General features: G+C 49.0%; 102 protein-coding genes, 1 other RNA gene and 1 pseudogene (1 of these 104 cut by a window edge). 31 read left to right on the top strand and 73 right to left on the bottom strand.

The genetic code is table 11. The annotated features are described in order from the left end of the window. Positions 1-249 precede the first annotated feature (249 nt). From ACJJIM_RS16890 to ACJJIM_RS16845, 10 genes are all read right to left on the bottom strand, one after another. On the bottom strand, positions 250-2,598 hold the full coding sequence (locus tag ACJJIM_RS16890) for a DNRLRE domain-containing protein (protein ID WP_444911529.1): 2,349 nt from the start codon (positions 2,596-2,598) through the stop codon (positions 250-252). 88 nt (positions 2,599-2,686) lie between these two features. Continuing rightward, complete coding sequence (locus ACJJIM_RS16885) at positions 2,687-3,328, bottom strand: Lcl C-terminal domain-containing protein (RefSeq protein ID WP_444911528.1); 642 nt, start codon at positions 3,326-3,328, stop codon at positions 2,687-2,689. Continuing rightward, positions 3,328-4,911: an ethylbenzene dehydrogenase-related protein gene (locus ACJJIM_RS16880; protein ID WP_444911527.1), complete on the bottom strand. Its 1,584-nt coding sequence runs from the start codon at positions 4,909-4,911 to the stop codon at positions 3,328-3,330. The genes ACJJIM_RS16885 and ACJJIM_RS16880 overlap by 1 nt, the downstream gene beginning before the upstream one ends. A gap of 292 nt (positions 4,912-5,203) precedes the next feature. After that, positions 5,204-5,806, bottom strand: a complete 603-nt coding sequence (locus tag ACJJIM_RS16875) for a glutathione S-transferase N-terminal domain-containing protein (protein WP_444911526.1) — start codon at positions 5,804-5,806, stop codon at positions 5,204-5,206. Between the two features lie 83 nt (positions 5,807-5,889). Then, positions 5,890-6,141 carry a YdcH family protein gene (locus tag ACJJIM_RS16870; RefSeq protein WP_282931240.1) on the bottom strand — a complete coding sequence of 84 codons (252 nt, stop codon included), beginning with the start codon at positions 6,139-6,141 and terminating at the stop codon, positions 5,890-5,892. A gap of 315 nt (positions 6,142-6,456) precedes the next feature. Next, positions 6,457-7,209: a TetR/AcrR family transcriptional regulator gene (locus ACJJIM_RS16865; RefSeq protein WP_444896086.1), complete on the bottom strand. Its 753-nt coding sequence runs from the start codon at positions 7,207-7,209 to the stop codon at positions 6,457-6,459. 145 nt (positions 7,210-7,354) lie between these two features. Next, complete coding sequence (gene cydB / locus ACJJIM_RS16860; RefSeq protein ID WP_413663332.1) at positions 7,355-8,374, bottom strand: cytochrome d ubiquinol oxidase subunit II; 1,020 nt, start codon at positions 8,372-8,374, stop codon at positions 7,355-7,357. Further along, entirely contained in the window at positions 8,371-9,759 is a 1,389-nt protein-coding gene (locus tag ACJJIM_RS16855; RefSeq protein WP_444911525.1) for a cytochrome ubiquinol oxidase subunit I, read from the bottom strand. Before ACJJIM_RS16855 ends, cydB begins: the two co-directional genes overlap by 4 nt. 317 nt (positions 9,760-10,076) lie before the next feature. Next, positions 10,077-10,634: a GbsR/MarR family transcriptional regulator gene (locus ACJJIM_RS16850; RefSeq protein WP_282931244.1), complete on the bottom strand. Its 558-nt coding sequence runs from the start codon at positions 10,632-10,634 to the stop codon at positions 10,077-10,079. Positions 10,635-10,770: 136 nt separating this feature from the next. Beyond that, entirely contained in the window at positions 10,771-11,724 is a 954-nt protein-coding gene (locus ACJJIM_RS16845; protein WP_444911524.1) for a DUF1853 family protein, read from the bottom strand. A 263-nt stretch (positions 11,725-11,987) separates the two neighbouring features. Between ACJJIM_RS16845 and ACJJIM_RS16840 the strand changes: the two genes are divergently transcribed. Next, positions 11,988-12,890 (top strand): bile acid:sodium symporter family protein, encoded by a 903-nt coding sequence (locus tag ACJJIM_RS16840; protein WP_444892036.1) that lies wholly within the window; start codon positions 11,988-11,990, stop codon positions 12,888-12,890. Between the two features lie 211 nt (positions 12,891-13,101). Further along, positions 13,102-14,019: a glycosyltransferase family A protein gene (locus ACJJIM_RS16835; RefSeq protein WP_444911523.1), complete on the top strand. Its 918-nt coding sequence runs from the start codon at positions 13,102-13,104 to the stop codon at positions 14,017-14,019. 80 nt (positions 14,020-14,099) lie between these two features. Here the strand turns inward: ACJJIM_RS16835 and ACJJIM_RS16830 are convergent, their stop codons facing one another. The 3 genes from ACJJIM_RS16830 to ACJJIM_RS16820 form a co-directional block, all read right to left on the bottom strand. After that, positions 14,100-16,460 carry an autotransporter family protein gene (locus ACJJIM_RS16830; protein ID WP_444911522.1) on the bottom strand — a complete coding sequence of 787 codons (2,361 nt, stop codon included), beginning with the start codon at positions 16,458-16,460 and terminating at the stop codon, positions 14,100-14,102. Positions 16,461-16,612: 152 nt separating this feature from the next. Further along, positions 16,613-17,407, bottom strand: coding sequence for an OmpW/AlkL family protein (locus tag ACJJIM_RS16825; RefSeq protein WP_444896092.1), 795 nt, complete (start codon positions 17,405-17,407; stop codon positions 16,613-16,615). A gap of 293 nt (positions 17,408-17,700) precedes the next feature. Then, positions 17,701-18,630, bottom strand: a complete 930-nt coding sequence (locus ACJJIM_RS16820; protein WP_413663323.1) for a LysR family transcriptional regulator — start codon at positions 18,628-18,630, stop codon at positions 17,701-17,703. Positions 18,631-18,743: 113 nt separating this feature from the next. Between ACJJIM_RS16820 and ACJJIM_RS16815 the strand changes: the two genes are divergently transcribed. Genes ACJJIM_RS16815 through ACJJIM_RS16800 form a run of 4 tightly spaced genes read left to right on the top strand, consistent with a single transcriptional unit; the run spans position 18,744 to position 21,505 of the window. After that, positions 18,744-18,959, top strand: a complete 216-nt coding sequence (locus ACJJIM_RS16815) for a hypothetical protein (protein WP_444911521.1) — start codon at positions 18,744-18,746, stop codon at positions 18,957-18,959. Positions 18,960-18,964: 5 nt separating this feature from the next. Then, positions 18,965-19,894, top strand: coding sequence for a sodium-dependent bicarbonate transport family permease (locus tag ACJJIM_RS16810; protein WP_282931252.1), 930 nt, complete (start codon positions 18,965-18,967; stop codon positions 19,892-19,894). Between the two features lie 6 nt (positions 19,895-19,900). Then, entirely contained in the window at positions 19,901-20,392 is a 492-nt protein-coding gene (gene purE / locus ACJJIM_RS16805; RefSeq protein WP_282931253.1) for a 5-(carboxyamino)imidazole ribonucleotide mutase, read from the top strand. Between the two features lie 12 nt (positions 20,393-20,404). Beyond that, positions 20,405-21,505, top strand: coding sequence for a 5-(carboxyamino)imidazole ribonucleotide synthase (locus tag ACJJIM_RS16800; protein WP_444911520.1), 1,101 nt, complete (start codon positions 20,405-20,407; stop codon positions 21,503-21,505). Positions 21,506-21,508: 3 nt separating this feature from the next. On the opposite strand, the gene mnhG is transcribed toward ACJJIM_RS16800, so the two are convergent. From mnhG to ACJJIM_RS16740, 12 genes are all read right to left on the bottom strand, one after another. Then, a complete protein-coding gene (gene mnhG, locus ACJJIM_RS16795) occupies positions 21,509-21,853 on the bottom strand; it encodes a monovalent cation/H(+) antiporter subunit G (protein ID WP_413663319.1) in 345 nt (114 codons plus the stop codon). Continuing rightward, positions 21,843-22,178: a cation:proton antiporter gene (locus tag ACJJIM_RS16790; protein WP_444911519.1), complete on the bottom strand. Its 336-nt coding sequence runs from the start codon at positions 22,176-22,178 to the stop codon at positions 21,843-21,845. The genes mnhG and ACJJIM_RS16790 overlap by 11 nt, the downstream gene beginning before the upstream one ends. Continuing rightward, entirely contained in the window at positions 22,178-22,651 is a 474-nt protein-coding gene (locus ACJJIM_RS16785; protein ID WP_413663317.1) for a Na+/H+ antiporter subunit E, read from the bottom strand. Before ACJJIM_RS16785 ends, ACJJIM_RS16790 begins: the two co-directional genes overlap by 1 nt. A 21-nt stretch (positions 22,652-22,672) precedes the next feature. Then, the gene (locus ACJJIM_RS16780) at positions 22,673-24,178 is read right to left on the bottom strand and encodes a Na+/H+ antiporter subunit D (protein WP_444896097.1); all 1,506 of its coding nucleotides are present in this window, start codon (positions 24,176-24,178) and stop codon (positions 22,673-22,675) included. After that, a complete protein-coding gene (locus tag ACJJIM_RS16775) occupies positions 24,175-24,549 on the bottom strand; it encodes a Na+/H+ antiporter subunit C (protein WP_444907269.1) in 375 nt (124 codons plus the stop codon). Before ACJJIM_RS16775 ends, ACJJIM_RS16780 begins: the two co-directional genes overlap by 4 nt. A gap of 1 nt (position 24,550) precedes the next feature. Further along, positions 24,551-24,970 carry a Na+/H+ antiporter subunit B gene (locus tag ACJJIM_RS16770; RefSeq protein WP_444911518.1) on the bottom strand — a complete coding sequence of 140 codons (420 nt, stop codon included), beginning with the start codon at positions 24,968-24,970 and terminating at the stop codon, positions 24,551-24,553. Continuing rightward, entirely contained in the window at positions 24,967-27,252 is a 2,286-nt protein-coding gene (mbhE, locus tag ACJJIM_RS16765; RefSeq protein WP_444911517.1) for a hydrogen gas-evolving membrane-bound hydrogenase subunit E, read from the bottom strand. The genes ACJJIM_RS16770 and mbhE overlap by 4 nt, the downstream gene beginning before the upstream one ends. 219 nt (positions 27,253-27,471) lie before the next feature. Then, complete coding sequence (locus tag ACJJIM_RS16760) at positions 27,472-28,164, bottom strand: pirin family protein (RefSeq protein ID WP_413663312.1); 693 nt, start codon at positions 28,162-28,164, stop codon at positions 27,472-27,474. A gap of 102 nt (positions 28,165-28,266) precedes the next feature. After that, positions 28,267-29,169: a LysR family transcriptional regulator gene (locus ACJJIM_RS16755; protein ID WP_413663311.1), complete on the bottom strand. Its 903-nt coding sequence runs from the start codon at positions 29,167-29,169 to the stop codon at positions 28,267-28,269. 105 nt (positions 29,170-29,274) lie between these two features. Continuing rightward, entirely contained in the window at positions 29,275-30,246 is a 972-nt protein-coding gene (locus tag ACJJIM_RS16750; protein ID WP_413663310.1) for a glutathione S-transferase family protein, read from the bottom strand. A gap of 47 nt (positions 30,247-30,293) precedes the next feature. Further along, complete coding sequence (locus tag ACJJIM_RS16745) at positions 30,294-30,725, bottom strand: DoxX family protein (RefSeq protein ID WP_413663309.1); 432 nt, start codon at positions 30,723-30,725, stop codon at positions 30,294-30,296. Between the two features lie 170 nt (positions 30,726-30,895). Further along, positions 30,896-31,633 (bottom strand): OmpW/AlkL family protein, encoded by a 738-nt coding sequence (locus ACJJIM_RS16740; protein ID WP_413663308.1) that lies wholly within the window; start codon positions 31,631-31,633, stop codon positions 30,896-30,898. 396 nt (positions 31,634-32,029) lie between these two features. On the opposite strand from ACJJIM_RS16740, the gene ACJJIM_RS16735 reads away from it, so the two are divergent. After that, positions 32,030-32,896, top strand: a complete 867-nt coding sequence (locus tag ACJJIM_RS16735; protein WP_413663307.1) for an alpha/beta hydrolase — start codon at positions 32,030-32,032, stop codon at positions 32,894-32,896. 390 nt (positions 32,897-33,286) lie between these two features. On the opposite strand, the gene ACJJIM_RS16730 is transcribed toward ACJJIM_RS16735, so the two are convergent. From ACJJIM_RS16730 to ACJJIM_RS16705, 6 genes are all read right to left on the bottom strand, one after another. Beyond that, a complete protein-coding gene (locus tag ACJJIM_RS16730; protein WP_413663306.1) occupies positions 33,287-34,549 on the bottom strand; it encodes a hypothetical protein in 1,263 nt (420 codons plus the stop codon). A gap of 36 nt (positions 34,550-34,585) precedes the next feature. Continuing rightward, positions 34,586-35,470: a hypothetical protein gene (locus ACJJIM_RS16725; RefSeq protein WP_413663305.1), complete on the bottom strand. Its 885-nt coding sequence runs from the start codon at positions 35,468-35,470 to the stop codon at positions 34,586-34,588. Between the two features lie 887 nt (positions 35,471-36,357). Then, on the bottom strand, positions 36,358-39,375 hold the full coding sequence (locus tag ACJJIM_RS16720) for a DUF2339 domain-containing protein (protein ID WP_444911516.1): 3,018 nt from the start codon (positions 39,373-39,375) through the stop codon (positions 36,358-36,360). A gap of 107 nt (positions 39,376-39,482) precedes the next feature. Further along, complete coding sequence (locus ACJJIM_RS16715) at positions 39,483-40,043, bottom strand: DUF4166 domain-containing protein (protein WP_444911515.1); 561 nt, start codon at positions 40,041-40,043, stop codon at positions 39,483-39,485. 26 nt (positions 40,044-40,069) lie between these two features. Beyond that, the gene (locus tag ACJJIM_RS16710) at positions 40,070-40,450 is read right to left on the bottom strand and encodes a DUF5329 family protein (protein ID WP_444911514.1); all 381 of its coding nucleotides are present in this window, start codon (positions 40,448-40,450) and stop codon (positions 40,070-40,072) included. Between the two features lie 107 nt (positions 40,451-40,557). Next, complete coding sequence (locus ACJJIM_RS16705; RefSeq protein ID WP_444911513.1) at positions 40,558-40,917, bottom strand: hypothetical protein; 360 nt, start codon at positions 40,915-40,917, stop codon at positions 40,558-40,560. A gap of 639 nt (positions 40,918-41,556) precedes the next feature. On the opposite strand from ACJJIM_RS16705, the gene ACJJIM_RS16700 reads away from it, so the two are divergent. Next, complete coding sequence (locus ACJJIM_RS16700) at positions 41,557-44,355, top strand: Ig-like domain-containing protein (RefSeq protein WP_444911512.1); 2,799 nt, start codon at positions 41,557-41,559, stop codon at positions 44,353-44,355. Between the two features lie 323 nt (positions 44,356-44,678). Here ACJJIM_RS16700 and ACJJIM_RS16695 read toward each other — a convergent pair whose 3' ends face one another. Beyond that, complete coding sequence (locus ACJJIM_RS16695) at positions 44,679-45,803, bottom strand: alkene reductase (protein ID WP_413663299.1); 1,125 nt, start codon at positions 45,801-45,803, stop codon at positions 44,679-44,681. 146 nt (positions 45,804-45,949) lie between these two features. Here ACJJIM_RS16695 and ACJJIM_RS16690 point away from each other — a divergent pair, with 146 nt between their 5' ends. After that, positions 45,950-46,873 carry a LysR family transcriptional regulator gene (locus ACJJIM_RS16690; protein ID WP_413663298.1) on the top strand — a complete coding sequence of 308 codons (924 nt, stop codon included), beginning with the start codon at positions 45,950-45,952 and terminating at the stop codon, positions 46,871-46,873. Positions 46,874-47,013: 140 nt separating this feature from the next. On the opposite strand, the gene ACJJIM_RS16685 is transcribed toward ACJJIM_RS16690, so the two are convergent. Further along, positions 47,014-49,179, bottom strand: a complete 2,166-nt coding sequence (locus ACJJIM_RS16685) for a winged helix-turn-helix domain-containing protein (RefSeq protein WP_413663297.1) — start codon at positions 49,177-49,179, stop codon at positions 47,014-47,016. A gap of 220 nt (positions 49,180-49,399) precedes the next feature. Between ACJJIM_RS16685 and ACJJIM_RS16680 the strand changes: the two genes are divergently transcribed. Continuing rightward, the gene (locus ACJJIM_RS16680; protein ID WP_413663296.1) at positions 49,400-50,245 is read left to right on the top strand and encodes an alpha/beta hydrolase; all 846 of its coding nucleotides are present in this window, start codon (positions 49,400-49,402) and stop codon (positions 50,243-50,245) included. A 49-nt stretch (positions 50,246-50,294) separates the two neighbouring features. Continuing rightward, positions 50,295-51,497, top strand: a complete 1,203-nt coding sequence (locus ACJJIM_RS16675; RefSeq protein WP_413663295.1) for a serine hydrolase domain-containing protein — start codon at positions 50,295-50,297, stop codon at positions 51,495-51,497. 167 nt (positions 51,498-51,664) lie between these two features. Here ACJJIM_RS16675 and csrA read toward each other — a convergent pair whose 3' ends face one another. Then, entirely contained in the window at positions 51,665-51,874 is a 210-nt protein-coding gene (gene csrA, locus ACJJIM_RS16670; protein WP_413663294.1) for a carbon storage regulator CsrA, read from the bottom strand. Between the two features lie 653 nt (positions 51,875-52,527). Here csrA and ACJJIM_RS16665 point away from each other — a divergent pair. Continuing rightward, a complete protein-coding gene (locus ACJJIM_RS16665; protein WP_413663293.1) occupies positions 52,528-52,992 on the top strand; it encodes a hypothetical protein in 465 nt (154 codons plus the stop codon). A 69-nt stretch (positions 52,993-53,061) separates the two neighbouring features. Here the strand turns inward: ACJJIM_RS16665 and ACJJIM_RS16660 are convergent, their stop codons facing one another. The 10 genes from ACJJIM_RS16660 to ACJJIM_RS16615 form a co-directional block, all read right to left on the bottom strand. Continuing rightward, a complete protein-coding gene (locus ACJJIM_RS16660; protein WP_413663292.1) occupies positions 53,062-53,382 on the bottom strand; it encodes a hypothetical protein in 321 nt (106 codons plus the stop codon). A gap of 181 nt (positions 53,383-53,563) precedes the next feature. Beyond that, positions 53,564-53,857 carry a hypothetical protein gene (locus ACJJIM_RS16655; protein WP_413663291.1) on the bottom strand — a complete coding sequence of 98 codons (294 nt, stop codon included), beginning with the start codon at positions 53,855-53,857 and terminating at the stop codon, positions 53,564-53,566. Positions 53,858-53,875: 18 nt separating this feature from the next. Further along, on the bottom strand, positions 53,876-54,865 hold the full coding sequence (locus ACJJIM_RS16650; protein WP_413663290.1) for a restriction endonuclease: 990 nt from the start codon (positions 54,863-54,865) through the stop codon (positions 53,876-53,878). Between the two features lie 1,117 nt (positions 54,866-55,982). Beyond that, on the bottom strand, positions 55,983-58,544 hold the full coding sequence (locus ACJJIM_RS16645; RefSeq protein WP_444911511.1) for a hypothetical protein: 2,562 nt from the start codon (positions 58,542-58,544) through the stop codon (positions 55,983-55,985). 749 nt (positions 58,545-59,293) lie between these two features. After that, a complete protein-coding gene (locus ACJJIM_RS16640; protein ID WP_444911510.1) occupies positions 59,294-59,746 on the bottom strand; it encodes a nucleoside deaminase in 453 nt (150 codons plus the stop codon). A 459-nt stretch (positions 59,747-60,205) separates the two neighbouring features. Further along, the gene (locus ACJJIM_RS16635; protein WP_444911509.1) at positions 60,206-60,799 is read right to left on the bottom strand and encodes a hypothetical protein; all 594 of its coding nucleotides are present in this window, start codon (positions 60,797-60,799) and stop codon (positions 60,206-60,208) included. Between the two features lie 518 nt (positions 60,800-61,317). Beyond that, positions 61,318-61,707: a transfer-messenger RNA gene (ssrA, locus tag ACJJIM_RS16630) on the bottom strand. Positions 61,708-61,879: 172 nt separating this feature from the next. After that, entirely contained in the window at positions 61,880-63,226 is a 1,347-nt protein-coding gene (locus ACJJIM_RS16625) for a sodium-dependent transporter (protein ID WP_413663282.1), read from the bottom strand. A gap of 40 nt (positions 63,227-63,266) precedes the next feature. Continuing rightward, positions 63,267-63,746 (bottom strand): SsrA-binding protein SmpB, encoded by a 480-nt coding sequence (gene smpB / locus ACJJIM_RS16620; protein WP_282931304.1) that lies wholly within the window; start codon positions 63,744-63,746, stop codon positions 63,267-63,269. 30 nt (positions 63,747-63,776) lie between these two features. Next, positions 63,777-65,195, bottom strand: a complete 1,419-nt coding sequence (locus ACJJIM_RS16615; protein WP_413663281.1) for a sodium-dependent transporter — start codon at positions 65,193-65,195, stop codon at positions 63,777-63,779. A gap of 190 nt (positions 65,196-65,385) precedes the next feature. Between ACJJIM_RS16615 and ACJJIM_RS16610 the strand changes: the two genes are divergently transcribed. Both ACJJIM_RS16610 and ACJJIM_RS16605 read left to right on the top strand, forming a co-directional pair. Continuing rightward, positions 65,386-65,826, top strand: a complete 441-nt coding sequence (locus ACJJIM_RS16610) for a type II toxin-antitoxin system RatA family toxin (RefSeq protein ID WP_413663280.1) — start codon at positions 65,386-65,388, stop codon at positions 65,824-65,826. After that, positions 65,823-66,176 (top strand): RnfH family protein, encoded by a 354-nt coding sequence (locus ACJJIM_RS16605; protein WP_444911508.1) that lies wholly within the window; start codon positions 65,823-65,825, stop codon positions 66,174-66,176. Before ACJJIM_RS16610 ends, ACJJIM_RS16605 begins: the two co-directional genes overlap by 4 nt. On the opposite strand, the gene ACJJIM_RS16600 is transcribed toward ACJJIM_RS16605, so the two are convergent. Then, positions 66,173-66,517, bottom strand: a complete 345-nt coding sequence (locus ACJJIM_RS16600; protein ID WP_413663278.1) for an outer membrane protein assembly factor BamE — start codon at positions 66,515-66,517, stop codon at positions 66,173-66,175. The two genes, ACJJIM_RS16605 and ACJJIM_RS16600, sit on opposite strands and share 4 nt — an antisense overlap. A gap of 278 nt (positions 66,518-66,795) precedes the next feature. Here ACJJIM_RS16600 and fur point away from each other — a divergent pair, with 278 nt between their 5' ends. Further along, the gene (gene fur / locus ACJJIM_RS16595; RefSeq protein ID WP_282931309.1) at positions 66,796-67,206 is read left to right on the top strand and encodes a ferric iron uptake transcriptional regulator; all 411 of its coding nucleotides are present in this window, start codon (positions 66,796-66,798) and stop codon (positions 67,204-67,206) included. Between the two features lie 50 nt (positions 67,207-67,256). On the opposite strand, the gene ACJJIM_RS16590 is transcribed toward fur, so the two are convergent. Together ACJJIM_RS16590 and recN are read right to left on the bottom strand one after the other, a co-directional pair. Then, positions 67,257-67,856: a 1-acyl-sn-glycerol-3-phosphate acyltransferase gene (locus ACJJIM_RS16590; protein WP_413663277.1), complete on the bottom strand. Its 600-nt coding sequence runs from the start codon at positions 67,854-67,856 to the stop codon at positions 67,257-67,259. Positions 67,857-68,137: 281 nt separating this feature from the next. Continuing rightward, positions 68,138-69,805 (bottom strand): DNA repair protein RecN, encoded by a 1,668-nt coding sequence (gene recN, locus ACJJIM_RS16585; protein ID WP_413663276.1) that lies wholly within the window; start codon positions 69,803-69,805, stop codon positions 68,138-68,140. Between the two features lie 228 nt (positions 69,806-70,033). On the opposite strand from recN, the gene grpE reads away from it, so the two are divergent. The 3 genes from grpE (at position 70,034) to dnaJ (ending at position 74,077) form a co-directional block, all read left to right on the top strand. Continuing rightward, entirely contained in the window at positions 70,034-70,654 is a 621-nt protein-coding gene (gene grpE, locus ACJJIM_RS16580) for a nucleotide exchange factor GrpE (RefSeq protein WP_413663275.1), read from the top strand. A 123-nt stretch (positions 70,655-70,777) separates the two neighbouring features. Then, positions 70,778-72,724, top strand: coding sequence for a molecular chaperone DnaK (gene dnaK, locus ACJJIM_RS16575; protein ID WP_282931313.1), 1,947 nt, complete (start codon positions 70,778-70,780; stop codon positions 72,722-72,724). 228 nt (positions 72,725-72,952) lie between these two features. Continuing rightward, positions 72,953-74,077, top strand: coding sequence for a molecular chaperone DnaJ (dnaJ, locus tag ACJJIM_RS16570; protein WP_282931314.1), 1,125 nt, complete (start codon positions 72,953-72,955; stop codon positions 74,075-74,077). Between the two features lie 125 nt (positions 74,078-74,202). On the opposite strand, the gene ACJJIM_RS16565 is transcribed toward dnaJ, so the two are convergent. Next, entirely contained in the window at positions 74,203-74,652 is a 450-nt protein-coding gene (locus tag ACJJIM_RS16565; RefSeq protein WP_444911507.1) for a hypothetical protein, read from the bottom strand. A 232-nt stretch (positions 74,653-74,884) separates the two neighbouring features. Here ACJJIM_RS16565 and dapB point away from each other — a divergent pair, with 232 nt between their 5' ends. The 7 genes and pseudogenes from dapB to greA all read left to right on the top strand — a co-directional run bounded on the left by dapB (position 74,885) and on the right by greA (position 83,374). After that, the gene (gene dapB / locus ACJJIM_RS16560; protein ID WP_444891981.1) at positions 74,885-75,700 is read left to right on the top strand and encodes a 4-hydroxy-tetrahydrodipicolinate reductase; all 816 of its coding nucleotides are present in this window, start codon (positions 74,885-74,887) and stop codon (positions 75,698-75,700) included. A gap of 224 nt (positions 75,701-75,924) precedes the next feature. Beyond that, positions 75,925-76,209, top strand: a pseudogene (locus ACJJIM_RS16555) (ATP-dependent zinc protease family protein); the annotation flags it as partial. A 129-nt stretch (positions 76,210-76,338) separates the two neighbouring features. Further along, entirely contained in the window at positions 76,339-77,247 is a 909-nt protein-coding gene (gene rimK / locus ACJJIM_RS16550) for a 30S ribosomal protein S6--L-glutamate ligase (RefSeq protein WP_413665891.1), read from the top strand. Positions 77,248-77,415: 168 nt separating this feature from the next. Continuing rightward, on the top strand, positions 77,416-77,991 hold the full coding sequence (locus tag ACJJIM_RS16545) for a YfiR family protein (protein ID WP_413663272.1): 576 nt from the start codon (positions 77,416-77,418) through the stop codon (positions 77,989-77,991). A 330-nt stretch (positions 77,992-78,321) separates the two neighbouring features. After that, positions 78,322-79,470 (top strand): glutamine-hydrolyzing carbamoyl-phosphate synthase small subunit, encoded by a 1,149-nt coding sequence (gene carA / locus ACJJIM_RS16540; RefSeq protein ID WP_282931318.1) that lies wholly within the window; start codon positions 78,322-78,324, stop codon positions 79,468-79,470. 112 nt (positions 79,471-79,582) lie between these two features. Then, positions 79,583-82,810, top strand: a complete 3,228-nt coding sequence (carB, locus tag ACJJIM_RS16535) for a carbamoyl-phosphate synthase large subunit (RefSeq protein ID WP_444891977.1) — start codon at positions 79,583-79,585, stop codon at positions 82,808-82,810. Positions 82,811-82,897: 87 nt separating this feature from the next. Beyond that, on the top strand, positions 82,898-83,374 hold the full coding sequence (greA, locus tag ACJJIM_RS16530; protein WP_413663270.1) for a transcription elongation factor GreA: 477 nt from the start codon (positions 82,898-82,900) through the stop codon (positions 83,372-83,374). Positions 83,375-83,431: 57 nt separating this feature from the next. Here the strand turns inward: greA and ACJJIM_RS16525 are convergent, their stop codons facing one another. From ACJJIM_RS16525 to ACJJIM_RS16465, 13 genes are all read right to left on the bottom strand, one after another. Further along, on the bottom strand, positions 83,432-84,307 hold the full coding sequence (locus tag ACJJIM_RS16525; RefSeq protein ID WP_444911506.1) for a hypothetical protein: 876 nt from the start codon (positions 84,305-84,307) through the stop codon (positions 83,432-83,434). 540 nt (positions 84,308-84,847) lie between these two features. Next, positions 84,848-85,723: a hypothetical protein gene (locus tag ACJJIM_RS16520; RefSeq protein ID WP_444911505.1), complete on the bottom strand. Its 876-nt coding sequence runs from the start codon at positions 85,721-85,723 to the stop codon at positions 84,848-84,850. A 447-nt stretch (positions 85,724-86,170) separates the two neighbouring features. Further along, a complete protein-coding gene (locus ACJJIM_RS16515) occupies positions 86,171-87,052 on the bottom strand; it encodes a hypothetical protein (RefSeq protein WP_444911504.1) in 882 nt (293 codons plus the stop codon). A gap of 294 nt (positions 87,053-87,346) precedes the next feature. Beyond that, positions 87,347-88,237 (bottom strand): hypothetical protein, encoded by an 891-nt coding sequence (locus tag ACJJIM_RS16510; protein ID WP_413663265.1) that lies wholly within the window; start codon positions 88,235-88,237, stop codon positions 87,347-87,349. A 306-nt stretch (positions 88,238-88,543) separates the two neighbouring features. Further along, positions 88,544-89,428: a hypothetical protein gene (locus tag ACJJIM_RS16505; RefSeq protein WP_444911503.1), complete on the bottom strand. Its 885-nt coding sequence runs from the start codon at positions 89,426-89,428 to the stop codon at positions 88,544-88,546. Positions 89,429-89,838: 410 nt separating this feature from the next. Then, positions 89,839-90,603 carry a hypothetical protein gene (locus ACJJIM_RS16500; protein ID WP_444911502.1) on the bottom strand — a complete coding sequence of 255 codons (765 nt, stop codon included), beginning with the start codon at positions 90,601-90,603 and terminating at the stop codon, positions 89,839-89,841. Positions 90,604-90,963: 360 nt separating this feature from the next. Continuing rightward, complete coding sequence (locus ACJJIM_RS16495; RefSeq protein WP_444911501.1) at positions 90,964-91,983, bottom strand: hypothetical protein; 1,020 nt, start codon at positions 91,981-91,983, stop codon at positions 90,964-90,966. Positions 91,984-92,427: 444 nt separating this feature from the next. Continuing rightward, positions 92,428-93,450 (bottom strand): hypothetical protein, encoded by a 1,023-nt coding sequence (locus tag ACJJIM_RS16490; RefSeq protein ID WP_444911500.1) that lies wholly within the window; start codon positions 93,448-93,450, stop codon positions 92,428-92,430. Between the two features lie 468 nt (positions 93,451-93,918). Then, complete coding sequence (locus tag ACJJIM_RS16485; protein ID WP_444911499.1) at positions 93,919-94,461, bottom strand: hypothetical protein; 543 nt, start codon at positions 94,459-94,461, stop codon at positions 93,919-93,921. A gap of 59 nt (positions 94,462-94,520) precedes the next feature. Continuing rightward, on the bottom strand, positions 94,521-95,393 hold the full coding sequence (locus tag ACJJIM_RS16480; protein ID WP_413663259.1) for a CsgG/HfaB family protein: 873 nt from the start codon (positions 95,391-95,393) through the stop codon (positions 94,521-94,523). A gap of 32 nt (positions 95,394-95,425) precedes the next feature. Continuing rightward, on the bottom strand, positions 95,426-95,845 hold the full coding sequence (locus ACJJIM_RS16475; RefSeq protein WP_413663258.1) for a curli assembly protein CsgF: 420 nt from the start codon (positions 95,843-95,845) through the stop codon (positions 95,426-95,428). Then, a complete protein-coding gene (locus ACJJIM_RS16470) occupies positions 95,845-96,273 on the bottom strand; it encodes a CsgE family curli-type amyloid fiber assembly protein (RefSeq protein WP_444911498.1) in 429 nt (142 codons plus the stop codon). The genes ACJJIM_RS16475 and ACJJIM_RS16470 overlap by 1 nt, the downstream gene beginning before the upstream one ends. After that, positions 96,270-96,701: a response regulator transcription factor gene (locus ACJJIM_RS16465; protein WP_282931332.1), complete on the bottom strand. Its 432-nt coding sequence runs from the start codon at positions 96,699-96,701 to the stop codon at positions 96,270-96,272. The genes ACJJIM_RS16470 and ACJJIM_RS16465 overlap by 4 nt, the downstream gene beginning before the upstream one ends. A gap of 867 nt (positions 96,702-97,568) precedes the next feature. Here ACJJIM_RS16465 and ACJJIM_RS16460 point away from each other — a divergent pair. From ACJJIM_RS16460 to ACJJIM_RS16450, 3 genes are all read left to right on the top strand, one after another. Next, positions 97,569-99,005 (top strand): hypothetical protein, encoded by a 1,437-nt coding sequence (locus tag ACJJIM_RS16460; RefSeq protein ID WP_444911497.1) that lies wholly within the window; start codon positions 97,569-97,571, stop codon positions 99,003-99,005. Between the two features lie 163 nt (positions 99,006-99,168). Further along, positions 99,169-99,960, top strand: a complete 792-nt coding sequence (locus ACJJIM_RS16455; RefSeq protein WP_444911496.1) for a glycerophosphodiester phosphodiesterase — start codon at positions 99,169-99,171, stop codon at positions 99,958-99,960. Between the two features lie 56 nt (positions 99,961-100,016). Further along, complete coding sequence (locus tag ACJJIM_RS16450; protein ID WP_444911495.1) at positions 100,017-100,919, top strand: MBL fold metallo-hydrolase; 903 nt, start codon at positions 100,017-100,019, stop codon at positions 100,917-100,919. A 64-nt stretch (positions 100,920-100,983) separates the two neighbouring features. On the opposite strand, the gene ACJJIM_RS16445 is transcribed toward ACJJIM_RS16450, so the two are convergent. Together ACJJIM_RS16445 and ACJJIM_RS16440 are read right to left on the bottom strand one after the other, a co-directional pair. After that, positions 100,984-104,103, bottom strand: coding sequence for an efflux RND transporter permease subunit (locus ACJJIM_RS16445; protein WP_444911494.1), 3,120 nt, complete (start codon positions 104,101-104,103; stop codon positions 100,984-100,986). A 119-nt stretch (positions 104,104-104,222) separates the two neighbouring features. Continuing rightward, positions 104,223-105,341 (bottom strand): efflux RND transporter periplasmic adaptor subunit, encoded by a 1,119-nt coding sequence (locus tag ACJJIM_RS16440; RefSeq protein WP_444911493.1) that lies wholly within the window; start codon positions 105,339-105,341, stop codon positions 104,223-104,225. Positions 105,342-105,475: 134 nt separating this feature from the next. Between ACJJIM_RS16440 and ACJJIM_RS16435 the strand changes: the two genes are divergently transcribed. Next, positions 105,476-106,108 carry a TetR/AcrR family transcriptional regulator gene (locus ACJJIM_RS16435; RefSeq protein WP_413663250.1) on the top strand — a complete coding sequence of 211 codons (633 nt, stop codon included), beginning with the start codon at positions 105,476-105,478 and terminating at the stop codon, positions 106,106-106,108. Here the strand turns inward: ACJJIM_RS16435 and ACJJIM_RS16430 are convergent. The 6 genes from ACJJIM_RS16430 to ACJJIM_RS16405 all read right to left on the bottom strand — a co-directional run bounded on the left by ACJJIM_RS16430 (position 106,089) and on the right by ACJJIM_RS16405 (position 109,825). Then, the gene (locus ACJJIM_RS16430) at positions 106,089-106,553 is read right to left on the bottom strand and encodes a GFA family protein (RefSeq protein WP_444911492.1); all 465 of its coding nucleotides are present in this window, start codon (positions 106,551-106,553) and stop codon (positions 106,089-106,091) included. The genes ACJJIM_RS16435 and ACJJIM_RS16430 overlap by 20 nt on opposite strands. A 58-nt stretch (positions 106,554-106,611) precedes the next feature. Continuing rightward, positions 106,612-107,373: an ABC transporter permease gene (locus ACJJIM_RS16425; protein WP_413663248.1), complete on the bottom strand. Its 762-nt coding sequence runs from the start codon at positions 107,371-107,373 to the stop codon at positions 106,612-106,614. Beyond that, the gene (locus ACJJIM_RS16420; protein WP_444911491.1) at positions 107,370-108,335 is read right to left on the bottom strand and encodes an ABC transporter ATP-binding protein; all 966 of its coding nucleotides are present in this window, start codon (positions 108,333-108,335) and stop codon (positions 107,370-107,372) included. Before ACJJIM_RS16420 ends, ACJJIM_RS16425 begins: the two co-directional genes overlap by 4 nt. Positions 108,336-108,427: 92 nt before the next feature. After that, entirely contained in the window at positions 108,428-108,943 is a 516-nt protein-coding gene (locus tag ACJJIM_RS16415) for an MFS transporter (protein ID WP_444911490.1), read from the bottom strand. After that, positions 108,944-109,651 (bottom strand): MFS transporter, encoded by a 708-nt coding sequence (locus ACJJIM_RS16410; RefSeq protein WP_444911489.1) that lies wholly within the window; start codon positions 109,649-109,651, stop codon positions 108,944-108,946. It lies immediately after the preceding gene. 18 nt (positions 109,652-109,669) lie between these two features. Next, positions 109,670-109,825: a hypothetical protein gene (locus tag ACJJIM_RS16405; protein ID WP_282931343.1), complete on the bottom strand. Its 156-nt coding sequence runs from the start codon at positions 109,823-109,825 to the stop codon at positions 109,670-109,672. A gap of 84 nt (positions 109,826-109,909) precedes the next feature. Between ACJJIM_RS16405 and soxR the strand changes: the two genes are divergently transcribed. Then, positions 109,910-110,398, top strand: coding sequence for a redox-sensitive transcriptional activator SoxR (gene soxR / locus ACJJIM_RS16400; protein WP_282931344.1), 489 nt, complete (start codon positions 109,910-109,912; stop codon positions 110,396-110,398). Positions 110,399-110,491: 93 nt separating this feature from the next. On the opposite strand, the gene ACJJIM_RS16395 is transcribed toward soxR, so the two are convergent. The 3 genes from ACJJIM_RS16395 to ACJJIM_RS16385 form a co-directional block, all read right to left on the bottom strand. Then, positions 110,492-111,217 carry a dienelactone hydrolase family protein gene (locus ACJJIM_RS16395; RefSeq protein ID WP_444911488.1) on the bottom strand — a complete coding sequence of 242 codons (726 nt, stop codon included), beginning with the start codon at positions 111,215-111,217 and terminating at the stop codon, positions 110,492-110,494. Positions 111,218-111,297: 80 nt separating this feature from the next. Beyond that, the gene (locus ACJJIM_RS16390; RefSeq protein ID WP_444911487.1) at positions 111,298-111,711 is read right to left on the bottom strand and encodes a VOC family protein; all 414 of its coding nucleotides are present in this window, start codon (positions 111,709-111,711) and stop codon (positions 111,298-111,300) included. Between the two features lie 82 nt (positions 111,712-111,793). Beyond that, positions 111,794-112,396 carry a LysE family translocator gene (locus ACJJIM_RS16385; protein WP_444911486.1) on the bottom strand — a complete coding sequence of 201 codons (603 nt, stop codon included), beginning with the start codon at positions 112,394-112,396 and terminating at the stop codon, positions 111,794-111,796. A gap of 375 nt (positions 112,397-112,771) precedes the next feature. Here ACJJIM_RS16385 and ACJJIM_RS16380 point away from each other — a divergent pair, with 375 nt between their 5' ends. Beyond that, positions 112,772-113,704, top strand: coding sequence for a LysR family transcriptional regulator (locus ACJJIM_RS16380; protein ID WP_444911485.1), 933 nt, complete (start codon positions 112,772-112,774; stop codon positions 113,702-113,704). Between the two features lie 99 nt (positions 113,705-113,803). On the opposite strand, the gene ACJJIM_RS16375 is transcribed toward ACJJIM_RS16380, so the two are convergent. After that, positions 113,804-115,343 carry the 3' portion of a nitrate reductase gene (locus ACJJIM_RS16375; protein ID WP_444911484.1) on the bottom strand. 1,223 nt of this gene lie beyond the right edge of the window, so 1,540 of the gene's 2,763 nt are visible here — the last part of the coding sequence; its start codon lies off the right edge, out of view — the gene reads right to left on this strand; it ends in the stop codon at positions 113,804-113,806.

Raw genomic sequence — 115,343 nt, 5'->3', positions numbered from 1 at the left:
GGGGTTAATAGTATATAAATTTTATAGCGTCGCGTTTAAAAGGAATTAATAAGGTAGATTGGTAAACTTAATTACTGGTTCTTTTATTTAAAGGAATTATGGTTTTGGGGTAGGGCGGTGTTGATATTTTTATATTTTGAAGAAGTTCGTGCCAAAAAATTTGGATTGTAAATCTAAACCAGTGTTGGAGAAATAAGATACACAGAACCGGATAAATAAGGCTCTCCGGACAGAGAGCCCTGAAGGCAATTAATTGCAGAGTGTCTGTAAGGTAAGAAGAGGGCTCTGCCCGCTCTCTTTGGAGCTTAAATCCAGACCGTTAATGCCCCGTTCCGATGCGATGACCAGGCCGTTATTATTATCGTTTAACCAGCTGTCGACGATTCCTGAGGCTCCCAGGTCAATGAGATGTCGGCCGGTAGAGGAGGGGATAAAACTGCCCACCTGGAGTCCGAGAATAGAACTACCCCCGACAGAATCCCAAGTGGCCGACTCTTCCCGCCAACTTTGTGTTGCCATGTAAATGCCGTAGCTATTGCTGGAGGTATTGGTTACATTCAATTCGAGTGTCGCATCAATATACTGGCGACAGCTTAAATCCGATAGGTCAAAGCGAATGAGGCTATAGAGAGTTCCATAGGTTAGATCACTGCCGTCGGCGAGGAGTCCATCGCTATCAGCATCAAAATTATCATCCTCTTTTCTAGATGAAATAAACACATCGTCTGAAGCAACTTGAGATACCTCTTTACTAATAGAATCGCTGCAATCGGCGGTTACCCTGAGAGCTGGGGCAATACCGGTTTCCTGTGAAGAGATATCTACCCCATCACTGCCACTCAGTGAGGCAATGACCAAGCCGGTATTTTCATTATTCAGCCAACTATCCAGAAGACTTGATGAGCTCAAGTTCACCACTTGGGTTCCAGTAGACGACGGGGTAAAGCTGGCGAACAACTGTGAAAGCACCGTTGATCCACCGACAGAATCCCAGGTGGCTGATTCCTCACTCCAGTTGGATTCAGCCAAGTAAATACCGTAACTATTGCTGGACCGGTTGGTGATATTAAATTCGATCTCAACTGAATTTATCGTCGAGCAGTGAGATAAATTGGAGAGATCAAATTTAATCAGTGAGTAAAGCGTTCCATAGGTGCTATCGCTGCCATCTGCCAGAAGGCCATCTGAGTCATTGTCAAAATTGCTGGAAGAGTAGCGCGATGAAATAAATGTGTCATCAGTCACTGGTAGTGACAGTTCGCCATTACCACTGTCGTCCTCAAGCATAACGCTCCTGCCAACGTTATTTTGTGCGAGAACCATAGCTTCACCAATTCGGTTGGCGCTCCACCAATTGATATTTTCCGGTAATACAAGAGGATTATTGGCTCGATCTTCTCGCGTCAGGGTACTTGCGCTGTTATCGAACTGTGCTGTGCGTACAGTGAGTTGGTCAAAGCTGACCTGGATAACTTTGAACTGCTGGATGCTGGCCATATCTATGGTCCAAAACTTGGCATCATTTGCTGAGCGAGCTGGTGCTCCCCAGCTTCCCTCACCAACGTAAACTGTGCCGCCGGTTTCGTTGGTTGAAAAATCGCTATTACCGGGGGCAACGACTTCGGTGACTTTGGTGAGATGGGTATCTGATTCGACCACCATATTCATGGCATAGTCATAAAAGGGTTGTGCCCACCAATTAAATAATGTGGGGTTGTCAGATTTACCGCTGTAGTGGGGGAACATGGGCTTGTGGTACTGGGCAAAGCGCCAGTGACTGTAGGCGCCAGTCCCAGCTAAATCACTCTCAAGCCAATTGTTCATGGCGGTAGCATAAGATGACCAGCCGCTTTCCTGAAACTGGCTGTTTAGTGTGTAGACACGCAATAGGGGGGAAATTTGTACTGCGCCGTAGGTATCACTGGGGCTACAACTACCATCCGCATTGAAGTCCACACCAAAGACCTGGCAGGTGGTTGAATAGTTGTCATCCTCATGATTCCCATGCGTAGGTATTAGGGGGTAAATACGTTGATAGCTATAGCCATCAATTTCGTCGTTGGAGTAGGTCAGCGTCCAGTCTTGTAAAAAGTTATCCATTTCTGACGCACTGTTGGCGTTGGTAAAATCACCGCCATGCATAACGGCCAGCGGGCGAATTTTGGCTAGTAAAGCATTGCCCTCGCGCCGTGTTGTATGCCCCGTGCGGGTATCTCCCCCAGCGACTATGACGAAGGGAGACTCCTCCGCAGGAGCCGTTTTAAACCAGAACCGGTCGCCACAGCCGTCCTGATCACACACACGATAGTAAACTGCTGAATCCGGTGTTAGGTTTTTCAACCTGACAAAGTAGCTATCTAAGCTGCCATCGAAGGTAGATGTTGAATCAACCCCTTGACTGCTCCAGCTAGTTTCATTGGTTGAATAGCCAAAATTAATGTAAGGATTACTCGTGTGGCCGTCTGGCGAAAAACCGATAACGGCACTGGTGGATGCATCACCATCCCAGGCCAATCTGTGGTGTTTAGTTGCTGAACTGGCATCAATTGCCAAACATAGAGTCGAGATAGCAAAAGCAGTGCTTAAGAACCGTCTCATCGGGGGTTTCCTGTAAGTAGTGGTTATTATTTTCAGGCGCAGCAGCTATAGAGATTAGTCGCAAAAAAAATTGTGCGGCGCGCCGGAATTATTGTGGATCTTTATTACAGGCCGTTGAATGATTGGAGACTAAACGAACGAAAGCGGCGTTTCGGTAGGGAATTGTGACGGTTTTTGCATTCATAAAATTAATTGCGCCAGCACCTGTTCCCAGGTATTGGTAGATGCCATATAAAGGCCTGTCAAAATTACGGGTCCAGTAATCTCCCCTTTGAGTTTTCGGGAAAAATTCAGTCGCAATTAGAGGTCTGCCAGATTTACTCTCCTGCAGGATAATGGATCGTAACTCTGTAATATCGGGGAGTCTCCAGTTTTGCGTTGCACACAATTTCTGTTGATTGGTATTGCGAATCAGGTCCTCGGTATCACATCGCTCTTCTTCAAAATAACAATCTCCATTATTTTCTATACCCTCTTCATATTGATACCATGAATAGGTCCACCTTCCATCGTGAATTCCTTCATCGTCGGTTTTAACTTCCCAAAGAAGCCCTGTATCGGTGTCGCAGATACAGGACCAGGGGCCTGCCCAAGCCTCGATAGGCTCCCCATTTTTATCAATTTTAACTAAGTGGTATTCCCTTGGTAGAGGTTGTGATGGTTGGTGCAGTATGGCTGCACAGACCGTGATTACAGGAAAAATGAATACCCAAAATATGCGCACAAACATTATTGATCTGCCAACTTGATTTTGACGGGGAGGGCGTGGCGAGTGTGGGCGATTTGCGAGTGATCAAAGGCAGAAACCCAGAGGCAAATACCGTCTTTTATTTCTACATCTAACGCTGACCCAGTATTTAATTTTCGCACCATCTCCATAGACCATTGGCCGTCCTGCCAAACAGCATAGGCCCTGACATCGGCACGATCTCCCTCAAAGCGATTTGAGGTATAGAGGACTGAAGGCATAATCGTATTGATAGGATAATTGTCATCTTCAGCCGTGTATGGCTGGTAATCAAACCAGGAAATAGTCCAATCGCTCTTTGTATCCTCGTTTTGATATGGCGTCAGGCTGGAGGGACTTTTGGGTAGTCGTTTTGGTGTAACGTTTTTTGAGGAGTACCACTTCCAGTTCATTAAGTATGCCCCGGACTCTTTGCCATCCTGGAGATATCCTGCGGTATAGCGGCGAGCTCCTGGCCTTACAATATCAGGCTTGCCAATATAATTGTCATCTGCCAAGTGCATTTTATTGGTTCTTACTGCTTTCCAGTGCCAGAGATCGTGTATTTCATCGGATGAGCTGTAGTGGTAGCCCTTGCCATGCCAATTTGCGGGCAACTGTGCTGATGGTTTGCGGCCCAGGTGAGAGGTTCCCGAAGCACCGAAATCACAGGAATTGGAAAGCAGGATGGCAAACTTATCTTCATAGTGACGGGTTTCATTAAAATTTTGAAAACCTTGCTGTTGTATTTCCCAGCCAGAACCAATTTTTTTCAGTGGTAGGTGTTTCAGGCTTTCAGTGGGATCTTCCCAAGTGATATGAAAAAATATTTCCTGTTGGTTATGCAAGGCTCTCAAGTTGACGGTTGAGCTACCATCAATAAAGTTAGCACCTCCGTCAGTATGGATTTTAAGTGATATGGCTGAGGACCATGCGGATTCTTGGGGGATGCCATCTATGTTTATAAAGGTTTCCGGACTTATTTTCTCAACTGTAAGATCGTGGTAACTGTTATTTGTAACAATAATCCAAAGTAATAAAGTGATACAGCCGGTAGATAAGTAGGTAAAAATTGAAGTTCGATAGCCCGATCGAGCATTGGGAAGTAAATAACTCAAAGTCTTCAGGCCATAGGTTGTTAGGTAAACGCCAGCGTGAAGGAATATATAGAGTAAGATCGCAAAAGCACTATAAAAGTGTGCCTGGCGAAAGATAGAAGGATTGCCGGAACCAATAAATAAAATCCAGCCACTTAAGATCATGAGTGTTAAAAAAAATGAGCCAATGCGTGTTACTACTCTATGGTAGCTAATTGATGTTTTATTAGCTTCGCTGGATGAGTTTGTATTTTTTAATTTAATTGTTACTTTATAGAATAAGTAACAGAGAAGGATGGTTGAAGTAACAATTGCGACAAAGAAGTGAATATCATGAATCTGTCCCTGGGGTAAAAGTTCTTCGATATTTCCAATACTTGGCTTAGTCAAGGTGGAGATACGGAGCCCCGTTAGCAGACTACATAAAACTGCAACAATGGCCACGCTGTGCAGAATTATCCAAAGAGTACTCTTCGGTTGTTTGGCCATGGGAGTATTCCAAAAGGGTTTAGGCTAGTAAAAAAGTGTGGCATTTATATTAATTAAAATAGACTACATTCTGCTGATGGAGTCACGGCGCCTAAAAAATGAGGAATGCGCTGCGCTGTAGTAACGCATAAAGGATGAATGCCGATTCCGAGCTTACCGAGATATAATCACAGCGAGTCTCAGTTGTAGAGTCTCCTTTCCGCCTGACCCAATAGTGTACTACTCAGTATTTTGACCTGTTCAGAAAAAATAGCGGGATAACTTATTCTTGTTGGTATTCGGCATTCTGTAACTACTCATGCAGCTGACACTTATTCAGGCTTTCACTTTTCTCCAAATCTTCCGATATGGCCATAAGTTTCGGGTGGTCACTTCTCCAGTCAAAATCTTCATGGCGAAAATCAAGATAGGATAGTGCTGAGCACAAGTTAATATGTGGCAAGCTAAGACTGGCGGGTAATCGATCCAGGTGCTTTTCCAGGTAATCTAGAGATCTCTCAATAGCACTGAAGTAGCGCTGCCACCAAAAATCAGACCTGAGTTCTTCCCGTGCGCGCAGCTTTTCCATTTGCAGATGCACTGCTGCGTCCATTAATCCAGAGCTGATACTGTGAAAAGTATACAGATCCCAATTGTTGTCCAGTGGTGCAGATAAGTGACCATCCCCTAAGCTTTTATCAAGAAATGCACAGATGACTTCGCTGTCAATGATCGAGGAGCCATTATCCAGGGTTAGACAGGGGACTTTTCCCAAGGGGTTGCTGGAAATAAGTTCGTCGTCATTGTGAAAGGGGTGAGAGAAATGCTCTGTTACCACAGAGTGCAGGCGCTGTTCTTGCACAACAATGCGCGCCTTGCGCGCAAAGGGGGAGGAAAAGGTCAAGTACAGTTGCATAGGCCAAGCTCTTTTAGGCTGCGTGCCCTTTCAGCAACTGCAGTGACCGCTAGTGCTGCTACGAGCAACTGTTAACGCGTACTTTAGTGATGTGTAATCACTGAAGTAATGCGGTTATAGAGGTGCTGTTTTAAGTAGGCTCTCTGTTTTTTGAGGCTGGAATAGTGATCGTCGTCGGTGCCAATACCACTATCCTGAAGGCCTCTTATTTGTTTATCCAGTTTGCTGTAGATGTCGTTTTCAAGTTTGAATTGAATATCGTCTTCGATGAGCTGCTTGATTGTGTCTGCATATTCTGGGAAATCCACCGAGAGCTCGTGTGAAGCAATGGGCATAAGGGACCTCCACAATCGATATTAGTTAATGAAGTGTAGGTTCAGTCTTGCCAGTCACAAAAATGCAATTCTAGCGCTGCTTCCCTTAATCAACATAGTTATAAAGTGAAGTTAATATAAGTCTGTATATAGCCATTTGATATATATAAAAGTTGAAGCTATTTTATTAGCAAATATTTTTTACCCTCTTTTTTTTGATTATTGGTAATTGTTAGTCAGGTGAGGCTTAAACAGAGGGCTGGGTGGAAATGACGGGCACAAAAAAGCCCGACAATTACTTGTCGGGCTTTTTTGTTAGCGGTTCTGCTACTGGGCTTAGGCCGAAGCCTCCAGTGGGGCAAAGCGCAATTGGCGCCTCTGCAAAAGCTCACCGAGGTAGAGTTTTAAGTAGGCTGCAGCGGCCCGCTTCCCCTCTGCTGCGGAGTCTTCTGTTATTTTCCCAAAGCGGGAATAAGACTGGGAGCAGAAAGAGTCGTTAATGTTGATGGCACACATAAACCGGTCTCGCCAATCCTGAGAGGGTGGTAACTCAAACTCCCGAGACAGGTTCTTGATCAGAGTATCTGCCAGGCGCCAATTGTTTTCCATTTGTAGTTGGCGTAATGCCCAACTGGACTGAGGTCCAAAATGTACTTTTAGTGCCGCGAGATTCTCTTCATAGTAGCCGCGCACAAGGTCGCACAGCTGATTAAGCATATCCTGCCAGCTTTCTGACGGAGAAAAATCCGAATGGCCCAATACTACGTCACCGAAAGACTTATAGTGACGCTCGGCCAGGGCGGTTAAGCTGGCATCTACACTTGGGAAGAAATGATAAACAGACGCTGCTGGAACACCTGCAACCTGACTAAGGTTTGCGAGGCTAATATCCGTAGAGTCTTGTTCAGTAATTAATACTTCAAGGGCGTCAAGAAGCTTTTCATACTTCTCCCGACCATTTTTGCGTTGTGGTTTGCGCGGACTGGCGGTGTCGCGCCGGCTGATTGCTCGTCGATCGATTTGGTTCAAACTACCTCCCCCTTTAGACAAGCGGTACTGGCCATGGGCTAGCATACGCTTTACTTCCATGTAAAAAATTGTCTTTTGGAATTGATTATTATAATCGTACCAAATTCGGGCGAGCAAGAAGAACTTGTTTGATTTGTGGGGTAGTTCCATCTTAATTAATTAAATTCGGCTAACAGGTATTTCTGCCAGCCGAATGGAAATGCAGCTAGTGATAATGTAGCTCTGTCGCCTTTCCTCGGAAGACGTAATAAGAGAAAACGGTATAGGCGAGGATGACGGGAACCACTATTACCGCACCCACAAGAATAAATTTTAATGAGGCGGTGGCACTGGCTGCCTGCCAAATATTTAGTTGGCCGGGAACAATATCAGGGAAAAAGCTGAAGGCCAGGCCGATAAAGCACATCAGGAAAATAACGACGACCGTGAAAAAAGGAACCGCTTTATGTCTATCTGCAGGCTTAGGCATTCTCGCCAGCAGAACATCATTGGAGACAAAGGCGATAAAGCACAGGGTGGGGACGAGTAGTACAAACATAACCAGAGGGTAGGTAAACCATCGGTCGAATACGGTTGGGTTTACCAGTGGATTGATGGCCGATACTGCAATCACCCCAAGCAGGGTGGCCCGCCCTGCGTAACGGGTCCACGTAGTCGCTCGTTTTTGCAGCTCCGACTCGGTTTTAAGAACCAGCCAGGCGCCGCCAATATAGGCATATGCGGCGGTAACTCCCAGAGCGCTGAGCGCTGAAAAAAGCTGTGCAGACCAGTCGGGCTTAAAGCCAATCACGTACTGCCCCAGCATGTACCCCTGCGCAAGGCTGGTAATAATAGACCCCGCTTTAAAGGTTCGATCCCAGGTTAGCTTTTTGTCGATGGCAGCCTTGGCACGAAAGTCGAATGCCACTCCTCGCATGATTAGCCCGACTAGCATAATCGCAGCTGGTATATATAGATGCATTAACACCAGGTTGTGTGCGATTGGGAATGCAATCAGGAGCAAACCGATTGCCAGCACCAGCCAGGTTTCGTTGGCATCCCAAAAGGGGCCAATGGATGCGATCATGGTATCCCGCTGCGATTCCTCCTCTTCTCCCATGGGGAGCAAAATGCCCACACCAAGATCGTAGCCATCCAGAATTGCGTAGACTATTACCGCCAGGCCCATAAGGGCGACAAAGGCGACAGGCAGCCAATAGGCCGCTGCAGAAGCGCTACCGGTCATTTGCCTTCTCCCTTGTCATTTTTCTCGGTATCTTTTGGGCGGTTGGTTAAGCTAGTGCCGGCGAATAGTTCCTGAGTTTCAAACTCCTCGACTTTTACAGACTTCAGGGCCATCACTTTCAGGGTTCTTATGTACGCATAGAGCAATATCACGTAAACAACCAGATAAAGGGTTAGGGAAAAACCGACATGAGAAGGTGGTACTGGAGTAACAGCGTCGACGGTTTTCAGTACTCCTGTTACGAGCCAGGGTTGGCGTCCAATTTCTGTGACATACCAACCGGCCAAAGTGGCTATCCAGCCGGAGAATGTCATTGCGACCAAGGTTTTGAGCATCCAGCGAGGCAGCTCACCTTTACGCAATAGATAGACCCCTCCCCAAGCGGTTAGCAGCATCAATATTCCTATGCCGACCATAATGCGGAAGGCGAAAAATACGGGGGCTACCGGTGGGTGATTATCGGGGAATTCATTTATTCCCTTGATCTCACCATCCCACTCATGGGTTAGGATAAGGCTGGCCATCTTGGGAATGCCGATCGCCAAATGGTTGGTTTTTTCTTCTCCATCGGGTATCGCAAATAACAGCAGGGGCGCACCGCGCTCTGTTTCCCAGACTCCCTCCATTGCGGCGACTTTTTGCGGTTGGTGCTCAAAAGTGTTGAGTCCGTGTAAGTCACCCACATAGATTTGAATCGGAATAAAGATGGCAGCGAGAATCAGTCCTGTTTTAAGGGCGAGCCGGGGCGCGCGTTTGGGGTCTCCTTTAAGAATCCGATAAGCGGAAATCCCCGCAACAAAGAAAGATGCCGTCAAACCCGAAGCCAGCAGCATATGTGTAAGTCGGTAGGGGAAAGAGGCGTTAAAGATAATTTCCATCCAGCTTGCCGGGTAGGCGACTCCATCCCGTAAATCGAATCCGGCAGGTGTTTGCATCCAGGAGTTGAGAGCAATAATCCAAAAAGCGGATAGAGTGGTTCCTGTTGCCACAATAAAGGCAGATAAAGTATGTATTTTGCTTGGCACCTTATTAATGCCAAACAGCATAATGCCGAGAAAGGTTGCTTCGAGAAAGAATGCAGTAAGTACTTCGTATCCGAGAAGCGGGCCGGCGATATTGCCGACCTGGGCCATAAAGCCGGGCCAGTTTGTTCCGAACTGGAATGACATGGTGATGCCACTCACTACGCCGAGAGCAAATGTCAGGGCAAAGACTTTTACCCAAAAACGATATGCGCGCATCCAGACCGGGTTATTAGTTTGGTCGTAGCGTAATTTAAAAAAGAAAACGATCCACGCGAGTGCAATGGTGATTGTTGGAAATAGAATATGAAAGCTGATATTTGCGGCAAACTGTATCCTGGAAAGGATCAGGGTATCTAGCATGAGAGCCTCTGCTGGTCTGAGATCTTTGAACCAGTGAGCCGATTAGCACCTCCTGTGCTAATCGGCACTGCAAGAAAATATAGAGGCAGGTGTGTGTTCCCGCGTATACAATCCTGCAGGAGCCGACTTTGGATCGGCAGCGGCACGGCCTTGTGCCGTTTTTAATCCAGCACTATGGGCTGCTGGATTAAAAATATGCCGGGGCTTTTAGCCATGGATTTGGCCCTATGGGTTTCTCCCCGGAATAAGTGCTTCAGATGAAGGTGTTATTTCGCTTTGAGTGCAGCGGTATATTCCTCGTGCTAGCGTTTTTTTCGCTAGTTTGAGGTGTTCTGTCCACCTGTCATCTTACTTTTGAGTTCCAGTAGCTTGACGATACCGGAGCCTAGCTTCATCAATTTAAGCAGGTCCTGGTGTTCTAGCTTGCTGAGTGTGTTGGCAAATTCTTCGAGTAGCTCCAGCAAGCTGTAAACTTCCTGGATTTTTTCCTGTGCCTGGGCATCCAGCTCATCTTGGGGCTCATTGAGCAGCAGCTGGCGAAGCAGACTTAATGTAGGGTCGAGCTCTCGCTTGCGGCGCTCTTCGAAGACAGTGCGAGCGAGGTCCCAGATTGACCCAGCTGCAGTGAAATAATCTTTGCGATCGCCCGGTTGATGGTGCAGCTCAACCAAGCGCCAGGCCTGTAGCTCTTTGAGCCCCATACTGACATTGCCACGACTGATCTTCAGTGCCTGGGCCAATTGCTCGGCATTGAGCGGCGTGGGATGAATGGTGAGTAGGGCAAACATTTGTCCCACAGTGCGATTGAATCCCCAGCGGCTACCCATTTCACCAAAGTGCAGTACGAATGCCTGGGCTTGACTCGATAGTTTCATTTACTTCTTAAGTTTCAGAAATTTCTGAAAATTGTAAATGTAAATTGATCTATGTCAATCACCAATTTAGAAAATAATGTGAGGCAAGCGAGAGGCTCCCGGATTCTGATCTGGGGAGAGGCTGGCGCAGCCGGGGTTATATGCTCAAGCTACTTTTGGCTCTTTGGTACCAGTTGTCGGGCACGATAAAGCCTCTGCAGGCTTCGCCATTTTTATCGACGGCGGCGATGCACAGGGGGTGGGTAAAACTTTCGGGCAGCAGTGCCTCTAGCAATTGATCGGCAGTCATGCCGGTGGTGCTGCTCTGAGGCGCCAGCCAGGCTTGCTTGGGGAGTGCCAGCCACTCGAGAGCACCGCGGTTTGCCTGGCTCAGGGAGAGTGATCGAAACTCGGATAACGATACCCACCAAAGATCATGACTGGAGGGCCGGTGAAGTGTATCCAGCGGTTTGAATAGCCTCCCAGGCATTAGCGCCCACTGGCGATCTATCTCTAGGCCGTGCTCTTTCAGCATTGATTGAACTGCCGGCATTTTAATCAGTGGCAGTTGATGATCTGCCATTCTTGCCAGTTTGATATCCAGTCGGTCCTTGATTCCAGGCCCCACCCAATGGATATCGGTAACCTGGAGATAAAACTTTACGGCAATTTCCCAGTGTTCACACTGGTTGCTGGGCAGGTGTTGCACGACGAAGTCGAGTTCCCCCAGTGTCTTGCCGCCGGACCTTAGAGGGAGGTTTTGGTAGAGCAGCTGGTAGTCGGGATGTTTGTCAAAGGCAAATGACCAGAGCCTTTCAAAGTAAGTGCCCAAGCGGTTGTTGGGTTTGTTGAGGTTGAGTTCGTGCAGGTAATTATCCAGTTCAGGGGAAAGTACATCTTTTACTTTCGGGCAGGAAAAGTATTCCAATAGGGACTTTCGTCGCGTGGGTAGAAGCCAGGGGAGTTGGTTAGCTGCACTAAAAGCTGTAACGGAGCCCTCGCTAGTGGGAATATCCGAACTTCCCACGGACCACATTAAGTTGTCCCAATTATCTACCTGTCCGCTTTTCAGGGAGGAAATCATGGCCTTCTGTATCATTTCCTGAGTCATTAAACTTCTGTATATTGCTAAAATACCAGACAGATTGGTGAAATCATCTATGATTGCTTTACCATCTGAACTAAAAATAATAATTACACTTATAAGAATCGATCCGAGCACCAAAAAAATCAGCGAATTACCGATGTCGAAATAAGTCCCCTGGCAGTGAAGTTTCTGCCTTGATTTCGTTATCCATCTCCAGTGCCAGCTTTATTCTGGGAGTTGATTTTGGTCGGGTATTTTTCTTACAGTGACTGATACTGGAGAAAATCATGGAATCAGGTCCTCTTATTTCGATCGGCTTGCCTATCTCGCTGTTTATTATCATGGTGGGAATAGGGATGACCCTAACTGCCAGGGATTTCCATCAGGTAACGGTAAAGCCCATTGGCCTTATTATCGGAACTTTTACCCAAATTCTCCTGATGCCAGCTATAGCAATTGGCCTCTGCTGGGGATTAAATCTACCACCGGCCATTGCTGTTGGCCTAGTCATTATTGCCGCCTGTCCGGGAGGCACAACATCGAACCTGTTTACCTTGATGGCTCGCGGCAACGTGGCGCTTTCTATTGTATTAACAGTTTCTGCCAGCCTGATTACAATTGCCAGTTTACCGCTTTTCGCAAATTATGCGCTTCGAACTTATTTCGGCGCTGACCAGACTATAACTCTGCCATTCGCCAGTACAGTGGTGATGTTATCCAGTATTGTCCTCTTGCCTGTTGTGATAGGGATGCTATTTCGTGCCTGGAGACCGCACCTGGCTCGCCGCGCAGAGGGAATAGTCAGTATTTTTGGCGGGGTTGTATTGCTTGCACTGGTAGCAGGCCTTATCTGGGGAATTCGCGATCGCCTTGCAGACTTGATGGTTCAAGCTGGACCCTCGGTCATTCTATTGAATCTCTGTGGTGTGCTATTGGGGCTTCTTATCAGCCGGGTTGCTGGCCTGCCAAAGCGGGAGGGGGTTGCGGTTGCAACGGAACTCGGTATTAAAAACAGTACCATCGGAATGATGGTAACTCTCACGCTCTTACACTCGAGTGAGATGTCAGTGCCCTCAGCAGTTTACGGTGTATTGATGTTCCCATCTGGCGTTCTTTTGGCGTTATATGGTCGCCGTGGTGCAACGAAAAAACTGGCCTCTGAGACGGAAGGAGCAGGTGAAGTAGGGTAGTAAACGTTGCATTTACCGAAAACTAGACCATACCTTTACTATTGAGGGTGTGGTCGATCTTGGAAAATTGAGCTCGCCTATACCAATTTCTGTTACTGCACTATGAATTTCAATAATTCTAATGTGCGGCCACGGATTACTGAATGTCCTTTTTAGGTATATGTCTAAAACCAGGCATTGAGTTGTCTCAACCCCAGATTGTAAAGTCAATATGTTCAAGGGTTTTACGGCGAAGCGCAGCAAGAAAAATACAATCAACAACAACCTAAAATTAGATGCTCTGGTCTGGAAGAGAATATTGGAGCAGTCGACCCTCAGTGGTAATGATTCTGGGGTAGGTAATGCGGCTAAACACAGTATTGTTGTTTCTCTGACTAGTTATGGAAAGCGAATCCATGATATCCATTTGTGTATCGAGAGTTTATTTCAGCAGTCGCTAAAGGCGGATTTAATTGTACTTTGGCTATCGACCAAAGAATTTCCAGATTATATGTTGCCCAATATTTTAATGAGGCAGGTGGATCGTGGGTTGAGAATTGAATTTGTTGATGAAGATCTAGGACCTTACACAAAGTATTATTACACGCTTCAAAAATTTCCTGATAGCCTGATAATCACGGTGGATGACGATATCCTCTACCCGGTGGATACCATCGATATGCTGTATCAGTCATATTTAAAGTTCCCGTCACATATTTTTTGTCATCGAGCTCACAGGATAGGTGTTGATAAAAAAGGCAATGTATTACCTTACAATAAATGGAGGACAACGCGGGAAACTTGGAAGTGCAATATTAATATCAAACCTTCTTATCGTGTTTTTCCTACTGGAGTTGGGGGTGTTTTATATTATCCCGGCTCTTTACATCCCGATGTTCTGAATAAAGATAAGTTTTTGGAGTTATGTCCTAATGCGGATGATATCTGGCTTAAAGCCATGAGTATGAGGCAAGGAGTCCGTTGTGCAAGAGTGCCAGATGTTCGTTTCTGGAGGGATAGGTTTTTAACAATCCCTGGGTGTCAGGCTAGCGGCTTGAAGAAACAAAATTTAAAGGGAAAGTGTGGTAACGATAAGAAAATACGCAGAGTATTCTCTGAATATAATTTATCTCAGTTACTGTTAGAGTGAATAGGCGCTGCTTAATCTAGAGGTAATGTAGCTGTCGCACTCTAAGGTTGATATTTGGCTTTCAGTTTAATCTCAAATTGCTACCACTTATAACGAAATCCTAATTCCAGGCCTCCGGAAAAACTATTCCCCAGGTTTTCCAAACTGCTGCTGTAATAAATTTCTGAATAGATAGAGCAGTGATCACCGCACTCATCGTAGCTTGCGCCCAAGCGCAATTCACCGTACCAGGTGTCAGGTTTTTGACTGAGTCGGGTTTCCGATACGAGTAAATTAGTTCTCTGGTCGATATTGTAAATAAGGCTCGGAGTTGCGAACAGAGAGAACCTTTCCAGGGGAATTGAGCCATACATATTGCGACTACTCTTACGTTGGCTCTTGCGCTTTTCAAAGATGGTTCCCAAGCGTAAGAGGAAGCCATTGTTATTGATATCTGTGGCTTGTACGGCATAGATATCCTGCAAGTTGTTGGCTTCCTCCGAGGTGTAAATCAATTGCGCATGGGGTGTCCAGGAATAGTAATCATGCAGTTTAAAACTCTTGCCGCCCTCGATAGACAAGGCGTAACCAAATGCTTCATCGCTATTATTGAGTTCGCGCAGTGATTTGGCATCCATTTCAAAGTCAAACCAATTTAGCTTAAGTTGACTATCAATAAAAATGCCATCCAATCCATACCAGGTGACAAATGCGCTGACGCCGTAGTTACTCGCATCGATTGAGCCATCACCAAAAAATGAACTCACATCGTTATTTGAATCGCCGTAGTGTAAAGCGGCGCTGCCAATAAGTTGGCTTCCAAATACGGAGACTTGTATTGGTAAATCAAAGCCCACTTGTACTTGATAGTAAGTCTGTTTCCAGTTTGCACGGGTACTGGATTCATTGGGGTCAAGGGTAATATGCCGGGCAGAGTTCCTGATCCAAAGTCCACGATTATCAATTGCCTGCTCTTGGGCATCGCTATACTCGCTACTGGCCAAGTCCAAATAGCTTGTACCTACCCAATAGCGATTGCCCAGGCGGCTGCGTAGTGAAGAGGGAATATTGAGTGTTCTGAGAATTTGCGGGAGGGCTTCGTAGAGTACTGCAGTAGGTTGCCAGCGGATCATTCCGCCTTCAGGAAATACTGAAGAGTTATCCACAGTTGAACGCAAATACCAGCTGCCATCATCACTTCCTCCTGCGCCGTTCTGGTGCAATGTGTAAGCATAGGCTCCACCTATCACTGCCTGCTGATCATCTTTACTGACAAAGTCTCCTGCCAGAGTGAATTGTGCATTTGATTCGCCTTTGACGGAAACCACCTTAATACCATTGCCCTCTGTCCGCTTTCCTTTACCTGAGCGGTTAAATACAGAGATAGTGGTGGTGCCAGAGCTGTCTCCTTCCACAATTAGTTGATCGCTCTGTGAAAAATCATCTTCAAGGACGGCGTCTACCCATAGGCGCCCATTATTAGAGCGGTATTGCCCATAATTTCCATTATCGTCTTTGGTTATGGTGAGGGTGTTGAACCTATTGTTGGATAGATCAATGGTTCCACTATTGGATACATCTCCTGAAATTACATAACTGTCGCTATCAAAAAATGCCTGCCCACCCCAGCGAATATCCAGGCCGAGGGAATTTCCTTCCGAATCGAGACCTCCTCCGACAGCTAAACTCCCAGTGAATGTCATTTTGGAGCTACCCCAGATAACGACTCTTTCCCAGTTGTTTAGAAGAGTCCCATCAACGGAGTAATCCAATTTAAATATTAAATTGTCGACTTCACCATCATCTGCACTGAGATCATCACCACCATCCAGTATGACATCTCCATCGAAAGAGTGTGAATCTATCAGTAGGGTGTCTGATCCGGAGCCGCCTCGAATTTCGTTACTGATGCCCTCATCCCAATAGATATAGTCATCGCCGTTTCCGCCATCCAGGTAGTTAAAAATGAACCCTCCATCCAAGGTGATGGTATCGTTTCCTTCTCCTCCCCAGACGTGAAAGGACAGCCCATCGAGTAGAATCAGGGTGTCATCTCCATCGCCTCCATGAATGCCTCCTCCCCCGAGATAATTCCCTACATCACTGGATCGCTCGTCGAGAGTTATCGTATCGTTGCCAGCGCCACCGTCGGCAAATAAGGTAACAATTCCTCCCGTGATAGTAATTTCGTCATCTCCCTCTCCCGCAAGTACATTTTCCGCCGTTCCACCGTTAAGAATGATGGTATCGTTGCCGGCATAAGTTTCTATGTCCGCACCATCGGGGTCATTGTCTTCGTCACAGGTGATTTCATCTACGGCAGTGGTGCCACTATTGCCGGGGGTACATTGTGCTAGAGAATGGCGGCTAAAAATAAGCAGTGCAGAAACCGTCATAATGAGTAGGAATATTTTTACGAATCCTACAGAAGAAAGCTGGAAACCAGTTTTTTGGGGAGACACAGTTATTCCTTTATATTGTGCCAGATAGTTGTAATACCGATTAAGTTTTTAGCGGCGAAGTTATAGTTGGGGACAACGCAGCTCGAGTATGACTTAACTTCAAATTTTAAGAGTATTCGCTGTCGCCCAACTGTATGAAATCGTTCCGATAACTAAAATTTAATACCCACCCCGAAATTTATGATCCAGGGGTTGTAGTCAAAATGGGCATAGAGGCGATCCCTGCCCAATTCAGTGGGGAAGTCGATAGTGGCATCGGTGTCTGCCAGGTAATAAATCGCGGATGCGTTAAGTAGTAGAGGATATCTCCAGTCGCGGAAATCAAAGATATAATCCAGGCCGGCTTGCAGCCCCCAATCCCACGAGTGCCCCATATTAAATGATCCCGGTGCGACCGAGAGCTCTGAATCTATCAGGTATTCGTTAAACTGGCGGCTGATTTCAACGGTGTGGAAATTGGTGTAATTGATTCCTGCACCGATATAGGGGCGAGCGCGATAGGATGGATCTAAGAAGTACCAGTTGCCGAAAACCATTGTCGTTGTAGTGCTAAAGTCGCCGAGCTGGATTTGGTTTCGCCCAGGGTTGCCGGTGAAATTATCCAGTTTTGTACCATAGCTGGCGCCATTAATATGCATTAATTCTATGCCCCAGCGATCGCTGGGCCGCCACACTCCCGATATTTGCCAAGCATGGGTCGAGTCGATTTGCCAACTGCTGTTGTATAAATCCCATTGCTGTAAAACTCTATATTTAAGCGCTGTGCCCTCATCGTTTGGCTGGACATAAGTCAGGCCAAAACGAACAATAAATTCACCCCATTCGATATCACGCCAATCATCCTGGGCATGGGTCGATAGTGCTGAGAGAGTGAAAAGTAGAGTAATAATTCCTTTATTAATTCCTTTTGCGGTCATCTCGATATCCATCTCTGAAAATCCGGACACAGGCAAAACTGCTTATCTGCCATAGGTGGCTTTGGTTGATAATTATTGGCAGTGCATGGGCCAAGTACCCCAAAAAGTAGCAGGACTGAAAAAGGTCGCAGGGAATTTTTCAAAATTTGAGGCCTAAATTATCTAGCTAGGTTTACAGGGAGAAGGGAATTTATAAGGAGAGAAAGAATAATGCGCTTGGTGCCTTTGGGGGTATAAGTGTCTAATCGGGTTTACAGGGAAATTTCCACTGCGAGTCTTGGGTGCAGTGTATTTTTTCCCTCTTTTCCAGTGATAAGGCTGGGCTACGGGAGATTACCCAGTGGCACTTTTTCCAGATTGCGGGCGTATTCCAGGAACTTCTGTGCTGCTGGTGATAGTGGACGTGATTTGCGTCGAGCCAGATACCAGTGTGTGACAATGGGAAGCTCTTCGACATCGAGAATTGACAAGCCTGCGCGCCCGCCAAATGCCAGGGTATGCTCCGACAATATAGAGACCCCTAGACCGGACATAACCGCGTGCTTAATGGCTTCATTGCTCTCAATGGTCATACGGAGCTTGAGGTCTACATTGCGTTTGCGCAGGAATTGTTCAATGGCATGGCGTGTACCGGAGCCCTCTTCCCGATGTAGGAACTGACATCCTGCAAATTCTTGCAGGGAGATTTTCTTGCGGGAGGCCAGTGGGTGGTTCTCAGGCGCTATAGCCAGTAAGCGGTTAGGTAGAAACTCCACCAGCTCCAGGTCCTGGCTCTTTGGAGGGTGGCTGAATACGTAGAAGTCATCTTCATCCTCACCAGTGTAATCAATGATCTGTTGGCGGTTGCCCACCCTGAAGTGGATATCCAGTCGCGGATGCTGCTGATAAAACTCCCCGATCAGGTGGGGGATAAAGTATTTGGCGGTAGTCACTACTGCCAGTTGTAAGCTGCCGGTATCCAACCCTCGCAATTGGGCCAGTTTCAGGTCCAGATACTCGTAACTCTTCAGGATTTCTCGGGCACTTTCTACCAGGGTTTGCCCGGCCTCCGTAAATTGCAGTTGCCTGCCCACCGAGTAATACAGAGGTAGACCCACCGCATCGGAGAGTTTGGCCAGCTGCATCGATACGCTCGGCTGGGTTAGGTGCAGTTTTCTGGCTGCGGCGCTGATATTGCCCAACTCATAGACACAGAGCAGGATCTCCAGTTGTCGAACGGTTCCAATGCGGGCATGGGCACGAGTTAGGGGCACAAAATCACCTATATAGGTTTGAGCTTATAGTTTACATAATAAATATCTATTTTTATCTATCAATAGCAATTCCGATAATGCGGCAATTTCAATAACCAGTGGGGGCATTATCAATGCAGAGATCACAACTCTTCTTTGGCGTGGTTGTCGGCTTGTTAGTTTTATGCGCAGGCTTGTCAGTAAATCTTGCCGGTATGAACGGGGTTCCCTTGATGGCTGTAGGCTTAGTGGTGGTTCTGGCCAATGCTGCTTACTGGCTGATGGCGCAGCAAACCCCGAAACGCATACGTATCTCCAATAATCGCTCCAGACTGCGCCGGGGACAGTGATAGAGATGCAGTTGGATATTGTTGTTGGTTTCTTTCTGCTGGGCGCCTTTGCCCAGCTGGTTCGCAGTGACCTGCGTTTACCCAAAGGTCTTTACCAGAGCTGCGTTATCTTCCTGCTAATCGCCATCGGCCTAAAAGGTGGTGCTGCTTTAAGTGCGTATTCTGCTGCCACCCTGGTTCCCCAGTCCCTGGCGGTGGTGGCTTTTGGTGCTCTGTTACCTCTGGTGGCTTTCCCTATCTTGCGCTGGATTGGCAAGTGGTCACGTGTGGATGCGGCGGCAACGGCGGCGCATTATGGGTCTGTCAGTGTTGCCACCTACGCGGTGGCTGTGGCCCTGCTACAGTCACAGAATATTGAATACGAAGCGTATTTCCCTCTGTTTGTAGCACTTCTTGAAGTCCCGGCAATCATTGTCGGCATGCTGTTGGCGCGGCAATCGATGGGCAGTTCGAGTAAGCGCCGGGTATTTCACGAGGTCACCTGCAACCAGGGAGTACTGTTGCTCCTGGGGGGAATCGTTATCGGAGCCTGGGCTGGAGAGCGCACCGCTTCAGTAATGCCTTTGTTTGGGACCCTGTTTCATGGCATATTGGCGCTCTTTCTGCTGGAAATGGGGCGTGTCGCTGCGGCGCGGTTGGCCGATGTTAGAGGGCAGGGTGCTTTCCTGCTCAGCTTCGGCATTTTTATGCCGCTGATTGGCGGTGCCGCTGGCGGTATCTTGGGGAGTTTGTTGGGTTTGTCGCCTGGTGGTATCTTTCTGCTCGCGGTGCTCGGTAGCAGTGCCTCTTATATCGCTGTGCCTGCGGCTATGTCCGTTGCCCTGCCGCAGGCCAATGCTAGTGTGTCCATCACTTTGTCCCTGGCAGTTACCTTTCCTTTCAATGTGCTGGTGGCGATTCCCGTCTATCTGGCGCTCGTTCAATATTGGAGTTAATCGCAAGTGAAGCCGATTCCCTTTGAAAAAGTCACTATCGTAATGGGTTCCCGCTCAGATTGGGCCACCATGAGCAACGCGACTAAGCCTCTGGAAGAGCTCGAAGTTCCCTTTGCTACTGCTGTGGTTTCGGCCCACAGAACTCCCCAGCGCATGGTTGAATTTGCCAGCCGTGCCCACGAATCCGGTACCGAAGTGATTATTGCTGGCGCCGGCGGCTCCGCCCACCTGCCGGGTATGATCGCTGCTTTGACTCCTCTGCCTGTGATCGCAGTGCCGGTTGAGAGCCGTTTTATGACGGGTATGGACAGCTTGTTATCCATTGTGCAGATGCCTCGCGGTGTGGCGGTAGCAACCCAGGCGGTCGGTGCTTCCGGTGCCTACAATGCAGGTTTGATGGCTGCGCAGATGTTGTCTTTGGCTGATGCGGAATTGCAGAAGCGCCTGATCGCCTGGCGTGAGCGTCAGACCGAGCAAGTCCCGATCACGGTTGAGTGATAGGAGATCGTTGTGAGTAAGAGACGAGTTGCCATTATTGGCTGTGGGCAGTTGGCACAGATGATGGCTCAAGAGGGGCAGCCCCTCGGAGTGGAGTTCAGTTTCCTGGCTGAGACCGGTGAAAACACGGACTGTGTGAAGGGACTGGGGACTATCGTGGAGATGGAACCGGGACAGGATCCTGAGGCCTTATATCAGGCACTGGGACGCCCGGAAGTGATCACCAGTGAGAGAGAGCAAGTGAGTGTGGATTTGCTGCGCTCATTTCAGCCCTTCTGTCCGGTATATCCGGACCCGCATATTACAGAGAAGGCCCAGCACCGCTTGCGTGAGAAGCGAGCACTCACAGACTCTGGACTGCCTGTTGCACCTTTCGCAGCAGCACAGGGTGAAAAAGAGCTGCGGGAAGCGGTCGACCAACTGGGATATCCGGCGTTTATTAAGAGCTGTGAAAATGGCTACGACGGCAAGAACCAATGGTGTGTGAAGAGTGCTGCAGACTTGGATGCTGCCATTCCCCAAGCTGGTGATCAGGAGTGTGTGGTTGAGGCTGGGGTGAATTTCGCCTGTGAAGTCTCCATTATCGGTGCTCGTTCGGCATCCGGTGAAATCAAAGCTTACCCGCTGACGGAAAACCGCCACCGCAACGGCACCTTACTGCTGTCCACCGCTCCCTACGACAACCCGGAGCTGCTCAAGGCCGCAGAGGGTTACCTGGCGACCCTGTTGAAGGACTGGGACTATGTGGGTGTATTGGCCGTTGAGTGTTTTGTCAGTGAGAGCGGCCTGATTGTCAACGAAGTGGCACCGCGAGTTCACAACAGCGGTCACTGGACCTTTGTCGGCCCTGAGGCCAGCCAATTTGCCAATCATATCCGCGCGATACTGGATATGCCCCTGGGCGATACTGCCTGTCCGGTGCCGGTTGCGATGGTCAATATGTTGGGGGTTGATGTAGCTCCGAAGCAGGATAACGATGGTGTTTGGCTGTACGGCAAAGCACTTCGCCCTGGGCGCAAAATGGGTCATGTCATTTTACAGGACCCGGATATGGAGCACCTGCGCCAGCGCAGCGAAAATATGATTGAAGAACTTTACGGCGAAAAGATTTAGTGCTTACTGAATATTGCGCATCGGGTTCTTGAACTTGAGTTTGTAGCCGGTACCCCGCCACATGGGAGTGCCGGCTCGATAAGCCGCCCGGGCAATCATATGGACACCGATTGGCACTGTAAGTAATAAGAATAAAATGGCGGCAATGGCCCTGGCTGTCACCTGAGCGTCACTAAAAAGAATTGCTACGCCCGCTAGCAATAATCCGCAACACACCGTAGCCCCTTTTCCCGATGTACTCATTCGAGTGTAAAAGTCCGGCATTCGCAGCAAGCCCAAAGCGGCGCTGAACCCAAAAAAACTGCCCACCAGAATTATCAAAGCGATAAAAATTTCATCAAATGTCATCACGATCCCTATGGCTGTGGGTGACTGTGCGCGAGCCGCTTTTTTCAATAAAACGGGCAAAGGCCACACTCACTAAAAATGCGACCAGGGCCAGGGCGATGGCAGCGTCCAGATACACGGGCTGTCCCGAGGCAATTGCCAGTAGTGCACAGTAGGCTACCGCCAAAATATTGAGAACATCCAGGGCGACAACCCTGTCTGCTAAGGTGGGGCCCAAAGCGATACGCAGGAAGCACATCACCAGGGCGAGTAACAATAGAAAGGAGGCAATATTGATTGCTACTGTGACCAGTGGCGAATGAATATCGATAATTGTGAGAAACATCAGGAAACGGCCTCCTTAACCCGTTTCTCAAATCCCTCCCTAATCTCCTCGCGAAAGGTTTCTGGATCACTGACAAACATAGTATGTACGATTAAGGCATCATTGTTGGGTGTGACATCCAATACCATAGTGCCCGGTGTCAGCGAAATTAAGTTAGTGAGAATAAAAATCTGGTTTCTATCGAGCCTCTCCATGGGTAGTCGTACTACCAGGGGCCGGCTTTGCAAGCGGGGCGAAAAGACTTCGTAGGCGGCACGCAGGCTGGATAAAACAAGCTCCTCGATAAAGAAAAAGAATAAATGAGCCAAACGGGGCAAGCGGGTAAAATAAGTCTGTGCCCCGGGTAATATAGGTGAGACTCGCAGCGCCAGAAATCCGATCAGAAAACCAAAGAAAAAATTTGCCATGGAAGCATTGCCGGTCAGGGCCGACCAACTGATCGCGAGCAATAAATTTAATAGAAAAATACGCATTTCTATTTATCCATCCCAAAGTTAATGAGTGGTACCTGGTAACACGGCGTTCAGGTAATCATCAGGCTCCAATAACTCTCCGGCAGCCCCCAGGGAATATTCGATAAAAGGCTCGGGCACCAACCCCAAAGCCAAAGTGATTAATGCCAGTAACGCGACTGGTAACAGCCGCTGGAAGCGCTCTGCGCCGCTGAGGCTATATAAATTTTTGCAGTGCTCCTGGGGGTGTGGCTTCCAGAATGCCTCTGCCCATATTTTACTCATTGAAAACAGGGTAAGCGCCCCGGTAATCAATGCGACTGCAGCGACGATATAGGCGGCCTGGTCGAGACTTGCTTTAACTAATAGCAGTTTCGCCCAGAATCCAGATAATGGTGGGAACCCCGCTAAGCTAAATGCGGCGATAAAAAAGAAAGTAGAGAGAAGTGGGCTGGCGCGATATAAACCACCAATTTCATTGAGCTCATAACTGCCAGTAAGGCGCTGTGCAGTACCGCTAATCAGGAATAAATTTGTCTTTGCCACAATATTGTGGACCATGTAGAACACAGATCCGGCCAATGCTAAAGGGCTGTTCAGTGCTAATCCCAATACCAGGAATCCAATCTGGCTGATGATATGGAATGCGAGTATCTTGCGGAATTCGTACTGTGCTGCTGCGCCCAAAACACCCGTCAGCATGGTGAGTAATGCTGCTCCCAATAAGATATCCCGGGTGAATTCCAAATCATTGGGAAATATTAAAGTAAAGGTGCGAATTAGCGCATAGACGCCGACTTTGGTCAGAAGACCGGCAAATACAGCGGTTACAGCGACAGGTGGAACATGGTATGAAGCGGGCAACCAGAAAAAGAGTGGAAATATTGCCGCCTTAATTCCAAAAGCGCAGATAAAAATAACTGCCAATGTTGAAATCGCGACGGGATTTTGTACTTCGACCAGAGAAATATGCAGCTGTGCCATATTAAGGGTGCCGGTGAGTCCATAAAGCAACCCAATAGAGGTCAGCATCAACAGCGTGGATACAAGGTTTAATGCTACATACTTGATGCCACCGTCCAGCTGTATTTTTTCACCTCCCAGCACCAGCAGTGCGAAAGAGGCAATCAGCATCACCTCAAACCACACATACAAATTAAATAAGTCGCCGGTGATAAAGCTACCGCTGACACCGGCCAACAGCAGTTGAAAGAAACTGTGAAAGCCAAGTTTCACCCGCTTCTCACTGATATCTGAAATGGCAAATAGAGAGACACACAGACCCACGATGGCACTGATCAACAGCATTACCGCACTGAGCCGATCGGCGACCAATGTGATTCCGAAGGGAGCCTGCCAGTCTCCCATTTGCCCAGCTTGAGGGCCCTGGCTTTCTACCAGGACAAGAATATAAAGGTTAATGCAAAGGGCGGTAAGGCACCCCAATATCGAAATACCAGAGCAAAGGTATCTACGGCCTCGAGCGGGAAATGTGATTAACGCCGTGGCGATAGGGATTAGGAATGGCAGGGCCAATAACCAACTCAAGTGGTCTTCTTCCTCTTGGGTTTCACAGGCTCGGCAATACGCATGCTATCCACATCCAATGTACCCAGCTCACGGTAAGCCTGGGCGATCAGGGCCAGGGCAAAGGCCAGCAGGCCGAAGCCAATTACGATCGCAGTTAGGATCAGGGCCTGGGGTAGGGGGTTGGCAACGATAATTTGTGGGGCTTCCTGGCCCTCGGGTACCAGGGGTGGTGAGGCGCGAGTCAACCGCCCGGCGATAAAAATTGCCAGGTTGGCGGCATTGCTAATTAGTACCAAGCCAAATAGATAGTGCAAGAGATGGCGGGCAAGCATCAAATATACGCCGGTAGCAATCAGAATACCGACGACAACGGCGAGGGGAGACTCCATATCAACTGGCCTCTTCCAAGGCAAAAATGAGTGTGAGAACGGCTCCAAGTACTGTCAGGTAAACCCCAATATCAAAAAACAAAAGATTGCTGATAATGATTCCGCCATCTTCCTTGCTGCCTACCAACGCGAACCACTGCCCGGAAAAGGGACCGTCTCCCCAAAATAGAGCCATCAATCCAGATAATCCGGCGATGACAACTCCCCAGGCGGCGAGAGTCCCTGGAGGTATGCGCAGAGCACTTTGTGCCGCCTCCATACCCCAAGCCATGGCAAATAAGGCAAAAGCTGAAGCGGCAATTAATCCAGCAATAAATCCGCCTCCGGGATAATTGTGTCCACGCAACAGCATATAAATGGAGAAGACCAAGATCAGGGCTACCAACACACGGGTCGCTGTCTGTAGGATAATAGAATTCACTGCTTGCCCCGTCTTAAATGATGACCGAGTAAAGTCACCGCAGCGACAGCTGCGGTAAACACCACAATAATCTCCCCGAAAGTATCCAGGGCCCGGAAGTCCACCAGAATGACATTGACGATATTGCGCCCATGAGCCTCGGGTACAGCAGCTTCCTTGTAAAATTCACTCACTGGGCTCTCGAATGGGGTTTGCAGAACCACCAGAATGCTAATGGTAAATAAAAGGCCAACTGTGGCACCGAGCAATGCATCCCTTGGACGAAAGCCTTCCTTCTTGCCGGGAGTAAATACCGGCAGACGTGGAAGAATCGCAGCAATTAATACCAAGTAGAGTGTTTCCACCAGAATCTGTGTAATGGCCACATCCGGTGCACCAAAGAAGAGATAAATTAGAGCGATACCCACACCGAGAGCGCCGAGAGCGCAAATGGCGGTCAGAGGTTTACGCGCAAAACCCGCAGTAAATGTACCTCCTACCGTCAGCAGTATGGCTGCCCACTCTTTTAAATTAAGTCGTGGCGCAGTGTATTCCAGTGAGAAGTGGCCGGTATGAACAAAGGCATAAAAAAGGGCCATCGAGAGCGTAACAAAAATGACTGTGAGATAACGACGCATAATTCCATTTTGCAATATGCGTGTTTGCAGTGCGGCAAAAGCTTTTAATAGCTCTAAGGATTTATCCCACAGTAAATCGGCGCTAGTTGGCGCATGGGTAAAGTCCCAGTTTAACCAGGCACGCATACGTTTTAAATTGACATACATAATCACCCCGAGCACAAAAGTAAGAATGCTCATCAGGAGCGGAATGTTAATACCGTGCCAGAGTTTTAGGTCGATGGTTTCCGGAAGGCCAAGTATCGCTGTCAGTGCCGGTTCCACCAGTCCGCCACCGACTAAGTCCGGGGCCAAACCAAATGTGAGGCCGAAGGCACTTAAAACCAGTGGGCTTATCCACAAACCGGGGGGTGCCCAGCGAATACGACTGGCATCTTTGGGGGGAGGGCCAAAGAAGGGTTTGATGGCCACCATGCCGGCTACTGTCACCGTAACCGCATTGGCAAAAATTGCTGCTGTGCCCACCAGTGCGGGCTCTGAAGCGACCGCCAGTGCACCTTCATATTTAAGTTCTTTACCAATAAATCCAAGAAACGGCGGGAATCCTGCCATGGATAGGGCTGAAGCCAGTGCAGCTATAAAAGCAAAGGGCAATAATTTCGCCAGACCGTGCAACCTAGTTAAATCCCGGGTACCTGTCTGCCGATCGATAATGCCCACCACCATAAACAGTGCGGCTTTATAAAAAGAGTGAACCAGCAAGAAAGTAATTGCAGCGGCGACGGCAGCTGAAGCATCAGAACCCAGAAACATGGTGATAGTGCCGAGGGCAATAACGGTGGTATAAGCGAGGGCCAGTTTCAGGTCTGTTTGACGCAGGGCGGCCAATGCCGCTACTGCGGCAGTGGCAATACCGGTGCAGGTTAAAATCCACTCCCAGTATTCAGTGTGAGCCAGTACCGGATGTAGGCGCGCAAGAAGGTAAATACCGGCTTTGACCATAGTGGCGGAATGTAGATATGCGCTCACCGGTGTTGGCGCCGCCATGGCATTGGGCAACCAAAAATGGAAGGGCAGCTGTGCCGACTTTGAGAATGCTCCGATAAGTACCAGTATCAAGATAGGAAGATACAGTGAACTGGATTTAATCTGTTCCCCTTTAATTAACAATTCTTCAAGATCATAGCTATCGATAATCTCTCCCATTAATAGGAAAGCAGTTAGTAAGCAAAGTCCCCCTAAGGCAGTTACTAGTAAGGCTTGCAAAGCTGAGCGTCGTGCAACAGCACTGGAGTGGTTAAAGCCAATCAGGAGGTAGCTTGCGACTGTCGTCACTTCCCAAAACACAAATAAAGTAATGAGATCGGATGCCAATACCAAACCCAGCATTCCGACCATAAAGAGATAGAGATAGAGGAAGAAACGTCGCAATAGTGGATTGCCGCGTAAATACTCAGCGGCGTAAATGGTGATAAAAAATCCAATACCGCTGATTAATAAGGCAAATAAGAAGCTGAGGCCATCGATATAGAAGCGTAGGGATACGCCCAGCTCTGGAACCCAATTAACGCCAAAGGAAAACTCTCTACCTGCGGAAATATCAGGCAGGTGAAAAAGCAATGACAAGGCGACAATGGCCGGAGGAATCGGAGAAAGCAGGGAGATCCATCTTCCTGGCGTTTTTTTATCGCCATTGCGACTTTCCATGTCGCCTGCTGATCCCATTATTTTATCCCTGGTGACTCGATTCCTATATACAGCAGTGATTCACTGCCAAGTTAATAGTTTAGGTGTAAACCAGAGATTGTCGCTTTTAGAGTGAGTAGTCTTGTGCTTGTGAATATGAATATGCCGGTTAGATAGAGTTTAATACCTGTTACGAGAAGCGGTATCTTAGAGCAGGTTTACAGCCCACACAGAATTAGTCTGTTGATAGATCGCCTACTATCGAGGCAAGTCGAACCATAGTGCGATAAGATCATTTACTGAAGCGGTTAATACTATTTTTTCCTGATAAACTCCCAAGCCATCTCCCGCCACGAGCAGGTGGCTGCCATTGAGTTCGGCATTACCAGCGATGATATGAAGATATCCTGGGCGTTTAAGGGTATCCAGCCTTAAACTCTCACCGGTGCGTAGCTGGAGGCGAAATAAGCTGGCATTCTGGTGAATAATTAGTGAGTTATCGCGTCCATCGGGAGTTACCAATGGAGTTAGCGCCCCAGCTTGAGTAATTGTCTTTTGTTCATAACTGGGTTGAATATCTTTCCGGTTAGGCTGAATCCAGATTTGTAGGAATTTAAGATTTTTAGTCTTTGAGTGGTTATACTCTGAATGGGTAATACCTTTACCTGCACTCATTCTTTGAATCTCACCGGCGGGAACGACAAAGTGGTTTCCCTCGCTATCTAAATGTTCGATAGCACCCTCCAGAATATAGGAGATGATTTCCATATTTTGATGACCATGAGTGTCAAATCCTGCCCCAGGCTTTACGGTATCATCATTAATAACTCGCAGCGCGGAAAACCCCAGATGATTCGGGTCATAATAGTGCCCAAATGAAAAACTGTGTTTGCTGTGTAGCCAACCAAAACGGGCTTGCCCCCGTTCCCCTGATGGTCTGAAGTAGTACATAGCCGGTTCCTTATCGGTAGAAATAATTTGGCTATGGTAGGCTGCTGTGGTTATAGGAGATATTGGATAATAATGAATCGGTTATTCGTATTAATAGAATGTTTAAGATTCTTCAGAGGTTGGCATATCTAAGGTCAGTAATCTTAGCTCACCAATAAACTCTCTAGCGGCAGGGCCTAATTTATCCTGGTCTTTAAAGTTCAAGAAAAAACTTGTGGAGCGCAGGCTGCCGTTTTTTAACTTAAGCTTTTTAAGCGTCCCAGCATTGAGTAACTTAGAAATTAGGGGGATGGGCAGCCAGGCGAATCCGAGGCCCTGTTCAATAAGATCCAAGGAGGCCCGTAAACTACCTACCTTCCAGCGCTGTTCGGCTCCCAGCCAGCCTGAATCCCTGTTTGTCTGCATAGCTGAGTCCCGCACAATAATCTGTCGATATAATTTCAGATTCTCGTACGTCAGTTCGCAATTTAATTGATGTAGCGGATGATCTCTATGAGCGACAGCGACAAATTCTATACGGCAAATTTCATCGTTGAGAGCATTTTTCATACGAAAGACAGAAAGGCCTAAATCCACAAGCCCTTCTTGGATCAACTCATTGGTACCGGACAATACGGTATCGACAATATCGATATTCACCTGGGGATATCTCGCCGAAACTTTCTCCAGTGCCTGAAAAACCACACTTTGGGGGAAGGCGCCATCTACAGCGATACGCAGTTCTGATTCCACACCTTCACCAAGGGTTTTGGCAATATCCTCGATACGGGAGACTTCATCCAGCAGGTATTGGCCACGGCGCAGCATTAGGCTGCCAACTTCCGTGAGTATCACTTTGCGGCCAGATACCTCAAAAAGCTTGACTCCGAGAGCAGCTTCCAGGTTGCTAACCGCATTGTGAATACTGGATTGGCTTTTGTGGACTCGCGCAGAAGCCTGATTAAAACCACCGGCATCCACTACCGCTTTAAACATGCGCCATTGTTCTAAGGTGGTTTTTTGCATTATGTAACCCCTGATTCTTATACCGGTAGTTGTGGATAAACATCAAGGGTAAAGCTGTACGGCCTAGAACCCCAAATACTTGCCCCAAGCGAGGGGCAAGGGCATTTATACCCGATTGTGGGGGCTGTTGTAATCGATCATCGGACCCACCGGTACCACCTGGCTGGGGTTGATGGATTTATGGCTAAAATAGTAGTGGCGTTTAATATGGTGGAAATTCACTGTCTCTGCGATCTGGGGCCATTGGTATAGTTCCCGGACATAATTGCGCAGGTTGGGGAAATCTTCCAGACGCTGCCGGTTACACTTGAAATGGCCGTGATAAACGGAATCAAAGCGAATTAAAGTTGTGAATAGTCGCCAATCTGCTTCAGTGACCTTATCGCCTGTCAGGTACCGCTGCTTACCTAATATTGCTTCTACCTTATCCAGGGCATCAAATAAGTCTCGGTAGGCTTCTTCATAAGCGGATTGAGTCGTCGCGAAACCACAGCGATAAACCCCGTTATTGATATTTTCATAGACCAATTGATTTATGGCTTCGATATCTTTCTGTTTGTCTTTGGGATAAAAGTCCTGTGTATCACCGGTAATTTCATTAAACGCACTATTAAACATGCGAATTATTTCGGATGACTCATTGCTGACAATGCAGTTTTGCTGTTTGTCCCAAAGTACTGGGACCGTAACGCGGCCGGAGTAGTCGGATTTATTGCGAGTGTAAACCTGATGCATAAAGTCATAAGCAAATAGTGCATCACCGCTACTACCCTCATCGGTATTGAAGCTCCATCCCTGCTCAAGCATATCCGGGCTTACAACGGAGGTGCTGATATGTTCTTCCAGCTTTTTCAACTTGCGGAAAATCAAGGTGCGATGAGCCCAGGGGCAGGCCAGGGATACATATAGATGGTAGCGCCCGGAATCAGCTTTAAAGCCACCTATGCCACTGGGCCCTGCGCTGCCATCGACAGTAATCCAGTTGCGTAACTGTGCAGCCTCTCGCTTAAATGCGCCACCTGAATTCTTGGTGTCATACCACTGGTCGTGCCACTGGCCATTAATTAACAATCCCATGTCATACTCCTAAATAGCGGTTGTTTTGTGACTGGCTTCAGATGGAATCAATGTGTTTTCTTTTTGTTGTCCAAGCTGAAACGACCAGCGCCATGGGCTGCTATCACCAGAAAACCACCGGCTATAGCCAGGTTCTTAAAGAACATTAGAAACTGCATTTGATCTTCCAGGTTGTTATGGAACAGGAGCGCAGTGAGTAAGCTAAATCCGGCGAATGCCAGAGCAGTTAATCGAGTTTGAAAACCCGCAATCAGAGCTAAGGCACCGCCTATCTCAAATAGGATTACCAATGGGAGTAGAAACTCGGGTAGACCACCGTAGGCCAGGTACTGAGCGCTACCCTCATAGTTTTGGATCTTGTTAACGCCTGCCAGTAAAAAGATTGCTGCCAAGCCAATACGTCCGGAAAGGTCTGCGACGGCTGGAAACAAGGAACCACTGGGGGCATTTGATGCTGTGGATAAAGTGGAAGTATTCATTGTGTCGGTCCTTAAACTGTAAATTGAGTGCCACTGCGGAGTAGCTGCTGTGGATAAAGGGCAGTTTATAGAGGACGAGTAGAATGAAAATTGGTTAAATTCGACCATATCATTCGAATAAATCGAACCTCGGATTGGCCGAGTTCATTGAGAAGTGGACAAAAGGCCGCTCAAAAGTGATAGCCGATACCTATTGAGTAGACCCAGGGGTCAATATCTACATTCACATTGATGCGGTCGTAGTCGTTATCTTCTGTGCGGAAGCGAATTTTTGCCTTGGTATCGATACTTAAGTACCAGATAGCCGCATTAAACAGCCAGTTGCTCTCTCGTCCAAAGGCAATATCTATGCCCACTTCCCCTGCCAGGCCCCAGGAATTGCTCAGGCTCAAGGATGCTCTTGAGTCTGCACCCAGGGCTGTATCGAAGTAGTTTTGTGCCGTGCGGCTGATATCTTCATCGAAGAAATGGGTGTAGTTAATTCCCACACCAATATAAGGCTGTACCCAGGACTCGGTGCATACCGGATACCATTGTACGCTGAGGGTTGGGGGAAGGTGCTTGATGTCACCCAGGGATACCCGACCCAGTGGATCACCGGTATCCGGGTCCGGTAAACCGCGCACATCAAGATCGTGCCGGAAAGGTACAGCTGCTAGTAATTCCAGTCCCCAATGGTCTGCAAATAACCAGGTACCCGTGATGCTAGCGGAGTAGCCTGTATCCACGTAGACCCGGGTATAGTCCAAGGGGGTGCCATTTAGGCGGAGTCTGCCAGAGTCGTCGTTTGGATCGACCGCAGCAGCGCCAACGCGAACGATAAAATCTCCCTTTTTATAGTCTGCAACCGACTGACCGGTAAGCAATAGTACCGTGCAAAAAACTAATGTCAGATTGATTCTTTTCATGCCCAACTTTCCAGAAGTACGACTGAAAATATGTAGGAGGGTTGATAGCTACAGGAATACTGTAATCTATCGCTAGATTATTAGTGTAGATGTCTTCGAGGTCTGGGTTTATAGATAGCAAGAGCTGAGGCGCAGTAATTTATTGGTATAACTTTGTAAGCTTCTGCTGGGAATAAATTCCTATTTTCTGAGAAAGATTGCCCAGAAAAGGGTTTGGTTTCCTATTGCGCGGATAATTGTAGAATCGGTTAATTTATTGAGTGAAATTGCCCTGTATTATTTTGTGTTTTTACGTTGATATGTATTTAGCGATTCCTGATCAGTGTATTTTGCTTAATGTGCAGTAAAACTCACTATCAATGATCATATAAGACACCAGGCTAGAGATTTAATAACATGCTTAAGATAATACAGGGAGCAATGCAGCTCACAGGGCGACTATCCCCAAAGTTATCGGCAAATATTGCAATGTATCTGTCTTCACGACCCAGACGCTATGCTGACTCCGAGCGTGAGAGATCGCAGCTGGCCCAAGCCAAGAAGATTACCTACCGGGGTGCTTTAGGTACAGAAAACACAGCCTGGTCCTGGGGTGAGGGCCCTGTGGTGATTCTATGCCACGGCTGGGAGGCCAAAGCCGCAAAAATGGCAACCCTAGCAATGGCAATTGCCGATCAGGGTTTCCAAGCGGTAGCCATCGATGCTACCGCTCATGGCCACTCTGAGGGCAAAGTTTGTAATTTCGATATTATGGCGAAAGATATCTGCTCTCTAGCCAGACAGTTTTCGGAAATATTTGCCATCGTCGGTCACTCGATGGGCGGAATGATGACAATGCGTGCACGGGAATTTGGGCTTAAAGCCCGGTGCTACGCAATACTTGGCTCACCGAGTGCTCCCCTGCCCATTATAGAAATTATGAAAAAAATGCTGAAGGTGAGCACTGGAACAGCAGAGTTATGCCAAGACAAGATTGCCAGTCAAATAGGGTATTCTTGGCAAGAGTTGTTGCAGTGTAAAATGTATACACCGGAAGAGACCCCGCTTCTGATGATTTACGATACTGAAGACGATGAAGTGCCGATTTTTCATGGAGAGAGAATTCATAAAACCTGGCCCGCAGCGGAGATGATTAAAATCAACGATGTTGGTCATCGGAAAATGGTTTGGGATACTGAAGTGATAGAATTTGTGGTGGAGTTTCTGTTATCAAATGCTAGTAATGAAAAAATAGACAGCATTGATATAAATAAAATTGCTTGATTGCTGTAATAAGCTCTCAATCTTTATTTGTCTGGTAAATATATTAAATGTTAACTTTTTAATCTTTGTGATTTTGGGGGATACATTAGTAAATTAATTCGGGGAGGCTTTCGATTTTTAGACATCTATAAATATATAAGGGTTTCTAGTTTTAAATGTATATTTTGTGATTAAATTTGGAGATGACCTTTAGGGGTGGCCTGCTAATTTTTAGATGGGTACGCAATGCTTAATTGCGACTTTGTAAAAGCACTAGGTGTTTCTACTAAGTCGCACATTAATTAAAAATTGTTGAGAAGGTCAGTGGTTATAAAATTATTTTGGAGTATCCTGTAGTCATTAATTTATAACCCACTTTTTGATCTTATAAATCTAATATTCTTATCTTACTCAAGCAGATAGCTGCTCTATAAGATCTTCATCGCTTTCATACCAATATTCGTTACCTCGTCCAAAAGTACTGCTAGCGGTTGCTTGTACCGCTCGGACTTGGCTTGCCCACTTAGTTGCCTGAGTTTTACCAACCACAAAAGCGACACCAGTAGCGAATATGGCAGTCCCAACTCCGGCTGCAGTAGGGTTGCTCATGGCAGCTTCAAACACGTTCGATAACATGCTACCTTGTTTTTGAATACTAATGACACCTGTCTCTTTTAAGGCAACTGCTGTTCCGCCGGTAGTGAACGCTGCCGCGCCGATTCTTTTAATCTCACCCCAGGAGTTTTCTCTTCCTGCGGCGGTTTTAAGATTGCGGGGGTTAGTATTGCTATCTACATAGGTGAGGCCAACGACATTGCAGAGCTTTTCCAACTTGTCGGGACTTGCTCCTACTGGGTTGGAGAAGAAAACTTTTTGTCCGGACATTTTATTGCGCAAATTGCGAACTATTTCCTCATCTTTTGCTTCAAAACGGCTCAAAGAAGGGGTGTTCTGCAAAATTTCCAGCGCGCGCTGGAAAGTCTTGGCACCCTCACCGTGTACCAACCAGTTGACGGATTCTTTGGCGCTTGCTGCCTGCTGAATCAAGGAGGTCAGGCCATCGACAGATGGAAGTGCACTATGTTCTTTATTGTTAATCCAATAAAGTGAGTAGAAGTTATCCATCTGGGGAATGTCTCTGGGCAGTATTTCAGTCCCTCCATAGGATTTCTCAATATGCCTAACTAACAGTTTTCCAGCAGAGTCCTTTGAGCGAAACTTACCGCTTACTGCTGCATAATGAGCACCATTCCATTTATGCTTCAGATTCATTTGCTTGCCGGGAGAGTCACCTGTTCCCCAAGTGCTTCCATCATATTGAACTCTGTAAACTCCTGTTCCTTGACTTCCGGAATCTGTTTGCAGTGAGTTGTCGAAATGGAGTTTATGGATCAACACATCGCCATTGTCGATATAGTACTCAATGGCCATACCATTGCGTACCAGATAGCGAATAGTCCCGGCGCCATTGGCGCTCTGACTGCTGCCAGTATCGGCATTCAGGCTTATGAGTGCGCGCAGTAAAGTGGCAGAGTAGTAATTAGTCTGTGCCTCTTGCTTTACTTTTTCATACATAGGGTAGTGAGTATTGTTAACATAGACATCGCGGCCCTGTTTTGTACCCATTGGGGCCATTTCAATAATCTTGGTCCAACCGGCTCTAAATGCTGGCATATTATTTCCTTATAATAAATACAGGTAAAAAATCTATTAAGGTGTAAAGCTAGGCGGCGGCGAGCCCTTTTCAACCACTTCAAGTAAGTCTTCCCCAATTCCGCAATTACCTTCACGCACTTTATGGTAAATCCAGGGTTCTGGGGTGCGGGTTTCGCTAAAGTGTGAATTTGGAAATCGTTGGATAACTTCCTCTTTTCGCTGTTGCATGGCTGGGCTCAACTCTAATTGAAGAGTTGAGTAAGTTTCAGACATTAATTTATCCATGGCGGTAATACTATAAATGGCAGGTGCGTAGCCCATAGCATTAAAATAAACATTAATATAGTATTGGTCATCCAGCGGGGCATAGAGCTGAGAGTGATAAACGGCTTCACTAAATGGATTTTTCCGTAATTCCTGTTCGCTACATTTTGGGTGCGCCTCACAGTAAAGCCAGTCTGTACCGTTAATATCCTTTTTCTGCCATTTCACTGGGGCTGCTCTAGGATTCATATCCAGTTTGGGAGGGCCGTAGCGAAAATACAAATCTCTTAAAATGATTTGCTCTAAATGACTTGGATTAAAGCAGCTCATACTCTCCGGTAAATCATCTACACGGAAGATCCTAACTATCAGTGAAAGGAATCCATATTCCATGGAAATCCAGGGGGGGCCATAAAAGCCCCAATGGCGTTTTAAAATGGACTGCCCAGGCATTCTCCCTTCTTGGTACCATTTGCCACGACTTAGATCGTCATAGGCCTCCCGGTTATAGATATCAAGACGGGGACCATAATATTCCTCGTCAATATCGGGCACGCTGTTGGGCGGTATTGAGATGCTAAAGCGGCTACCGGACAAGTTGGCAGTCAGTGTTTCAAGTTTGTCCCGATTTGGTACAAATGGCTTTTTTCTGGAGGCAAAGAGGCGTTCAAACATAGACTTGGTGGTTCCTATCCACAACGCTAGCGCTTACAGGATTTTGGATGCCGCATTATAGTGCTGGCCACATAATGAAATGCAAACTATTTCACGTTTTTATTGTGAGGAGCGTCTTATTTGAGGTACGCTCGTGCAGTAATCGGGTATGTTATCAGCCAAGTATTATTGGTGGGGAATCTTTTCTATGGAGTTAAGTAGATGGGAGCCATTTATACTTGTTTAAAATCATTATTGACTGATTGTTTCTGCAGTGTAACAAATGTGTTAGAAGAGTTAACAAGCCAAATAATAGACCCTTTTGGTCACTAATAAAATAGGTATCTCTAATTAATAGAAAAACAACATAAATTAGCATACCTAATTTTTGAGTTAATTTTGACAAGATGTTTTTTTCAACTTTGATATGAAAGGTTTGCTAGCCAGTAGACATCCTGCATGATAAAAAATAAACACTGAATAAGAAATAAATAGAATTACAAGAAACTGGTTTCGAAGTTGATGTTGGTGTTCATAATATATAAGTTGGGATGTCATCTTTGTTATACCGTTGGTAGATACATAAAATATAGTTACATAGCTAATGTTTAAGTAATATTTTCTAGGTTTTCTCTCTCTGGCTTTGAGGTGAAAAGTTGGCTTATTATAGTTTTACAAATTTCTACTGCATTGATCTCATCAGCTTATTGATAGATTGATACATTAATTTTTTAAAATCCAGTAATAATGGTCTTAACGACGGATTACTCACTGCCAGTGGCTTGCCAATCCGAGGGGCGAAGGCCACCGGTTCGGTAGAAGCGGCGGATAATTTTGATAAATGGACAGATAAATAATCGGGAGTCTGTCGATACCAAACTCCCGATGTGGCTTTGATGAACTAGCTGCTATTCGAGCAACTTGTGTCTAGATAAAAACCTCTGATATTGATATGCCGCCCCCAGCATACATAATCCCACTAACATACAAACGACTATCTTCTGTATTAGTGAGAAGTCCTGCATATCCCAGAGCACAATCTTCAGTGCAGCTATGCCGTAGATAATTAGTGACAACTTAAGTAACTTCTGAGTTTCGGGCTTTAATGTCTGGAACAATAGTAGGGTTGCATGGACAACGAGAGCGAAAGAAACTGCCGGTAGCCACATGGCATCAAATAGCTGTGCTAATAGAGCTACGTAAACAATAATCGCGGTAACATGCACCAGCCACATATTTGCCATTCGATGACCAGACCAAACGGCTCTTGTAGGCAGGGTTTTGTGGTAAGCCAGCAGGACAGCGATGCCAAGAGAGACCAGGTTATAGGCTCCAATCCACTCTGCATTGTGCGATTTCACAATGACAGCTCCGACTTGAATCAGTGTGATTAATTCAAAAATACCCAGTGTCAGTATGTAGAAGGGCGTAAGCTGGTTGCGTACTGGTCCTAGCTTGGGTTGGCTGAAAAAGAGGCTTCCAAAATAGAGCTGGGTGAGTAGTAATGACAGGACAAAGTCATGAGTTAAAGTGTAACTGACAGCTATCAGTACTGCCGCAAAATAGTAGAAGGCCATCGGGAATACAGGCTTCAGCACCCAGTGAATAGCATGCTGCCACTCCCTACCTGCGGGGTATCGCTTTAAGCCCTGGCCAAGCCATATGAGCCCTATGAAGCTGGCGACTCCCAGTAATAGCCCCTCCATCGCCTTGCCCTGCCAGCCGACAAACTCCTGTAGGAGACAACCGCCGATAGTGATAAGGCTTGCAGCAGAAATCAAAATGCGAACTTCTTGCTTTAGATGTTCCATCCGCAGCCATGTGGAGAGGAATAAGGCAATACCACACGAGAACCACATAGCAACAGTGAAGTAGTCACTGGCTTTATACAGTATGGTAGGTAAGGCGATAATGGGTAGTAAAGCGTAAAAGAGTTTACGCAGTGCCAATGCCAGCTTCTGCCCTGGTGATTGTATTTTCAGCTGGTGATAAAGCTCCGCAAGCAACCAAAGTCCCAGGAAAGCTTCAATACTGGCGATTTTTCCGTAGGGGATTTGATCGTAGAAATGAAGGTTGCCTACAACCGATGCACTGGCTAACAGTGGGACAAACAACAGAAGGTAATGCCAGAGACCGAGCCACTCGCTAAATGCTGAATTCGTGCGCTGGCTACGCCAGATCAGGAAAGTCATTGGCAGTGGTGCCAGCAACCACATCCCTTGCGGCCAGATAATACCCACCGATAGCAGGAAGCTCGCAGATAAAAGCAGTCCGAAAGCAATCTCTGCGATATAAGTGAAACGTTGTTCTGCGGGAGTGATTTTACCGGCACTACGGCGTAATAACTGGGTGAGAGCAAAGGCTCCAGCAGTGAGGGTCAGCCAGTTAGTCCAGCCTGCACTCACCTCTAAGGATAATAGTAGTGGAGCAGGAACCAAGCTCTCAGCCACCCATACGAGAGCTTGCAAGAATAAGGTTACGCCGGCGAGGGCTAGAGCGATATAGCCCTCACTTCGCACGCTGACAAAACCAAAATGTATTCCAAGGTAAATCAGCAGGAGGCCTTCCAGGCACCATACAATACCCAAAAATTCAGGGCTGCAGAGTGCCAGAATTGCCAGGCCTGTTAACAAGCCCCCATGGAGTAAAGCCATTGCGAGGATACTGCGGGCCGAGGCACTATTAACATCGTAGCCGAACAGGTGGCGTGAGTAGATGGCGAGCGCGGCCCAGGGTATTAGGTTGAGTAACCAAACCACACCTAGTGCATTAGCAGTGGGTGCTAGAGACCAGCTAATATGAATAAATAGCACCAGGTTTGCTACCAGCAAACCGAGGCGTCTCCTATCCATTTCCTTGCCATTAAGCCCACCCAGTATGTAATGGGCAAACCCATAGAAGAAACCATGCAGTATCAGTAACAGACCCCAGTTTGAGCTAGACTCGCCTAAGTTTGCGACTGAAAACTCGAACATCCCTGCGCTGAGCACCATGGTGACCACTGCCAGCTGAGGCCATTGAATCAACTTGGACAAACGCAGCATTGCGAGCGCGAGTACCAACAAGTAGCTGAGATAAATAACTGCGGATGGATCAAAATGATTGGCCACCAAGGGCATGGTGGCTCCACCCAGCAGAGTCACCATGGAAACAACCCGGGTCTCGAATAGTAGGGCGAGAAAATAAGCAACTCCGGTAGTTACTACAAGCAGCCCCACACCGATGGGAATCGGAACCAACTGATAGTATGGCCCAGCAAAGTAACCACATAAGTAAAGCAGTATGACCCCGAGAGCGATCAGTCCTGAGCCGTAATCCGCCATGTTGGGCATGCGCCGCCTGAACATTACTCCACCAGTAGTAGTCGCCGCTGCTACCAGGAAGCCTAAAGTCACTTTACCTACAGGCCCCAAATAGGCATTGAAAGAAAACTGCAACAGGTAAGCAAAGCCAAACACCAGCGCCAGGATGCCGGCAGCGGTCATAAAGAAGACAGGAGCCTTCCCTTGGCTTTGGTAGTGCCGGTAGAAACTCATTAGGGAGCCCCACACTCGGCTCATGGGTTCCAGAGCAGGTTCCAATAGGCTCGGTAGCTCCTCAGATAGCCATTTAGCCTGTCTACCAGGCTTCTCGGTTCTGTTAGGAGCATTGGTAATAGTACTTGCTGGCTGGGTTGGAGTTTCAGGAAGAGAGGGATTAGGTTGCTTTGTCGACGGGGATCTGGAGGGATGCGTACCCATCAATTGGGATAGCTCATCTTCTGGCTCATCCACTGTCGGGAGCTGGATTGCTAACTGATCCCTAGTATCTTGCTGTGTCTGCGCTTCTAAAGCCGATAACCGCTGTTCGAATATCTCAATGCGACGGCGATTGTCTCGCTCCAGCAGAGCTAGTTCCGCGCGAAGTGATTGCAGTTCACTTTCCATATATCTTTCACTATTGTTTTTAGTGAGATTATCTCTCGTTACGCTCGGCTACAAGTATATGTAATCAAGGTTTTTGAAATACCTTTTACCAGAGGTTAATCGCACAGCTATCTAGTTTCAGGGAGTTGTTCACGCAATATTCCCGAATAGCCAAATGAGAACCCTATAATCGGTAACGAAATCGATACCTCAAAGTGATATTGATTGTTAATGATTGATTTGCCTGCGACGATCCTGGGCCTTAAGACCGAGGGAATTGGGATATGAAGAATAGAAACTGACTGTGGGTCCCAAAACCAGTTTCCTTCCTCTATGGAAACGCCAAGTCGGATATTAATTATCCCTGTTTTTTCAACCCAATAACCAGCTTTTTCTCTTGTCCCTATAGGTACAAATTCTGAAATCATTGAATGGCTATTTGAGAAAGTACGAGACCAGACTAATTTATGCTGGGTGTGCTGAATATTTACTGAAAAAGGAGATTCCTTTGTATTTTGTGGGACTCCCAGCTTTCCAGCAATTCGTTTGCCTATAATTCCAGCTAGTCCAGAGCCGAACTGAACTTTAACCTCCCCGGAGAGCTTTGCCCCTGTTGTATGTAGGCGTTGTAGTAGCGGGTTTAGCTTGTTGAAGTCGGAGCCAAACCAACTGGTGACAGCATTTACCATGCTATTTTGATTGCATTGCTAGCTTCTCAATTAGCATTGGATCTTAGCTGTGTCGTTTCACGGTAGCGTGCTAATTCGTTCAGAAGCCACCTTTGGGATTCTTCTTTAGGCTTATCGGCACACTGAATATGGTAGGGCTTACCACTAAAGGTGCTCTTGGTCGCACTTAGCCTAATAAAATCCTCCGCGCTATCAATTTTGTTGGAGAAATACTTATATTTCTTCTCCATATGCTCCGCTGCTTCCTGGCTGGTGTGCTTACTATCGTTGCGGATAAAGGTACACTCTGAAGCAGAGACAAACTCCATTAGGTGGTTTATTTCGTTGATAGGAGTATCTGCTTGAGCCAGGTTGGAGGACATACTTAGCGAGATAATAGTAAGTAAAGTTGAGATACCTTTAATCATTTTCCCATTCCTTGGCTGTGGGGTATCAGGGGAGTTCATTAGCGGGCCGAGAACTGGTATAGGGTCAAGAGGAGCGCTATACCAGAACTATATCAAGGCCAGCAGCCTTAAGTGTTCTTAGTGACTACCACTTTTGCAGTGCACTGTACGCTCTTGCTAGCTTCCTCTCCAACAACTTCAGAGGATTCAGTCAAAATTTTTGAGACGGTAAGTTCAGAGGCAGAAATCACCTCCATCATTTCCTTCTTACAGTTGGTGATGTTGATTGCATTAGAGGTAGTCGGGTCGTAACTGATTTTGTGAGAAAAGTCTCTTTCTTCTTCACCATTACGGCTTCGCTTGATGCTTTGGAACGCCTCTTTACCCGCATCTACAGTGTCCCCGATAACGTTGCCAGGCTGTACCTCAAGCGTCATACAGGAAGTGGTGGCCAAGGCTATTGCAATAATGGTTAAGAATTTGTTCATTTCTTCTTTAGGCTCTGGAAATTGTAGTGTTTAACCCTTAATAGAACGGTAAGCCTACCGTTCAGAAGTCTAGAGGATCATTCTACATGAGTCGCCTTATAGAGTCGTAACAGAACTCGAATTGTAGTTAATAATCGGGTAGGGCTGATTATATATCGCTCAATTTGGTTGATAAAAATACATGTAAGATAGAGCTTTCGTACTAGAAACTGGTTTGTAAGTGGTTCTAAGTGTTTTTTCCATAATTAGTATTATGGAATGCTTCCTAGCTATATTGAACTTATTGTCTTCTGCTCAAATTTCGACACTCGTGCGTCCTATAGGAGTTTCTGAGTCAAAGGTTTCTGATCTGTCTAGTTATTGGGTTTTTAGTCTTTTCTTTAAAAATTCTGGAGAGACCCAAAAAGGTTATTTCAATCAAGTCAGTGATAAAAAAGATCAGAAGAAATTGCTACTTAACCTCTAGGATCACTTTGTTCAAAGGTCTATACAGTGAATGCCCGGTCACCAGTCTAGTTGGTACGATTTATGTGTAAAATCTATAGACATCCTTAATTTTTCCATAATTTTCTTTGCTAAAGTTGCGCCCCATAAAAGTACAACAAAAAATTTTTGTTAAAAGTTCTTGGGGAGTTCATTATGGGTAGCTTTAAAAAAGTTCTGTGCTTCAGCTCTATCATTGCTATTTCCGCTTGTGGAGGTGGAGGCGGCGGTGGTAGTTCGAATGAAGGTGGTTCGGGTGGTTCGGGTGGTGGTTCAACTAATAGCCCTCCTGAGTTTGTCTCTGCAAGTGAAGTCACTACGGAGGAAAATAGTACCGGTACTTTGCTTACACTATCCGCTAGTGATGCCAATGGGGACAGCATTAGTTACAACACTATTGGCGGCGAAGACCAGTCCCGATTTCTAATAGATAACGGTAACCAGTTGCGCTTTGGTTTTGCTCCAGATTTCGAGAATCCTGCCGACGCAGATGGAGATAATATCTACCAGGTGACAATCGAGGCTAGCGATGGCAACGGAGGTCAGACGAGCCAGGAAATTGTGGTAACAGTTACTAATGTCAACGATGGCGCTCCCGAGTTTTCATCTGCAACAGAAGTTACAGTCGAAGAAGATGTAAGCGGGGTTTTTTACACCGCTATGGCTCAGGACCCAGATGGAGATGAGGTCACATTTTCATTGAGCGACGATGCTGATACTGCATTGTTTTCTATTGATTCTGCTAGCGGTGAACTTAGCTTTAACACTGCTCCAGATTTTGAGTCTCCTGCAGATAGTGACAAAGATAATTATTATCAGCTATCAATCAGCGCTGCTGATAGTGAAGGAGTCGCCAACCAGCTTACGCTACAAGTGTCTGTGACTGATCTAGTTATACCTTCCCCTCGTATGGTTTTCCCCACTGCGGGTGCCAATATGGGAGGGAAGCTTTCCAGCCTCGCTCTTACTACCAGGGTCTTAGACTTGGAAAGTGGCGAAAATACTACCGAGCAATTGTCTAGCATCACGATTGATAGTCAGTCACCGATTATGGATGCAACGTCCTCGTCAATTTGGTATCTCGATAGCACAGTTGATAAAGGTCGCGACTCCTATATTCTTTCAGCCCAGTTTGTCTCAGGCGAAACGGTCCAAAGTTTTCACTCTGTCAAGAATGAGCTTTTAATCCATTGGCCAGTGGGGGTGTCCTACGACAATTTATATGGAAGTCGGTATTTCGCTGATACCGGCTTGAACATGATATTTGAGATAGATTTTACATATACGCGCCGGGAAATTTCTGGGCCATCGGTTGGGTCCGGTCCATCTCTGAATCCAATCGATATGGTACAAAAATTCCCCACGGTGCGCGCCGATCCAGCTGATGACTACTTTATCGTATTGAATAGGGACGGGAGTATCTACTCTGTACAACGGACAACCGGTAACCGTACGCAATTGTCCACATGGGTTCCGGCAGATCTCACTTCATTGGCATTGACTGGCTATGGAGGTATTGCTTACGCCACAAGAGCACAGGGATCGTATGGAGAAATTATTGAATTTGACCTGCTGAATGGAGGTTACTCCGTGATATCCAGTTCTAATTCATCGTCCCCGATTGGCGCTGGCGCTGACATGATATATCCAAAGGGTATTGCGCTAGATGAGCCAAATGGGCAGCTTTACGTGGGTGACGACAGCACAGATTCTATACTTAGAATAGATATTGCAAGTGGTGATAGAACAACAATAAGTGGTAATGGTATCGGCAGCGGCGAACCCGTGTCGCAACCAGAGGGTTTAATCGTCGATGTTGACAGTGGCAAGATTTATGTTACCAATGGCCAAGTTCAGAATATCCTGCAAGTGGACATATCAACCGGTGATCGCACAGTTGTCACTGACTGGACCAAGGGGGAAGGATTGCGGCTTGTAAATCCCCAGTCAATTAGTCAAGGGGTCGGTAGCGATAGCCTTCTGGTGTCCGGAATTCTCTTCGACCCGGTGATCATGTCTGTCGATATCAATACGGGAGATCGTACAGAAATTTCCTCCAATCATGTTGGTACGGGCCCCAGCTATGTTTGGAACAATATAAGCTATAACCGTAAGACTGACCGGTTACTGACTGTTGTTGTAGATAGTTCCATAGCGGCGGAAATAGATTTACAAAACGGCAACCGCACCATCGCGGCTGAATTTATTCCGCCCGCTTCAGCTCGTGTTCGACCGTCTGCGATTGTTCCGGATGACTCAGGTCAATATGCATATATATTCGATGAGAGCAACGATGAATTAATTAAGCTTGATTTGGAAAGTGGTGAATTCGAGAGTATCTCTGCGCCTGGTATTGGTGAAGGCCCTGCGTTCTCCGGTGGCGTAGAAGCCATGGAGTTGGATGCCACTAACAATCACATGGTTTTGCTACAGGATACAGGGTTAGTAAGCGTAGATCTTGATAGTGGCGATAGGGAAGTTATCTCTGATAATAATACCGGCATAGGGCCCTCCTTTGACTCCGCCAACGGCTTAGCTTTGGATCTCACTAATAACCGTGCGTTTGTTAGCGATTACGGGACTGGTGGTATCTGGCAAGTGGAACTGACTACCGGTGAAATAAGCACTTTTGTTTCGTCTGTGAATGGCGGCACCGCAGATATGGACCCTCATGATGTGGTTTTGGATACAATTGGTAACCGTCTTTTAGTAGGTACCCGCAGCGGAAATTTAGTAGCCATTGATATGGACGACTTTTCACAGTCAATTCTATCTAGTGGCAAGGGTTGTGATAGCGACTGCCGTGGTGACGGAATTGAAGTGGAGAGCCTCTCCTCCATGGCTATTGACACAGAAGGCCGCCGTCTCTTTGCCTACGATGGTGGCTGGAATGGCGTGCAAGGAGTTGTTGTTATTGACTTGCGTTCTGGCCAACGCGCACTGGCTTCCAAATAGGAGCCTACCGGGTCCCAAATAAAGGGGGCCCGGTATCTTTATATCGAATTACGAGGCTTGTATAGCAGGTGCTGGAACTACGAGATGATTCTGGATCGGTATTGGAAGCCCTGCTTGAATGGCAAGTCCTTTAAAAACGGCAATAAATAATTCTACAGTAGCTCAATAAAAGAAGCCCCAGAAAATAGAATTCTCTGAGGTTATCTATTTCTAATCAATAAGCGCTTATGCCTTTTGAATAGCGCTGATAGACTTTAGAAATATTTATAGAAATGCCACTTACAGCTAGCAATTCATAATGAACAAGTCCAGCCTACGCCAGATCACGGCTGGTAGAGAGGGTAGTCGGTATATCCTACTTCGGTGCCGCCATACATAGTGTTTGGATCAACCTGATTGAGTGGCCATTCATTGCGAATACGCGTGGGAAGATCCGGGTTGGCAATAAAAGGTCGGCCAAAGCCAAAGATATCTCCATGACCTGCGTCAAGCACCCGCAAAGCTTTCTCGGGGGAATACTTTCCTGCATACATGATGCGTCCGCCAAAGATTTCACGTACTTCTCGATAGAAATTCTCAGGTAAATCCGGTGCATTATCCCAATCCGCCTCGGCCAGTGACAGATAGGCAATTCCAGCTTCGTTTAGCAGCTTGATAGCCTCGATATAAGTCTTGTGGGGATCACTCTCTACCAGACCTAGGTAGACTCTGTCCTCATCGGTACTTTCGAAAAGCGGTGCAAACCGGACACCGAGTCGTTCGCTGCCGACTTCTTCTGATACCGCTGCAACAATTTCTTTAAGGAAACGCAGACGATTTTCCAAACTACCACCATACTCATCATCGCGATGATTGGTATGTTCTGAAATAAACTGGTTCACAAGGTAACCGTTGGCACAGTGTAGCTCAACACCATCAAAACCAGCTTCCATCGCATTTCGTGCGGCTTGGGCATAGAGTTGAACCAGTTCTTTAACTTCCTCTGTTGTCAGCGCACGAGGCTCACTGGGGTCAGCCAGGGCGCCTTGTCCTGGACCTGTCTCGATAAATACCTTAACTGCGTCTGCACGGATAGCAGATGGCGCAACGGGCGCTGCATTGCCAGGCTGTAGTGAAGTGTGGGATACACGCCCAACATGCCAGAGCTGGGCAAAGATGATACCGCCTTGATCGTGCACGGCTTTGGTCACTTTTTTCCAGCCTTCGATCTGTTCCTTCGAATAGATTCCGGGTGTCCAAGCGTAGCCCTGGCCTCTTGGTTCGATTTGCGTGCCCTCTGTAACCATAAACCCAGCACCAGCACGCTGTGAGTAATAGTTAGCCATCAAGTCATTGGCAATATTTCCAGGCTGGCTACTGCGTGATCGGGTCAGGGGTGGCAGAACAATACGGTTTTTCAGGGTGTAAGGGCCCAGGTTGATCTCACTGAATAGTGACTCGTTTTTCATAATGACCTTCCTGTTAAAAACTGACTGCAGCGAGTGTTTGAAAAGACACAGGTAAAAAGCAGCGGTGATAAGGGCAACTGAATAGCCCCAGCGAGTTTTGGCTGTGCCTTGTGATGGTGGGAATACTAGAGGTGCAAGGATACAATTTGAAACAACTACTCTTTGTCTTGGTTACAAATATGAATGGTATAAGCCGCCTGGACCTAAAACAGCTACGTATACTGGAAGCACTGCTTCAAGAGAGGAATCTATCCCGGGTAGCGGAAAAGGTGGGGTTAACCCAGCAAGCGATAAGCGAACAGTTGCGTAAGCTGAGAGAAGTGTTTGATGACCGGCTGTTTATCCGGCAAGGCAACGGTATGGTGCCCACCCCTGTTGCTGAGCAGCTGGGAGGCAGGATCAGTAGTATTTTGAAGGATGTAGAGTCACTGCTAACCCCAATAGCGTTTGATCCGGCAACTTATAGAGGGATTTTTAGTATTAGTGCCACGGATTACGCAATTCAATCGGTACTGCCCCAGCTATTAGAGGTTGTCCGTAAATCTGCCCCGGAACTTAAAGTTATCGTCAGGGACTTTGAAACAGATAATCTCAATCAGTTAATGGTTGCTGGTGAGATCGACTTAGCGCTTACCTTTCCTGATTTCATCCCGGATGACCTGCCATACAAATTGCTATTTGAGGAGCAACATGTCTGTATAGCGGGAAAAAAGTCTCCACTGAAGAGTAAGTCATTAACGTTGGCAGACGTAGCCGAGCTTCCGCAACTGATCATTTCACCGTCACGGGCAAACCTCAAAGGATCACACGATGAGTGGTTTGCGATGCAGGGGCTAAAACGCAATATTGTTATGTCGATACCCAGCTTCTCTGCTGCCCCAGATATAATTGCAGCTACAGACACAATTGCGTTCTATCCCTCAAGACTTCTACCCAATAAAAAAGTTATTCCCCTTAAGTTGGACACGCAAACACCAAAATTTGAGGTTATAGCAGCATGGCATAGTCGATCTAACCATAGCCAGCTTCATATGTGGATGGTTGAACAGTTGATGAAACTTTTTAAGTAGCCTCTTGGGTAACTAATAGACTCCTATATAGAGCGTTAGAAGTATACAAAAGAATAATATTTGGAATTAAATCGCGGTGGGAAAATAAGATGGTTTATTGAGAACCATCTTATTTTTTAAAACTAAAACAGGTTGTATTTCTATTCCCGTAAGAATAACTCAGCCACTTCTTTTTTAGCGGCAACAACATAGGTAATCATTAGGTTTTCCTGATTAATATCAGTCAAATAATCGATATCTCTATGCACTGCTCTCAAAATAGAAAAGTTACTGGTGTCGAGGTCGTAAGACCATAACTGATCATCTCGATTGATTGAGTAAATCACATTCTCTTTGAGTACAAACCTTTTCTCACTGCCCTGATGAACCAGCTCTTCGATTAGCTGGTCTTCCGCAGGGCCAGGCTGCCAGAAGCGGTTCATATGATCCATATAGATCAGCTGGCCATCCTTGCTTCGTTGGGCCCAGTTAACTTGGGTATCGTTGATAATGCTTACTTCAAGATTATCCAAGTTTACTTCTGCAAACTTTGTAACGCCTTTAACCGTTAAAGTTAACAGCGCGAGGTTACTTACACTATCCCACTGGAATAGTCGGTCAACTGGATGCGCTAGTGAATAGGCTTCTCTGCTACCGTCCAGGGAGATTTTAGTCAGTACCTGATTGGCACTCGCCAGTATGTTTTGGCCGTCGGCGGACCAGCTAATACCGTAGATATTGGTATCCATTGGAAACTGGCTGACTTGCCGTAAATCGCTGCCATCAGTTATCCACACCTGGTCTTCACCAGAGCGCCTGGATGTAAATGCAATCAAGTTGCCATTGGGTTGGAAAATGCCATCATCTTCTCCCAAAATCGACCGTGTTGTGCTTGGGTAGAGTTCGCTGACATCTTCCTCCGAAGGTGTTTCGAATGACTCAGATTGGTTAAGCGGTATTGATGCAATATCACTATCGTATCGGCCCTTAATGAGAAGTGCCCTCTGCCCATTTGGGTGAAAATCGGGTGTGCTGGCAGATTGATCCAAAGGCAAATCGAGCTTACTGACCTTTCCATCGTAAGTAAGAGAGAAGAGTCGTCGGCCTGTGCTAAAGATTAACTCATCTTTAAGCGGCGAAAAGTTAGGGGATATAGTCCTGCGCTGGGGGATTTCATCTGGATAGTCTACCGGGTGGCTGGATAAAAGTGCCCCTTTGGAATCCAGCATATCGATATAAAGCTGGCCATCTTGGTGATGGCTGGTTACAGCTATTAACCCATCAGCGATTGAGTAATCAAAGTAGGCCAGATTTCCATTCTCCAGATCATAAAGGACTCGACTGGTATTATCCCTGACTGAATAGTTGATCAACCGCCAACGGTTAGTCTCTTTATGCAAAATAGCGAGATCATTGTTATTTAACCATACAGGGTTCCTAATGGCCGAGTTCTTACAGCGCATTAATACATTTGGTTGTTGTGGGCTTACCAATGCCTTTTGAAAATCCAGGCTTACCAGGTTGTAACAGGTATTCTGGGTTAGCGGTATGGTGCAGTCTTCTTCGGAAATAAATACCAGTTTCTTGCCGTCTGGTGATAGTGTATGGCGGCCATAAGTACCCCATTCTGGAGTTAATTCCGTCTCCTTCTGGGTATGTATATTCCTGGCCCAGATTTTATTAACACAGAGCTTATCTAGATAACGATTAAAAATAATATATTCACCATCTGGCGAATAAGAGGGGCCAAATTCTTTGCGGTCAGTTGCGGTTACTGCCTGTAATCGATCAAATACAAGCTGAGAGCTTTGCTCGGGTGGAGAGTATTTAAATATAGCAAATACTAATAATACCAACCCGACAAGTGCAAAGATTGGAAATCGATTTGGTTTGATAGTCTGGGCTTGGTGGCTTGGATTAGCCGGTGTTATATCTATTTCAGGCTTAGGGGAAGTGGGGGAGGGAGCTTCTTCTTTCGGTGCTGTCTTATCCTGAGGAATAGAATCATCATCTTGCCAAACAATATCGCACTCCAGGCTATAACCCTGTTTGGCGTGAGTTCTAATATAAGACTGCTGCTTTCGATCCTCACCCAAGGCTTTTCTAAGTTGCGCAATACTTCTTTGCAGCGTATTTGGTGTGACTATTGTATCGGGCCAGACTTCAGACAGTAGCTCATCCTGGCTCACCACTTTTCGCTGATGCTTTGCCAAGTGGGTTAAGACAGCAAGGGCTTTTGGGGGGATAGTTTGCGATTGCTCACTTCGGGTGATCTGGTTTCTGGATAAATCAATAAAGAAGTCACCCACCCAATATTGTAAAGCCATTGATGTATCTACCTGAACAAAATTTGAGCTGAATTTTTGCCGTCGATACTAGCATAAACCCTGATTACATCTAAAGCGTGCTTTGTAACTCATTGATAAATAAGAACTTTATGCCAGCAGCACAAAGTCATCCAAAAATCAGGAGCATTTCAGGTGTTTCATTGGCTCCTTATTTATATTGAGCGCTTCTCCGATCACATGTAACGGTATAAATACTGATATGAAAAAGCGTTTACTAGTCGCCTTTCTCCTGTTGCTACCTATCGCTGCCCTTGAAGCAGGTGAGCATAAGGCCCTGGAGTTATCCACAATCCAAGTAATACCCATTCAGGACTCCAGCAGTAACAGAGAATACGAGCTGTTTATTAAGCTGCCTGAAAAATACGAGGAGAGTGATACTAAGAAGCACCCGGTTATTTACTATACAGATGCTTTATGGGCAGTTGAAATACTATCGGCCACTACTGAATACGCACTGGAAGATGCCATTTTGGTGGGTATTGGTTGGCAGAAAGATAAGCCAGCTGATGAAAATGAATGGTCGAGTCGATATCGGGACTTTAAGCCAGCACTACCCTCAGATAATAAAGATAAAAAAACCTATAAAGGAGAGGCTCATCAGCATCTCGCCTTTATAAGAAATGACGTTATTAAGTATATCGAAAGCAATTACCGCGCAAATCCAGATAACCGTACTTATTTCGGTTACTCATTCGGAGGGCTCTTTGGGGTTTATGCCTTAATAAGCCAACCGGATACTTTTCAAAACTACATTATCGGTAGCCCATCAAGATTGATAGGCACTTATATGGATTCCCGGCTTGAATCAGAGCCTAACAAACCATTGATGGAACTACCCAAGCAAACAAACGTATTTATTGCTTACGGTGCATTAGAGAAGGAGCTCGGCGCTACGGTAGAAAAGTTTGTTGGCGAGTTAAAGGGCCAAAAATTGGCTAACTTATCTCTGGAGCCGGTGGTTATCGAATCGGCGAATCACACTACAGCATTCCCAAAGACATCCGTGCGCAGTATTTATTGGCTTGCCGATAAGCTGAAACACTAATCAATGGAATATCGAATCATATTAATTATAAATAAATTTGGGCTCTAAGATGATTATTAAAAAGCTAATCGCAATCGGCTTAATGTATGGCATAAGCGCCACTGCGAGCGCAGGAGATTTGCATGCTCCAGAAATAAATATGGCCGACTATGGTAGTGACCTCACAGGCCTGGAGAGATCAATACCAAAGCTTAAAAAAGCATTTATTGATACAACTCCAGCGGATAGAAAAGACGGTATTCCTGTTGGTGAGATAGATGTAATCAAGGAGAGTTTGCAACAGCTGGCACTAGAAATAGCTGATAACCAACATACACCTTACGATAGCTTGCTAATTGCACAAAACAACAAACTGGTATTTGAATCCTATTACTCCCTTGGTCGTGTCAATTTTCCTCACCCACAAGCGTCTGCCACCAAGGCCTATACAGCCCTGGCAATTGGGAGGGCGATACAGTTAGGTCATTTGACCATGGAAGACCTAGACAAGCCTGTCACTTCCTTCCTCAAAGGATTGGATAGGAAGCAGTTTGTTAAAGGCGCAGACCTTGTCACACTGAATCATGCTATGAGCATGCAGTCAGGAATCCGTATTGCAGAGGAAAAACTCGATGTCTTACTGGAAAACAAAGAGCAGTTAACCGGGAAAAAGCTGGCCCAAATCTATCTAAGTCACAGTAAGCCGATCACTTCTGATTCGCAAACTTATTTATACCAAGGCTCAGACCCAATGATTGCAATGCTGGTTCTGGATGCTGTAGTTCCCGGCACCGCGAGTGACTTTATTAAAGAAGAGCTGCTGGAGAAGATGGGGATAGATATCTATCACTGGAAGGAAGCTGTTAGTGGGGTGCCCCAGGCAGGATCAAGAGCCATGATGACATCGCGCAGTATGGTTAAGTGGGGCACTTTGGTACTTAATAAGGGAAAATGGAATGGCCACCAGTTAATACCGGAGGCGTATATTGCCAAGGCTACTGGTAAAGTAGCTGTTCCCAAAGATGATGAGTTTGACTACACCAATTTTTCATACGGCTACTTCTTCTGGCGAACGCCTTTGAAGGTTGGAAACAAGAAATATATTGCAAAGTTTGGCTGGGGCGGTGGTGGCCAGTATGTGATCTCCATTGAAGATCTTGATTTAGTGATTGCGATCACCGGCCACAGAGATGATGACAAAACCCTGGGTTTGATAGAACAACGTATTTTGCCGGCTTTTGCATCTTCTGCATTAGGTGGTACAGCTGGCTAAATTGTTACATTAATTGACCTTGCCTAGGCACTGTTAAACTTTCCTGTCCAGCATTTAGGGCCTCTGGAATAAGGAAGCCCTAAATGCTGGACAGATTGTTCGATTACACAAGGGTTGCGGTAGTTATCGTTTTTGAAGTAGTAGGACCAAAGCAGGATTGTTAGGGTTCACTCTACTGGGAAAATTTGCTTTTTATCCCCATTGTCTTGCCTCTGTTGTCTTTTGATTCTCCTATAAATCTCTTCACGGTGAACCGGTAAGGTCTTGGGAGCGATTATACCTACCCGCACCTGATTACCTTTAACTTCTAATATTGTTATTGAGACGTTTTCCCCAATCCTGAGGTTCTCGCCTGTACGGCGGTTTAAAATCAACATATTGGTTTCCTAATGAGACGCAAAGCATTGGCAAACCTCCCGCAACGGGAAGGTCCGGAAAGTAATATCGGTTGCAGGTATTAGGAGGGGCGCGAGAACGGTAGGCGTAAAAGAAGAAAAGGCGGGCGCTAGACTCCCAGTGCTTGGGGAATCGCCTCAGGTTACTGAATGTGCAACCTTTTATTGAAGACGAGTGGGTTTCTAGCGTACCATTCATGGAGCCACTTTGATAATTATGCTATCAATTTGGTTAGCTGGCCCCGGGTGTTGCCGCACCTTGGGTCAGCGCCTTTTACTTACTCTTACGTCACGCTACCGTTCTCCTTTGAGAATGGGTCTTTTATACAACTCTTGATGTTCTTGTTTTATCTTGGGCTGCTGGCTTGTCGAAGCCGATTTGATCACGGCCCAAAATATTGATAAATATCTATCGATTTTACGCAGCTTTGACGCTGAAGAAAACTGAATAAAATCCAATAAGATTATTTGGGCGCCTATATTTTATTGGTTGTCTGGTTCTATATCTCACAGGTGATTGGTATATTGGTCTGTAGATTTTTTTTCTAGTTGATGTGATTTGTATTTTTAACTTGCTAGAATTTCTTGCGTCTTTTATGAGGTGGGACGGTTTTATCAAAAGAGCTGAAAGGTGGATGATGAAAAGTGGAATTTTAATATTGCTGCTAGCCTCTTTTTCTATGATTACGCAGGCAGGAATTCCTGACGTATTAAAAGCGGATAAAGCAGATTTTATGTATTCTCTACCGGAAACATTTGGTGATACGAAAGTGTCTTTCCATGTGTCCAGCAACCAGCTTGCAGGTTTGACTGTTGCTTACAAGGACCATAATGTGCGTGCCCAAAAAGAATTACTTAAGGGTATATCTTCGCCTTCATGGGACTCTCTTACTGTGGCTTATGAAGATGTAGACGGTGATGAGGTTATTCAACACTTTTCCTTCTGTTTTTATGAAGAGTCAAAGTTAGGCACTAGTAAGCAGCCGAGATTTATTGTCTATTATGTCTATGAAGAAAAAATAGATAGAAGAATTATTGATGATTTTAGTTCACTGATGGCAGGAAACTGTTGGCCAGTTTTATTGAGTCGCCGAGAATAATAGCGCTAGAGAAACGGATAGATGAAAGGCCGGTAATAGCTGGCATTGGACTCGATGGTGAAAAAAACTTTAAGTGCTGTTAATCCTATTGGATTCTTCAACCCATTGTTGGTTAAAGCCTGCTCTTTTGGTATAGCCGATGAAAATATTCATTAGCTTTTCCATGCAATCCTCAAGGTCGACATCAATATCTGGTTGTCCATCGTTTTGATAATCTTTAGCTGCCTGATCTGCCATTTGCCAGAAAAACTGAGTCAGTAGTTTAGTTTCTTCAGCTGAAGTGATATCTCTCTTGCCAAGTAGAATGTCTTCGGCCAGTTGGTTTTTTAGCTTGTGGGAGTAGTGAATTGCTATATCTTTGATGGCAAGTTTATGTTCGTTAAATTTCATCACTATGTGTAAGCCTCGATATATATTCTAATTTTTAAAGAGTTTTCGAGGTGTAGAGGAAGTTGAGAATTTTCGCTAGGCATTATGTCAGAAGGCTTAGGTAGGTTTATGCTAGTATTTTCAGAGACCATAAAAGTTTTAAAAGCAGCTTTTCATTATTATATGGTTCTGATGTTGAAGTTTAGGCATTATCAATTTCATCATCCCACTGCTGCTCATAACCCTTTTCGAAAAGGTATCCGCCAAAGCTGTTGTACAGCTTTTCTAGCCAGTATTCAGAGCTGGCCTCGCAAGGTAGCTCTGACTCTTGTGCGGATTTCTCAACCATGGCCCAGAAGAACTTACTGAGATGAGTGGCTTCTTCTGAAGTGGTTACATATCCACGTTCTAAAATATCCATTGCCACTGTATCTTGCAGTAATTCAGCAAAAAACAGGGCAACGGTTTTCTCTTCTGGATAGCGATATTCGATCACGGTACTAGCCTGCCTGTCTTAATCCACTGGCCAGTAAATACGCACCAGAGGCATCAGTGCCCGGCCTTCCAAATCGAAGCTTTCATAATGGCTGACGATAAGATCGGCCAGGTCATCGAGATCCACTAGGGTGAGGGGAAAGGTGGAGCGGTCGGCTTCGTAGCGGGCTTCGCGGGTGAAGCCGCCAGTGCTCACGAATAGGCCGGAATCCCCTTCCCGCAGGGCGCCGATAAAGCCGCGTATGGCCGGGGCACCCATGGACCCGTTGCGATGTTTTACTTCGGCTTTAATGCGCGGCTGGGTAAGGCCCAGGCCATCCGGTGAGGCGATCACATCGACACCGCGATCAGGGCCCTTGGGGGATACCTTGGCCTTAAAGCTCATCGCGCGCAGTATCGCTGCAACCAACTCCTCCATTTCCTCGGGCAGCAGTGCGGCGATCTTGTCTTTGATTAGTTCGTGACTCTGGGCCACGGTTTCGTCTTTGAGCTGTGCGCTATCAGTTTCTGCGGCTTCGTCTTCCAGGGGCGTTATCGTACGGCCCTCGAATATGGTTAGGAAGGCATCAATGGTTTCCTGGCTTAGGGAGAAGAGGGTGAGGGTGGAGCCGAGGGAGTTCTTTGCTTTCTGGGGCAGCTGGTCGCGGCTGACTTTACCGAGCCATTCCACCTTACGCAGGTTGGGGTAGTCACCGATAATATCCGGCTGGAAGAGATACTCCCCTTTATCGACGCCCAACAGGTAGTTCCGGGTCTCCGGGTTGTAGCTCACAATATAATCGCCTGCGACAATCTGATCGCGAAATTTCAGGATCATAGCGAGGGCATTGCCGGTAGCCGCAGGCTTGTCATTGCCGTAAATCTTGATGAATTCGTCCCGCAAGCGCTCGGTGCTTGAATACTGGCTTAGGTCTCCCAGCTGTGGCCAACCGATTGCGGCAAAGCCTTTCTCGAAGTCTTCACTGTAAATACCACCGCGCCCGGCGCGGATCATCCATGCATTGGTCATACCTCGAGTTCCCTATTTTTTAATTTGTTAAACAGATTTTCTACAGTGCCGAATTTAAGGACTAGCTTTTAAAGACAATGAAAATCTTATAGATGTGGGTCTACAGCACAACTCGTACAGGTCCTTTATGACACTTGCATGATTATAATGACTAAATCTATCATAAGTTGGGCTTTAAGGGGATGAGATGGGATGGCTCCTTTGGTATTTTGAGTGGCAGCATTAGAATAGCGGTAGGTTTGAAAGGGTAATTATATTTAAAAAAATATTTGAGTTTGGTGTAATAAGATCCAAATTTTTTACTGAATTGTTCTTTTGAGTTTGCTTCTACACTCTTTAGATTCTCGGTCTCTCTGAGTAAATTATTTAAAATACTTTAATAATTTGAATTTTTATCAAGGGTTCAATGTGAATCTGGCGGTGACGAGTTAAGTCGAGGCTAGGGTTCTAGGGAAGTTCTAGGTTTAGGAGTTCCGAAATTGTCCTCGTTTTCTGCTGGCTATTTAGGGGGGCTTGTGATGCTTTTCTATATCAGACAACAGTTCTTCAAGTCGCTTCTACGCATCTTCAAGCACTTTTTTAATTTGGTCGTTCATATATTTACCTCAATTTAGAAACACAGTAATCCGGCAGGGAGGCTTATGCGTAGTACTAATCTATTCGTTCACTGTGCTTTCTAGTAAGTGTGAGTTTTGGCCGAAATAGCTCTCATGATTCTGATTTCATCAGCTCTTAGCAGAGCGGTATAGACTTGTGCAGCATATGAGATTAGCTCAAATTCCTTGAAGCCAAGTCTACTAATTACTGGCTTGCTCTTTTATATCGCATGGCAGGCATACTATTAATTTATAGCAATAGTGCTTCGTTAATTGCAGACACAACTCGGCTTAAAACTGATTTGTGCCTGCAATGCAAAAAACTGTCTGCTAATGAATTTCCATTTACTTACGATAAAGTTGATAAAAAGCTGCTTACTTTTCGCTACCAAATTGTGCACCACTACAGTTTGCCGTGAAGTATCGGCGGTGCGTCATCCAAAAAAGACTGAGCGTGTACACCGTCGAAGAAACCGCATGGGTTGCTCGGGCGTGTAATGGCCACCCGAGCAACGCGCGATTTACTCCGGTACTGCGATAATTAGGAACGACACGTGCGATTCGCTGTTTTCTTGAGTGTGCTTGCTGTTTCCCGAGTCGCCGTCGCCGATCAGTGCGTGTGGATTGTGCAGTATGACCTGCGAGCCTGATGTAGAGTAGGTTTCCGAACCTCCGCCGACTTGCCGGATATCGTGGTCACTGCTGTCGTAGTGGACGCGATAGCCAGACAGGAATACTGCCGCGTCGCTTATGGGCTGGCCCATCTCGACATACACGTCATCACTCGTTTTTTGGAGGTTTGCCACGTACTTTGCGATCAGAGGGGGGCTCTTGCTCAGCTCAATGAGATTGCCATCAATCGATGCGATGGCATTGTTGCCCGAGTCATCGTGCATCTGTGCAGTCGATTGGATACCCACTTCGTAGTTGTTAGGAACCGCGGTGGTTGCATCGAGCTCAATGGTGCGAACGTGGTGTGACTTTGGGGGTTCGCTCGGATCGTTGTCCTTGTGGTACTCGCACGCCCAGCCTCCAAGGGCAGCATAAGCCTCTGGCTCATCGAGGGGGATGTATGGGCTGGTTGATTCATTGGGGATATCGGTGATGGTTCTCGGTAGGATCACACCGTCTTTAGGACCGTCGACCACTGCGATGCAGGACAATGTCAATTGGGAGTCTGAGGGACTTAAACCTTTCTTCTGGCCGAACAAGGTGGCGTCTGGAGTGACGGTGAGGACGGCATTCTTGTTGTGAACCTGGGTGAGCGACAGGCCCAGCGTTTGCGTCTGGTGGTCCGTACCTCCTTCGTACTTGAAGAACCAGTAGGTGGCGGCAACGATGAAGCTCGTCACTTCTGAGCCGTATTTGCTGAAGTCAAACCGGAACCTTCCGCCGTTTTCATCCAGCTGCTGATTGATGTGCATCATCTGAATATTCGGAGGCGCGATTGGGGTGGAATGAAGCTTGATTGGCATATAGGCCCAGTCACCGCCAACCTGGAGATAAGCGGGCGAATTCGTCTTCTTGACCTGGAAGCCGGGAATCGCGATGTCGACACTCCCTTTCTTCGAACTCAAAATTGAGATGATCAATTGAATGACCCAGCCAAGCGGTACGAACGCCCACCAGAAGGGGAGCTTCGCTTTGGTCTTCACCTGAATGTTGAGCACATCGTCGTAGGCGTTGAAGCTTATCGTCGCAGAGAGCTTTAGGGTTTGGTAGACCCACAGGGTCATGGCCCCACGCTTCACCCTGATGTCGGCACTGATAACAAGATCGCCGTTGTTGTTGAACGCCGCTTGGAGGTTATTTTCTTTGATTTTGATATGCGCTCCCTCAATCACATCCTCTACGTCTGTGTTGAGGTACATTTTTTCGGGGTAGGTATCGGTCACCGTCAGCTGCGATGAGGTCAGTGGTGTTGCTTCAGCAATCGCTGCAGCCACCGAAGTCAATATGATGTCGTTGGATACGATGAGTGCGGATGTACAGTTGCTAGGGACAGTCTGTGGTAGAAGCGCGTCTATTGGCTGGCGATTCCCACGGCATATCCCAAGTCCGAACAGGTTTGAGTCGGAGTCGCCATCAAAGGCTGTATACATCACCCCGATATCCAGGTTCCCGGCGGGCAGGGGGGTGTGTTGAGCAACCGTGTACTTGATGGGCCAATCAAAACTTGAGATGAGTTGGTCGACTGCTCCTTTCATCGCGTCGGTAATGTCGAGGCCCTTGATCGACTTTGAAAGTTGAATATCGCTGAGGTCAAGTTCCATCATGTCCCAGTTGGGCTTCTTGATGGTCACGGTGACTTGCCCATAGTGGTTGATGCTGGCGCTGGCTTGCATTTTGTCGAGGTCAAGAACGAGCCGGGCGTGACCGGGGCTTTGGCCCTGTGCATCTTCGATGTTGCTAGTGATACCTGGGAATTTGATGAATCCTGCGATGGGTAGGTCGAGCGTCGCCTTTTGGTCTTCGGGAGCGATGAAGGCGGGACAATCAAATGCGAACTCGTAGCGAACCTTGGCGGGGCCCTTGCCGACACTTCCGCTGAAGGACCATTGGCCGGAGTCGCCTTCGAAGAGCTCGCTAATCCAATTGTTGACCGCTCCTTGGGTCGAGGCACTGATCAAGTCCCAGCCTTGTGAAAGGTCCGGATCTGGCGAGGATTCAACTTCTTGAAGACCTTGCTGCTCTTCAATTTCTTCTTCAATTAAGTCGCTTGGCTCTTCTCGGTCAAACAGGCCGCGCAACTCCTCGACCAGCTCGGGGCTCGGGTCGCATACCCGCTGAAAGGTCGAAATTGGGTCGAGCGCGAATTGGCGTGCATTGCCTTCAGATTCACTGAGCCACTCGAGCATACGAGCTTCATAATGCAAGAGGTTGCCCAGGACGGGATCGCGTCGCAGTGGGTCTGTTTGAGATGTTGGCGTGAATTCGAAAGAGAGAGAGGTCGAACTATCTAATTGTGTAGCTTGCTTGCCTAGCATGCGCTGCAGGTCGTCAGGAGAGAGAGTGAGGGAAGCGGTTTGCTTTTTGAGTTGGCGCTGCAGGCTGTCGGGAGAGAGTGTGAGAGTCTCTTCCATGATGATGCTCCGTAATCTTCATTAGTTTGATTTTTTTGAAAAGGCGAGTGGCCGGGTAGCACCACGAGCCCTCTTTGATGCGGCAATCGAACATCAGGCCTACAAGAAAATTGCCACCCGCCCTAAGTTACTCTTCAAAAGGGCACCAGCCAACAAAGTCGAAGGCATTATCAGGGAAAATGTTGATGTCTTTTGTTTGATAACATTTTTTGCGCCGTTATTGGGATGTTCTAAATGGAGCCTTTCAGTGAAAAGTTACGAGACTATTGCAGCAGCAAAGGTTTTATCCATTGCTCTCGAGGTTATTGCTACTGGATGAGTATTGTGTGACAGATCAAAAACGTTCCCTTAGATATGAAAAGCGGAGGAAGGAGAGGGCTAAATAACGTGCCAAAAAGCTGTTATCAGATTTTTAAGAGCTGGATAAAACTGGGCTTTTAGTAGGGGTGAAAATGAGATGTGGCACGATATTCATGGTGGAAAACCTGCACGATTCTGGTCTAAATGATAAAAGAAAAAATCTAAACCCTATCTGGTATAAGTTCGACAATAAACTGAGCTAACGCATACCGGCTCTGTATTAGCTGGGTTATCTTTTAATCACGTATTTCTAGCTCGCTCTGTAGCAAGGCTTTGGATAGTGGGGTACTCATAAAATCGAGGGATTGAATGCTCACTCTCTATGTACAGAAATAATTCTTTTATTATTTTTTATTTAATTCTGCTTTCATTCAATATTTTAACATTTTTTACTCGCCAATATCTTCATGCCAGATCTCAGGGTACTGCTGGATAAATTCATTCATAAGATTAATACAGTCAGAATTATTTAGAATGGTTAGGCTTATGCCTTCAGATCTGAGTAATAGTTCATCTCCCTGAAAAGTTTTGTTTTCACCGATAACAATATTCCTAATGCCGTATAGACGTATGGCTCCGCTGCACATAGGGCAGGGCGAAAGGGTCGTATAAAGCGTGCACTTTTGATACTCGACTGCTCGTAACCTTCCAGTCTTTTCCAATGCGTCCATTTCAGCATGCTTGATAACACTATCCTGTTGGATACGCTGATTGTGGCCTCTGCCGATAATTTCTCCATCACGCACTACTACACAGCCGGTGGGAACACCTCCTGCGGCCAAGCCCTTGCGCGCTTCCTCAATGGCTGCTTGCATAAACGCTTCGTGCTCAGACTTGCTCATGGCAGTCCTTTATTTAAATTTTTAAGGGTGCTTGAAGTATAGAGTGAATAGCTTTATTGATACATTAATGACAGCTAAAGTGACGGCGAAGACTATTGCCAATAGGTTTGTATTTTTCCACTAGTGATGGCTCTTACTGATATGAAAAAACCTTTATCGGTGTCAACAGGCGAGCGGCCTGCTTGATTGTTGATAAACCTTTCTCTCGTGTATAGGTGCAGCTCGTGCGTATTGTAAGGAGTGCATCACATGATCGATGGATGAGGCTTTGTTCTTTATGAGGTGAGTGGCTAAGTGGTTTTTTTAAGGTATTGTTTTAACCAGGTTAATGGGTAGAAATATGGGTATTCCTAACACAATCTTGATTTGCCCTGCTTATTTAGAAGGTTCCGACAGGCATTGAGCCTGTCAGATGAAAAATGTCCAGCGCCTAGTGAGCTGCCAAAAGGGAAATCGAGATTATCTATTGCTATTCACTCTTTTAGAGCCGACGTACATTGCAAATAAACGAAGGCCGATGGAAATTAAGACAAGCATACTTGGCGCTGTATGAGCGGGTATTGCCTTTAATTGCGTGATTTCTCTTTGAAGGGTCATCGTTTGGTGTAGATTGGTCTGGTGCTTTGGAACCTGAATGACGTTTTTCTTAAGTAATTTATCGAACGACTCAATTTCTCCCGCAAGCATATCCAGGAGTTCCAATTCGGTCTTGCCTTCCCATGGTAGCTGTGTCCTATATGCGTCAACTGCTTTACCAAGCTTTTTCCATTCTTCTGCGAGGAAGGCTTCAAGTGATGAAAGGGTTCTCAGCTTCGAGTTCATGGATTGATTGACTCGGTAGGCGTTTTGTCCATGAGCGCCGCTCGCCATCATTCCAGCAAAGTGCTGTACGTTATGTTTGGCGGTATTCAGGTTCCGGCTGATTAAGTTGAGTTGATCCAGAGTGCGAACCAGAGTCTGATCAAATCTCGGATCTTTATCCTTAATCGCTGTCAGAGCGGTGTTAACCAGTCGACTCACCTGTATCTTGGTTGCATGTTCGTTGATGGACATATCCCTTTATCCTCGTAAATCCATTGAAGAATGTGTTCCACCTCTCTGATTTGAGATGAATGTACCACATTCAGGTTTTTGCTTGATGAAAACGCAAATTCTAAATTAAATCTGCCGAGTGTCGCGGTCTAACAGAGTACGGGCCATTGCACGGGAGCCGGGGCGGTCATGGTTTCATTGTCATAGCCCAGTGATCAGGGCTAGAGCTTGTTCAGCAAGAGGGTTAATGTGTGGCTGGCCCATTTTCATTTTTCGCGGGCAGTTTTATGTGCTTGGCATCCCAATTGATTTCCGTCCACTCAAGTTTTCGCAATTCTCTAGGGGGCAGAGTAAGAGAGGGGGTAGTTTTAGGGCTGCTCTTACTATTGGGATCGTCTATGGCAGTTAGTAGGCGCTCGATTTCAGTAGGGTCTGCAATGGCTGGATTTGGGTTAGATTAACTGGGATGGCCCAGATAAACAAAAGCCCCGAAAACTCTAGGTTTGCGGGGCTTTCGTGGGCTGTCTGAGACAGCAATTTGGTGGAGATGGCGGGAGTCGAACCCGCGTCCGTCAGCACTCTGCCAGAGGCTCTACATGCTTAGCTCCGTCTATTGATTTAACCCATTACAGCCCGGCGGTCAGGACGTATAGGGCGATCCCGAAATTTGTTTAACCGCTTACCCACGGGTATGGCTTGCGGCGATCCAGTTCTGTATAACAGTCTACAGCGCGATACTGGAACCTTGCTGAAGACTGCTAAGGGACGAACCCTTAGTTAGCGCTTCACAAGCTGCTTACGCAGCGAGTTGGGCACCGTAGTTGTCGTCGTTGGCAACTAATAAAATACAGCTTTGGATTTACGAGATTCGCTGCCATCTCGGCATGCACCCAAGGTTTCGTAACCGGCGTCGAATCCAAGTCATCCCCGATAAGAAACACTCATGTGTGTCACCTAAGTATACCTCAAAATTCACGTTAGCAATAAATTTTATGTAATTGGCATTTGAGCGATCAGAGTCGCTTTAGTCAGGCGCTTTGAGGGAGGGCTTAGGTGGGAAGGGAGTTCCCGGCGGTGAGGTACCGCCGGGGGGAGATCAGTTTAGCGAATGGACTGTACGAAAGCGGTCAGGATTAGCAGTGGGCAGACGATGCGCACGTACCAGGGCCAGATCTTCCAGAACAGGGTGTTTTCGATATCTTCATGGCCTTTCTTGAGTTCGCTCAGCAGCTGGTCGCGGCGCCAGATCCAGCCGGCAAAGATACATAGTGCAATGCCGAGCAGGGGCTGGCCATATTCAGTACTGATACTGACTGCCAGTCCGAAGAGGGCGTCGAAGTTGTAGATGATGCCGCAGCTCACGCCGAAGATGATCAGGCCAACGATCGGGGTGGCGATGCGGCGGGGGATATTCAGGTTCTCGATAGAGAATGCCACCGGCACTTCCAGCATGGAAATGGAGGAGGTGAGGGAGGCGATAACCATCAGTGCGAAGAAGGCGATGGCGACGAATATCCCGGCTTCCCCCATGGTGTCGAACAGCGCGGGCAGAACTTGCAGGATCAGGCTCGGGCCGGCGATCAGGGAACCGTCGGCAGAGAAGATCTGGGTACCGGCTTCCTGGGCTACGTACATGGCGGGCAGGATTAGCAAGCCCGCTGTGAAGGCGATGCCCACATCAATCAGGGTTACCAGGGCGCCGAGGCGCGGCAGGCTTTCCTGCTGGCTCAGGTAGGAGCCGTAAATCAGCATGGTGCCTACACCCAGGGATAGGGAGAAAAAGGCCTGGCCCATGGCGGAAATTAGCAGATCCGGGGTGAAGTGGTCGAAGTTGGGCATCAGGTACACTTCCAGGCCGGTCAGAGCGCCGGGCTGGGTGAGTACGTAGCAGATCAACAGCAATAACAGGATGATCAGCGATGGCATCAGCAGGGTGGACCAGCGCTCGATCCCCTTCTCAACACCACTGGCGATAATCAGCATGGTAAGACCACTGAAGATGGCGGTCATAATCATATTGCGATCGGTGCTGTTGCCGGCCAACCACTGGGCCGCCTCTTGGGCGCCGAACAGGCTGGCGAAAGGTTGGGCCAGGTGGGCCACCATCCAGCCCGCCACAATGGCGTAGAAGCTCAGGATCAGGGAGGCCACCAGGATACCGCCGAAGCCGGTCAGGCCCCCGAAAAAGCGGCTGATGGGCCCGTTGGAAATGGAGCGCAGCGCCTGCACCATATTGCGGCGCGCGTGGCGGCCGATGGTGAGTTCGGCCATCAGGGCCGGGTAGGCCAGCGCAAAGGCTAGAAATAAGTAGGCGACTACAAAGGCGGCGCCGCCGTTACTGGCGGCCTTGGTTGGAAAGCCCCAAATATTGCCGAGACCAACGGCGGAACCCGCCGCGGCCATCAAAAAGCCAATATTCGAGCTGAACTGTCCTCGCGGTGCACTCATGGTAAATCCCGTAATTATTCTTCTAATAGTTCACTGTGCACTATTTGTGCGCCGAGCGCATTAGGCGCTGCTTTTCGCGGTTCCAATCGCGCTTCTTCTCAGTCTCGCGTTTGTCATGGCTCGCCTTACCTTTGGCAAGGCAGACTTCGCACTTCACCAGATGCCCTTTCCAGTACATGGCTGTGGCAACCACGGTGTGACCCTTCTGCTCAACAGCGGCGATCAGCTTGGAAAGCTCGCGCTTGGTTAGCAGCAGGCGACGGGTGCGGTCGGGCTCGGTGACAAAGTGGGTGGAGGCACTGGGTAGCGGCTGGATGTTGGCACCCAGCAGCCAGGCTTCCCCGTTTTTGAAAATGACATAACTGTCGGTCAGCTGGGCTTTGCCCTCCCGACAGCTTTTGACTTCCCAGCCTTTCATCTCAACGCCCGCCTCAAACTTTTCTTCAATGAAATAGTCGTGGCGGGCCTTCTTGTTGAGGGCGATGGTATTGGATGTTTGTGCTTTCTTTTTCTTGGCCATGAAAACTACGAGTGACTAAACTACGAGTGACTATATAAAACTGTGTCCAAAAAACTTCAGGGCCACGGTATTGATAAAGATAAGCAGCAGTATCAATGGGATAAAAGTGCCCAGGGAGAAGTTAACGTATTTTTGCGAAAACGAGCCTGCAAAGTTGCTGTCACCTTCTTGCAGCTCTTTATCAAAATTGGATTTCTTCCATTTGTAGATCACGAACAGACATACCAGCAGGCCGTTTAGAGGCAGGATGGTGTCGTAGAAGATGATCTCCACCAAATCGAAGAACGACTTGTTTGCGCCGGCCAGTTGTACAAACTCTGTAAACCAAGTGGCCATACCGAATGATACGGCGCAAGCGATGGCCAGTACAAATTGAACTGCCGCAACGATGTAGATAGCCTTCTTACGCTCCATGTTGCGCTCGTCGCGCAGGGTGGCGATAGGCACCTCAATAATGGAAACCAGGGAAGTAATGGCGGCAACCAGTACCAGGAAGAAGAAGATGGCCGCTACGGCGCTGGCGCCCATGTAGCCGATTCCGTCTTGCAAAGCGAGGAATATCTTCGGCAGGAACAGGAAGATCATACCGGCGGATGAGTCGCTCAGCTCTGTCGGATCAATCTGCGGGTTAAAGTGGAAAATACTCGGCAAAATCAGCAGGCCAGCAGTAAAGGCTACCAATGTGTCAGTAATCGCTACGGCACGGGAAGAACCGGGAATGGAGTCCTTCTTCTTCATATAGGAGCCGTAGGTAATCATGATGCCCATTCCCAGAGACAGGGAGAAGAAGGCCTGGGCCATGGCTTTACTGATTACGTTGCCGTCAATTTTGCTGAAGTCGGGTACCAAGTAGTACTGCAAACCGAGGGCGGCGTTATCCAGAGTCAGTACAAAGAACACCAGTCCCAATAACATTACAAACAGCATGGGCATCAGTGTTTTTGCGGCCCGCTCGATACCGTCTTTAACACCCATAGCGAGAATGGCATTGATGATCAGCATCAGGACAACCAGGTAAATAAATACCGTGGGTGTATTGATAAAGTGGATAAAGAAATCTGGGGTGGCGAGCTTATCCAGGTTGCCGGAGAAGATCTCTACCAGGTATCCCATTACCCATACGGTAACTACCAGATAAAAAACCGCGATCATAAATGGCGTGATCAGGGCCAGCCAGCCGGGAATACTCCACAGGGTGGAGCCCTTGGATATCTGCCGATAGGCCCCGACAGGGTCTTTATCTGAACGGCGCCCCATAGCGAGTTCGGCCATCATCACCGGCAGACAGATCAGAAATACGAAGAGAGCGTAGACCAGTAAGAAGGCGCCGCCCCCGCTCTTGGTGGCTGCTACAGGGAATGCGACCAGGTTGCCAATACCGACGGCGGAACCTGCTGCGGCCAGGATAAAGCCCAGCCTTGACCCAAAATGCTCTCTCACTGCGGTCATAAGTACTCTCGCTATTATTTTTTGAATGCTTGTAGTTTTTGTTACTGCGGCTGGGGCTAAGTGTGGCCCACCGGTAAAAAATGCGATTGTTGCAGGAATTGTCTTGCTTGAGTAGCGCCGACTGGCAAAATTAGCCGTTCAACGGTAATCCCAGGTAATTTTGCCTGATGGACTGGGTTAGACAGTAGGAATGACTGAAATAGAACGCAGTGCGCTGGTGATGTACAGCGCGGAACAAATGTTTGATCTGGTCAACGATGTGGCCAGTTACCCGCAATTTTTACCCGGCTGTCGCGCTGCGGAGATTATCCACAGCGATGACACCACTTTAGAGGCGCGCCTGGATTTGTCGCGCGCGGGTATAAAGCAGAGCTTTGTGACCCGCAATCAGTTGGTGCGTCCCAAGTCGATGACGCTCAAGCTGGTGGATGGTCCTTTCGAGCAGTTCGAGGGACTGTGGGAATTTACTCCACTGGCTGAAAATGCCTGTAAAGTGAGTTTTACCCTTTCGTTTTCGATGAAAAATCGATTGATCGCGGCGGCTGCGGGAAAAATTTTCAGTGACCTGGCCAACCAGATGGTCGCGGTTATGTGTGAGCGCGCGGAAGAAGTTTACGGGAAACCCCAATGACAGAAGAGAGAACAATCTCGGTGGAGGTGGTGTACGCACTGCCCCACGAACAGCGATTAATGCGTTTGTTGGTGTCTGAGGGTACCACTGCGCGGGAGGCGCTAATTCGCTCGGGAATTCCCAAGGAGTATCCCGAAGTTGATCCGGATACGGCAAAGATGGGTATTTTTGCCCAGGTGCTGGGGAGTAAGGGGCTGCCGCCGGCGGAAAGTTATGTCCTGCAACCCGGGGACCGGGTTGAGGTGTATCGCCCCTTGATCGCCGATCCCAAAGAGGCGCGCAAGCAGCGCGCCGAGAAAGCCAAGCGTATGGCTGAGAAGAAGAAAGGCGCCGAGGGGACTTCCGCTTAGGGCCAGCCTGTGGGCTGCCAGTCGCCGCTGGTGGCTACCAGGGAGTCTTCATCAAAGTAAACGCTAAAGGTCTTTTGGGTGATATTGCCTTTCTTGTCGCGAAGGCGATTGACGTAATCCCAGCGGTTGGGGTTGTAAGTATCTTCCAGCAGCGGAGTGCCCAGAACAAACTGTACCTGGCGTCGCGTCATCCCTGGCTTTAGCTGATCCACCATCTCCTGGGTAATGATATTGCCCTGCTGCACCTCAATACGGTGTACACCGGGGAATTTTACGAGTGTGCAAGCTCCCAGCAAGCTGCACAGGAAGGCGATAGTGAGAAATCTCAGACTAGGCGGCATTCATTGCTCCATTATTCGGTTTCAAACGGCAGCGCTCACGCTGATTTCTTACAAACAGTCAGTTTAGTCTCAAGTGGAGAAAAAAAGTTCCTCCTCTTACCAGTTCTGCCCTAAGTGAGCAGTACGGGGTTTCTCTGACTCCGTAGGGCATGGGATAATACCTGAAGAGTTGGCTCGCTGACAGACGGGACTCCAGGGTCGGAATCCTTTATAAATGGCCGCTGTGGGTTTGGGCAACTTCGGATAACTTTTAAAATCCTGCCGGGAAATATTGATACATGTCGAACGAAAACCAGGAATTGCGCAAGGCTGGCCTCAAGGTCACTCTGCCGCGGGTGAAAATTCTGCAATTGCTCGAAAGCACTAGTGAGCAGCATTTGAGTGCTGAGGATGTCTATAAGCTGTTGCTGGAGGCGGGAGAGGATGTCGGCCTAGCTACTGTGTACCGGGTATTGACCCAGTTTGAGAGCGCGGGCCTGGTAGTGCGCCACAACTTCGATGGCGGCCACTCCGTATTCGAGCTGGATCGTGGCGATCACCACGATCACATGGTGTGCACGGATACCGGTAAGGTTATCGAGTTCCACAATGAAGAGATTGAGGAGCTACAGCGCCAGATCGCTGAAGAGCACGGCTATGAGCTGACTGGCCATAGCCTGGTTCTGTATGTGACAGAAAAAGAGAAGTGATTCTTTCGGGTGCGGTATTCACCGCACCCTTCAAATGCTTACGCTGGGTGTTACGACTGGCAGGGTGGGGTGTAAAGCTCTGGGAACTTGCCAATTTTATCCGCGTAAAATTCCTTGAGCTTCAACAGCTCGGCTTCCAGGTTTTCACTGAATTGCGCTATCGGGCCGATGCCCACTTCTTTTTTGGGGAAGCTGATATAGCCCAGCACCACCGGAACCCTGGCGTTGCGGGCGATATGGTAAAAGCCGGTCTTCCAGCGTTCCGCCAAACCGCGAGTGCCCTCGGGGGGAATAGCGATAACCAGTTCTTTGCGCAGTTTGAACTGCCTGGCGGTGGCATCCACCAGGTTGTTGGCTTTGCTGCGGTCTACGGCGATACCTCCGAACCAGCGCATGGGGCCACCCAGCGGGAAGGTAAACAGCTTGTCTTTGCCCATCCACTGCGGGGTCATCTTCAGTTTGAGTGCGGCGAGAATAAAGTAATAGCCATCCCAGTTAGTGGTATGGGGGGCGCCGATCAATACGTACTGCTTTAGTTTGAGAGACTGCTCGTCAGCTTTGACACGCCAGCCGTGCAACTTCAGTAGCACCCGTGCAACCAAGCGGAGGATTGGGGTGACAATAGGGGTGTTGAAAATCGTTCTCTGCATAACCTCGGCCGGGACTACTCATACATCGAAAAATAAGCCGCCAAGTATATGGTGACTTTAGCCGCCGCTCCCAGTCATATTTGTGCGTTTGTCCTAAATCGGCACATATATCCGACGAAAGGGGTGGTATACCGGATTGTGTGGCGGTCATTTATTGATCTACGGTATAAGATTGCTTACCAAAATACGCCATTTTTGTCCTTTGGTGACATTTGGCGCCGGAATCGTATGAAGGAGGTAGGGCTGACTCCATAGCCAGCCCGAGAGAAGGGTTTGGGGGATTAAATTCTCTCCAGCATTTCCTCAGCATGAGCCAGAGATTGGGCGGTGGGGGCGCCGCCGAGCATGCGCGCCACTTCTTCGCGGCGCTCGCCGTTGGTGAGTTCGCGCAGTGCCACAAAAACACTTTCGCCATCGCTGTGCTTCTCCACCAGGTATTGGCGGTGGGCTCGCGCCGCTACCTGGGCCAGGTGGGTCACACAGATTACCTGGCCGCTGCGGCCATTGCGGGTTTCTCCCAGTTGACGCAGCAGGCGGCCCACCACATCACCGGTGGCACCGCCGATACCCACATCCACCTCGTCGAATACCAGGGTGGGGGTGCGGGAGGTTTGCGCAGTTACCACCTGGATTGCCAGACTGACCCGAGAGAGTTCACCGCCGGAGGCAATCTTGCCCAGGGGACGAGGCGGTTGGCCCGGGTTGGTGGAAATTAATATTTCCGCTTCTTCCAGTCCCTGGCTATTGGGCGTATCCAGCTCTTGTAGTGATAGCTCTACTCGAGCGTGAGGCATGGCCAGGTCGGCCAGCTGGCCGTTTACGGCCTCCGCCAGCGAAGTTGCCGCTTTACTGCGCAGCTTGCTGAGCTTGCCGGCAACTTTTCTATATTGCTTTTCCAGTTGTTCACAATCTGCGGCAAGGCGCTCCAGGGCATCTGGGCTGCCGATATCGTCCATCTCTGCCTGTAACTGTTGCTGTAGTGCCGGCAGCTCCTGTGGTTGGACTCGGTGTTTGCGCGCCGCCTGGTAGATGGCGCTGAGCCTGTCTTCAACTTCGGAGAGCCGTTCAGGGTCCATCTCGAAGCGATCGATGTGTCGGGAGAGGGTGGCTGCGGCCTCATCCACCTGGATGCGCGCACTGTCGAGCATCTGTGCCACTTCCACTAAGGCCGGAGCCTGCCCGGGCATGGAGGACAGCAGTTGCAGGGCGCGGTGCAGCTGTTCGGCGATATCACCCTCACCGCCTGACAAGAAAGCGGCCAACTGGTAGCTGCCACTGAGGATTTCCCCGGCATTGGCCAGCTGTTGCTGTTCGCTCTCGAGGGACTCTATTTCCCCTTCGCTCAAGCCCAGCTGATCCAGTTCCTTAAGCTGGTATTCCAGCAAGTGGCGGCGGGCTTCGGCTTCCTCGGCGCTGTCGGCCAGGGTGCGATAACGGCGATAGTGATCCCGCCAGGTTTTGAAGCGGCTGCGGGTCTCTGCGGCGAGATCCTGGGCCTGGGCGTATTCATCCAGCAGGCGCAGGTGTGTTTCTTTCTTCAGCAGGGATTGGTGTTCGTGCTGGCTGTGGATATCGATTAGCTGCTCGCCCAGGGCGCGTAGCTGCAACAGAGTGACCGGTTGGCCGTTGATATAGGCGCGGGAGCGGCCGTCGGCGCCGATAGTGCGGCGCAGAATGACTTCCTGCCCGGCGTCCAGCTCCTGGGACTCAAGCCAGCTGGCGGCGCTGGGGTGCTCGGCGATATCAAATGTGGCGCTGATATCGGCGCGATTGGCGCCGGTGCGCACAAGCTCAGCGCTGCCGCGACCGCCCAGCGCCAGGCCGAGGGCATCTAAGGTGATTGACTTACCCGCGCCGGTCTCGCCGGTCAGGGTGCTGGTACCGGGACCAAACTCCAACTCCAGTTGGTCCACCAGGGTGAATTGGCTGATAGACAGATGCAGCAGCATAGAGATCGCTTGTGTCCTTGCTAATCGGCGGGCGCCCGGCCCAATTAGTGGTTATTTATACAGTATTCGTTCCCGGTTAGCTATAGGGGCGGGGCCACATTACTCTGAGGATGTGCGCTAGCGCGAAAAACCACTTGAACTGTGCGGGGATGTCCCCATATAGGCTCCAGTGCCCGAGAGACGGGCTCAACTCACATTACTGACAGAGTCGACGCGACGGAGAAAGCAGTGGCCAGAGAGCGCAGCGAAGAAGATCAGATTAAAGAGGGGGCGGAGCACGCACCAGCTACAGAAGAGGGCGTTTCAGCAGAGATTGAAGACCCTTCCTCTATAGAAAGCGAACTTGCCGAGGAAGCCCTGCGGGAAGAGGCCGAAGGTGCCGATGCCCTGCACGAGGAAATTATCAAGTTGCAGGAGCAGCTGGCAGCGCACAAGGATATGGCCCTGCGCGCCCAGGCGGAAGAGCAGAACGCCCGTCGCCGCGCGCAACAGGATATCGAGCGAGCGCGCAAATTTGCGGTAGAGAAGTTGCTACAGGACTTGCTGCCTGTAGTGGACAACCTCGAGCGTGCACTGGCGACGATCGATACGGCCGACGAAGCCAACAAGGCCTTGGTAGAAGGTATCGAGCTGACCCACAAATCTTTCGTTGAAACCCTGACGAAAAATGCTGTGGAAGTTGTCGATCCGGCCGGTGAGCCCTTCGACCCAGAGCTGCACCAGGCTATGACCCAGGTGCCCAACGGCGAGGTGGAGCCGAACACGGTTCTGGATGTGTTTCAAAAAGGTTATCGCCTCAATGGCCGCCTGGTTCGCCCGGCCATGGTGGTGGTCAGCAAAGCGCCGTAACGGCAGAAGTGTAAAGCGGCCTTGAAATTTAGCGGCCGGCACCAATATAGCTGACATCAAGAATTATTCGCGCGGTGTAAATAGAACAGAGCTGGCAGCGCGCATCAAAAGAGGATTTTACAGATGGGAAAAATTATCGGCATCGACCTGGGTACCACTAACAGCTGTGTAGCGGTACTGGATGGTGACAAAGCGCGTGTAATCGAAAACGCCGAAGGCGATCGCACTACACCTTCTATTGTTGCCTTCACTGACGACAACGAAATTCTGGTAGGTCAGTCTGCCAAGCGTCAGGCGGTGACCAATCCCCAAAATACTCTGTTTGCGGTTAAGCGTTTGATCGGCCGTAAATTCAAAGACGACGTTGTCCAGAAAGATATCAAGATGGTTCCTTACACCATCACTGAAGCTGACAACGGCGACGCTTGGGTAGAAGTGAAAGGCGATAAAAAAGCTCCGCCGCAGATCTCTGCCGAAGTCCTGAAGAAAATGAAAAAGACTGCGGAAGACTTCCTCGGTGAGAAAGTTGAAGCGGCAGTAATTACCGTACCGGCTTACTTCAATGACTCCCAGCGTCAGGCCACCAAAGACGCCGGCCGCATTGCTGGCCTGGACGTTAAGCGTATTATCAACGAGCCGACTGCCGCTGCGCTGGCATACGGCCTGGACAAGCAGGGCGGTGACCGCACTGTAGCGGTATACGACCTGGGTGGTGGTACCTTCGATATCTCCATCATCGAAATTGCCGACGTAGACGGCGAGAAGCAGTTCGAAGTACTGTCCACCAACGGTGACACTTTCCTCGGTGGTGAAGACTTCGACCTGCGACTGATCGAATACCTCGCAGACGAGTTCAAGAAAGACCAGGGCATCGACCTGAAAGGTGACCCCCTGGCAATGCAGCGCCTGAAAGAAGCTGCGGAAAAAGCCAAGATCGAGCTGTCCTCCAGCCAGCAGACCGAAGTCAACCTGCCGTACATCACTGCAGACGCCACTGGTCCCAAGCACTTGGTGGTTAAACTGACCCGCGCCAAGCTGGAAAGCCTGGTAGAAGAGCTGGTTACCCGCTCCCTGGAGCCGGTAAAAATCGCTCTGCAAGACGCCGACCTGTCCGCTTCCGGTGTAGACGAAGTGATCCTGGTAGGCGGTCAGACCCGTATGCCAATGGTTCAGCAGAAAGTAACCGAGTTCTTCGGCAAAGAGCCGCGCAAAGACGTTAACCCCGACGAAGCCGTTGCCATGGGTGCTGCTATCCAGGGCGCCGTACTGTCCGGTGACGTTAAAGACGTACTGCTGCTGGACGTAACTCCGCTGACCCTGGGTATCGAAACCATGGGTGGCGTTGCGACTCCGCTGATCGACAAAAACACCACTATCCCCACCAAGAAGTCCCAGGTTTTCTCCACTGCGGATGACAACCAGACTGCGGTAACCATTCACGTGGTTCAGGGTGAGCGCAAGCAGGCTGCACAGAACAAATCCCTGGGTCGTTTCGACCTGGCCGATATCCCACCGGCACCGCGCGGCATGCCGCAGATCGAAGTAACCTTCGACATCGATGCCAACGGTATCCTGCACGTACACGCGAAGGACAAGGCCACTGGCAAAGAGCAGTCCATCGTGATCCAGGCTTCCTCCGGCCTGTCCGAGGACGAGATCGATAAGATGGTTCAGGACGCTGAGGCCAATGCCGAAGCGGACAAGCAGTTCGAAGAGCTGGTGCAGACTCGCAACACGCTCGACGGCCTGATTTCTGCGACCAAGAAAACTCTGGAAGAAGCTGGCGACAAAGCTACCGCTGAAGAAAAGGCAGCTATTGAAGCGGCTGTTACCGAAGCGGAAGAAGCCGTTAAAGGCAATGACAAAGCTGCAATGGAAGCTGCGACTACCAAGCTGACTGAAGCTTCCGGTCCGGTTGCCCAGAAGATGTACGCCGAGCAGGCTCAAGCCGCTGGTGCTGAAGGTGCCGCTGGCGCTGGCGCCCAGGGCGAGCAGCAGTCCTCCGCTGGCGACGACGCGGTAGACGCAGAGTTCGAAGAAGTTAAGGACGACAAAAAAGAAGGTAAGTAAGCGTTCGCTTGCAATTCCGGTGGCAGCTTTTAAAGTGGCCGCCGGAGAACTTCAGGGGCGCGGCGCCTTACTTTCAGAGGCCCGCGCCCTGTGTTGTTTCAGGTATCTGCCAATATTTGCCGAGTTTTCGCAGTTTTGGTGGTGCTCCGTTCGCGGAGCTTAGTTAGAAACCGAGAAGTAGAAAGAGAGTTTGGCCGTTCTTGATGCCGGACCAGAGAACATAGTTTTATGTCGAAACGCGATTATTACGAAGTCCTCGGCGTCGAGCGCGGCGCTTCGGATGCAGAGCTGAAAAAAGCCTACCGCCGGGTGGCAATGAAGTTTCACCCGGACCGTAACCCCGATGACAAGGAATCTGAGAACAAATTCAAGGAGGCCAATGAGGCCTACGAGGTTTTGTCGGATTCCGAGAAGCGCGCAGCTTATGACCAGTTTGGCCACGCCGGTGTGGAAGGCCAGATGGGCGGTGGCGGCGCTGGTGGATTCGGTGGCTTCTCCGATATTTTTGGCGATGTGTTCGGCGATATCTTCGGTGGTGGCGGCGGTGGCCGTCGCGGCGGCCCTGCTCGCGGTTCCGATCTGCGCTATGACCTGGAATTGGACCTGGAAGACGCGGTGCGCGGCACCACGGTCAAGATTCGCGTTCCGACTCTGGCAGCCTGTGGTACCTGTAGCGGTTCCGGGGCCAAGCCCGGTTCCTCTCCGCAAACCTGTGGCACCTGTGGTGGTGCTGGCCAGGTGCGTATGCAGCAGGGTTTCTTCTCTGTTCAGCAAACCTGCCCTAACTGTCGCGGTCGCGGTACCACTATCTCCGATCCCTGTGGCAGCTGTCACGGTCGCGGTCGTGTAGAGGAAACCAAAACCCTGTCCGTTAAGGTACCGCCCGGTGTGGATACCGGCGATCGCATTCGCCTGTCTGGTGAAGGTGAAGCTGGGCCTGATGGCGGCCCCGCTGGTGACCTCTATGTACAGGTAGTGGTAAAAGAGCACGATCTGTTCCAGCGCGATGGCAAGAACCTCTACTGCGAAGTGCCGATTAGTTTCGTTTCCGCTGCCCTCGGTGGTGAGCTGGAAGTGCCGACTCTCGACGGTAAAGTTAAGCTGAAGATTCCTGCGGAAAGCCAGACCGGCAAGCTGTTCCGCCTGCGCGGCAAGGGTGTTTCCCCGGTTCGCGGTGGTGCAACCGGCGACCTGCTGTGTCGCGTTGTGGTAGAAACTCCAGTGAACTTGTCCGGCAAGCAAAAAGACTTGCTGCAAGAGTTCTCTAATACCCTTAGCGAAAAGAAAAATTCACCGCGTCAGACCGGTTGGTTTGAAGGGGTGAAAAACTTCTTTGGTGATATGAAGCTTTAATCTCTGTTAGCACCGGCAAAACCTTAAATTGTTTTGCGGGTTGCCTATTCAAAAAGGCTCGAGAGCATTAGCTTTCGAGCCTTTTTTATTTCCAGGCGAGTTTTATCCCCCCAATTGAATGCCTTCTATTGGGAAGTTTTTGTTCTCAAACGGGCCGCGAATTCACTCAGGAATTCCTGTTGGATTTTTTGCGCTTTACGCAGTTGCTCCTTATTTAAAGTACCTTCCAATTCTTTGTGTGTTTCCAGGCTGATAGCTGCGAATTGAGCGCCAATTTCGCCGCGTTGCTTGGGGGTTAGAGCGACCTTTTCGCCACTGAGTAATCCGTATTTTTCCAGCACCGCTTTTTTCTCTGCGAAGCTTTTTTGCATAATGGGTAATACGGTTTTTTCCTGTCCCGGGGTGAGCTGCAAACGCAGCGTCACCCAATCGGTAATATCATCATACTTCTCCCAAAAGTCTGGATTGGCATTTTGCTGCTGGGCAGATGCCGGCGTGCTGCCAAAAGCCAGGCTCAGAGAGATCACTACCACCATGATGTGTGGTAGATGGTTGGACAGGATCATCAGTCGCATATTGGCGCTCCATTTACCCCTCACAGTAAAGCGTAGCAGTGGCCGCTGATATCGCGTTTTGCGCAAGTATCCTCTTGGCAATTTAAAAATATGTGGATATTTCTTTTTGTTTTACTTTTGCGGAGTGACTAGCGATTTTTAGACATGCTAATACTGGCTTACTGGTATCTATGCGCTCTACCGGGTGCGTTGTAGAATCCAGAACCTTATTGATTTGGACTGGAGTGCTGTGATGGCGGTAAAAGTGGCGGTGACGGGATTTGGTGGTCGAATGGGGCGAGCGTTGGCGGAGGCTTTGTCCCTGTCTGATAAAGCCGAACTGTCAGCGGCTATAGTGCGGCCTGGCTCCAGCTTGGTCGGCGCCGATGCCGGTGAAGTTGCCGGTCTGGGCCGCAGCGGCCTCGCTATTGTGGACAGCCTCGATAAGGCAGACTTTGACGTACTTATTGATTTCACTGCCCCTAAAGCGACTGTGGAAAATACTGCCTATTGCGCGGAGAAAAATCTCCCCATTGTAATCGGCACCACGGGCTTTGATAGCGAGCAAAAAAATAAAGTATTGGCTTATGCGGATCAGGTGCCGCTGTGCCTCGCCAGTAATTTTTCCACCGGGGTAAACCTGTGCTTTAAATTGTTGGAAACTGCTGCGCGGGTAATGGCTGAAGAGGCCGATATTGAGATTGTCGAAGCCCATCATCGCCACAAAGTGGATGCACCTTCCGGCACGGCACTGAGTATGGGAGAAGTGATTGCGGAAACTCTGGGGCGCGACCTGGATAAAGTGGCAGTTTACGGCCGCGAAGGTCAAACCGGTGCCCGCGATCGGGACACTATCGGTTTTGCGACAGTGCGCGGTGGTGATGTGGTAGGTGAACACTCGGTGATGTTCCTGGCGGAAGGTGAGCGGGTCGAAATTAGCCACCGCGCCAGCAGCAGGCTCTCTTTTGCTCGCGGTGCCGTGCGCGCGGCACTGTGGATGATGGGAGAGGAGGGGAGTGCGCGGGCGCCGGGGCACTACGATATGCGCGATGTACTCGGCCTTAACTAATCTTACTTAGAGTAAATAAATTCAGCGCCTGCAGGGGCGCTGTGAAAGAAATTTCCGATTTTCATTTGCCCGCCATTTTTGCGGGTAAAACTAAAAGGCCGGCAACATTCGTTCGACCGGTCACCCTGTAACCTTCCTTTGAGGAACCTCGATTGGAAAGAAAGCTGATTGTCGGCAGCGAAGAGTGGTGCGGGCTTCCCGCACTCGGCGTCCCGGCGATTAAGGTGCGTGTGGACTCCGGGGCAAAAACTTCCTGTTTGCACGCGTACAACATCCATACCTTCAAGCGCGATGGCGAACCCTGGGTGAGTTTTGAGGCGCATCCACTGCAGCACCAGCGCCGCCCTTCAGTGCGCTGTGAGGCGCGGCTTTTGGATAAAAGGCTGGTGCGCAGCTCCTCCGGTGAAAGCGAAAAACGCCCGGTAATTCGTACCTCTATTTCCATTGGTGGCAGTGTCTGGGATATCGAACTGACCCTGACCAATCGGGACAGCATGGGCTATCGCATGTTGCTGGGGCGCGAAGCCATGATTGGGCGAATGCTGGTGGACCCGGCTGAGAGCTTCTGTATTGGCGATATCCCGAAAAGCCAGTTGGATGAATATTATCGGGATGAGCACCATATTGCCGGTACTGGCCTGCGCATCGGGCTGCTGGCATCGAACCCGGATCTCTATAGCAACCGGCGCATTATGGAAGCGGGAGCCGAACGCGGACATCGCATGAGTTTTCTCGATATCCGCCAGTGCTATATGAAGCTCGACCCTGATGAGCCGGAAGTGCATTACCGGGATGGTCGCATACTCAATAGCCTGGATGCGGTGATTCCCCGTATTCGCCCCAGTCAGACTTTTTACGGTTGTGCGCTGACGCGGCACTTTGAGAGCCTGGATATTTTTGCCCTGAACGGCTCCGCCGCTATCAGCCAGTCGCGGGATAAATTGTTTTCCCTGCAGTTGCTGCAACAAAGTGGATTAAATATCCCAACCTCTGGGTTTGCCAATTCCCCGGTGGATACCAACGAGCTGATCGAAATGGTGGGCGGTGCGCCACTGGTGGTGAAGTTGCTAGAGGGAACCCAGGGGCGCGGTGTCGTTCTGGCGGAAACCCGCAAGGCTGGGGAATCGGTGATTAATGCGTTTAAGTCCCTCAAGGCCAATCTCCTGGTACAAGAGTTTATTCGCGAGGCGGAGGGTAAGGATCTTCGCCTATTTGTTATCGACGGTCGTGTGGTGGCCTCGATCCAGCGTGAGGCGGCACCGGGGGAATTTCGTGCCAATATTCACCAGGGCGGTACGGCTTCAGTAGTGAAGGTCACCGCCGAGGAGAAGCGCCTGGCGGTCAAGGCTGCCAAGGTGTTGGGGCTCAAAGTGGCGGGTGTGGATATTATTCGCTCCCGCAAGGGGCCGCTGTTATTGGAGGTAAATTCCTCCCCGGGGCTTGAAGGCATCGAGAGCGCTACGCGCAAGGATGTGGCTGGGGCCATGATCATATCTATCGAAAAGGCGTTGAAGTGGCGCCCGATATTGCCGGGGGAGGATCTTTAGGCGCTGTAACTCTGGTCCCGGCGGGGGCCTTTGCGTTGGGCTAACCTGAGTAGGTGGCCGGGCTTTTCGCTGGCGCGCAAATAGAGCCGCAGCGAGCTTTGGCCGCTGCGGGTAACAGCCCACCGCAGCTTCCTTTCGGGAGGTGCAAACCGCAGGGTTTGAGCTTCTATGACGATATCCAGCCCAGGTTCATTTCGCATTATTCCCGCCCTGATACTTTTCCTGTCAGTACTTTTCACTGGTGTGGGTGCCCAGGCTGCGGTGCAGCTCTCCGATACGCCTTTGGGGCGGCGGGTAATGGTGGATTACATAGTGCACTTCGCCTACCACCTGCAGTGGCCGGTCAACGCCTTTGCCAACAGCAGTGCCCCGTTCAAGGTGTGCCTGATGGGTGGGGACTCTCTCGGTGAGCCACTGGCAGCCCGGTTCAAAAATCAGCGTATTGATGGGCGGGATGTAGAGCTTGAGAAGATCGAGGTCAAGGAGATGCTGCGGGCGCGCAAGTGCCAAATTGTGGTGCTGAGTACCCTGGATCGCCCCACACTGCTCAAGGCGTTGGTGGCACTGGAGTTTTTCCCGGTACTGACGGTTAGCGATGCCGAGCGCTTTGCCGCCACTGGCGGTATGATCGAGTTTGCCGACAGCGGCCGGGAGGTGGCCCTGCGTATGAATAAGACCATGCTGGAGAAGGCGGAGCTGAAAATGGGCAGTAGTCTTTTCCGGTTGGGACGTAAGCCGGAGTGAGATTTTCAGGGAAAGTAGCCTGGCGTATTTTTGCACTAGCGTCCAGAGGTGAATTCGCGTAGAATCTGCGCCCGATTTGGGCCGGTGCCGCGAAGCTGAATCGCGCAGCGTGAGCCTACTAAAAAGCTGGCGGCAACCGTCGGCCACTTTGTGAGAATCACGCGTGAACAGATTTTTAAAGCGAGATGAAGCTGCGATGTTTCATCTCGCTTTTTTATGCGCGCACCAGTCAGGAGCCCGCGTGCTCCGAAGCCCGCAAACCCCGCCCGGAAGCAGTTCTGAAGATTGGAGTTCAATTTGACTAAAGCTGTCCCTACGTCGGAGGCTTTCATGCCCCACAACTTTATGCAGAGTACAACTCCCGCGCTGCTGGTGCTCGCAGATGGTAGTGTCTTTGAAGGACGCGCAATCGGTGCCCATGGCAGTTCTGTTGGCGAGGTCGTGTTCAACACATCCATGACCGGCTACCAGGAGATCCTCACCGATCCCTCCTACGCCCGCCAGATTGTGACTCTGACCTACCCGCACATCGGCAACACTGGCACCAACCAGGAAGACGAAGAGTGCGCTGATATCTGGGCCGCCGGCCTGGTAATCCGCGACCTGCCGCTGCTGGCCAGCAGCTTCCGCAACGAGCAGTCCCTGGAGGACTACCTGCGCGAGCGCAATATCGTTGGTATCGCCGATATCGACACTCGTCGCCTGACCCGCCTGCTGCGCGACAAAGGTGCGCAGAGCGGTTGCATCGTTGCCGGTGACAATATCGACCGCGAAGAAGCCCTGGCCAAGGCCAAGGAATTTGCCGGTCTAAAAGGGATGGACCTGGCCAAGGTAGTGAGCACCAAGGAAGCCTACCCCTTTAGCGAAGGTACCTGGGAACTGGGCGAAGGCCACAAGGCCGCGCCGGAACAGCCCTTCAAAGTAGTGGCTTACGACTTCGGTGTGAAGCGCAATATCCTGCGTATGCTGGTGGATCGCGGCTGTGACATCACCGTAGTACCGGCGGAGACCCCGGCTTCCGAAGTACTGGCGATGAATCCCAACGGTGTATTCCTGTCCAATGGCCCCGGCGACCCCGAGCCCTGTGAGTACGCGATCACCGCTATCCGCGAAATCCTGGACGCGGGCATCCCTACCTACGGCATCTGCCTGGGCCACCAGTTGTTGGGCCTGGCGGTGGGCGGTAAAACTGCCAAGATGAAGTTCGGTCACCACGGTGGTAACCACCCGGTACAAGACCTGAACAGCACCAAGGTGATGATCACCGCGCAGAACCACGGTTTCGAAGTGGACGCCGACAGCCTGCCGGACAATGTGGAAGTTACCCACAAGTCCCTGTTCGACGGTACCTTGCAGGGTATTCACCTGAAGGACAAGCCGGCCTTCAGCTTCCAGGGACACCCGGAAGCGAGCCCGGGCCCACACGATGTGGCGCCGTTGTTCGACCACTTTATCGATTTGATGAAAGAGCGCGCCTAAGGGCGTAGCCGCCCAGGGTAGGGCAATTAACCGCCGCTTTTGCGGCGGTTTTAACAAGAAACGAATGAAATTTAGCGCAGCCGGCCTTTGCCGGTAGTAGAACGGAAGAAAGATGCCAAAACGCACAGATATCCAAAGCATTCTGATTATCGGCGCAGGCCCCATCGTGATCGGCCAGGCGTGCGAATTTGACTACTCCGGCGCCCAGGCCTGTAAGGCGCTGCGCGAAGAGGGTTACCGGGTGATCCTGGTGAACTCCAACCCGGCCACCATCATGACCGACCCGGCCATGGCCGATGCCACTTACATCGAGCCGGTAGAGTGGCGTACCGTTGCCAAGATTATTGAGCAGGAGCGTCCCGACGCCATCCTGCCTACCATGGGTGGCCAGACAGCACTGAACTGCGCCCTGGACCTGGATAAGCACGGTGTCCTGAAGGAATTCAATGTCGAGCTGATCGGTGCGGACAAAGACGCTATCGAGAAAGCGGAAGACCGCGACCTGTTCGACAAGGCGATGAAGGCCATCGGCCTGGAAACTCCGCGCGCCAAGATCGTCCACTCCATGGAAGAGGCGAAGAAAGTACCGGAAGAGTTCGGCTTCCCGGTAATTATCCGCCCGTCCTTCACCATGGGTGGTTCCGGTGGTGGTGTGGCCTATAACTGGCCGGAGTTTGAAGAGATCTGTAAGCGCGGACTCGACCTCTCCCCCACTAACGAACTGTTGATCGACGAATCCCTGCTCGGCTGGAAAGAGTACGAGATGGAAGTGGTTCGCGATAAGAACGACAACTGCATCATCGTATGTTCCATCGAGAACTTCGACCCGATGGGCGTACACACCGGTGACTCCATCACCGTTGCCCCGGCGCAGACGCTGACCGACAAGGAATACCAGCTGATGCGCAACGCTTCTATCGCGGTACTGCGCGAGATCGGCGTTGAGACTGGCGGCTCCAACGTACAGTTCGGCGTTTGCCCGAAGACTGGCCGCGTAGTTGTGATCGAGATGAACCCCCGCGTATCCCGCTCCTCCGCACTGGCCTCCAAGGCCACCGGCTTCCCGATCGCCAAGGTCGCGGCCAAGCTGGCAGTGGGTTACACCCTGGATGAGTTGCAGAACGATATCACTGGTGGTGCTACCCCTGCGTCCTTCGAGCCGTCTATCGATTACGTTGTCACCAAGATTCCGCGCTTCACCTTTGAGAAATTTGGTGAAGCCGATGCGCGCCTGACCACCCAGATGAAGTCTGTGGGTGAAGTGATGGCGATCGGCCGTACCTTCCAGGAGTCCATGCAGAAAGCCCTGCGCGGTCTGGAAGTGGGCAGCTTCGGCCTGGAAAGTAAAATTGACCCGAGCAAAGACGGCGCTGAGACCCGTCTGCGCAGCGAACTCTCCGTTCCAGGTGCCGAGCGCATCTGGTACGTGGGCGACGCCTTCCGTATGGGCATGAGCGTCGGCGAAGTTTACGACCTGTCCGGTATCGATCCCTGGTTCCTGGTACAGATCGAAGAGCTGATCAAAATCGAAGAGCCGCTCAAGTCACTGCCTACCTCGGCGCTGACTACTGAGCAAATGCGCTTCCTCAAGCGCAAAGGCTTCTCCGATCGCCGCTTGGCGGACCTGTTGGGGGTGAGCCAGAAGACTGTGCGCGAGTTCCGCCACAAGCTGGGTGTATTCCCGTCTTACAAGCGCGTGGACACCTGTGCTGCTGAGTTCAGCACCTCTACTGCTTACATGTACTCCACCTACGATGAGGAGTGCGAAGCGCAGCCGTCCGACAAGAAGAAAATCATGGTACTCGGCGGTGGCCCCAACCGTATCGGCCAGGGCATCGAGTTCGACTACTGCTGTGTACACGCCGCACTGGCGATGCGCGAAGACGGTTACGAGACCATCATGGTCAACTGTAACCCGGAGACTGTTTCCACCGACTACGACACTTCCGACCGCCTCTACTTCGAGCCGGTAACTCTGGAAGACGTGCTGGAAATTGTTGCCAAAGAGAAGCCGGAAGGCGTGATCGTACAGTTCGGCGGCCAGACTCCGCTGAACCTGGCGCGCTACCTGGCCAACGAAGGTGTGCCGATTATCGGTACTACCCCAGAGCAGATCGACCGCGCCGAAGACCGCGAGCGTTTCCAGCAGATGATCATGCGTCTCGGCCTCAAGCAGCCGAAGAACGCCATCGTGCGCTCTGTTTCCGAAGCCATCCAGGCGGCGAAAGACGTGGGCTACCCGCTGGTTGTGCGCCCGTCTTACGTACTGGGTGGCCGCGCCATGGAGATCGTCTACAAAGAAGACGAGCTGCTCACTTATATGAAAGAAGCGGTACAGGTTTCCGACGAAGCGCCGGTACTGCTGGACCACTTCCTCAACGCCGCTATTGAGGTGGATATCGATGCGGTGTCCGATGGCAAGGACGTTGTGATCGGCGCCATCATGCAGCACATTGAACAGTGTGGTGTTCACTCCGGTGACTCCGCCTGCTCCCTGCCGCCTTATAGCCTGCCGGCGGATGTGCAGGACCGTATGCGCGAAGAAGTGAAAGCCATGGCTCGCGAGCTGGGCGTAGTTGGCTTGATGAACACCCAGCTGGCCTACCAGGACGGCGAGATCTACGTGATCGAGGTGAACCCGCGCGCTTCCCGAACTGTACCTTTCGTCTCCAAGTGCATAGGCACTTCACTGGCGAAAGTGGCTGCGCGCTGTCAGGCGGGTATCAGCCTACAGGAGCAGGGCTTTACTGAAGAGATCGTACCGGACTACTACTCCGTTAAAGAGTCTGTATTCCCGTTCAACAAGTTCCCGAAAGTGGACCCGATTCTCGGCCCCGAGATGAAATCCACCGGCGAAGTAATGGGCGTAGGCGCTACCTTCGCAGAAGCCTTCGACAAGGGCCTGGTTGCCGCAGGCGACCGCCTGCCGGAGTCCGGACGCGCATTTATCTCTGTGCGTGACTTCGACAAGGCCGACGCAGTGGGCGTAGCTCGCGATCTGGTGGAGCTTGGCTTCGAAGTAATTGCCAGTCGCGGCACCGCCAAGGTCTTGCAAGAAAACAATATTCCCGTTACAACCGTCAACAAGATGAGTGAAGGTCGCCCGCATATCGTCGATATGATTAAGAACGACGAGATTGCACTGGTAGTGAACACTACCGAAGGGCGCCAGGCGATTCGCGACTCTGCGGATATCCGTCGCAGTGCCGAGAACCACCAGGTGTGTTACACCACCACCCTGGCAGCGGCCCAGGCCATGGCTATGGCCATGCGTCAGGAGCAGCCGCTACAGGTTCGCCGCCTGCAAGACCTTCACCAGCGTGTCGTAAAGCTGTCTTAATAGCTTTAAAACCAACTTGTGAAATCCAACCGGGCCCCGTGATCTCACTGGGCCCGGTTTCGTCGTAACAATAATGGAGGTCCCACATTGAACCGGGTACCAATGACCGTTGAAGGCGCAGAAGCGCTGCGCTCAGAGCTGGACAATCTGAAAAAAGTTGAACGCCCTACCGTTGTACAGGCGATTGCTGAAGCGCGCGAACACGGTGATTTGAAGGAAAATGCCGAATACCACGCGGCGCGGGAAAAGCAGGGCTTTATCGAAGGCCGTATCCAGGAAATCGAAAGCAAGCTTTCCCACTCTCTGGTCATTGATGTGAAAAGCATCGAGCCCAGTGACAAGGTAATTTTCGGTACTACGGTAACGATTATTCACCTGGATGACGATAAGGAAGTCACATACAAAATTGTGGGTGACGACGAGGCCGATGTTAAAAAGCACAAGATCTCGGTGAACTCTCCGATTGCCCGTGCGTTGATCGGCAAGGAAGTGGGTGATGTGGTGGTAGTCCAAACACCTTCCGGTGCGGTGGAGTACGAAATCGATGCGGTTGAGCACCTGTAAATTCCAGGTGATAAAAAAGGGGCGGCCATGGGCCGCCCTTTTTTGTTGTTGCCAGCTCTACTGAGAAATGTAGCTCTGGTTAGCATGGCCAGATTGCATTACTGTAGCAGTTTCATATTGGCCGAACTGACTTACAAGACTGTTGTTATTGTGTCCGGATTGGCGTGCCATAGCCACATGCCCTTCACCAATCTGCCCCAGGTACACATCATTGTGGTGGCCTCTTTGTCTGGATCTTGCGTTATTGCCGAATCCAGCCTGAGAGATATCTGCCTCGTGATTGTGGCCCCGCTGGCGCATACGGGCATAGTGGCCTTCACCAATCTGGCGGATATCACCGTCGTTAGATTCTCCAGATTGGCGCATACCGGCATCGTGGCTGGCACCGGTTTGGAATGTGTCTCCATTGTTTAGCTCACCCCGCTGCCTTAATGCCGACTGGGAACCAAAGCTTAAAACCTGAGTGACAGTTGCGGTGTTGTGGCTGTCGTGCTGGGTAATCTCAGCCATATTACCTGCCCCTTCCAGCTGAAAGGTCAGGGCAAAGTGATTGCTGCCGGACTGCTGATGCATGGAATAGCTGCCGGTCTGCGAGACCTGAATAGTCTCTGAAACATTGTAGGTTCCCGACTGCAGGCTGAATGCCTCGTTCTCAAGTCCACCAGTTTGCAGTATTTCGGCTGTGTGGTGATCACCTTCCTGGTACTGGCTCGCATAGCTACTTTGTTCACCAGAATGAACTATATCTGCGCTGTTGTGGTCCCCATTCTGCTCCTGCATGGCTGAGTTGTGTGAGGTGTTTGGACCTACCTGGGTGATAGTTCCGAGGTTGTGGCCTCCATCCTGATCTTGGGTGGCGGTGTTAAAGTCGGCATAAGCGGTTCCGCTTACAGCCAAAGTTAAGGCTATGGCGATTGGTGTCAAGGTTTTCATGAATGTCTCCATTACTGCAAACTTCAATGCGCATTACATGGTGGAATAGCAGCCAAAAAGGCTGAAGAATCTGGCAAGTGATCCTGTGCCAGGGGTTTTACAGCAGGTATACCTCACTGGAGGAAAAGGTATCTCTGTAAATAGGTAGGACAGCGCTGCTACATAGGCATGGTCGCCAGTGCAAGAGCAGAGGAAGAGAGTAGGGATGATGCATTTTGGTGGCTTCCCTGATACTGCTTAGGAGTCCAAAATTTTGTTCCGCCTTCATCAGTTTTGCTGAAATCGGAGTGAGTCGCTATAGGAAAGAAGTTGTAAATTCCTGAGAAGAAAGTTCTATTTTCTGATCTTGCCCCCCCTTTTCTTAGTATTGCTTTTAACTCTCTAATCCTGGAAGAGAGGAGAACTCATGTTGGGCAGAAATGCATAAAAAATCCGGAATCCTTGCTAGGAGTTCCGGATTTTTCTAGCTTAATCAGAAAGCAGAAGTGCTTAATTGACTAGCGCTGAGCTATTGGTTGCCCTTTTTAATTGCAGCCAGGGCTACTGCCAAACGTAACTTTGGTTAGCGTGGCCAGACTGCATTACCGTAGCAGTTTCATAGAGGCCGAACTGTCCCACCAGGCTATTGTTGTTGTGCCCTGATTGGCGTGCCGAAGCGGTGTGTCCGGAACCAATCTGCCCCAGGTACACATCATTGTGGTGGCCTCTCTGGCGTGCGCGTGCGCTGTGGTCATACCCAGCCTGAGAAATATCCGCTTCCTGGTTGTGGCCACGCTGACGCATACGGGCGTAGTGATCACCACCTACCTGACGAATATCACCATCATTGGATTCACCGGACTGGCGCATGCCGGCATCGTGGCCAAAGCCGCTCTGGAAGGTATCTGCGTTGTGCAGCTCTCCTCTCTGACGGATAACGGTCTCAGAGCCAACGCTAACAACCTGGGTGGCGGTTGCCGTGTTGTGGCTGTCCATCTGGCTAATCATCACCATGTTGCCAACACCTGCAAATTGATAGGTGAGGGCGTAGTGGTTGTCCCCAGATTGCTGATGGGCGGAGTAGCTGCCGAGCTGTCCAATCTGGTAGGTCTCAGACACGTTGGTGGTGCCGGACTGGAAGCTGAACGACTCGTTGCCGGCACCACCGCTTTGCAGCAACTCCGCTGAATGGTGATCACCTTCCTGGTACTGGTACCCATAGCTGCCGAGTTCAATGCTATGAGTGATCTCTGCATCATTGCTATGGCCATGCTGTTCCTGCATAGCGTTGTTATCCCAGGTCAGCGGCCCGGTCTGATCGATAGTGGCATTGTTGTGGCCGCCATTCTGGTCCTGAGTGGCAGTGTTGCCGCCCGCGTAAGCGGTTCCACTGATGGCCAGGGTTAGGGCTACAGCGATAGGGGTCAAAGTCTTCATGAGTGTCTCCATTACTACAAACTTCAATGAGCATCACATGGTGAAATACCAGCCTAAGTGGCTGAAAAGGGGTGGCACGTCATCCTGCGCCGAGGGTTTTACAGCAGGTGCACCTAGCCTGGGGGGTAGGTATCACTGTAAAGAGGGGGAGCAGCGTTGCCGCAAAGGCATTGCCGCCAGTCAAACAGGTAAGTGGGAGAGTAGGACTGATACATTTTGATGGCTTCCCTGATACTGCTTAGGAGTCCAAAATTTCGTTCCGTCCTCAATATTCTTGCTGGGAATTGAGGCAGTGGCTATAGGAGAGAAGTTGTAAATCCTTGAGAAGAAAGTTCTATTGCAGAGTTCTAATTTCACTTTTCTCTCTCTATAGCTTTTGCCTGTTGCTATGAATAGCGCGGGGATTTAAGTCGGATTTTTTGATTGGCAATTTTGCTGCGAGCCTATTTACTGGGAAATATGGCTGCTGTTGGAAATGCCGATCTGTAGGGTGTTGCTGGATGCTCCCGCTCTCACCTGATTGGTTTGGACCTGGTTAAATAAGCCAATCTGGGTGCTACTGGCCATTTGATTCAGACCTAGTTGAGAAAATGAAACGTTATTTTCCAGCCCAATTTGGTTTGACTGGTTGGTATTTCCAACACCAACTTGCAAAGAATTTGCTGAATTTAACAACCCTTCCTGTGAAGCTGATGATGAATTTCCCGTGCCCAGCTGCTCCATTTCGGAAAAGTTAAGTGCGCCTGCCTGGGTAATTGAAGATTCATGAGCGATGCCGGTTTGCTCACTGACACCTAAATTAAGCAAACCCGCCTGTGAGATTGAGGCATTACCGGTAAAACTGAATACTTGTGCCACGGCGGCGACATTGGCTCTATCTGTCTGCTCAATATTGATGCTGTTATTGGCCCCGGAAATCTGTACCGTGGTGGCAACCTGTCCCTGGCCATCCTGAGTATGTAGGGAGAAACCATTTATTTGGTTAACTTGCCGTGTGAGTGATCTGCTATTAGAGCCAATCTGTACGCTCTGTCCCGCATTGTCGCTCCCAGTAGATTGGGAGACTCTGGAAAAATGATTACGGCCAGTTTGAAATTGGGAAATTGTGCTGTTGATTTCTATGGATTGAATGCCGGTGGCGTCATTAAAAAAGCCAATTTGCTCTTGTAGGATTAAGTTGCCCTCATTAAGCGGAAACCTCTGGTTGGCAACGGCATTGTTGCCAATACCAACCTGTATCTGCTCTACGGTTTGGTCATTCCCAAAGGCGGAATTGACGGAAAGAAATGCGATAAATGTGACTACCGGCGAGTAAATAACTTTTTTCACGAATACCTCCACGACTACATAACAAGGAGCATGAAAATTACGGCTTTAAAGTGCGGTGTTGGCAAGCAAACATAGGTAAATTACCACTGGAAATTAAATTCCGGACAGTAATTATTAAGAGCGCTAAAAGCGAATTGACCCAACTACCGCTATTTTCATTGTTGATGGCGGTATAGTAAGTTTCTATAGGGCTTTATTCTCAATTTAATGAGAAATAAGTATCAAGAAATGAGTGCTTTTACCTCAGGAATCCAGTCGGAATAAGTTGACCTTACTCCGACTGGAATAACTTCGTTACTGTAAAACCACTGCCGTATTACCGGTACCGGTTTGGGTAATATTGGCAGATTGGGAGAAACCATTTTGAATCACAGTTGCGTCATTCATACTGCCAGACTGATTGACGATCACCATATGGCCACCGCCTAGTCCACCATTGCCGGCTTGCATAATATTGGCGGAATTTAAGTAGCCATCCTGGGTGACGTAGGCACTGTTATACCAGGATACTTGCACGATGGTGGCCATGTTGCCCTCGCCATCCTGATAGAGGTCCAATTCGTTGTACATATCTGACTGGGCGACATCTGCGCTGTTGGCGGCGCCGATCTGTTGGATACTGGCGTAGTGCCCGGTGCCTTCCTGGCTGATTATGGCCTCATGGCTTGAGCCTTGCTGGAATATCAACGCATCGGAATTAAAGCTTGCATATTGTCCAATTAATGCGCCGTGGAGTTCGCCCATTTGCTCAATAACAGAGACGTTATCGCTACCGAGGTGTTGTTGGATCTCTGCTTCGTTACCGGACCCCACCTGGCGTATTGTCGATTGCCCATGCTGTGTGGCTAATTGATAGCTACTGGCACGATTATTAGAGCCCGACTGGAATATTTCTACGCTATTTGCGATCCCATCCATTTGCAGGCTATAGGCGTCGTTGAGGCTGCCTTCTTGTATTTGGATAATTGAGCTTTCTATTTCGTTTTGCTGTACGGCCTCTGCAATATGAGCAGAGCCGTCTTGACTGATCTCCAGGTGATTATCGATAGCGCTTGGGTCAGTTTGATCCGCTACAGCTGAGTTACTGGAGCCACTTTGGGTGATTAATGTAGTATTTTCTGCAGCATAACCCAAGCTGGTGGCAGATATCGCCAATACCAGTGGAATTACGGTAATCTTCTGCACGGCTAACTCCTGTGTATTACCGTCTAGTGGTAAATCCGGTCGTTAAAACTTTTGCCTGTGTTACCTGTGAAGTGAGTAACGTCAAAATGTGAGAAATCGTTTACATGGAAAACTGTAGACGAAGAATTTTGAAACCTCTGCTACGTAAGAAAATATTGATGCAGTATTTTTATCAGGTAAGGAAAGAATGCCATTCTTTGGGTAGCTTTGTGAGTGATTCATAAATTAAAGCTGGCATAGAAAAATGCATTCTTTCCCCTATTTATATTGAAGACATAATGATCTTCAGTGGGAAGGAACATTTCGCTACTGTATGATGATTCCTTGGTTTAACACACCATTCTGAATGCCAATAGCCGTTTGATTGTCGACGCTTTGGGTAATAGTATGAAGGTTAGTTGTTCCTATCTGGGTACTGCTTGCAGTTTGCATTGCTCCAGCTTGATCCACGATGGACATATTGCCAGTACCATCTTGTAGCGTAGAAACCAACAAAATATCTCCCGTCTGGGTCTGGGTACTAATGTTACCATCTCCTATCTGGGTACTTGTTGCTACCAGGATGTCACCCGTTTGTATAGAAAAATAAGTATTCAGATTGCCCGTTTGCGAGGAGGTCAACAGATTATCAAACCCTGTTTGTTCGGCATCTGCGCTATTTTGATCACCCGTTTGAGACACATTTAGGCTGTTAAACGTGGTGGTAGTTTGAGTCACTAACATCTGGTTATCAAAACCAGACTGATAGAGGTTGACTGTATCGAAACTACTGTCTGTTTGGGAGAAAATGATGTCATTTGCAGAATTGAACTGAGAAATGTCAACAAAGCTGGAAGAAGTACTGTCTTGTAAAGTAGAGGCGAAATTTCCAGCGCCCTCCTGATAGATATTTACCTCTGCATCATCTGAAAAATTAGTTTGAGTCGAGTCAGCTTCATTCCCCAGCGTTACCTGTTCATGCCTGATGATACTCAAGTTGGTTGAAGTGTCTTGCAAGCTATTGCTAACCTGTGCTTCATCTGCCTGAATAACCTCAATAAAGTTGTTAGTTGCCGTTGGGTCTACTTGGTTTGCAGTCACCTGGTGATTGTTACCCGTTTGTTCCACGGTAGTTGTATTTCCATCCGCATAAGCAATTGACCCGACAAGGCATAAACTGATGCCCACGGAAATTGGTGTATGGATTCGCATCGATATCTCCGATTGAAGGTAAGGTGGATTTTTCTTATCCCCATGATTTCAGTTGCGGTGAAGCATCAAGCCTAGGAAGGACAAAAGACTCCATAGATAGGGTATGGCATTTATTGCGCAAGGAGTTTGGCACACCTTGTTTTATTGCTATCCCTAATAGGTATTATCACTGGAGTACCTGATAATAACCTGATGCTGGTATGAGTTTTATCGTAAGCCTCAAGTATTGCTATGGGAAGTTAGTGCCTAAAAAATAGGAAAAACTTCTTTGTTGTTGTTTTTTGCGTTACCTGGATGTGCCTGTAAAGGGATACGATAAACGGATTTAAGCGATAGGTTTGTAGAGCTATAGTGAGGTTTAGATTGGGCTACCTGTTAGAGTAGCCCGTTAATAAACAACTAAACAGATGTTATTGAAAAATAAAGCCCATATTATTACTGCCATTTTGAGTGGCATTGGCTGTTTGGCTGATGCCGTTCTGGCCGGTCTGGTGCGAGTTGTTTGTACCTATTTGCAAAGTGGTTGCCAAATTATTACTACCTCCTTGATTCATATTAATCATATTCATAGAGCCTATTTGAGTCGATAATCCAGTTGCGAATGTCCCGAATTGTCCATGAAAAGAGGTGTTGTTATCACCATCCTGCATAATGGTGATTGAGCCCTGCTGACTACTTTGTACAGCACTGATTGTATTGGAGGTACCAATCTGAGTGGCATCAATCAAGTGGGCCAGACCTGTCTGCGTATATCCAGCACCATTTGAATCTCCAGATTGTGAAGATATGGTGGTACTTGAGTCGCTATTTGCTTGGGTAACTGTAGCAAGGTTTTGAGTGCCAAATTGCTCAAAGTCGGCATTGTCAGAAACGCTATTTACCTGGCTGATAGTGGCAGACTGAAGGGTTCCGAATTGCTCAACACTACCGCTGCTGGTTGTTGTATTAGTTTGGCTTGTAGTTACGCTGTGACTAACGCCGTCCTGGTAAACAGTCGCTGTTGTATTAGAAGCTGCCGTTTGAGTTGAAAAAATGGAGTTGCTGTCTCCGAGTTGTTCCTGATCAATTCCATTAGAGGTGCTATTTGTTTGCTGCGTAGCATTAGCAGTATTTAGATTCCCGGTCTGAATTTGAGTAACTAAATTTCCAATAGCAGTAGGATCACCCTGATCCACAGTGGCACTATTGGTTAATCCGCTTTGTGAAATGGTAGCGGTATTATTAGATGCGACAGCATTGTAGCTTGGGACACACAGGAAGAGTCCGATGGCTAACGTTTGGTAACGTATCATTTTATCTCCGTGGAATTTTAATTTTGAATATAAAAGATCTTGAACAGCTTGAATGAAACGGCGAAGCTGATTATCTGGTAGATATAGTGATTTTTACTTCTTAAACACAATATATGCAGAAATATTGTAGAGTGTTCTCTTATGGTGGCTATGAGAACTTAGTATGGATAAATTGAGATTAAAGTTTGTGAGATAATTTATTCGTTAAAAAAGGCCGACTTTAACAGTCGGCCTTTATCTTGATTACTGAATAATTACTGCCACATTGCCATCGCCCACCTGGGCGGGTGCGGCTGCGTTGAAGTCACCTACTTGGGTCACAGTTATGGTGTTGAAGTTGCCAACTTGTGATGATGTAGCGCTATTGAAATCGCCAGGTTGTGTCACGGTCAGGTTATTGAAAGTACCATCCTGAGCAGCCTGGGAGAAGTTATCGAAACCACTTTGGGTAACGACAGCAACATTAGTGAGTCCCACTTGTTCTGTGTATGCCCAGTGGTCACCGCCACTTTGGTTGTGGACCAAAGTCTGGGTAGTACCGTTTTGTAAGCCCTCACTGTAGTTTCCGTCATCAGTCTGGCTAAAGAACAAGGTGTTGAAAGAACCATCCTGGAAGGAGAAGGTCGAGCTGTTGCTCGCAGATATTTGCTGGTGAGCGACAGTGTTAGTATCACCCGCCTGGATCATATTCATGGTGTTCTGCGTGCTATTACTTTGCGTTGCAGAAGCGGTGCCATTGGTGCCGGTTTGAGTAATAATTGCGCTATTCAATGAGGTCAGGGTTTGAATGGCGACTGCCACATTACCGTCACCGGATTGATTAACTACAGCAGTGTCATTTGCGCTGGTAGTCTGGGCAATAGTTGCATCTTGCGGGCCACCACTTTGATTTATCACGGCAACACTGGTATCTACAAAGCTCTGAGTAGTCGATGCAAACTGGCCGTCATTTATCTGGGTGATGGTAGCCACTGGCACATTGGAATCGTTTTGGAATGATTCCGCGTAATTCATATCTCCTACTTGAGTTTGAGTAATTACTCCCGAATCGTTATTGCTGGATTGCTCAGCATAAACTTCATTCGTATCACCAGTTTGAGTCTGGGTGATAACATTGTTGGTTACCGTTGGATCACTCTGATCAGCGGTTGCCATGTTACCAGTACCGTTCTGATTGAGAATGGCGGTATTGTTCGTGGCGAGGGCTCCGGTGCTGGCAATCGCCAGAAGAACACTGGCGGCAATAGGTGTGTACTTGGTCATCTGTAACTCCATATAGATGTCAAATATCGCTGTACAGCTTTTACAAACAAAAGGAAAACAGCATCATTTGATATTGGGAGAGTCTCATTTTCAGGCATACTACAACTTTGTCTGAAGTATGTGAGGAAACTGGGATGAACCCGACTGCTTATTAACCTTCACATTCCTTGTGAAAACCTAGCAATATCATTTAAACAGCAGCTTGATGCTGATTAGAGTTTTGTCGTCTTTTGGAGTTACAGCCATAGGACGGAAGTGTCGAAACTTTAGGAATAAAGTTCTTTTTTGAACTAGCTATGGAAAATAATGTCAGCTGATTTGGGGGGCATTAAATGCATGACATGGTTGTTTCATGCGAATTTAGGGGCTAGTAATAATTAAAGCTTGCACTTAGCCCACCAAGTTGAAAATAGGCCGGCATTTTAAGCCGGCCTATTCCTATGATTATTGAACAATAATTGCCATGTTGAAATCACCTACCTGTGTAGGTGTAGCCATGTTGGTATCGGTTGCCTGGGTCACGTTGATAGTATTGTTATTACCTGTTTGCGAGGCAACAGTAATATTAAAACTGCCAGGCTGGGTAACGACTAAGCTATTGAACGTACCATCTTGGTAGCCTTCAGAATAGTTATCTAAGCCAGTTTGGGTGACCACGCCAATATTGGTGGTGCCCACTTGCTCAGTATAAGCCCAGTGATCATCTCCAACTTGAATGTGAGTCAAGCCCTGAGTAGTACCATTTTGGAAGCCCTCGCTGTAGTTCCCATCACCTGCTGTCTGTGATGTAGTGAATGTGTTGGAAGTGCCATCCTGGAAGGAAACTGAGGTGCTGTTGGTGGCCAGGTTTTGAATAAGTACTACAGAGTTTGTGGTACCTGCCTGGATAGCGTTAACAGTGCTCGAGGTGCTGGAAGTTTGAGTGGAAGTTGCAGTATTGGTGGTTCCTGTTTGGGTTAAGATTGCGGTGTTAAATGAACCGTTAGTTTGGATAACATTACCTACATTACCGTCGCCGGACTGAGTCACCACAGCATTATCATTTGTACTGGAAACTTGGGTTACTGCTGCTGTTTGTGGACTACCACTTTGGGTGACAGTAGCAACGCTGGTATCTACAAAACTTTGTGTAGTTGTTGCAAAGTGACCGTCGTTGATTTGGGTGATAGTAACAATTGCAGTACTTGAATCATTCTGGAAGGACTCTGCGTCATTCATGTCCCCGACTTGAGTTTGGGTAATTACACCGGAATCATTAAAGCTGGTTTGCTCTGCATAAACTACGTTGTTGTCACCGGTTTGGGTTTGTGTGATCAGGTTGTTGGATACAGTGGCATCACTCTGATCAGCCGTGGCCATGTTGCCAGTGCCATTTTGGTTGAGAATGGCGGTATTGTTGGTAGCTAAGGCTCCGGTACTGGCGATCGCCAGAAGAACACTGGCGGCAATAGGTGTGTACTTAGTCATCAGTAACTCCATAGGGATGTCAAATATAGCTGTACAGCTTTTTACAAATAAAAAGAATTCAGCACCATTAGATATTGGGAGTGTTTTGTCTCAGGACACGATACGGCTGTGCCAGGCGTATGTGAGTTATCTGGAATGAAACCGACAGCTTCTAACCTTCACATTCCTTGTGAAACATCTAGCAATATCATTTTTAACAGCAGCTTGATGCTGAATAGAGTTTTGTCGTCTTTGGGTGTTGTGGCTATAGGGCAGAAGTCTCGAAACTTTAGGAAGAAAGTTCTTTTTTTTAGGTGGGGTGATAAAGCTTGTCAGAAAATTCTTTTATACGGCGCGAGGTTCAAATAATCACATTTCTGATGAATTTTCTAAGTTGCTGTAATCATTATTGTCACTTAATAAGCTTACATGAATTGAAGTAAAGAAGTCTAATCAGATGAAGGGAAACCAGAGAAGTATTATTTGTTATTAGTCATATTGGCTAATATACGTTGTTGTAGCGGTTCCGGTAACAGTGACCGAGGTGTGAAGGCCATTCCCACTTTGGTAAATATTGACGTTATGAAAGCTGCCAATCTCTTCCACATGGGCACTATTTTGTATTCCAAATTGGGATATACCCGCAGTATTGCCAACTCCATACTGGTCGATATCTATAAAATTCTCAAAACCTATTTGTATTAACATTGAATAGTTGTAATTCCCGACCTGACTCGATGTGACAATATTATCCTCACCAGATTGGGTGACCGATAAACTATTTCTATTGCCGTCCTGGTGAGCAGAAGTGTAGTTGTTACTGCCTGATTGGCGGGTATGTATGTTGTTGTTTCCACCTTCCTGGTTGATAACGGTTAAATTTGTGACGGAGTAAAGATTGGCTGCGCTTAATTCGCTCGCAACAGCCAATTCACTACTGGAATCCAAGTCTGAGCAATGGCCTAAACCCGGAAGGTTAACAACAGCCATTGCTAGGGTGGCAAAAATAATAACTCTGAATTTATGGTACATCTTTCCAGGTATCCCAATTTTAAGCCCGGCTTAAAAATCTAATTTGTCAGTCATTGATTCTACATAATGACAGTGCTGTCATTAAGGTAGTACTGCAATATCGGATTTTCGATCTCATCCGGATTGGCAAGTGCCCAAGAGTTGTGCACGATGCCTTCACTGATCAAATGAATCACAGCAGATTCCATCGCTGAAAGCATAGCAAGCTGTGCGGGTTCATTATAAGTAGTGCCAGCTTCCAATTCCAACAGGCGCCGATATTTTACGTAGCGAAATACATCGGCACTGATTGCCTTGGAGTAGACAGTTTTAGAAGTCAATACAGAGTGGAGCACCCGTCCGGAACGAATGTCTATGGCCCGCAAATTCACTGTTACCTGATCCACGCGATACTGCTCATCTGCGCCAATACCAAAGTAGCGAGCACCTGCACCACCGGTTTGAATATTTTGGTCGTAGGCAACGATACCGCCTTCTAATAAGACATTTGCAGCCACAAGTGTGGGAAGTGGCACACTGTTATTGACGGGAATATCCGGCTTGGTTAATCCTGCACGGATAATCTTCCGCTCTGTCAGCAGATTTTGCAGCCCTTCACGTTCCAACGGGATAAACCAGCCGGACTCATTGAGTACGTCCATCAGCATGGCCGCGCCACCTTGGGTGACTGCGGTAGAGAAACTGCTGTTTGGTGCGGGTTTGTACTGGCCTGTCTGATCGCGGAAACCGTATACCGCCACCAATATTTTACCCTTCGGTTGCGGAAGGTTGATCAGGTCCCGATAGGTGTTTTTCCTCGGGGTGAGCATTGCATCTGTGATGCCCGGACCAAAAAGTGCATCGCCCACATCTTTGACCGCGGAACAACTACTTAGCGTCATTAATGTCGCTACGATGGGCAAAGCTATCACTTTTTTTATTGCATTACGCATTGCCAAAGAATCCTTTGAAATTTAAACGTTCGTTAGTTTGTCGGGTTTAGCCCGCTTACAACGATTTCGCTTTTATCTCCGGTGCTGCGGTCGGTGATAAGTACTGTTAGAACACCGTCGTTATCAACGATTTGTACGATAAAGTCGTCTGTAATCAGTTCTCCACTATTACCATCACCAACATCGGTTAGAAGTTGGTTTAGCAGGCGGGTTTCCAGCGAGTCGCTGAACCTATCCAGAGCACTCGGTTGTTCATAGAGGCTGTCTGGTTTATCCGGGTCTTCGTGAGTGTCTTGTGACTGCGCATTTTGCAGAAGGTAAGTACCATTGAGTGGGTTGCCACCAAAATTAGGGTTTACCGGTTCATAGATTAATTCGGTGGCCGAGACGTGATGATATGAGAACGCCGCCAGAGAAAAAAAAGCGGTACCCAGTAATGATTTGATCTTCATTAGAATTCATCCTTACCCAAATCAAAGGTGTCTGTGAGTGAGTTGCGAACACGCGCTTGCAGTACTTCCTGGTGAATATATTGCGCGGCCTCATCGGCCAAGCGATGAATATTATTGGTGCTTGGACTGATAAAACGCCTGAAAACAATTTTGTCGTTATAGGTAACCCAGATGAGATTTCCCCAACGTGCTGAGGGTCTCTCGTAAATAGTTAAGTTGTAAGTGGCATCTGGATAATTAAGGTTTCTGTATTCGCTCATGTAGCGGGCAAAATCGTGCCCGGTACGGGTTATTGTTCGATCAATATTGAATCCACTGATTTCGTCTTCGAGTCTTCCAGAATCGGTATCTGCTGGAGGGACCTCTGTGTCATCCTGGCCAAAGGCCAGGGATGCACACAGTGTCAACATCAACAGGGTTAGTCTCATATCCTCTCTTCCTGGAGATTGAGCTTGGCCCAATTACTGGCCTGCAGCCGGTTTTTAACTCCAATTTTTCGGAAAATGTTGTACATGTGATTTTTCACAGTGTGTTCGCTGAGGTGCAATTTTGTTGCGATCACACTGTTGGGTTCACCGGTAGTGAGTTGTCCGAGTATTTCCTGTTCCCTGCGGGTAAGAGGGAGGGAGTTTTGTGGGCTGATATGTTGTCGCCCCTCGGCACTGTGAATCGCGGTATCCAATTTGTGAATAAGGTTTTCCTGACTGGTATTGCTGTCACAAAGTAGGTGAAAACCTTTCTGGCGTAACTTTTCCGATATATGAATGGGTAGGTTGGCTGGGAGATTAATCAGTAAAGCTTTTGCATGACTAATCTTCTTTAGATCTGAAAGAAACTGCTTTGAGTCAGAGCTCACACCAATTTGCCAGCAATCTATCACGATAGCCTGATAATGCTGCAGGCAGTTTTTTTGTTTTCCAATGCTAGATTTTTCCCAGGGTATGGGAATAGCTTGTGAAAACAGTGAAAATAATAGATCGCCTTGAAGGCCGGAGTTGCTAAAAAAAAGAACCGGCATATACCTCGTACCTCTCCTTGATACAGATAGATCTCTCTTAAAATAAGAGTTTGACCTTCCATCGACTCCTGTCGTTTAGGTTCCCAAAATTACCCCACGTTATCTGCCATGACGACGTGGGAGTCAGCGTAAAATTGTTTCTGCCGTGTTAGGGAAAAACACTCACTCAATGAGAATTTAGTTTGGAGTGTAGACGTAGGAGGGGTAAGGCTTAGGAAAAAATGTGCCTTATTTATGGGGTTTGAATATTTTTGTTTGGTTTGGCTGTGGTTTTTAAGTTTGGAAATGTATTGTTTTTCTCAGTCAAAGTTTTACAAGGTATGCGTGCAATTTATTTTTTTGGCATTTTGTGTCTCGCATACGGTGCTGTTTTTTTCTTTGGCAACTATTGTGCTTTATTGTTGATTTTCTCTACTCGATGTAGACGTTTATTTTTCTAATTTCTAACGGGATAAACTTAAATTGATGTAAAAGAACAACTGTTTTCAGGTAACTTTATTGATGTCACCTGTATGGTTCCGTATTGTTGGGTCGCCTTAACGGCCCTGCGTCTATATCAGCTTTCCCTGTGTTTCCAAAATTAGGGCCTGATCCCAATGGCAAAGCTGTCGTCACACTCCTGTACAAATTGTGAACTTTTGGGCGAATGTGCTGCCGGCAGCTGTTAGGATAGAGACCAATTGGGTCTGGTAAGAGGGGGTAGATATGAGTCAACTAATGCAAAGTTTACCACTTTGGCTTTGGGGTATCCTGGGCTTGATTGTTTTGTTCCTGGCCCGAGAGCCTGTACACCGCACGGTATATGCTCTGGCGCGCCTGGGACATCGGGCTTTGCGGTTTATCGCCAGTAATATCGGTGTTGTGGAACAGAGGTTGGTCGAGCGCAATCGGGAAGTGCTTTTTGCCGAGGGTAGAGACACAGCCGAGCGCCATATTGAAAGAGAGTTTGAACGTATTGAGCAAACAGTACAGCGGGATTTGGCGCTGTACCCAACATTGCACCGAAAGCTCTGTGAGCAGCTCAGCAGCCTGGATGAAGACTATGTACGCAGTGCTGAAATAGCTCCGGAACCATCAAACTGGGCCCGGGCGATTCGCGCCGTTTCGGAAATTCCTGGCAAAGAAGATCCGGTGGTAGCTGATGTTCTCGACACTATTAACCAGTCAATGCGTAAAGCTGAGTCCAAAGCTCTGGAGTCTTACCGCGAATCGACGCGGGAAAGGCATCAATTATTAAAGCGTATGCTGCCTAGTTGGCGTGCAATGCTTTCAACTTTGGGGCGCATTAACAAAAATGTAGAGTCGGTTATTCGGCGGGCCAAAGCGCTGGATGGCCATATGGAGCGCTATGAAGAGATTCTTCAGGAATCGGATAAGAGTCTTCATTTGCTATCTTCATCCTCTTTCAGCCGTTTTCTGACGGCTTCTTTGGTGTTAATGGTTGCCTTGGCTGGGGCCATGGTGAATTTTCAGTTACTGACTCAACCTATGGCAGCTGTATTGGGCACTGAAGCTTCACTTGGTGGCTATAGCCTCGCCAGTATTTCAGCTGCGGTGGTTATCTTTTTGCAGATCACTGTCGGGTTGTTAATTATGGAATGCTTGCAGGTTACGCGAATGTTTCCTGCGGTAGGTTCCCTCGGTGAGAGTACGCGTAGGTTATTGCTGGGAGTGGCTTTGGCACTCTTATTGGTTTTGGCTGTAGTCGGTGGAAATCTGGCTTTCTCGCGTGAGTTGATTTTACAGCAGCAATTATTGGGTTCTGAGCAGCTTTGGCCAATTCCTCTGGCACAGATGGGACTTGGGTTTGTGCTTCCCTTGATTCTGGCCTTTCTGGCAATTCCTTTGGAGCAGTTTATCCGTTCAGCGCGAACGGTAATTGGTATTGGGGTGGGCTTATCCCTGCGGGGAATGACCATAATACTTCGGTTTTTGGCGATGGCTTCATTGCACTTAGGTGTTTTGGTTAATCGTTTTTACGACATTGTTATCTTTGTTCCCCTCTGGTTACAGGCTTTATATGTGCGTCAGAAACAGGGAACTGGGAGTGAGGCTAAAGAACCGGCGGGGAAAGAAGAGTCCAAAAATAATACCGTGCTTGCTGACACTGATTCTGTTGCCAAATTAGTGGAGGAGGCGTGATCGAAGCTAACACTATCCAGCTTGAATACTGACAAAATAATAAGTGTGGTGAAGCATGTTTTGGTTGTCGTTCTTTTTAATTGCCCTAGTCGTTCTATTTCTTTATGCCCGGTCTGCACCGGGCAAACCTTGCCCCCTGTGGTTTCCTCAGGGGGAGGGGCCGATGGTGATCGCACATGGTAATGATTGCGGCAATGGCCTCTACCCAGGAAACACGGCGATTTACCTTGAAAAAATGGTGCAACTGGGCGTGGATGCTATTGAAGTGGATCTGTGGCTCACTGCCGACGGCCACTTAGTGTTGATTCACGACAGGGAGCTGGAAATGTTCTCTGATGGTGCGGGGTTTGTAGAGGATAAAACCTTAGAGCAGCTGCGCCAGTTAAATGTTGCCTATCTCTGGACTCGGGATGGAGAGCATTACCCCTATAGAGAAAAGCCTCTGCGAGTGTTAACTCTGGAAGAGGCGCTGGCAATGGTGGGGGATATGCCAATGATACTGGAGATTAAAAGCCGCCAGTATCGCGCTGCAAAAGTGTTGAAGGATGTGCTGGCAAAGTGTGGAAAAGGCGAGCAGGTCGTTGTTTCCTCATTTCATCAGGGGGTGATTAATGAGTTTCGTCGCCTCTGTCCGCAAGTGGCGACGGGCACGCCCACACTGGAAGCGATGTTATTTTATATTGCACAGTTACTCCGAGCAGAGAAACTGCTGCGCCCAAGCTATAGCGCGATGCAGCTGCCGATGGAGCAAAAAGGTATTCCCGTAGTTACTGAAAGTATGGTGCGCGCCGCTAATAAGAAGAAAGTCCACTTGGCGGTATGGACCGTGAATGGCACGGAAAACTACCGGCGCTATATTGATCTGGGCGTACACGGCATTGTGACTGACCGACCGGATCTGCTGTTAGAGATGTTGGCGCAGCAGCGAGAAACTTTATTGAAGCAGGCAGCCTGAGTTAAATAATCAGTTGCCGATGATATTGGAAGAAATAATAACAACGGGGAGTTTTTATGAAGAACGTAGTAGGTTCCGTCGCCCTGGCGGTTTCTGTATTGGCTGCATCTTTTGCCTCTGCGCAGGATCGGTTTGCCAATGTGGAAATTAGTAGTGAAGCCGTGTCTGGCAATGTTTATATGCTCAAAGGGGCTGGGGGCAATATTGCGGTACTGGTGGGGGAGGACGGCACCTTTATGGTGGATGACCAATACGCGCCTTTGACCGCAAAAATTCAACAGGCAGTAGCTGAGTTAGCCAAGCAACCTTTGCGCTTCGTCATTAATACCCACTGGCATGGAGATCATACCGGCGGTAATGAAAACCTGGGTAAAAGCGGCGCCCTGATTGTGGCTCACGAGAATGTGCGCAAACGGGTAAGTACCGAGCAGTTTATTGAGGCGTTTAAGCGGAAGGTTGAGCCGTCTCCTCCAGAAGCATTACCGGTGATTACCTTTACCGATGCCACTACCTTTTACTGGAATGGCGATAGGGTAAAGGTCCAGCATGTGGGGCCGGCGCACACGGATGGTGACTCCATCGTGCATTTTGCCGAAGCCGATGTGATTCATATGGGGGATATTTATTTTAACGGCAACTATCCCTTTATCGATCTCTCTTCCGGCGGCTCGGTGGATGGCATGATCGCAGCTATGGACACCGCTCTGGCAATGGCGGGGGAAGATACCAAAATTATTCCCGGTCACGGTCCTCTCAGTAATCGGGCAGAACTGCAACAGCAGCGTAATATACTGGCAGGGCTTAGGGACAAAGTGAAAGCAATGGTGGATGAGGGTAAAACCCGGCAGGAAGTGATTTCTGCAAAACCGACTGCGGAATTTGATGCGCAGTATGGCCAGGGTTTTATGACACCGGATATTTGGACCGGGATCGTTTACGACTCCCTGACGCAGTCTTAAAGAATTAAAAAAGGCGGCGCAGTGAAAACCTGCGCCGCCTTTTTTGTTGGATTACCCAGTGATTTTATTCTGTAGTGGCGTTCGGGGTCATGGGCCCGCCAAATTCAGGGCTATTTTCCACCGCCTCTTCATTGTGTTCTTCCCGCACTCGGAACCAAGCGGCATAGAGTGCTGGCAGGAACAGTAGGGTGAGTCCGGTTGCGACAATCAATCCCCCCATAATGGCGACCGCCATAGGGCCAAAGAAGTCACTGCGGGACAGTGGAATCATCGCCAATACCGCAGTCAGCGCTGTCAATACAATCGGCCTGAAGCGTCTTACCGTCGACTCGACAATTGCATCCCAGCGACTGAGGCCCTGACTGATATCCTGCTGTATCTGGTCCACCAAAATCACCGAGTTACGCATAATCATTCCCGCCAGGGCGATGGTGCCCAGCATGGCGACAAAACCAAAGGGCTTGCCAAACAGCAGCAGGAACAGGGTAACGCCGATCAGGCCCAGGGGAGCCGTGAGGAATACCATGGTGGATAGGGACATACTGCGCAATTGCAGCATCAGCAGGGTAAAGACCACCAGCACGAATAGCGGCATACCAGCATTGACCGATTTTTGCCCCCGCGCAGACTCTTCCACGGTACCACCCACTTCCAGCAAGTAGCCTGGCGGTAATTTATCTTGAATGGATTGAAGCTGAGGCCACACGGCATTGACCACGGTCGCCGGTAATTCGTCCCCATAAATATCAGCGCGCACGGTAACGGTGGGCAGGCGGTCCCGGTGCCAGATAATGCCTTCCTCAAAACCGTATTCCAGGGTGGCAATTTGGTTCAGCGGTACACTGCGGCCGCTGTCGGTTTGCACCGAGAGATTGCCCAACTGGCGCAGGGCATAGCGATCGTTTTCATTACCGCGCACACGCACATCGATCAGCTCGTTATCTTCCCGGTATTGGCTCACAGTGATACCGGTTAAGGAGCTTTGCAGAGCTTGGGACAAGGTTGCACTGTTGACGCCCATGGCGCGAGCGCGGTCCTGGTCGATATTGAGGTTGATGGATTTACTGGGTTCTTCCCAGTCCAAGTGCACGTTGGTCACCTGTGGATTATCCCGCAGGCGCTCAGCCACTTCCCGAGCCAGCCCGCGCACTTCGCGAATATGTTCGCCGGACAAGCGGAACTGCACCGGGTAGCCCACGGGTGGGCCGTTCTCCAGGCGGGACACACGGCTGCGCAGGGTGGGGAACTCCTCATTCATCGTATTGATCAGCCAGTTGCGCACTTGCTCGCGCTCTTCGACACTGCGGGTCATCACAACAAACTGGGCGAAGCTGGCAGCGGGCAGCTGCTGGTCCAAAGGCAGGTAGAAACGCGGGGAGCCGGTGCCCACATAGGCCACGTAATTTTCTACCTGATCATTCTGCGCCAACAGGGTTTCCAACCTTTTGGCCTGGTGCTCGGTGGATTTCAGCGAGGCACCTTCGGCCAGCTTCAGGTCCACCATCAATTCGAGGCGTCCGGAAGAGGGGAAGAACTGTTGCGGAACCAGTTTGAACAGAGCGAGCGAGCCGACAAAAATCGCCAGGGTGGCCGCGATCACGGTTTTGCGATTGCGCAGGCACCAGGTAATAAAGCGGCGGAAGCGCTGGTAAAAGGGTTTCTGGTAGGGGTCTTCCACTTCACCGCCTTGGCCGTGTCGCGCCAGGTTCGGCAGTAGGTAGTGGCCCAGATAGGGTACAAAGACCACGGCGGCAATCCAGGAAACGATTAGCGACAGGGTGACCACCTGGAAAATAGATCGGGTGTATTCACCGGTACCGGACTGGGCGGTGGCAATCGGTAAAAAACCGGCGGCGGTAATCAATGTACCGGTGAGCATGGGAAAAGCGGTACTGGTCCAGGCGAAGCCGGCGGCTTTTAGTCGGCTGAGCCCCTGCTCCATTTTTATCGCCATCATCTCCACCGCGATAATGGCGTCGTCCACCATCAAGCCCAGGGCGAGTACCAGTGCCCCCAGCGAGATCTTGTGCAGTCCGATATTGAAGTAGTGCATCAGCGCGAAGGTCATCGCCAATACCAATGGGATCGACAGCGCCACAATTAATCCTGGGCGGCTGCCGAGGGAGAAAAAACTCACCAGCAGTACGATACCCAGAGCTTCGGCCAGCACTTGCAGGAATTCGCCGACGCCGCGTTTTACTGCCGCCGGTTGGTCGGAGACCTTGCGCAATTCCATACCTATGGGCAGATCTTCCTGTAGTCGGGAAAAGGTTTCATCGAGGGCTTTACCCAACTTTAAAATATCGCCCCCTTCCTTCATGGAAACGGCGAGGCCGATGGCGTCCTCTCCCATAAAGCGCATACGGGGCTGGGCCGGATCGCTAAAGCCTCGGTGAACCTGGGCGATATCTCCCAGGCGCTGGGTGCGGCCATCTGCGGTAATAGGAAACTGGCGTATTTCATTGACGGAGGTGAATTGCCCGCTCACACGGATGCGCACCCGGTCGCTGACCGTATCCACAAAGCCGCCATCGGTGACCTGGTTTTGCGCTTGCAGGGCGTTTTGAACCGCAGACAGGGGAATGCCCATGGAGGCCAATTTGGTGTTGGATATTTCCACCCAAATTTTTTCGTCCTGCAGTCCCAGTAACTCGACCTTGCCTACATCCTTAACCCGCTGAAGGGCCAGTTGCAGCCGCTCAGCGTAGTCCTTCATCAGTGCGTAATCGAAGCCACTGCCGGTGAGGGCATAAATATTGCCGAAGGTGGTGCCAAACTCGTCATTGAAAAATGGGCCCTGGATATCCGGCGGCAGGGTGTGGCGAATATCCCCCACCTTTTTGCGCACTTCATACCAGAGATCGGGAATGTCACGGGAGTGCATATCGTCCCGGGCAACAAACAATACCTGGGATTGCCCCGGACGGGAAAAAGAGGAGATACGCTGGTAATCACCGGTCTCGAGTAATTTCTTTTCTACCCGTTCGGTAATCTGGCGGGACACATCTTCGGCGCTGGCGCCGGGCCAGGCGGTGTTGATCACCATCACCTTAAAGGTAAAGGGTGGATCTTCACTTTGCCCCAATTGGGTATAGGAAAAGGTTCCCAGCAGTCCCAGGACGATCATTGCGTAAAGCACCAGCGGGCGGTTTTTCAAGGCCCACTCGGAGAGGTTAAAACCCATGGCAGTTTCTCTGTTTCAAGGGCGGCTCTGCTGTTCGCGGCCGCACTTTGGAAATTGTTATCGAGGCTTTATTGGGAATTAATTTGCGCGGGCAGATTTATTGTTTCCGCGCCTGTAATTTATTCCTGATGGGCGAGAGACGGCCCCTGTTCAATAGGGCGGTTCATACGGTCCACAGGGCGCACCACCATACCTTCCTGTAACAAATGGGTACCTGCGGCGACGATCCAATCGTTGCGTTCTAGTCCGGAAAATACCGAGACAAACTCCTCACCGTAGGGGCCAAGGCTGACCGGGGTTTTATGCAGTGTTTTTGTCTCTGGATTTAATACCCATACAAATGCGGCGCCATCGTCGGCACTGACTGCTGACATCGGAACTTGCAGTACATCAGTTGTTTCCGCCCTGGGGACAAATGCCCGTGCACTCTGGCCGATTTCTACACCGCTCACTTTATTTTCGAAAGCGACCCTGGCTTCAAAGGTGCGGGATATGGGATCGGCTGCCGGCGATAGTTCGCGGATGCGTGCGGGGAAAGATTGGCCCGGTTGGGACCAGAGTTCGACAGTTAGCGGTTGGCCCACTTTAAAGCGGCTGATGGATTGTTCCGGCAGGTCGATACGCACTTCCCGTTCACCATCGGCTGCCAGCTCAAAAATGCCTTGACCTGCGGCAACGACCTGGCCGGCCTCGGCCATGCGGCGGGCGATCACGCCACTTTCCGGCGCCTTGAGTACGGCGTAGGCAGCCTGGTTGCGGGCAACATCCAGCTGTGCCTTGGCCTGCTGTAGTCGCGCTTCGCTGGCTTCGAATTGGGTTTCTACGGTATCGAATTGGGAGAGGCTCACCAGCTGCTTTTCCAATAGCTTGCGGTGGCGCGAGAGTTCACTGCTAGCCAGGCGCTGGTCTGCCTCGGCGGAAGTATGGCTGGCGCGGGCTGAATCCAGTTGTAGCAGCAGGTCTTCAGTATCCAGTTCCGCCAGGGGCTGGCCCTGTTCCACACGGTCGCCGACATTTACCAGGCGCCGCTGGATTTTCCCGCCGATACGGAAGGCCAGAGCCGGCTCGAAGCGGGCTCTTACTTCACCGGGATACACATCGGTTTGGGCGCTGGCCAGGGTGGGGCGGACCATAACAGCGGGGCGCGGTTTGGCTTCTTGTTCCTGGGATTCAGAGGGGGCACAAGCGCTCAGCAAAAGGCTGAGTGAGAGCGCAGCGAGGATTAGCATTCGGTACATATTGGCTTCCTTCCCCGGCGCTGGCGCGTCGAGGCAGATCCGTGACTGGGTCAAGCATGGCCGGGCGGCCATCAATGTTATACTGGCGAGTATAGTATATTTAATGAACTAACGAGTCTAGTATATGGAGAGCTATGTCTGAGCAGACCCAGACGGCCGCCCAGCGCGGTCGCCCCAAGGACCCGGTGAAACGCCAAGCCATTCTGGATGCCGCCCGGGACCTGTTTTTATCCCACGGTTTTGCCGCTACCAGCGTGGATGCGGTGGCCTCGGCCGCGGGAGTATCCAAACTTACGGTCTACAGCCACTTCTCCGATAAGGAGACGCTCTTTAGCGCCGCTATTGCCTCTCGCTGCGAAATGATGATGCCCCTGCCCATCTTTGCTTTAGAAGAGGGGGAATCGGTAGAGCAGGTCCTGGAGCGTATTGGCGACGCTTTTATGGGGATGGTGGAGAGCGAGGATAGCGTGCGTCTGTTACGTCTTTTGTGTGCCCTGGCATCCCAGGAGTCGGAAATGGCCCAGCTATTTTTTGATGCAGGTCCCCAGCGGATTTTGGGGGAGATAGAGCAGCTACTGCGCAGAGCCAATCAGTTACAGATGTTGAAGGTGGATAATCCCGCCGTAGCGGCGGAAGATTTTATCGGTTTGTTGCTGGGTTGCCACCATATGCAGGTCTTGATCGGCTGCCGACAAATGTCGACACAGGAAGAGCGTCGTGAGCGCGTACAAAAGGCGGTGAGAACCTTTATGTGTGCCCACCACTAGTGCCGGGATTATTGCCTGTATTCTTGGGCTGCTCCGCCATCGCGGGGCACAGGACAATATCACTGGCGACCTGGAGCCATTCAGGTTTGTTGCGGCTGTAAACATAGCGCTCGGGATAAATAAATTCCGGTGCATCAAAGGCGCCGCCACCAAAGCCCCGATATTCGGGTAGGAATTCCAGTGTCCAGGTGAGCGTGCTGCCGCAATCGGGGCAGAACTGGCTCTTTATCCAGCGACCGGCATCGGAGTAAAGAGTGTGGGTTTGCAAATGGCCCTGAAGAAAGGCTATTTGTTTCTTTTTGAAGTAGACCGATAAGCCGATGGGACTACCGCTGCGCTTTCTACACCACTGACAAGAGCACAGGCTGACCCGGCTAGGGGAGCCGTGGGCGCGAAAGCGCAGTTGCCCGCAAACGCAGCCCCCTTCATGATATTCCTCCACCATGCTAAGTCCACCGCTGTACCGCCTTTACTAAGGTTGGCACAGCGGCGTGGGGGAGGAATCAGGTTTTGATGCGGTATCCGGTGCGGAAAATCCACCAGACGGTGGTGAGACACAGCACCAGAAAGAGCAAGGTCATGCCGATACTCAGCCCCAGGTTAACATCGGCTACGCCGTAAAAAGCCCAGCGGAAGCCGCTGATCAAATAAACTACCGGGTTGAACAAGGTAATTTTTTGCCACATTTCCGGCAGCATACTGATCGAATAAAATGCACCGCCGAGAAAAGTGAGAGGCGTTATAATCATCAGCGGAATAACTTGCAGCTTCTGAAAGTCATCGGCCCAAACTCCGATAATAAATCCAAACAGGCTAAAAGTGACGGCAGTCAGCGCGAGGAATGTCAGCATCCACCAGGGGTGTACAATTTCGTAATCCACAAAAAAGCGAGCGGTCAGTAATATCAACAGCCCCAACAAAATGGACTTTGTCGCTGCGGCACCCACATATCCGGTGACGATTTCGAATGATGATATGGGAGCGGACAGTACTTCATAAATGGTGCCGGAAAACTTAGGGAAAAATATTCCGAAAGAGGCGTTGGAAATACTCTCGCTGAGCAGTGCCAGCATTACCAATCCTGGAATAATAAAGGCCCCATAACTGACTCCGTCGATATCCCCCATACGCGATCCAATCGCGGCACCAAACACAATAAAATAGAGAGATGTGGAGAGCACCGGTGAGGCGATGCTCTGCATCAGGGTGCGCCAGGTGCGGGCCATCTCAAATTTATAGATGGCGCCAATTCCATACCAATTCATGCCTGTGCCTCCTTACTGAGCTGCTCTTCCCGTTCAAGGCGGGCACCGTGAACCAAGTTGACGAAAATTTCCTCCAGGGAGCTTTCCCGGGTGTGTAAATCGCGGAATTCAATATCGGCGGCATTTAAACGGCGCAGAAATTCCGCAAGACCAGTGTCTTCGCTTTTGATATCAAAGCGATAAACCAGCTGGCTGCCATCGCTGCTGAGACTGAGTGGCAGGTCAGCAAGACTCTCTGGAATTTGTTGCAGTGGTGTGGGCAGTTGCAGGCTGAGTTCTTTCTCCCCCATTTTCTTCATCAGTGCATTTTTCTCCTCAACCAGAACCAGTTGGCCGTGATTGATAACACCGACACGATCGGCCATTTCCTCGGCCTCTTCGATATAGTGGGTGGTGAGGATAACGGTTACTCCCGACTCTTTCAGTTCGCGCACCATTTGCCACATATCCTGGCGTAGCTCCACATCGACCCCGGCGGTGGGTTCGTCGAGGAAGAGCACATTGGGCTCGTGGGATAGCGCTTTGGCGATCATCAGGCGGCGCTTCATTCCTCCTGAAAGCGTAATAATTTTGTTATCTTTTTTCTCCCATAGGGATAGCTGCCGTAGAATTTTCTCCAGATAGGCGGGATTGGGAGCCTTGCCGAATAGACCGCGGCTGAATTTCACTGCCGCCCAAACGGTTTCAAAGGCATCGGTGGATATCTCCTGGGGCACCAGACCAATCTCATTTCGGGCATTGCGATAGTCCCGCTGAATATTGTAACCATTGACAGTGACCTCACCGCAGCTCGGATTTACGATGCCGCAGATAATGCTGATCATGGTTGTCTTGCCCGCGCCATTGGGGCCGAGCAAGGCAAAGAGTTCTCCCCGCTTAATTTCCAGGTCGATATTCTTCAGGGCGGTAAACCCCTCGGCATAGGTTTTTCCCAAGCCTTTGATGGAAATAATCGATTCCACTTTTTCTCCTTGCCAAAATTACCGTACGGCTTTGGCTGTGTGTTGTCAGGTGGATTTATCGGGCAGAAAGGAGGAATACCTTTCCTGTCGGATCAGTTTCCCGATCCCAGCCCGGAAGTATATGCCAATGAGAATTCTTTTTTAATTTTAATGATGTATATCAAAGCTGCGCTGGAGGCGGCGAACATCAAAATTAAAGCCATGGATGAGAATGCACTGGAATATCCCATTTTATCAATCCAGGGCTGGCTGATGAAAGGCGAAATAAATTGCCCAAGAAAAATTCCAGTCGTCAGAAATCCCGCAGTTTTCCCTCTTTTTGACTCCGGAGCAGACTCGAGAGCCGTAGAAAAGATATGTGGTATCAGGGTACCCATTCCAAGTCCGTAGAGGGCAATAAAAGCAACTATTTCTGTCAGGTTTTGAGCGCCGGCGAGCAGCCCAAAGCTGGCGGCCATAATAGTAAAGCTTGCGACAAAAACGCCGAGCACTCCCAGTCGATTCCGGGCTCGCCGGTAAACCAATAATGAGGCGATGGCTCCCATAACATTACTGGAGGCGATAGCCATAGCAATAAGGCTGGGTGAAGAAATTTCTATCTCGCGCAACTAAAAAGGGATCTGAGTTGGAATCAGGGTAAAAGCCAGGCTATTTAAAGTTGCCGCCGCCAGTAGTGCATAAAATGCAAGCGGGTTATCCTGCTTTTCTTTTTTGGGGTCTCTGTGCTTGAAAGGCCTTACTCGCATGGGCTCCCAAAGGAAAATTTTAACTGCTGGAACTAGTAGTAAGGCCAACAAGTAAATTGCGAAGGGGGCGCGCCAATGTAAGCTGGCCAGTAGTCCGCCCAGGGTTAGAAATACGACCCCACCGATACTGATAAAAGTACTCTGCTGGCTCAAATAAGTTAGGCGTTGCTCCCGGCTGAAATAATCCCCCACCAGGGCTGTTACCGAGGTCATTGTTCCGGCCACGGCAACTCCCAATAGTAGGCGGCTAGTCAGGATACCTGCGAGATTATCCTGAAATAGGGCTAGTAGACCGGATAGTCCATAGAGTACCAGGGCTGCTTTCAATAATTGCAGGCGGCCATGGCGATCAGCTATCCAGCCTGCTAATGGAGCGCAGAGGGCGATGCTCAAAGCGGGTAGGGTCACTACCAGTCGGCTCCACAAATCACTATTGGGTGTCCCTGAGAAATACTGCTGCAGTGCAGGTAGTGACGGGGCTACAGTGGCCCCCGACATGATAGTGAGTGCTGCCAGGCACAGTAATGTGATACGGCTCTGAGACGGTATCCCGCTGGTCGTGTGCTTCATGATTATTAGTCGCTGCTTCTAGGTCCCAGGGTTTCTCTTCGCGGTATCTCCAGACTCGCGTATTTCATTAGCAAATTTGGGGTTCAGGCTTGCAGCTGCCACTAGTAGTAAGAACAGGTTTGGGGTGGCTTGACCGGCTGGTTGCGCAACGCCGTTTGCTTGGTGCTTTTCCATCACTTTTCTCCCTCGCTTGCATTAGGTTGCGCAGCAGTGTAAAACCTCAACTAATGTTTAGGTCAATGGTTGGTGGGCATTTTTATGGCAGCTGAAGAATCGGCCGAAAAAGGAGCGGTAAAGTCAAAGCAAATCAAGCGGGAGCTGACTGTTGGCGAGGTGGCCGAGCGCAGCGGCGTGGCAGTCAGTGCCCTGCATTTCTATGAAAGCAAAGGCCTGATTGCCAGCTGGCGGACCTCTGGAAATCAAAGGCGTTACTCACGGGATGTGTTGCGCCGAGTGGCCATTATCAAGGTGGCCCAGAGTACCGGGATTCCACTGTCGGAAATACGCGAGGCTTTCGGGGAGCTTCCCAATAAACGCACGCCCAATGCGGGGGATTGGTCATCACTCTCTTCTCACTGGCGTGAAGAGTTGGATCAGCGTATCCAGCAGTTGACCAAGTTGCGCGATGACCTTGAGGGATGTATTGGCTGCGGTTGTTTGTCTATGCAGAAATGCCCTTTACGGAATCCCGGGGATGAAGCTGCGGAGCAGGGAGGGGGAGCTCGCTATTTGGATTTGACCGAATAGGACAGTGGTAGCAATACACAAGTACTGCTACCAACCCCCAAGGCGTGCTTTTACCACTGCTAAAAGGCTGATAGCGGTTTTCCGGCGCTCACTTCAGGAGAAAATCTTCTCGTAAAACGCCAGAGTTCCCCGCCAGGCGTCTTCAGCGGCTTCACGGTTATAGGCCAGCGGCAGGCCGAACTTTTCTCCCCGGTCTGTTGCACAGGGGTTGGTAAATCCATGTAGGACCCCCGGGTAACTGACCAGAGTTAATTTGGCTTCGGATTCCTGCATTTCAGTAACAAACTGGCCGACCTGGTCCGGTGGAACCATCACATCGGCGCCGCCGGTGTAGACCTGTATTTCAGCATTAATAGGTTTGTTTTGTGCGGGCGTACTTCTTGCCAGTGCCCCGTGGTAACTGACTACGCCGCGCAAGTCCACGCCGACTCGAGCCATAGCGAGTACGACTCCGCCGCCAAAACAATAGCCCTGTGCTGCGACCTGGTCCGGGTCTGCATGGGGCCGCTGCTGGAGCAGTGATAATGCTGTGCGGAAGCGCGCTTCAAGGGCCACCGGGTCTTTCAGGGCTTCATCCCTGAACTGCTGTGCCTCTTGTGGATCATCGGTCTGTTTGCCTGCGCCAAACATATCCACTGCAAAAGCGAGGTAGCCGCAGTTGGCCAGTTTCTCCGCCTGCTCGCGAACAAAGGCATTGTGCCCCCACCATTCGTGTACCAGTAAAACCCCCGGCCGTTTGTCACTGATATTTTCATCCCATGCGAGATATCCGCAAAAAGTATCCCCGTTTACGGTGTAGTCAATTACTTCCGCTTCCATAGTGAGTCGCCTGGCTGATCGAGAAAGAGTCGTTGGGAAACCGGTTTGGGCCCGGCTACTCCGCAAGCGTGGCACAAACTTCAGTTGTTGCCAGTGGGTGCTCCTTTCAGCTCAATCACATTGTCCTCGGGATCTGAGATGTAAATTGACAGGCCAATTCCATCGGCACCAAAGCGCTCTTCTGCTGGCGAAAACTTTACCTGTTCCTGCGCTAAAAAGGCTTGAATACTCTCCGGATTAAAGGGTTCAACCCGGAAGCAAAAATGATCCAGGTTCCGCCCTTCCTTTCCTGGTGCTGCTCCCCCTCTCTGGCCTATAGGTTTATCAACTGGCACTAAATCTATCATGCAAGTGCCTGCGCGGAGTTGGTAGAGGCCAATATCATCCCGTTGGCGCACAATGCTGCATCCAAGAATATTTTGGTAAAAGTCGAGCATGGGTTTTAGAGATTGGACACGCAATACAATATGGTCAATATGGTGGAGCTTAATCATAGGCGACCCAAGCTTAGTTTTTACTAAGACTAGGTGGACCCTAAGGTAGTTGTCGAGTGAATTAAATGTTAGAGATTTTAAGTTAATCTGTAAAAGCCTGGCTATAGAGAAGGTAGGTAGCGCAAATAATCAGAAGGCTCCCCATGGATCTGTTAAATACTTTGCGCCGGTATTGACTCCCTAATAGTAAGTTAGCCCGATCCCCGGCAATAGCCCAAATACTTAATGATATGTAGCAAACCAGAAAGTAAATCAGGGTAAATATGAGTAAATTGCTGTGGTTATCGCTGCTGGAGAAAATAGCCACTCCAGAAAGGCAGGCGATCCAGGCCTTTGGATTGAGCCATTGCAATAAAAACCCCTGGTAAAAGCGTGGCTCCTGTAACTGCTCAATATCCGCATGATTAGTAGGTGCAGCCGCTGTTTGGTAGCCGATAAAGGCCACATAAATTGATCCTGGTATCGCAACATATCGTAGTAACTGGGGATAAATTTCTATTACCTGATAGAGCCCAAGGCCTATAGCTGCAAGTAACAGTGTAAAGCCTATTGTGGCTCCTGATACAAAGGGCAAAGTGCGGATAAATCCATAATTCACCCCGGAGGAAATGATAACCATATTCACCGGCCCCGGTGTAATGGACATAGCCAGGGAAAACCCAAACATAGCGAGAAGTAGTGACATTCGCTGCTCCTGGCAGTTATCAATTGTTTGGAGACCTTAATGGCCTGGTAGGAAAATGATTAGATACTTAAAACTGAAATATATTGTTTATAAAAATTTACTTACTAAAAAGGGAGAAGGAAAGAATAGCCTGCGCTCGGGACCCTATGAGGCATGGATGCCGATTAGGAGCTTACAGGGATGTATTCACAGCGTGTTTCGAGTGCGGTGTATTCTTTCCTTCCACCCCAGTAGTAAGTATGGACGAGTGTGCTGCATGAGACTGGATGTAGATTAGGCGCTAACAGCAATATATCCACAGATCTTCGCAAGAGCGGTGTATCCTTTCCTGTTGACCCAGAAGTATCTTTAGAGAATTCATAGGGAGTTGCTATTGTGCTAAAGGATATTCGCTATTTACTGGTGTTTGCCAAGGTTGTGGAAAGCGGCTCTTTTAGAGGCGCTTCTTCGGAACTGGATATTTCTGTTGCCAGCGTTAGTTCCTATGTGGCGAGGTTGGAGGAAAGTCTTGGGGTTGCGCTCTTGTATCGCAATACCCGCAAATTGTCCCTGACCGAAGATGGGGAAAAGGTTTATAAAACGGCACAAAATATATTGGATTTGTACGCCGATGGTCTCGGAGAATACAAAGCGCGAGAGGAACGCAGTATCAGTCGGCTTAAAATTGCAATCCCCGCCGTTTTGATCCACAGCCGCTTGCTGAGCAAAATAGTGGGCTTTGTCCGGCGGGATCTGGGTATTCATTTACAACTTCAATGCAGCGACCAGCACGAGGATGTAATTGGCGGTGGTTTTGACTTGGCAATTCGCCTGGGTAATATGCCTGACAGCAATTTGAAAGCGCGTAAGATATTTGAATTAGAGCGGGTGTTAATTGCCAGTGGCGATATGCTGGATCGCTATGGTTTTCCGGGTCATCCTCGCGACCTTGCAGTCTGGCCCTGGATTGGGCTGACAATGCGGCCCAATCACCGGCAATTTCTACATCGGCAGCAGGGCGAATATGAAGTTAGCTACACCCCGGTAGCGACTGTCGACAGCGTTGAAGCGGCTTATCGACTGACGAGCTGCGGCCTGGGACTATCGGCGCCACCTCGATTTTTAATAAGCGCACAGGATGATGTACAAGAGTTATTGCCAGACTGGCAGCTTCCGAATTTACCCGCCTATGCAGTTAGGCCTTCAAACGGAGTCTCCGAAGGTCCTATACAGAAACTGATTGATTATTTGGCCGATAGTGATACCCAGCTGGCCGCCTGCCATCCTCGCGATTTAACGCAAAAGCTAGCTGCAGAAGCGGTTGATTGATTGTCCCGGAAGGTTCTCAATAGCTCGGTAGAGGCCTCTGCCGTCAAGGTTGGCCACTTGCGGGCAGAGGTCCTTTTATTCAAGAGGGAATTAAAAACCTTACTGCGGAATAAATTCCTGAACCATATTTATTTGGGCATTACTGCTTATTTCTACCGGATCTTGCTTTACCGGAGTTGACTCCATGGATGTGTCTTCAGAGGCATTAACTGTGCGAATAATACTGGCGATTTCTGGTTTGCAGGAACCGCAGCTGGTACCGCAGCCAAGGGTTTCTCCCAGTGCTTCGACGGTGTTAATGCCCTGGGCGATGGCCTCCTCTATCTGTGGCCGTGAAACCTGGAGGCAGGTACAAATCATCTTCACTCCGGGCTTTATGGGATGAAGCAGTTGCCCCGGTGATTCAGGCAGGGGAGTGGCCAGGTAATTTTCCAGGTGCTGTCGGCTGGGTAATTGATGCCAGTCTCTGCCAGAGAAAATCAGCAGTTTTAAGTTATCGTCGTAGGCGATCCAGCGCTGACTTTTAGGGGTAACCAATTCCTGCCAGAATAATTGGGGCTGGTCGACCATTATCTTGGATGCCAGTTCCCGCCCATGGATAAGTTGGTTTGCGGCAATTTCATAGCGAAAGCCATTTTCCAAGGGGACTCGATACCAGTGCAGGATACTGCTGTCGTTGGCCCGCTGTAACCAATCCCATACTCTATCGGCAGTCTCTTCGGCACAGATCATTGTGGCAAAGTATTCAGCTGCCAGGGGACTGACACTAACGGGAACCTGTTTGAATTCAGGTTGACCGGAATAGGGATCAATACTGGAGTCCGCCAGGGCACTGGGCTTGGAATCCTGTGAGAAGGTTTCACTCCAGTGAATGGGGGCAAAGATCTCACCGCTTTTTTGCCCGCCGTTGAGAGCGGCGCGGCCAACCATTTTAGATGAGGCGCTGTTTAACCGAACTAATTCCCCATCTTTAACCTGGAAGCGAGCGGCATCCTTGGGGTTTATTTGTATTTCTGGCAGTTCGCTGTGATCGAGTAATTTTCTTACCCGCCCGGTTCGGGTCATGGTATGCCACTGGTCGCGCATACGGCCGGTATTGAGCCATATAGGATACTCGCCACTGATCTGCTGTTCCGGAGGCTGCGGCGCTATGGGGATAAAGCGAGCACGCTTGTCCGGGGTAAAAAACTGTCCACTGGTGAATAAGCGTTTGCACCCGGCTGGATGCTCCTGGTTGACCGGCCACTGTACCGGGGCCAGTGCATCGTATTCACTGCGATTGATATTGGCGAGTGCGGAGATATCAAAAGCCCTGGAGCCGTGGTTTTCGAAGCCGGAAAGCTGGGCGTGCTCACGAAAAATATCGGCGGGGTGTGAATAATTAAACTGATCTCCATAACCCAGATGCTGGGCCAGTCCGCACAGGGCTTGCCAGTCGTGGCGAGCTTCTCCCGCTGGGGATAAAAATCCACGTTGCCGAGAGATACGTCGTTCTGCATTGGTGACAGTGCCGTTTTTTTCTCCCCAGCCTGTTGCGGGAAGTAGCAAATCGGCACAGCGAGCGGTATCGGTATTGGCAATGCAGTCGGAGACAATAACCAGCGGGCATTTCTGTAGTGCGGCTTTGACTCTATCGGCT

The organism is Microbulbifer maximicatervae (SeqCode) (genome assembly GCF_052467615.1).
This window is presented reverse-complemented; position numbering and strand designations above follow the sequence as displayed.

Coding starts and splice junctions, on each gene's coding strand:
- ACJJIM_RS16890 (WP_444911529.1), bottom strand. CDS start 2,598: ATGAGACGGTTCTTAAGCACTGCTTTTGCTATCTCGACTCTATGTTTG.
- ACJJIM_RS16885 (WP_444911528.1), bottom strand. CDS start 3,328: ATGTTTGTGCGCATATTTTGGGTATTCATTTTTCCTGTAATCACGGTC.
- ACJJIM_RS16880 (WP_444911527.1), bottom strand. CDS start 4,911: ATGGCCAAACAACCGAAGAGTACTCTTTGGATAATTCTGCACAGCGTG.
- ACJJIM_RS16875 (WP_444911526.1), bottom strand. CDS start 5,806: ATGCAACTGTACTTGACCTTTTCCTCCCCCTTTGCGCGCAAGGCGCGC.
- ACJJIM_RS16870 (WP_282931240.1), bottom strand. CDS start 6,141: ATGCCCATTGCTTCACACGAGCTCTCGGTGGATTTCCCAGAATATGCA.
- ACJJIM_RS16865 (WP_444896086.1), bottom strand. CDS start 7,209: ATGGAAGTAAAGCGTATGCTAGCCCATGGCCAGTACCGCTTGTCTAAA.
- cydB (WP_413663332.1), bottom strand. CDS start 8,374: ATGACCGGTAGCGCTTCTGCAGCGGCCTATTGGCTGCCTGTCGCCTTT.
- ACJJIM_RS16855 (WP_444911525.1), bottom strand. CDS start 9,759: ATGCTAGATACCCTGATCCTTTCCAGGATACAGTTTGCCGCAAATATC.
- ACJJIM_RS16850 (WP_282931244.1), bottom strand. CDS start 10,634: ATGAAACTATCGAGTCAAGCCCAGGCATTCGTACTGCACTTTGGTGAA.
- ACJJIM_RS16845 (WP_444911524.1), bottom strand. CDS start 11,724: ATGACTCAGGAAATGATACAGAAGGCCATGATTTCCTCCCTGAAAAGC.
- ACJJIM_RS16840 (WP_444892036.1), top strand. CDS start 11,988: ATGGAATCAGGTCCTCTTATTTCGATCGGCTTGCCTATCTCGCTGTTT.
- ACJJIM_RS16835 (WP_444911523.1), top strand. CDS start 13,102: ATGTTCAAGGGTTTTACGGCGAAGCGCAGCAAGAAAAATACAATCAAC.
- ACJJIM_RS16815 (WP_444911521.1), top strand. CDS start 18,744: ATGCAGAGATCACAACTCTTCTTTGGCGTGGTTGTCGGCTTGTTAGTT.
- ACJJIM_RS16810 (WP_282931252.1), top strand. CDS start 18,965: ATGCAGTTGGATATTGTTGTTGGTTTCTTTCTGCTGGGCGCCTTTGCC.
- mnhG (WP_413663319.1), bottom strand. CDS start 21,853: ATGACATTTGATGAAATTTTTATCGCTTTGATAATTCTGGTGGGCAGT.
- ACJJIM_RS16790 (WP_444911519.1), bottom strand. CDS start 22,178: ATGTTTCTCACAATTATCGATATTCATTCGCCACTGGTCACAGTAGCA.
- ACJJIM_RS16785 (WP_413663317.1), bottom strand. CDS start 22,651: ATGCGTATTTTTCTATTAAATTTATTGCTCGCGATCAGTTGGTCGGCC.
- ACJJIM_RS16775 (WP_444907269.1), bottom strand. CDS start 24,549: ATGGAGTCTCCCCTCGCCGTTGTCGTCGGTATTCTGATTGCTACCGGC.
- mbhE (WP_444911517.1), bottom strand. CDS start 27,252: ATGGGATCAGCAGGCGACATGGAAAGTCGCAATGGCGATAAAAAAACG.
- ACJJIM_RS16760 (WP_413663312.1), bottom strand. CDS start 28,164: ATGTACTACTTCAGACCATCAGGGGAACGGGGGCAAGCCCGTTTTGGT.
- ACJJIM_RS16755 (WP_413663311.1), bottom strand. CDS start 29,169: ATGCAAAAAACCACCTTAGAACAATGGCGCATGTTTAAAGCGGTAGTG.
- ACJJIM_RS16750 (WP_413663310.1), bottom strand. CDS start 30,246: ATGGGATTGTTAATTAATGGCCAGTGGCACGACCAGTGGTATGACACC.
- ACJJIM_RS16745 (WP_413663309.1), bottom strand. CDS start 30,725: ATGAATACTTCCACTTTATCCACAGCATCAAATGCCCCCAGTGGTTCC.
- ACJJIM_RS16740 (WP_413663308.1), bottom strand. CDS start 31,633: ATGAAAAGAATCAATCTGACATTAGTTTTTTGCACGGTACTATTGCTT.
- ACJJIM_RS16735 (WP_413663307.1), top strand. CDS start 32,030: ATGCTTAAGATAATACAGGGAGCAATGCAGCTCACAGGGCGACTATCC.
- ACJJIM_RS16730 (WP_413663306.1), bottom strand. CDS start 34,549: ATGCCAGCATTTAGAGCCGGTTGGACCAAGATTATTGAAATGGCCCCA.
- ACJJIM_RS16725 (WP_413663305.1), bottom strand. CDS start 35,470: ATGTTTGAACGCCTCTTTGCCTCCAGAAAAAAGCCATTTGTACCAAAT.
- ACJJIM_RS16720 (WP_444911516.1), bottom strand. CDS start 39,375: ATGGAAAGTGAACTGCAATCACTTCGCGCGGAACTAGCTCTGCTGGAG.
- ACJJIM_RS16715 (WP_444911515.1), bottom strand. CDS start 40,043: ATGGTAAATGCTGTCACCAGTTGGTTTGGCTCCGACTTCAACAAGCTA.
- ACJJIM_RS16710 (WP_444911514.1), bottom strand. CDS start 40,450: ATGATTAAAGGTATCTCAACTTTACTTACTATTATCTCGCTAAGTATG.
- ACJJIM_RS16705 (WP_444911513.1), bottom strand. CDS start 40,917: ATGAACAAATTCTTAACCATTATTGCAATAGCCTTGGCCACCACTTCC.
- ACJJIM_RS16700 (WP_444911512.1), top strand. CDS start 41,557: ATGGGTAGCTTTAAAAAAGTTCTGTGCTTCAGCTCTATCATTGCTATT.
- ACJJIM_RS16695 (WP_413663299.1), bottom strand. CDS start 45,803: ATGAAAAACGAGTCACTATTCAGTGAGATCAACCTGGGCCCTTACACC.
- ACJJIM_RS16685 (WP_413663297.1), bottom strand. CDS start 49,179: ATGGCTTTACAATATTGGGTGGGTGACTTCTTTATTGATTTATCCAGA.
- ACJJIM_RS16680 (WP_413663296.1), top strand. CDS start 49,400: ATGAAAAAGCGTTTACTAGTCGCCTTTCTCCTGTTGCTACCTATCGCT.
- ACJJIM_RS16675 (WP_413663295.1), top strand. CDS start 50,295: ATGATTATTAAAAAGCTAATCGCAATCGGCTTAATGTATGGCATAAGC.
- csrA (WP_413663294.1), bottom strand. CDS start 51,874: ATGTTGATTTTAAACCGCCGTACAGGCGAGAACCTCAGGATTGGGGAA.
- ACJJIM_RS16665 (WP_413663293.1), top strand. CDS start 52,528: ATGATGAAAAGTGGAATTTTAATATTGCTGCTAGCCTCTTTTTCTATG.
- ACJJIM_RS16660 (WP_413663292.1), bottom strand. CDS start 53,382: ATGAAATTTAACGAACATAAACTTGCCATCAAAGATATAGCAATTCAC.
- ACJJIM_RS16650 (WP_413663290.1), bottom strand. CDS start 54,865: ATGACCAATGCATGGATGATCCGCGCCGGGCGCGGTGGTATTTACAGT.
- ACJJIM_RS16645 (WP_444911511.1), bottom strand. CDS start 58,544: ATGGAAGAGACTCTCACACTCTCTCCCGACAGCCTGCAGCGCCAACTC.
- ACJJIM_RS16640 (WP_444911510.1), bottom strand. CDS start 59,746: ATGAGCAAGTCTGAGCACGAAGCGTTTATGCAAGCAGCCATTGAGGAA.
- ACJJIM_RS16635 (WP_444911509.1), bottom strand. CDS start 60,799: ATGTCCATCAACGAACATGCAACCAAGATACAGGTGAGTCGACTGGTT.
- ACJJIM_RS16625 (WP_413663282.1), bottom strand. CDS start 63,226: ATGAGTGCACCGCGAGGACAGTTCAGCTCGAATATTGGCTTTTTGATG.
- smpB (WP_282931304.1), bottom strand. CDS start 63,746: ATGGCCAAGAAAAAGAAAGCACAAACATCCAATACCATCGCCCTCAAC.
- ACJJIM_RS16615 (WP_413663281.1), bottom strand. CDS start 65,195: ATGACCGCAGTGAGAGAGCATTTTGGGTCAAGGCTGGGCTTTATCCTG.
- ACJJIM_RS16610 (WP_413663280.1), top strand. CDS start 65,386: ATGACTGAAATAGAACGCAGTGCGCTGGTGATGTACAGCGCGGAACAA.
- ACJJIM_RS16605 (WP_444911508.1), top strand. CDS start 65,823: ATGACAGAAGAGAGAACAATCTCGGTGGAGGTGGTGTACGCACTGCCC.
- ACJJIM_RS16600 (WP_413663278.1), bottom strand. CDS start 66,517: ATGCCGCCTAGTCTGAGATTTCTCACTATCGCCTTCCTGTGCAGCTTG.
- fur (WP_282931309.1), top strand. CDS start 66,796: ATGTCGAACGAAAACCAGGAATTGCGCAAGGCTGGCCTCAAGGTCACT.
- ACJJIM_RS16590 (WP_413663277.1), bottom strand. CDS start 67,856: ATGCAGAGAACGATTTTCAACACCCCTATTGTCACCCCAATCCTCCGC.
- recN (WP_413663276.1), bottom strand. CDS start 69,805: ATGCTGCTGCATCTGTCTATCAGCCAATTCACCCTGGTGGACCAACTG.
- dnaK (WP_282931313.1), top strand. CDS start 70,778: ATGGGAAAAATTATCGGCATCGACCTGGGTACCACTAACAGCTGTGTA.
- dnaJ (WP_282931314.1), top strand. CDS start 72,953: ATGTCGAAACGCGATTATTACGAAGTCCTCGGCGTCGAGCGCGGCGCT.
- ACJJIM_RS16565 (WP_444911507.1), bottom strand. CDS start 74,652: ATGCGACTGATGATCCTGTCCAACCATCTACCACACATCATGGTGGTA.
- dapB (WP_444891981.1), top strand. CDS start 74,885: ATGGCGGTAAAAGTGGCGGTGACGGGATTTGGTGGTCGAATGGGGCGA.
- ACJJIM_RS16545 (WP_413663272.1), top strand. CDS start 77,416: ATGACGATATCCAGCCCAGGTTCATTTCGCATTATTCCCGCCCTGATA.
- carA (WP_282931318.1), top strand. CDS start 78,322: ATGCCCCACAACTTTATGCAGAGTACAACTCCCGCGCTGCTGGTGCTC.
- carB (WP_444891977.1), top strand. CDS start 79,583: ATGCCAAAACGCACAGATATCCAAAGCATTCTGATTATCGGCGCAGGC.
- ACJJIM_RS16525 (WP_444911506.1), bottom strand. CDS start 84,307: ATGAAAACCTTGACACCAATCGCCATAGCCTTAACTTTGGCTGTAAGC.
- ACJJIM_RS16520 (WP_444911505.1), bottom strand. CDS start 85,723: ATGAAGACTTTGACCCCTATCGCTGTAGCCCTAACCCTGGCCATCAGT.
- ACJJIM_RS16505 (WP_444911503.1), bottom strand. CDS start 89,428: ATGCGAATCCATACACCAATTTCCGTGGGCATCAGTTTATGCCTTGTC.
- ACJJIM_RS16495 (WP_444911501.1), bottom strand. CDS start 91,983: ATGACCAAGTACACACCTATTGCCGCCAGTGTTCTTCTGGCGATTGCC.
- ACJJIM_RS16490 (WP_444911500.1), bottom strand. CDS start 93,450: ATGACTAAGTACACACCTATTGCCGCCAGTGTTCTTCTGGCGATCGCC.
- ACJJIM_RS16485 (WP_444911499.1), bottom strand. CDS start 94,461: ATGTACCATAAATTCAGAGTTATTATTTTTGCCACCCTAGCAATGGCT.
- ACJJIM_RS16480 (WP_413663259.1), bottom strand. CDS start 95,393: ATGCGTAATGCAATAAAAAAAGTGATAGCTTTGCCCATCGTAGCGACA.
- ACJJIM_RS16475 (WP_413663258.1), bottom strand. CDS start 95,845: ATGAAGATCAAATCATTACTGGGTACCGCTTTTTTTTCTCTGGCGGCG.
- ACJJIM_RS16470 (WP_444911498.1), bottom strand. CDS start 96,273: ATGAGACTAACCCTGTTGATGTTGACACTGTGTGCATCCCTGGCCTTT.
- ACJJIM_RS16460 (WP_444911497.1), top strand. CDS start 97,569: ATGAGTCAACTAATGCAAAGTTTACCACTTTGGCTTTGGGGTATCCTG.
- ACJJIM_RS16455 (WP_444911496.1), top strand. CDS start 99,169: ATGGTGATCGCACATGGTAATGATTGCGGCAATGGCCTCTACCCAGGA.
- ACJJIM_RS16450 (WP_444911495.1), top strand. CDS start 100,017: ATGAAGAACGTAGTAGGTTCCGTCGCCCTGGCGGTTTCTGTATTGGCT.
- ACJJIM_RS16445 (WP_444911494.1), bottom strand. CDS start 104,103: ATGGGTTTTAACCTCTCCGAGTGGGCCTTGAAAAACCGCCCGCTGGTG.
- ACJJIM_RS16440 (WP_444911493.1), bottom strand. CDS start 105,341: ATGTACCGAATGCTAATCCTCGCTGCGCTCTCACTCAGCCTTTTGCTG.
- ACJJIM_RS16435 (WP_413663250.1), top strand. CDS start 105,476: ATGTCTGAGCAGACCCAGACGGCCGCCCAGCGCGGTCGCCCCAAGGAC.
- ACJJIM_RS16430 (WP_444911492.1), bottom strand. CDS start 106,553: ATGGTGGAGGAATATCATGAAGGGGGCTGCGTTTGCGGGCAACTGCGC.
- ACJJIM_RS16425 (WP_413663248.1), bottom strand. CDS start 107,373: ATGAATTGGTATGGAATTGGCGCCATCTATAAATTTGAGATGGCCCGC.
- ACJJIM_RS16410 (WP_444911489.1), bottom strand. CDS start 109,651: ATGAAGCACACGACCAGCGGGATACCGTCTCAGAGCCGTATCACATTA.
- ACJJIM_RS16405 (WP_282931343.1), bottom strand. CDS start 109,825: ATGGAAAAGCACCAAGCAAACGGCGTTGCGCAACCAGCCGGTCAAGCC.
- soxR (WP_282931344.1), top strand. CDS start 109,910: ATGGCAGCTGAAGAATCGGCCGAAAAAGGAGCGGTAAAGTCAAAGCAA.
- ACJJIM_RS16395 (WP_444911488.1), bottom strand. CDS start 111,217: ATGGAAGCGGAAGTAATTGACTACACCGTAAACGGGGATACTTTTTGC.
- ACJJIM_RS16390 (WP_444911487.1), bottom strand. CDS start 111,711: ATGATTAAGCTCCACCATATTGACCATATTGTATTGCGTGTCCAATCT.
- ACJJIM_RS16385 (WP_444911486.1), bottom strand. CDS start 112,396: ATGTCACTACTTCTCGCTATGTTTGGGTTTTCCCTGGCTATGTCCATT.